The organism is Kocuria sp. HMSC066H03 (genome assembly GCF_001812045.1).
GTDB lineage: Bacteria > Actinomycetota > Actinomycetes > Actinomycetales > Micrococcaceae > Kocuria > Kocuria rhizophila.
Genome location: NZ_KV807504.1, coordinates 1 through 93,105 on the forward strand (window position 1 = coordinate 1; position 93,105 = coordinate 93,105).

A 93,105-nucleotide genomic window follows, 5' to 3' on the forward strand; every position below is an offset into this window, starting at 1 on the left:
GCAGGCCCCGAAGGCCGACACCAAGCAGGCGTCGCCGCAGTCTGGCGGGGACTCCTCGTCCGCTGGTTCCCCCTCCAAGGACGTCCCCGGCTACGTGACGCCGCTGGTGCGCAAGCTCGCCCGAGAGAAGAACGTGGATCTCGGCTCGCTGACCGGTACCGGTGTGGGCGGACGCATCCGCAAGCAGGACGTGCTCGCGGCGGCGGAGAAGGCCGAGAAGTCGTCGGCTCCCGCCGTCCAGGACACCGGCGCGGACCTGTCCCCCGCCGTGTCCCGCCAGAGCACCGAGTCCGCCGCCGCCCCGGCCGCGGACGCCAAGCGTGGAACCACGGAGAAGGCTCCCCGGATCCGCATGACCATCGCCAAGCGCATGCGCGAGTCCCTGGACGTCTCCGCCCAGCTCACGCAGGTGACCGAGGTGGACATGACCCGCGTGGCCAAGCTGCGTCAGCAGGCCAAGGACCAGTTCCAGAAGCGCGAGGGCGCCAAGCTCACGTTCATGCCCTTGTTCGCCAAGGCCGTGGCCGAGGCCCTGCAGGCTCACCCGGTGCTCAACGCCACGTTCAAAGAAGACTCCAAGGAGATCGTCTACAACGGCTCCGAGGACATCGCGATCGCGGTGGACACCCCCCGCGGGCTGCTGGTGCCGGTCGTGAAGAACGCCGGTGACCTCAACCTGGGAGGTCTGGCCAAGCAGATCGCCGAGCTGGGCGCCTCCGCCAAGGACGGCAGCATCTCCCCGGATGCGCTGACCGGCGGCACGTTCACCATCACGAACATCGGCTCGTTCGGTGCACTGTTCGACACCCCGATCATCAACCAGCCGCAGGTGGGCATCCTGGGGACCGGTTCGATCGTGAAGCGGCCCATGGTGGTCACGGACGCGGAGGGCAACGACACGATCGCCATCCGCCACATGTGCTACCTGTCGCTGACCTACGACCACCGTCTGGTGGACGGCGCGGACGCCGGTCGCTTCCTGAGCACCCTCAAGAAGCGCCTGGAGGCCGGGCAGTTCGAGTCGGAGGTCGGTCTCTGAGCAGCGATCCCCGGAGGGGATCCGCACGGATCCTGACGAGTGGACCAGCGGGGTGACCCGCCCCACGGGCCCGGGATGTGGAGTGCCTCATGCACGCCGCGTCCCGGGCCCGTGGTCGCTTCCGAGGGCCGCTGTCTCGGTTAGACTCGATCCATGACATTTCTGCTGAACCTCCTCCTCTTCCTCCACATCGTGGGCGTCGCTGTGATCGTTGGCACGTGGATCTACACCATGAAGCGCCCCACCGTGACCGCCGGCCAGTTCTGGGCCGCCGTGCTCATGCTCATCACCGGTCTGGGCCTGGTGGGCATCCACGAGATGGACGGGGGCTCGATCAACTACGCCAAGATCACCGTGAAGATCGTGATTCTGCTGGTGGTGCTCGTGGCCGCGTTCATCGGCATGCGCAAGACCCAGCGCAACGAGCCCGTGTCCACGGGCCTCGCGCACGCGGTGGGCGGCATGGCGCTCATCAACGCCGCCGTGGCCGTGTTCTGGTGATCTGAACCGCCTGGTTCGACCTCTGGAACCCCGGCGCCCGCAGTCCTCTGGACCGCGGGAGCCGGGGTTCCTCCATGTCGGGGTCACCGTGACGGCAGCGGGGCCACGTCCGCGAGACGCCATCCCTCCGGCGTCCACACCACGGTCACGCGCACTGCCTGCCGCGCCCGCGCCCCGTCACGTCGGACGTGGGCCTGCGTGGGCACCGCGCCGCCCCAGCCGCGGGTCACGATCTCGGCACGGTAGGTGCGCGTGCGCGCCTCCTCCGCCGGGGTGAGGCGCCCTCCCGGCACCCGCTCCTCCGCCTCCAGGGACTCCACCTCCATGCTGAGCCCGGAGAGGGCGGTCCTGCCGGTCCCCGGAGCAGGCTGCGCCGCGGCGCGACGGATCAGGTCACGGTCCTTGGCCGCGAGCGCCGAATCCGGGACGTACACCGCCGAGACCGCAGCTTCGTCACCGGCCGCCAGTGCCGCCGCCCGGGCGGAGACGAGCTGCGTGACGGCCTCCCGTGCTTCTCGCTCCTTGTCCTGGACCCTCGCACCGGGTGCCTCCGAGTGCGTCGGGCCGCCTTCCCGACCCGTGCGTTCCGCCGGGCCTCCATCGGCACCGTCTCCATCGGCACTCTCTCTCGCGGTTCGCCCGGTTCGTCCCTCCGCCGGCTCGGGCCCGGCTGACCCCGAGGACGTCGGTTGCGCGTCCGGGCCAGCTGACGTCCCCGGAACTGCCCCGGCCGCGCCGGCCGCCTTTCCCGGGTCCGCCGCAGTCACCGGGCCAGGAACCGCCGCAAACGACGCCGCGGCCTCCGGGTCCACACCCGCGCCGTCTGATCCGGTCCACGCGGCGTAACCGCAGGCCAGCAGGGTGGCGAGACTCGCGGCCGCCACCATGGCAAGCACTCTCGGGTGGTTTGCTGCTCGCCCCACCCACCCGGCGCGGGCATCCCCGTCCCCGAGGGCCGAGGCTGCCCCGCCCGCGGTGTCTGCACGACGTTCGAGGCCCCTCACCGAACGACCGGAGCGGATCGTGCCCGTGCGGGTGGTGCTCCTGCGGCGGTCACGTGCCGCACCCGATCCCCGTCTGCGGGGGACGTCCCCTCCCTCCGAGTCGGAGGCGCGGGCTGAGAAACTCCGGCGGGGCCGCACCACGGTGCCGTCCGCACGGATGACTTCCGGGGTCATACGCTCCTGCGGCCTCCGCGCGGGCGCGGACCTGGGCGCGGGAGCGGCGAACCCGGCCGCGAGCTCCCCGGCAGTGGGGCGGACGGACGGGTCGTCGGCGAGGGCGGCCTCCAGCATGAGCACGAGGTGCCGCGGTGCGGAGGGCACCATGAGGGTGAGCGGAACCCGGTGCGAATCCGGCCCCGGCATGCGCCCGGTGAGCGCCCGCCACCCCAGGACACCGAGCGCGTACACGTCATGGGCCCCGGATGCCGGGCCGGCCCCGGTCCCCCCGGTGCGGTCGGGGGCGCCCTCCGGGTCCCCGTCCACCAGCCCCGGCGCCGTCGAGCGGTCCCCGTGGCCCCACGCTGCAGGGAAGCCACGGCGCCCCGGGCGCACGCCGTAGCCGTCCAGCAGCACCTGCCCCTCCGCGGTGACGATCACGTGCTCCGCGCTGAGACCCCCGTGCACCCAGCCGTGCTCGTGGAGGTGGCCGAGCCCACGGGCCGCGGCCGCGAGCACGGGTGCGATCTCCTCCGGTGTGATCCGTCCCGCCTCGCGGGCGCGCTGCGCAAGAGTCGTGCCCCTGACGTGGTCCGTGACGAGCCCCGCGACCCGGCCGTCCTGCTCCAGGGTGGCCCGCACGGACACGAGGTGAGGGTGCGGGTTCTCGGACCACGCCGCCACGAGCTCCGCGAAGTGCGCCTCCAGATCGCGGCGCAGGACCGGGTCCTCCGCGACCGCGAAGGTCACCGTGAACTCCTCCCGGCTGGTGGACTCGTGCGCCCGCCACGTGCGGGTTCCCGCCCCCTCGCTCAGCACGCCCGCAAGTTCCAGTCCCCCGAGCAGGGCTGCTTCGGACACCTCGCCGTCGCCCGCACCAGAGCCCGGGCTGTGGTCGCCCGGCACGACGCCGCCGGACCCGGCTTCCTCGCGCCCGCCCGGGTCTCCCGCCGCGCGCCCACGCACCTGCCCGTACGGATCCCCGCCAGGACTCCCCACCGAGGGCATCTCCGGTGCTGCCCGAGCGGAGACACCGCGGCGCCCGGGTGCGGAAGCGGCGTCGGGGTCCCCGAGTGCCGGGGCGGCGTCGGGGGTGGCGGGTGCCGAAGCGGTGCTGGGCCCCCCGAGTGCCCGGGCGGCGTCGGGATCCTCCAGTGCCCGGGCAGCGTCCGGGGTCCCGGTCACCGGGGCGAAGTCGTTGGCCCCGGGCACCGAGGCAGCCTGGGGGGTCCCGAGTACCGGGGCGGAATCGAAGGTCCTGGGCCCCGGGATGGGGTCCGCGCCCTGTGATCGCCGGGTCACGGAGCGCGCCGCGCGGACCCGGTCCATGGCCGAGGGCCGGGACGCGGCAGGGCGGTCGGCGGCGGTCTGCGGGGACCGCGGCTCGGACGGCGGGAAACCGTGCTCGTGACGTGATCGGTGTGTGTGCATGCCACCACTGTGCCGCGCGGTCTGTGCGCCCGCTCACGTTATCCACAGGGTGGGGGAAGGGATAAGCTGGTCGAATGGCTCTGCACTTCGAACGCATCGGATTCGCCCCGGAGCTGGTGAACTACCGCGAGTGCCTGGACCTCCAGCGGCAGGTCCACCAGGAGGTCGTGGCGGGCACCCGCGGCAACACCGTGCTCATGGTCGAGCACGATCCCGTGTACACCGCCGGGCGCCGGACCGAGAAGCACGAGTACCCGTGGGACGGCACCGAGGTGGTGCCGATCGGCCGCGGCGGCAAGCTCACCTACCACGGCCCGGGCATGCTGGTGGGGTACCCCATCGTGCGTCTTCCCATCCCCCTGGACGTCGTGCGCTTCGTGCGCGTCCTGGAGGAGGTCATCATCGCCGTGGTGCGGGACTTCGGTGTTCCTGCCACCACCGTGGAGGGCCGCTCGGGTGCGTGGGTGCTCGCGGACGAGCGCGGACCGGACCGGAAGATCTCGGCCATCGGCGTGCAGGTGTCCAAGCGCGCCACGCTGCACGGCTTCGCCCTGAACTGCTCCAACGACCTGCGCCCGTTCGGCAAGATCATCCCGTGCGGCATCACTGATGCCGGCGTCACGTCCCTGAGCGAGGAGACCGGGAATCGCATCGACCCGGTGGACGTTGTGGCACGTATGGAGCAGGAGCTCATCGCACGGGAGTCCGATCTGTGCGTCCCGTTCGAACCCGAGTCCCCGGCCCCGCCGCTGCGGCTGGCACCCGCGCCCGGCGCGGCGTCGAGCACCGTGTCCTGAGGGGGCCGGCCCACACCTGTCGAAGCGCTCCCCCGCCGACATCGCGCGGTACGGAGCACCCATCGCCACCAGCGAGGAGTACGCATGACGATCGCACCCGAAGGCCGCAAGCTGCTGCGCGTCGAGGCACGCAACGCCGAGGTGCCCATCGAGAAGAAGCCGTCGTGGATGAAGAACACGGCCAAGATGGGCCCCCAGTTCACCGAGCTGAAGTCCATGGCCCGCGGCCGCGGCCTGCACACGGTGTGCGAGGAGGCCGGCTGCCCCAACATCTACGAGTGCTGGGAGGACCGCGAGGCCACCTTCCTCATCGGTGGTGACACGTGCACGCGCCGCTGCGACTTCTGCGACATCGCCACGGGCAAGCCCGGCATGGTGGACGTGGCCGAGCCCCGCAAGGTCGCGGAGTCCGTCCGGGACCTCGGGCTGCGGTACGCCACGGTGACCTCCGTGGCCCGCGACGACCTCGCGGACGGCGGCGCCTGGCTCAACGCGGAGACCATCCGCGCCATCCACACCATGAACCCCAGCACGGGCGTGGAGATCCTCATCCCGGACTTCAAGGGCCAGCCGGACGCCGTCCAGCAGGTCATCGACGCCCAGCCCGAGGTCTTCGCCCACAACCTGGAGACGGTGCCCCGGATCTTCAAGCAGATCCGCCCCGCCTTCGCGTACGAGCGCTCCCTGGACGTGCTCACGCAGGGCAAGGAGCACGGCATGATCGTGAAGTCCAACCTGATCCTGGGCATGGGCGAGACGGACGACGAGGCCTACGAGGCCCTGTGCGACCTCCACGACGCCGGCTGCGACATCATCACGCTCACGCAGTACCTGCGCCCGGGCCCCACGTTCCACCCCATCGACCGCTGGGTGAAGCCCGAGACATTCGTGGAGCTCTCCAAGGCCGCCGAGGAGATCGGTTTCCTGGGGGTCATGGCCGGGCCCATGGTCCGTTCCAGCTACCGCGCCGGCAAGCTGTGGGCACGGGCCATGAAGAAGATGGGGCGCGAGATCCCGGAGCACCTCTCGCACATCGACGACTCCGGTTCCGCCGCCCAGGAGGCCTCCTCCCTGCTGGCCCGCCTGAGCTGAGCCCGCGGGCAGACGGATCCCGCTCACGGGCCGAGGCCCCGCCCACCCACGGACCGACGACGACGCCGCCCCCGCCCGGGCGGCGTCGTCGTCTCCCGTGCGGCCGACCCCCGCGCCGTGCGACGGCCGCTGCGTCCCGAGCCGGACCCGCCCGGTCAGCGGATAGAATGGCCCCGATCCCCTACCACCAACTGCGAGGAAGCACCGTGTCACCAGCCACGTCCACCAAGGCCAAGGCCGCCGAGCGCGACCGCAAGCGCGAGGAGAAGCGGCAGCGCAAGGCCGCCAAGGGCCCCGGCGTCTTCGCGCAGATGAAGCAGGTCTTCCAGATGACCCGCGAGAACGAGCCGAACATCCTGTGGTGGATGATCCTGCTCGGTCTCGCTGTGCTCCTGGTGTTCCTGCTCATCGGTGTGGCCCTGGGCAACTGGATCACGTGGTTCCTGATCGGCATCCCCTTCGCCGTGCTCGCGGCCGTGATCCTGTTGTCCCGGCGCGCCGAACGCGCCGCGTTCACCCGGATCGAGGGTCAGCCCGGTGCCGCCGGTGCCGCCCTGTCCACGCTCAAGCGCGGCTGGATCGTGGAGGAGGAGCCCGCGGCCATGGACCCCAAGTCCAAGGACCTGCTGTTCCGCGCCGTGGGCCGCCCCGGCGTCGTCTTCATCACCGAGGGCCCCGTGAACCGCGTGGACAAGCTCGTCAAAAAGGAGCGCCGGCGCATCGGCCCGGTGATCACCAACGTCCCGATCCACGTGATCAAGTCCGGCAACGGTGAGGGCCAGGTGCCCCTGAACAAGCTCACCAAGCAGCTGCGCGGGCTGGACAACAAGCTCACCAAGCAGGAGGTCCAGGTGGTCTACCGCCGGATGAACACCCTGCAGAACAAGCTGCCCATCCCCAAGGGCGTGGACCCCACCCGCGCTCGCCCGGACCGGAAGTCCATGCGCGGCCGCTGAGTCAGCGCACTCGCACCAGCACGGTGCCCACGGCGCGGTCGTGCAGCCCGCGGTGGTCCTCGTCCACCACGAGCGGCGGGACCACCAGACAGATCAAGAGGGACCGAACGGCCGCTCTGCCGAAACCGGCGGGGCGGCCGTTCATCGTCTGCACCTGCAGACCCATGATCCAGTGGCCCGGGGAACGCCCGAAGAACCCGACCATCAGCGCGCTCAGCACGAAGAACACCAGCAGGTTCATGAGCCCGGCACCGTTCCACTGCGCGAGGAACAGACCCGCAATGGCCAGCGAGATGAGCCAGTCCAGCACGAGCGCCACCACCCGGGGCGCAAAGCGTGCGACCGAGGCCGGGCCCTCCGGGGGGCGACCGAGCCGACGGCCCGGATAGGGGCTGCCCGAGCCCGGGGCGCCGTCGAGCCACGAGCCCATTTCCTGGCGAGAAATCATGGTTCCAGCCTATCCGCCGCGCCCGGCGACCCCGTGCAGCCTCGCTAGACTGGGACCCGTACTGACCGGTCGGCCGCCCTCCCGGGGCTGTTACACGCGCGAAACACGCGCGTCACGGGTGGGCAACGCCAGGTTCCTACGCTGGACACCAGAACCGAACGGCCGCGGTCCCCGACAGGGTCCGCCGCGGCGTCGATCGGACGCCCACAGACAAGGAGAACAGGTCCATGTTCCAATCAGCCGAAGAAGTTCTGGCATTCCTCAAGGACGAGGAGGTCGTGTTCGTCGACCTCCGCTTCACGGACATGCCCGGGGTGCAGCAGCACTTCAACCTGCCGGCCAAGGCGGTGGACGAGGATTTCTTCACGGACGGCCAGCTCTTCGACGGGTCCTCGATCCGCGGCTTCCAGGGCATCGCCGAGTCCGACATGCAGCTGATCCCCGACCCCCAGTCGGCCTTCGTGGATCCCTTCCGCGTGGAGAAGACCCTGGTGGTCACGTGCTCGATCGTGAACCCCCGCACCGGTGAGCCCTACCACCGCGACCCCCGCGGTGTGGCCGAGCGCGCCGAGGCCTACCTGGCCTCCACGGGCATCGCGGACACCGCCAACTTCGCGTCCGAGGCCGAGTTCTTCGTGTTCGACGACGCCCGCTTCCAGGTCCGCCCGGAGTCCACCTTCTACAAGCTGGACTCCGAGGAGGCCCCGTGGAACAGCGGCCGCAAGGAGGAGGGTGGCAACCTGGCCAACAAGACCGCCCTCAAGGGCGGCTACTTCCCCGTGTCCCCCGTGGACAAGCAGGCGGACCTGCGTGACGCCATGTGCGTGGCCCTGGACGAGGTGGGTCTCGAGGTCGAGCGCTCCCACCACGAGGTGGGCGCCTCCGGCCAGGCGGAGATCAACTACAAATTCTCCACCCTGACCGCCGCGGCCGACGACCTGCTGAAGTTCAAGTACGTCATCAAGAACACCGCGGATGCCTACGGCAAGTCCGTCACCTTCATGCCCAAGCCCGTGTACGACGACAACGGCTCCGGCATGCACTGCCACCAGTCCCTGTGGAAGGGCGGCGAGCCGCTGTTCTACGACGAGAAGGGCTATGCCGGTCTCTCGGACGTGGCCCGCTGGTACATCGGCGGTCTGCTGGAGCACTCCTCCGCCGTGCTGGCGTTCACCAACCCCACGGTCAACTCCTACCGCCGCCTGGTCAAGGGCTACGAGGCCCCCGTGAACATGGTCTACTCGCAGGGCAACCGCTCCGCGGGCATCCGCATCCCCATCACGGGCACCAACCCCAAGGCCAAGCGCCTGGAGTTCCGCGCCCCGGACCCCTCCTGCAACCCGTACCTCGCGTTCGCCGCACAGCTGATGGCGGGCCTGGACGGCATCCGCAACCGGATCGAGCCCGCGGACCCGGTGGACAAGGACCTCTACGAGCTGCCCCCGGAGGAGGCCAAGGACATCAAGAAGGCCCCCACCTCGCTCGAGGAGGCCCTGAAGGCCCTGGAGGAGGACCACGAGTTCCTGCTCGCCGGTGACGTGTTCACCGAGGACCTGATCGAGTCCTGGATCGAGTACAAGCGCGAGTTCGAGCTCAAGCCGCTCTCGCTGGTCCCCCACCCCCTGGAGTTCCAGCTCTACTACGGCGTGTGAGCTGCAGCCACTGACAGACCGGCGGCCCCGTTCCCTGTGGAACGGGGCCGCTGGTCCGTGCACGGGTTCGCGGCACCGGGTCTGGAGCACCCGGGTCTAGAGCACCACGGGTCGCCGCCCCGGTGCCGGCCCGTGGCGGCGGATGCGGCGCGTGGCCGGGTCCAGGGCCCAGAGGTAGATCCCGTAGGTCAGCGCGAGCAGCGCGGCGATCACGCGGGCCGCGATGAGGCTGAGGTCCAGGTAGGGGAAGATGTCCAGCTGGTCCGCCACGGCGTAGACCGAGAAGAACCCCGTGACAAAGAACAGCACGTCCGTCTGCCAGTCGGGGCGGATCCCGGTGATGGCGAACAAGGGGATCAGCCACACCACGTACCAGGCCTGGATGATCGGGGCGAGCAGCACGAAGCCCGCCATGGACCACGCGAGCCGGCGCATGATGGTGGCATCGCGCCCCACGAACATCAGCGCGATCGCCACGCCCGCCGCGACCACCGTGCCCAGGGTGTGCACGGCCTCCATCCACGCGGAGCCGTCGAGGCCCCACGAGTCCCCCACGAGCTGCGCGAAGAGCCCCAGCAGCCCGAAGGGCGCGTACCAGATGTACACCGTGCCCGGGGTGGACACCGCGGAGACCCACCCGAAGCCGAAGCCGCTGACCAGTCCCATGACGGCGAGCAGCACCACGGAGTAGGCCAGCGTGAGGGCCCACACCACGAACTTGCGGGGCCAGCCGGCGTTCCTGCCCGCCCACAGCAGGCCCACGAAGGGCAGGAACACCAGGGTGATGGGTTTGATGGCCACCGAGAGGGTCACGAGGGTGGTGCCGATCAGCCCACCCTTCCAGTTGCGCTGCACGGCCGCCGCGTAGGTTCCCAGCAGGGCGAGCGCGAGCATGATGGCGTCGTTGTGCGCGGCGATCACGAAGTTGGTGAGGAACAGCGGATTGGCCACCGAGAGCCACAGCGCGCGGCGGGGGTTGACCCCGTGCAGCCGGGCCAGGCGCGGGATCACCCACATGCACGCGATCACGGAGACCACGCACAGGGCTCGGAACAGCAGCACCGCCACGTCGGGGTTGCCGCCCGACAGCGTGACCACCAGCTGCTCGATCCACAGGAAGACGGGCCCGTAGGGCGGCGGGGACTCGGCCCACAGCTGGTCCGCGCCGAGCTGAAAGAAGTTGTCGATGGACGAGACCCCGGACTCGTACGGGTTCAGTCCGTTGGCCATGACCCGCCCCTGCCCGATGTACGAGTAGACGTCCCGGCTGAACAGCGGGATGCTCACGAGCATGGGCCCCGCCCACGCGGCGATCGCGATCAACACCCACCGTGCACTCTGCGGGCCCCACGGGTGCAGCTTCTGCCCCAGCCGCAGCCACTGCCGCACCAGGAGCATGGCCCCCAGGGCCAGCAGCACCACGGACACGACGACACCCAGGGTCTCGAACCGCATCCACATGACCAGGAGATTGCGCCGGAGCCCGGACACACTGGCCAGCCACCCGACGCCCAGAGACCCGAGGAACAGCATCACCGAGCCCAGCGTGCCCATGAGCACCGTCCGGCGCAGGGAGGACGACGTCGCCGCGTCCCGTTCCGCTCGCGGCGCACCCGTTCCCGGGGGCCTCGTGGCGTGGCGGTCCGTCGTGGACGTGAGGCGCACGGCGCTCCTCCCGGTCGAGTGCGTGCCGGGCGTGGACGAATGCTCCGGCGGGTGTCTCCTGTGCGGGTGCCCGGCGGAGACGTCGGGGCCGATCCTACCGCGCGGCGTCGGTACCGGGCCCGGGCGGCGTCGTGCCCGACCGGTGGGCGCCGTCGTGGCGGAACCCCGGGGCGGCCTCGCGCCGGGACGCGGGGCGGCATCCGGCCGCGGGCGCGGGAGGGGGCGCGCGGCGCGATAGATTGGACGGCGTGACGACTGGAAACCGGAGAATCGTGTGGATCGACTGCGAGATGACGGGGTTGTCCCTGTCCGATGACGCGTTGATCGAAGTGGCAGCGCTCGTGACCGACGACGAGCTGAACGTGCTCGGCAGCGGCGTGGACGTGGTGATCAAGCCGCCGCAGCAGGCGCTGGAGCAGATGAACGACTTCGTGCGCACCATGCACGAGAAGTCCGGGCTGCTCCCCGAGCTGGAGAAGGGCACGGACATGGCACAGGCCCAGGCCATGGTGCTGGACTACATCCGCGAGTGGGTTCCCGAGGCGGGCAAGGCCCCCCTGGGCGGCAACTCCGTGGGCACCGACAAGACGTTCCTGAGCCGGGACATGCCCGAGCTCGTGGACCACCTGCACTACCGGATCATCGACGTCTCCACGATCAAGGAGCTTGCCCGCCGCTGGTACCCGCGGGCCTACTTCCAGGCACCGGAGAAGACCGGCAACCACCGCGCGCTGGGAGACATCGAGGACTCGATCGACGAGCTGCGCTACTACCGCCACATCCTGTTCCCCGGGGACCCGGGGCCCACGTCCGACGACGCCCGCAGGGTCGCCGCGCTGATCCAGGCCTCCCCCACCCGTTCGGGCCACTGACCCCGCCCGCGCGGCCGGCGGCCCGATGCGGGAATGCGGCCGAACGTGCGCTATAGTGGTCGTCGTTGCCCGGAGGGACGCAAAGCGTTCCGCAACGGGTTTCATGGTGGGCGTAGCTCAGTCGGCAGAGCGCCTGGTTGTGGTCCAGGAGGTCGCGGGTTCAACCCCCGTCGCTCACCCCATCACCCGAAGAACGCGGCATCCGGTGCGGATGCCGCGTTCTTCGTGTCCGGGTCGGTGCCCCTCGGGACCAGCCCTCCCCCGAGACCGGACTCGTGTGCCGCCACGGACCACCGGCCCGGTACGCGGGGCCCGGCTTTATGCACCCCGCTTCCCGGTGCAGTCCCGTGCGGATCCCCTCAGGACAGCACGACGGCGGCCGGCCGCCCCGCGGGGGAAGCGACCGGCCGCCGTTCGCACCAGGCCCTACGGCTTGAGAACCACCTTGAGGCAGCCGTCCTTCTTCTCCTGGAACATCTTGTACGCCTCAGGGGCGTCGTCCAGGGACACGTGGTGGGTCGCCAGGGACTCCAGCCCCAGGACGTCCTCCGGGCGGCTGGCGATCTCCAGCAGCTCGTCCGTCCAGTGACGGACGTGGCACTGGCCCATGCGCATGGTGATGCCCTTGTCGAACATCTCCATCATGGGCATGGGGTCGGCCATCCCGCCGTAGACACCGGAGAGGGACACCGTGCCCGCGCGGCGCACGCTGTGGATCGCGGTGTGCAGGGCGTCCAGGCGGTCGATCCCCACCGTCTCGATGGTCTTTCGACCCAGGGCCTTGGGCAACCGGGCCGCACCCGCGACGATCTTCTCCGCCACCGGGTTGCCGTGGGCCTCCATGCCCACCGCGTCCAGGACGCCGTCCGGACCGCGCCCGTCGGTCATCTCGCGCAGCGTCTCGGAGACGTCGTCCACCTCGCGCAGGTCCACCGTCTCCACCCCCCAGCTCTTGGCCGCGGCCAGGCGCTCGTCCACGAGGTCCACCGCGATGACGCGCTGCACGCCCTGCAGCTTGGCGGAGCGCACCGCCAGCTGGCCCACGGGGCCGAGTCCCAGCACCGCCAGGGTGTCCTGCTCCCCCACGTTCGCGTACTTCACGCCCTGCCACGCGGTGGGCAGGATGTCGCTGAGGTAGAGGAAGCGCTCGTCGTCGAAGTCCTGGGGGAGCTTCACCGGGCCGAAGTCCGCGTGGGGCACCCGGACCATCTCGGCCTGGCCACCGGGCACGGCGCCATAGAGCGAGGAGAACCCGAACAGGGCCGCCCCTGTGCCCATCTCACGCATCTGCGTGGTCTCGCACGCCGCGAAGAGCCCGCGGTCGCACATCCAGCAGTGCCCGCACGCGATCACGAAGGGGACGACCACCCGGTCTCCCGGTTTCAGGGAGGAGACCTCGGAGCCCACTTCCTCCACGACGCCCATGAACTCGTGGCCCAGCACGTCGTTCTTGTGCATGTACGGGCCCAGCACCCCGTAGAGGTGCAGGTCCGAGCCGCAGATGGCCGTGGAGGTCACCCGGACGATCGCGTCCGTGGGGTCCTGCAGCACGGGATCGGGAACGTTCTCAACCCGGACGTCGCCGAGTCCTTGCCATGTCAGTGCACGCATGCCCCCAGTCAATCACCGACGAGGCTCCCCGTCACCACCCCTGCGGGGGCCCGTTGACCGGGGAGCTGTGCGGTGCAGCCGCAGCACCCGCCACAGCACTCCCGCACACAGCACCAGCACGCCCGCGAGCGCGGAGGTCAACGGCAGGGTGGCCACCAGCAGGACGCACAGGGAAGCCCCCAGCACGGACACGGCCCGCGGATACCGGCGGTGCTCACCGGTCTGGGTGAACGCGCTGAGGTTCGCCACGAGGTAGTACAGCAGCACGCCGAAGGACGAGAAGCCGATGACGTCGCGGACGTCCCCCGTCACGACCAGCAGCACGACCACCGCGCCGAGGGCGATCTCCGCCCGGCGCGGCACCCCGTGGTGCGCGTCCAGCACGGCTAGGGGCCGGGGCAGGTCCCCCGTGCGCGCCATCGCCAGGGACGTGCGGGCAATGCCCGTGATCCCCGCCAGCAGGGCACCCAGGGTCGCGGCGGCTGCGCCCAGGCGCACCACCGGGGCCGTCCAGTCCCAGCCGCCGACCGCGGCGAGGTCCGCGAGCGGCGTCGTGGAGGCGGCGAGCGCGTCGGGTCCGAGGACCGCGAGCGACAGCATGGCGAGGACGCCGTAGACCACGAGAGCGCCGCTCAGGGCGATGACGATGGCGCGGGGGATCGTGCGGGCGGGATCGCGGACCTCCTCGCCCATGGTGGCGATCCGCGCGTACCCGGCGAACGCGAAGAAGAGCAGCCCCGCGGCCTGCAGCACCCCGTAGGCACCCGCGGGCGGGGCCGAGGAAAAGGGTGCGACTCCTGCGGAGACTCCGGACTGCACTCCGGCCAGCGCCACGAGCGCCAGGACGGCGAGAACCAGAGCCACCAGGATCTTGGTGGCGCGTGCGGTGCGGCTGACCCCCAGGCAGTTGACGGTCACGAGGGCGACCACGGCCGCCGCGGCGACGAGCCGCTCCCACGGACCGGGGACGGCGTAGGCCGCGAACGTCATGGCCATGGCCGCGCAGCTGGCGGTCTTGCCGGTGATGAAGCACCACCCCGCGAAGAATCCCGGCCAGGGCCCCAGGCGCTCCCGGCCGTAGACGTAGCTCCCGCCCGCCACGGGGTACTGCGCGGCCAGCTGGGCGGAGGACAGCGCGTTGCACAGCGCCACGAGCCCCGCGAGCAGCAGGGCGAGCGGCAACCAGGTGCCGGCCGTCCGGGCCGCGGGCGCGAACACGGCGAAGATGCCCGCGCCGATCATCGACCCGAGGCCGATGGCCACGGCGTCGCCGAGTCCCAGGCGGCGCTGCATGGTGGGCTGAGTGGTCACGGAGTCTCCCTGCGCATCGGGCTCTGTCTCTGGGTCAACGGGGTCCGGACACGGCAGCGGGTGCAGCGACCACGCCGCTGCACCCACTGCTCCACTGCCCTCCGCGGAGGATCAGAAGACCGGCTTGCCGCCGGTCACACCGATCACCGTGCCGGAGACGTAGGAGGCCTCGGCGGGGCTGGCCAGGAACACGAAGGCGCCCGCCATCTCCGACGGCTGGCCTGCCCGGCCCAGCGGGGTGTCGCCGCCGAAGGCCGGCATGGCCTCACCCGCCTTGGTGGCGGGTTGCAGCGGCGTCCAGATGGGCCCGGGGGCCACGGCGTTGACGCGGATGCCCTTCTCCCCCAGCTCACTGGCCAGGTTGACCGTGAAGTTGTTGATCGCGGCCTTGGTGGAGGCGTAGTCGATCAGGTTCTCGGAGGGGTCGTAGGCCTGGATGGAGCTCACGTTGATGATGGACGAGCCCTCCTTGAGGTACGACAGCGCCTGCTGGGACACCCAGAACAGGGCGTACAGGTTGGTCTTGAAGACCCGGTCCATCTCCTCGGTCTTCAGTCCCTGCAGGCCGCCGTCCCGGCGCGCCCACTGGAAGCCCGCGTTGTTGACCAGGATGTCCAGTCCGCCGAGCTGCTCGGCGGCCTGGTCCACGACGCCGCGCGCCTGGGGCTCCTCGCGCAGGTCCGCGGGGAGCAGGACCGCCTTGCGGCCGGCCTTCTCGATCCACTGCTGGGTGTCCTCGGCGTCGGACTGCTCCTCGGGCAGGTAGTTGATGGCCACGCCCGCACCCTCACGGGCGAAGGCGATGGCCACCGCACGGCCGATCCCGGAGTCGCCGCCCGTCACGAGGGCCTTGAGGCCCTCGAGCCGACCGCGGCCCACCCAGTTCTGCTCGCCGTGGTCCGGGAACGGCGTCATGTCCGTGGACAGCCCGGGAGGGGTCTGCTCCTGCTCGGGGAAGCCGCCGTCCTCGCCGGCGAGCTGCTGGGCTTTGTGGTCTGCTGCGAACTTGTCTTCGGTCATGCCCCCATTGTGCCCCGCAGGGCCCCGGGCCGTCACCCACCTGACGGGGTGGCCATCACCGGGACGGGAATGCTCACACGCCGGGAGTGCGCCCCGGCTGGTCGCGGGGGTCCATCCCGTGCTGCACACCCCAGAGCACGGCCTGGCTGCGGCGTTCCACGCCCATCTTGCGGTACGCGGAACGGATGTAGGACTTCACGGAGTTGATGCTCAGGAAGCAGTTGCGCGCAATCTGGTCGTTGGTGAACCCCTGGGTGATGAGCCCCACCACCTCCGCCTCCCGCGCGGAGAGACCCTCGGGGCGGCCCGGCCAGTCCGGCAGGGCGATGTCCTCCCGAACGGGTTCCGGGGACACCACGCGCTGACCCTCGTGCACCCGCACCAGGGCCTCGGCCAGGTCCGCGGCACTGAGCTCCTTGGAGAGGAATCCGTCGATCCCCATGCCCATGGCCTCGGACACCCGGTCCGCACTCACGTTCCACGTGTACATGACCACCTTGCGGAAGCGCGGTTCCGCGATCAGACGGGTCACCTCCGCGGTGCCGCGTTCCGTGGCGGCGAACGCGTCGTAGAGCACGAGGTCCGCACCGCCGTCGGGCAGTCCCTCCGAATTGCGTTCCACGACCCTCAGGCGGGGGTGGTCCTGCAGCATGCGCCCGAGTCCTTCGACGATCACGGGGTAGTCGTTGATGAGGGCGAGCGAGATCTCCGAGCGTGCGTCTGTCACCCGACGAGCATAATAGTAAGCTCACGCATCATTGGTCGAACATTGTTCGACCGCAGACCACTCATTCCCCTCGCGGCGCAGGTGCCCCAGCCGCTCCAGCTCGTGCAGCCACCCTTCCATGGGGTCGAAGCCCCACGTCCCGCGGAAGATGTTCGCGTTGCGCGCGATCGCCCTCGCGTGCTGCACCGGGGGTGACTGCGACGGGTGGTGCTGGTGGTAGGCCGCTGCGCCACCCAGCCACCACAGTCCCCCGCCGACTGCGGCGATCCGCTGGCCGAAGTCCGTGTCCTCGCCGCCGTAGCCCACGTAGCGCTCGTCGAATCCCCCGGCGGCGTCCCACGTGGCCACGGTGCAGGCCATGGACAGCGACCACAGCATACGGGGGTCGGCGGCCACGAGCTCCCCGGGCGGGGGCAGCACGCGTGCGGCGTGGTCGCGCCCGAGCCGAGCCGCGACCTCGGGCGTGTGGTCCGCGTCGGTCATCCCCTCCGGCAGGTACTGCACCCGCCCGCTCACCACCGCGTGCTTCCCGCCCAGCTCGCGCAGCGCGCGCGAGTAGTCGCGCACGAGGTCCCGGTGCGGCAGGCAGTCCACGTCCAGCAGCACCACGGAGTCCGCGCCGAGCTGCGCGGCCCGCTGCACACCGGCGTTGCGGGCCGCGGCCAGGGGCAGCTCGTCGCACGGCTCCAGCTCCACGACGTCGCTCGAAAGGTCCGCGCGCAGCCGCACCACCCCGCCGATCTGCGGGTCCCCCATGCTCACCACCACGTGCACCAGCGGGGCCTCGCTCTGCACCGCGAGCCACTCCCGCTGCCGCCGCAGGTGGGTGTGCCGCCCGCTGACGATCGTCACCACGGCCGTGCTCATGGCCTCTCCCCTCGCAGCAGGGCCTCCAGGGCCGCCGCGGCCCGGTGGGCACCGTCGCCGTGGCGCCACACGTCCCACCGCTGCCCACCCAGGGTGAGGGCGCGTTCCAGGAGCACGGGCCAGTCGGCGGGTGACGGCCAGTGCTCGAGGCCCACGCAGATCCCGGCGCGGTCCAGGGCCGCGGCCGTGGCCAGCTGCTCGTCGTGCGGTCTCGGCTGGGCCACCACCACGGCGGGGACACGCGCGGCGGAGAGCTCGGCCACGGCGTTGTTGCCACCGTGCGTCACCACCACGGTGGCCTCGTGGAGCTCACGCCACAGGTCAGGGGAGGGCGCGTCCGGGGTGCGGACGGTCCAGCGCCAGCCGGGCGTCGCGGCGCGGGCCGCGGCGATCTCCTCGTCCCCCACCACGGTCCCGCCACGGCCCCACACGACCAGCACGCTCCCTCGGTGCACGACGCCGCTCGGCGGCGCGGCGGCGTCGGTTCCGGTGGCGGTCGTGGCGGGTTGCAGCGGGTGCCTCCCCGCCCCGGCGGCATCCCGCACGGGAGCGTCGAAGCGGGAGATGGCTCCGGTGAACGTGGTCTTGCGGTTCCACTCCTCGGGCCAGTACGGCTCGGCAGTCTCGGCGGACCACGGCGCGACGAGGGCCGTGGCGGCGTCGTAGGCCGCGCGGTGCGTGCGGTCGGTGCGGTCGCCGCGCATGGCCATGACGACCGTGGGAACGCCCATGAGCCGGGCCAGCAGGGTGACCTCGGCGGAGGTGTCCGTGACCATGAGGTCCACGTCGGCGCGGAGACGGTCGGCCAGCAGCCCCATCCGCTCGCGGTGCCCGGGGTGGCCCAGGGGTGCCCAGTGCAGCACCCCGTTGGCCGTGGGGTCCTCCGGCTGGTCGGTGGTGTCCGGCGGCAGCTGGACCCACTCCCCCGGCCAGTCCTGCGGGCACTCGAGCGTGCTGAAGCCCAGCACGGGAACGCTCAGCTCACGAGCGATCTGGGTGGCCCGGTTGCGGTGCCCCAGGCCGTGGTGGTGCACGTAGTAGCCGATCACGCGCGCACCAGCTCCCGGTAGAGCTGCGCATAGGCGTCCACCGTGGCGTCCAGGGAACAGTTCTGGAGCGCGTAGCGCCGCACGCGCGCCCGGTCCATGCCCACCACGAGCGGCAGCATCGCGGCCGCTGCGGCCACCGTCTCCGCCTCGCTCGCACCGGGCTGGGACGTGAGACCGCCGGGAAAACGCACGATCTCGCTGAGACCACCGCGGGCCACGGCGAGGACGGGGGTGCCGCAGGCCATGGCCTCGGCGGCCACCAGCCCGTAGGGCTCCTCCCACGCCGGGGTCACGAGGCTCGCCGCACTGTGGCCCGCGAGCTCACGAAGCTGGTCCGTGTCCAGGTGCCCGACGTACGTCACGTTCTCGTCCAGCAGGGGCTTCAACCGCGTCTCGAAGTACTGCCGGTCCGCCACGGGACCCGCGATGCGCAGCCGCCACCCCGCCTTGATCGCGATCAGGGCGGCCACGTGGGGGGCCTTCTCGGGCACGATCCGCCCGGACCACACGAGCGCGTCCCCGCCGGGACCCGGGCGCCACTCGTGAGGGTCCACGCCGTTGCGGATCACCCGGGCGGGCGTGACCGTGCTCCACAGCTGCGCCACGGAGTCGCTCACGGCCACCGTGTGGGCGGCCGGCGTCAGGCGCAGCGCGGGTTCGAGCCACGGCGTTGCGGGGGTGTGGAGCGTGGTCAGCAAGGGCTGCGGGATGGCTGCGGACATCACGATGGGCAGGAAGTGCAGGGAGTTGTTGTGCACCACGTCGATGTCCGGCCGGGACGCGAACGCCCGCATGACCTGCAGGTACGAGAACGTCTCCCGCACCTGGGCCTCGGGGGGCATGGAGACGTCGTTGCGGGCCTCGTCACTGAGCACGAGCGGTTCCACGTCCAGCTCCTCGATGCCCAGCTGGGGGTCGGAACCGGGCGCGGCGAAGACCACCACGTCGATGCCCCTCGCGCGCAGCCCGCGGGCCAGGTGCCACGTGAAGGACTCCAGCCCGCCGGAGAACGGCGGGATGATGGGGAAGCGGTCGTGCGCCAGGAGGGCAACCTTCATGCGGGATCCCCTCCCGTCCGGCCGAGCGCGGCCGACGCGCGCCGGTAGACCTCCGTGTGGGAGGCGGCAATCCGGCGTCGTTGCTCCGCGCGCTCCTCGGCGGACGCCTGCCACGGCGGGCTGCCGGGAAGGGAGGCGAGGGCGGCGTCGATCTGACCCTCGTCCGGTCGACCGCTGTGGTCCCAGTCGAAGCCGAGCACCCCGGGATGCTGCTCGTGGTAGAAACCCGTGTGCGGCGCGAGCAACCTGGTGCCGAGGTCGTGGCACAGCTCCAGCCATCCGGAGTGGGAGCCGAAGCGGTAGGCGAGGACCGAGAGGTCCAGACCACGAAGGTGCTCCCACAGCTGCTCGTCCGTGTAGACCCCGTGGACATCCACCCGGGTGTGCGGGGTGGAGCGGGCCGTGTCCAGCAGCTGCGCCACCCGGGGGTCGTGGTGGCGCTCACCGGGTGTGACCACGTCCGTGTGCGCGTCGAGCACCAGCCGGATCCGACCCCGGGCCGCGCGCTCCAGCAGCAGCCGGGCCACAGGAAGAGGGTTCATGTTCGCGCGCATGCTCTTGAAGCTCAGCCCCACGGTGGGGACCGGTCCCACGGGCCCACGGGCCTGCCACCGGTCCAGCGGCAGGACGTGCGGGTGCGGGATGACCGTGGCCTCACGCCCCCAGCGCCGCTCGACGGTCCGTGCGGCGCCGGGAGTCAGCGTGATCAGACCGTCCGCGGCGGGGACCAGGACGTCCAGGGCGGCGTCCTGGGCGGCGGGATCCACCTGGTGCGGGTTGCGGAGGTCGTGGACCGTGTAGACGAACGGCTTGCCGAGCCCGTGGAGGGTGTCAACGATGCGCTGCAGAGTCCCGGGCGGGGTCTGGTCGAAGCCGAAGTGCAGGTGGTATAGGTCGAAGTCCTCGCAGTGGGCACGGATCCAGGACTCGTCGAGCATGACCAGCGGCCACCACGCGGCGCCCGGCACGGCTCGTGCGGGAGCGGGATCCGGCAGGCGGGTCACACCGTGGTCCCCGGCGGGATCGCTGAGGTGCTGCACGTACGCGTGGCCGTGGGGTAGTGACGCGACCCTCACTCGGTGGCACCTCCTGCGGTTCATGGGCCCGGGCCCACGGATGGGCACCGGCGGGACGCCGGGTCGGGAGCGGACGGGACCGGAACAGGCAGAACGCCCGGTGCAGGCTCCCGCGCTGCACTCCGGCGAGGATACACATCTTACTGACGGTTCCGACACGATATATTGTGCTCCGGCTGGGCGCCGCCGCACGCGGCTCCGCCGAGCACCGGGCCCCGGCCCGGGCGCCGCACCGTAGACCCGTGAATCCCGAGGTACCCCCGCATGAGCATCCGCCCGATTGTGATCTCCGGCAACCCCGTGCTGCACCGGCCCGCCGCCCGGGTCACGGAGTTCGACGACGCCCTGCGCACCCTGGTCGCGGACATGCACGAGACGATGGACGCGTCCCACGGCGTGGGTCTTGCCGCCCCGCAGATCGGGGTGGGGCTGCGGATCTTCACCTACCTCTTCGAGAACGAGGACGGGGTGGCCCCGCGCGGGACCCTGGTCAACCCGGTGCTCACCACGGGGAAGATCTCCGAGGTGGCGCCGGACCCGGACGAGGAGGCCGAGGGCTGCCTGTCGGTGCCCGGCCAGGCGTGGCCGCTCAAGCGCGCGGAGTGGGTGCGCATCGCGGGCCAGGACGAGAACGGGGATCCCGTGGCGTTCGAGGCCAACGGCTGGTTCGCCCGGGTGATGCAGCACGAGTACGACCACCTGGACGGCAAGCTCTACGTGGACCGGCTCAACCCCAAGTGGTCGCGCAGGGCCCGCAAGGCCGTGGCCCGCGAGAAGTGGGGCTCGGACTCCACGTGGCTGCCCGGCGTGGACGAGGATCCCTTCGGGCACTGACACCGCGCGCACAGCCGCCCCGCCGACCGTCCCGCACCGGCGCGGCACGGGGGGGTCAGGGTGCCAGCACCACCGTCAGCACCCCCGCCGAGCGGCTCGTCGGGTCCTTCAGCTCCACGTGCCAGCGCTCGGCCAGTGCGTCCCGGACCTGGTGCACCGTGTCCAGCGCACCCCCGGCGCTGCGGACCTCGCACAGGGCCCGCGCCACGAGCCCCCGCGTGTGCTTGGCGTGGTGCGAGACGACCGAGCGGGTGCCGTCCGCCTTCTCCTGCTCCACCCGCACCGTGACGGTGCGGGGGGCCGGGGGCTTCCACGCGGCTGCATAGGCGGCCGAGCGGCAGTCCACCACCACCTGGTCCGCGGCGAGCTCGTCCAGCACCGGTGCGAGGCGCGGCTTCCACCAGCTGCTCAGCTTCCCCGTGTCCGGCAGCGCGGTTCCCATGGACAGCCGGTAGGCCGGAATCCGGTCGGTGGGACGCACCGCACCCCACAGCGCAGAGACCACCAGCAGCGAGGAGTCCGCCACCTCGCGGGCCCCGGGCCAGAGGCTCGCGGCGTCCAGTGCGTCGTAGAGCACCCCGGTGTAGACCTCCAGGGCCGGCGCGGAGGGTTCGGTGCGCAGCTGCCGGTTGCGGGCGACGTCGGCGGCCAGCGACGGGCCGACGCCCAGCACCTGCAGCGCGTCCTCTCCCCCGCTGACCTCGGCGAGGCGCCGCACCAGCCACTCGCGGTGCGGTGTCAGCGCGGGCAGGTGGAGGGCGGCCAGGTCCAGGGGGGCGCCCTCGGCGGGCGCGGTCTTCGACTCGGAGGGCGGCAGCAGAATCAGCACCCCACGAGTGTAGGCAGCAAGTTCAGGCCGCTGGTGCCGCCGGAGACCGGGCAGGACGTCACGGCGACGCGACAACGACGGCGCGCGGCCCGGGCCCGTGACAGGTCACCCGCGCGCCCCGGGAGACGAGGGACGGGTGTCGCTGCAGCGGTCCGTGCGACCGCCTCAGGGCCTTTCAGAGCGGACGCACACTCACCGCGTAGAGGGCCTCGGTGACGATTGCGCCGACCTTCTTGAGAGTTCCCAGTTCGCCGCCCGTCGGGATCCGCAGTCCACCGCCGTAGGTAACGTCCGCCGAGCCACAGGGTCCGCCCCGCTTCCAGCTGGGAGGCCTGCAGATCCTGGGCTGCACGCTCCTGGTTGCGCACGATCTCCTCGACCTGCGGGGGATGCTCCCCGGAGGACGCGGCGCCCAGGGCGGCGGTGTACAGCGGCTTGCCACCGGCCGCGCACCTCGATGGAGGCCTTCAGGGTTTTGTACTTGGCATCGAGCTGATCTGCCGGGCCGTCGTACAAGATCTCGTTCTCCGCGGCGATCCGCACGTGACCCGGTGACATGGTGAGCACCACGGGGTCGGGCGTGCTGGTGTGCATCCAGATGTAGCAGTGCATGCCGCCGGTGATGGGGCTGACAATTACGGGGGTCCTCGGAGAACTGCGGGGATCCGATGACACCATCGTGACTCATGTCGCAGAAGATATCTCGGTGGCGCGCCAGCATGTCGGGCTCGAGACGGTCGCACGCCCCGCACCCTGGCCCCGCGCGGAGCATCCCTAATGATCAAGAACGTGGCTCGGGCGGAGAGTGCCCTACTGCTCCAAGTTTTCGGACTGGATCTCGCCGCTCGTCTTGCACCTGCCCAGGCCTGGGTCGAAGCACTCTGACCCCACCTGGTACTCGAACCCCGGCGCCACATATCCGTCGTAGTCGTAGTACTCGTCGGATGGTCCGACGTATCCGTTCGCATCCGCGTCCGGCTTCTCATACGTGGGGGCACTCGACTCCCCGTTGCCACCGCCGTAGTTCTTCGGGTCCATCGGATCCACTCCGTGGGCCCAGTCACCCAGCTGGTTGGCCGCGCAGTAGTCGATAACTTTCTGTTGCAGCGCATCCGTGTGCGGCATGGAGGAGCTCCACACGTCCGAGACGCACTGCCCGCCGGTCTGGAAGAACTGCTGCACCTCGCCGTCGCCCGCGGCAGCGTCGGCCTGGGCCGGCGCGGTGTCCTCGGTGACAGGTTCCTCTGTCTCCTCGGGCACCGCTGCCGCTGCGGCGGAGGGTGTCGCAGCGCGCGACGCGGAGGGGGTCGCCGTCGCACTGGTGCTGCTCGGGGACGGGCTGGTGACGTCGTTGGACGGCTTCTCGCTCCCACACCCGGCCAGGGCGATTGCGGAAAGCGCTACGGGCAGGACGAGCGTGGTCACGCGACGTGCCATCAAGGGTTCTCCTGGGGGTGCGTAAGGGGGGGTGAGAGTAGTGAGGCGGGCCGTTTACGAGTCCAGTTCAGGGGCAACGACCCTGGACGCGTTCAGGCGCAGAACATCATCACCCCTAGTCAGAGCGCTTTTTCGGGGTGTTGGTGGACAGGTGGGCCTGTGAGCCGGGTTCTGTGCCGCGGCCGGTTGCCCGCACCGCGGTGACGACCATCCATCTAGGCCGTGCGTTGCCGCACGGCTCGAGCAGCCTACCCGGACGCTCGGGCGAGCAGCCCTCGAACGCGCCCTGCATGGCCTTGCTCCGGACGGGGTTTACCGAGCCGCACCGGTCACCCGGCGCGCTGGTGGTCTCTTACACCACCTTTTCACCCTGACCCGCTCGTGGCGGGCGGTCTGTTTTCTGTGGCACTGTCCTGCGGGTTTCCCCGAGTGGGTGTTACCCACCGTCCTGCTCTGCGGAGCCCGGACTTTCCTCGAGACGCCGTCGCGAACGACGACGCCGCGCGGTCGCCCGGCCCACCTGTCCGCCCCGATCCTACCGCGCGTGAAGGCCGCCCCGCCGCTCCCCGACCGGCGGACGCGGCCGGAGCATGCGATCCGCTCACGCCGCCCCGGGGCCCGGGCGTGGGCCGGCCCACGCGTCAGAGCACGAGCATGGCCGAGCACTCGGGGCACTGCGGGATCACGGACTCCGGCGTGGCCTCCAGCGCGGCGGCATCCGCGGGGCTCAAGCGGGTGCCGCACGCACCGCACGTCCCGCGCTCCCAGCGGGCGACGGCGATCCGGCCGCCCCCGCGCGCGGTCCGCAGCGCGTCGTAACGGGCGAGCAGGCCCGCGTCCGTGGCCGCGGCCAGCCGGGAACGCTGCTCCCCCAGCGCGGCGTGCTGCTCCTTCAGGGCGGCGAGCTCCGCGTCCCGCTCCGCCACCGCCGCGCGGGCCTCGGAATCCGCCGCGCGCAGCAGGGGCAGCTTGCGCTCGCGGTCCGCCGCGACCTCTTCCGCGTGGTCCATGGCGGCGAGCTGCGCCTCCTCCGCGGCTGCGCGCTGGGCCGTGAGCGTGTCGATCTGGTGCTGGATGCCCATGAGGTCCTTGGAGGTGCCTCCCGCGCTGAGGCGCTGCGTGTCCCGGTCGATCTTGGCCTGGATCGCAGACACCGCGGCCTCGGCACTCTCCACGGCCTCCTGGGCCCGGCGCTGGGTGGCATCCAGCTCCTGGGCCGCCGCGATGGCCTGCGACCGGCGCCGCATGAGCCCGGCCACGGTCTCCGAGCTCTGCAGGGCCTTGGCCCGGTTCAGCGTGGTCAGGATCTGGGAGTCCAGCGACTGGAGGTCGAGCAGAGCGGGCAGTGCGGAGCGGGACGAGGTCATGGGCTTCTCCTGGGGTCCGGGTGCGGCGGCCGGGACGGTCGTGCCGCGGGGCGGGTGGTGGGCGGGGCGGGTGCTCCGGGCGGTGCCACCGCGCGGTTCACGGGTGGTTGGTGCGCGGCGGGAGCCCGGATGCCTCGGGTGGGCCACCCCGCCCGGGGCGCCTCACTGCGGCGGGGTGGCCACCGTGAGATCCCACGGGTCGGTGCGCAGCGTGCTCACGTGAATCTCCACCGCGAAGCCACGGGCGGTCAGCGCGCGCTGCAGGTCCTCGGCGGCCCATGGGAGCCACAGGGCCTCGCTCGCGGAGTGCGCGGCGTCCACCAGCGCGGGGGTCCCGTGCTCCCCCGGCCCGAGGGCGCGCTCCCTGGCCTCCGACGCCGGGTGGTGGCGCAGGTCCGCGGTCACGTAGACGTCCGCGCCGTGGCTGCGCACGACGTCGAAGAGGGAGTCCCCCGAGCCGCCGCACACCGCCACCGTGCTCACGCGCCGGTCCGGGTCACCCGCCACCCGGAGTCCCTGCACCGTGGGCGGGATGCGCCGCGCCAGCCGTTCGGCGAGCTCTCTCAGGGTCACCGGCACGTCCAGGGTTCCCACACGACCCAGCCCAGTGCGGGGGTCGGAGGAGTGCGGAACGAGCGGTGCGGCGTCGTCGGGCCCGACACCGCACGCCGCGATCAGCGCGTCCGAGACGCCGCGGCGGGCCGAGTCCGCGCTGGTGTGGCAGCACAGCAGGGCGCAGCGGTTCTCCACGAGGTCGTGGACCACGCGGCCCTTGAAACCGTCCGCGGCCACGGAGGTGACTCCGCGCAGCAGCAGGGGGTGGTGGGTGAGCAGCAGGTCAGCTCCCGCGTCCACGGCCTCCCGGACCACGGCGGCCACGGGATCGACGGCCAGGTGGATTCGCCGCACCGGGGCCTCGGGGCGCCCGAGCACCAGACCGGACGCGTCCCAGTCCTCCTGGAGCCGGAAGGGCCACAGTGCGTCCGCCGCGGCGACGACGTCCTGGACCGTGGGGTGCGGATCGGATGGCGGCTGATCGGTGCTCATGGCCCCATCCTAGGAGCGCGGCCTCCGCCACGGGCGGGGAATCTTCTGGCGCGCCACGCGTTGTACTGGGCATGACTTCATCGACGCCGCAGACGTTCGTGCTGGCCGGTGGCTGCTTCTGGTGCCTGGACGCCGTGTACCGCAGGGTGCGCGGAGTGCAGAGCGTGCGCAGCGTGTACACGGGTGGGCACACCCCGCGCCCGGACTACGAATCGGTGTGCTCCGGAACCACCGGCCACGCCGAGGCCGTGGAGGTCGTGTTCGACCCGGACGTGGTGCCCGCGGACGTGATCCTGGACCTGTTCTTCACGGGTCACGACCCCACCACCCTGAACCGCCAGGGCTACGACGTGGGCACGCAGTACCGCTCAGCCGTGTTCCCGGCGGACGAGGAGCAGCGCCGCCTCTTCGAGGCCGCCATCGTGCGCGCCCAGGAGCTGTTCGACGACCCCGTGGTCACCACGGTGGAGCCACTGGGCCCGCTGCACGAGGCCGAGGACTTCCACCAGGACTTCTACGGCAACCAGCCGTTCAACGGCTACTGCCAGGTGATCATCAACCCCAAGCTCGCGAAGGTCCGCCAACATTACGCCGCGTGGCTCACGGACTGAGGAACCGCCGGAAACCGGGGCTACGCTGACACGGAATCCGCGCCCTCACCCGGCACCGTCATGCCGCGCGTACGGCACCGCAGAACCGCGACACCACAGAACAAGGAGACAAGTGATGGGCAAGATCTACAACGACGTCACGGAGATCGTGGGGGGCACCCCCCTGGTGCGCCTCAACCAGCTGGACAAGGACCTCCCCGGCAACGTGGCGGTCAAGCTCGAGTTCTACAACCCCGCCAACTCCGTGAAGGACCGGATCGGCAAGGCCATCGTGGACGCCGCCGAGGCGTCCGGGCAGCTCAAGCCCGGCGGGACCATCGTGGAGGGCACCTCCGGCAACACGGGCATCGCCCTGGCCATGGTGGGTGCCGCCCGCGGCTACAAGGTCATCCTCACCATGCCCGAGACCATGTCCACCGAGCGTCGGGTCATGCTGCGCGCCTACGGCGCGGAGATCGTGCTCACCCCGGGCGCGGACGGCATGCGCGGCGCCGTGGACAAGGCCCAGGAGATCGTGGACACCACCGAGAACGCCGTCCTGGCCAGCCAGTTCGCGAATCCCGCCAACCCGAAGGTCCACTACGAGACCACAGGACCCGAGATCTGGAACGACACCGACGGCGCCGTGGACGTCTTCGTCGCCGGCATCGGCACGGGCGGCACCATCTCCGGTGCCGGCAAGTACCTCAAGGAGCAGAAGCCGGAGGTCCGGCTCGTCGCCGTGGAGCCCTCCGACTCCCCGCTGCTCACCGAGGGCAAGGCCGGCCCCCACAAGATCCAGGGGCTGGGCGCCAACTTCGTGCCGGACGTGCTGGACCGCGAGATCTACGACGACGTCTACGACGTCACCGTGGAGGACTCGGTCCAGTACGCCCGTGAGCTCGGCAGCAAGGAGGGCATCCTGGGCGGGATCTCCACCGGCGCGATCATCTGGGCCGCGCTGCAGGAGGCCGCCAAAGAAGAGAACCGGGACAAGCTGATCGTGGCCGTGGTGTGCGACTACGGCGAGCGCTACGTCTCCACCATCCTGTACGAGGACATCCGGGGCTGAGTCCCGGTCAGACCGCCCGGGGCGCGGGACACCCGTCCCGAGCATCCACTGCACATCGGCGGGCACCGGTTCACCGGTGCCCGCCCCGTTCCACACCAGGGGGTAGCACGCGTGGGTTTCTGGCGCAGACTGCACGAGGACCTCGAGACCGCCCGCACGCACGATCCGGCGGCCCGCTCCAGCGTGGAGATCGTCCTGAACTACTCGGGGCTCCACGCCATCTGGGCGCACCGGCTCTCCCACCGGCTGTGGCAGAACCCCGGCCGTCGGCTGCTGGCGCGCACCGTGTCCCAGCTGGCGCGCTTCGCCACGGGTGTGGAGATCCACCCCGGCGCCACGATCGGTCGGCGCTTCTTCATCGACCACGGCATGGGCGTGGTGATCGGCGAGACCGCTGAGATCGGTGACGACGTGATGCTCTACCACGGTGTGACCCTGGGCGGGCGGTCCATGGCGCCCGTGAAACGCCACCCCACGGTGGAGGACCGGGTCACCATCGGTGCGGGTGCCAAGGTGCTGGGGCCCATCACTGTGGGGCGCGACTCTGCCGTGGGCGCCAACGCCGTGGTGGTCAAGGACGTCCCCGCGGAATCGATCGTCACGGGCATCCCCGGCAAGGTCCGCCCCCGCACGCCCGAAAAGAAGGCCCCGCTCGTGGACCCCGCCGCGTACGTGGATCCCGCCATGTGGATCTGACGCGGCGCTACCGCACCTGGCTCCAGGAATGCGCAACGGGCCGGGTTCCCCTCGGGGAACCCGGCCCGTTGTCATGCGCTGCGTCCCACGACGACGCCGCGCGACCGCCTCAGGAGACGACCTCGGAGCGGTCCCCGCTCCACAGCACGTGGAAGCTGGAGTCCGGGTCGTCAACGCGCTTGTACGTGTGCGCCCCGAAGTAGTCGCGCAGCCCCTGGGTCAGTGCCGCGTTCAGGCGCGGGCGGCGCAGGGCGTCGTAGTACGCGAGCGCGGACGAGAACACCGGTGCGGGAATGCCGCGCTCGACGGCGCGTGCCACCACGCGGCGCCAGGCCGGCAGCGCGTCCTCGATGGACTTCACGAACTCCGGCGCGAACAGCAGGTTCAGCGGAGCCTTGTCCCCCTCGTAGGCGGCCATGATCACGTTCAGCAGCTCGGCGCGGATGATGCAGCCGTTGCGCCACAGGCTCGCGATCGAGGCGAGGTCCAGGTTCCACCCGTACTCGCGTCCGGCCATGGTGAGCATGTCCAGGCCCTGGGCGTAGGAGACCAGCTTGGACGCGTAGAGCGCCTTGCGGACGTCGTCCACGAACTCCGGGTCCTTCACCACGTCCTCGGTGGTGTCCCCGATGCCCGCGGGCAGCACCTCCTGGGCCTCCTTGCGCATGGCGGGTTCCGAGGAGGACAGCGCGCGGGCGAACACGGACTCGGCGATCGCGGTGACCGGGGAGCCGAGCTCCAGGGCCTCCTGCACGGTCCAGCGCCCGGTGCCCTTCTGGCCCGCGGCGTCCGCGACGATGTCGATGAACGGCTTGCCGGTCTTCGGGTCCACCTGGCGCAGCACCTGCGACGTGATCTCGATCAGGTAGGAGGACAGTTCGGTGGTGTTCCACTCGTCGAACACGTCCGCCTGCTCGGCGGGCTCGAGCCCGGCCACCGAGCGCAGCAGCTCGTGGGCCTCGCCGATCACCTGCATGTCCGCGTACTCGATGCCGTTGTGCACCATCTTGACGAAGTGCCCGGCGCCGTCCGTGCTGATCCACGCGCAGCAGGGAGCACCGTCGTCCGCCTTGGCGGAGATGTCCTCGAGCATGGGCCCCAGCGTGCTGTACGACTCCTCGGAGCCACCCGGCATGATGGAGGGGCCGTTGAGCGCGCCCTCCTCGCCACCGGAGACGCCGACGCCCACGAAGTGCAGCCCGTTCTGCGCGCACTCGCGCTCACGGCGGCGGGTGTCCTGGAAGTAGGAGTTGCCGCCGTCGATGATGATGTCGCCCTCGTCCAGCAGCGGGGTGAGCTGCTCGATCACGGAGTCCACGGGCGCACCCGCCTTGACCATGACCAGCACGCGGCGCGGGCGCTCGAGGGAGTCCACAAGCTCCCGCATGGTCTCCGTGCGGATGAAGTCACCCTCGGAGCCGTGCTCCTGGATCAGCGCATCCGTCTTGGCGGACGAGCGGTTGTGCAGCGCCACCGTGTATCCGTGGTGCGCGAAGTTGCGGGCAAGGTTGGCGCCCATCACGGCAAGGCCGGTGACACCGATATCAGCTTTCTTTTCTGCAGCCATGGCTCCTAGCCTACGCACCCGGACCGACAGCGCGCAGACCCGTGCGTGGCGCGGGTGGATGGGCAGACGATGCGAAAAACCCCGAAGCCGTGTGGCTCCGGGGTTTCCCTCGCAGTGGAGACCGACGGAATCGAACCGCCGTATCTGTCACGCCCGAAGGCGATCAAGCGCACCAGCGTCCCCTGGTGAACAGCTGCGGTTTCCCGCGAGCTGCCCCATCATCTTAACGCCAGGTGACGCGCTCGTGTCAAACCGGACAGCTCCGTATGAGCGGCACGTGTGCAAGCTCACCCCACCCGTCCTGGGCGGGAACCCGACCGAACGGTAGGCTGACTCCCAATCGGGTGCTGGCAGCTGCTCCAGTCGTGCCCACCCGATCCCGGGCCTTTAGCTCAGCTGGTAGAGCGCTACGTTTACACCGTAGATGTCGTCGGTTCGATCCCGGCAGGGCCCACCAGCGCACGCCCCGCCCGTCCTCGCACGGGCGGGGCGTCTGCATCTCCGGATCCCCGACCCGTGGTGGACGGGACTCCGCAGCCGTGGCTCTGTCCACAGACGGGCCCGTACCCCTTCCCGGTGGTTTCCCCCGTGTCTAGCGTGGGCGCGTGGACAATCTCACGGGGATCATGGACGGGCAGAGCGGCTCGGAACCGGCACGGTGCTGCCCGGGCATGGGCTGCGGGCCGGCGCGAGGACGCAGGGCCGCCGCGAGCACGCCACGGGTGACCGCGCCACAGGCCGGGTGCCCGTGCGGCGTCGCCTCTCGTCCCTGTGCGGGAGCGGTCTCGTGAGCGGCCCGTCGCGCGCCCGGGTGGCCCCCTACCGACCGGGGCGCCCCTCGAGGAGGCGCACCCGTCCGGCGTCCGTCCTGCAGCGGCTCGTGGCGTGGCTCGTGTGGCCCGTGGCCCTGGGGCTCCCACCACTGCTCTTCATCCTGCGGGTGGGCTTCGAGCTCGAGGGGCTCCACGCGGTCATCCACCTCTTCGTCGGCCTGCCCATCGCGTGGATCGCGGGCGCGGTGCTGGCCGTCCCCGTGACGGCGCGCGCCTGTTTGGTGAAGCCCTACGCCGCTGGGGCGTGGAGCACGGGCTTCCTGCTGTTCCACTGGCTGATGCAGATCCTCCTCGGACTGGCACTGGGGGATGTTGTAGACCCCCGCGGAACCACGGTTCCCGGTCCTCTGGAACGGTGGGGACTCACGCAGCGCACGGCGGACGAGGTCTCCATGGTCGCCTTCCACGGTGCCTGGATCGGGGCACTGACCGCGCTGATCGCGGCGATGGTCGAATTGGGCACGGTCCCCCGGCGGCGTCCGCAACATCCACCCGCCCCGCCTGCCGGCTGACGCCGCCCGTGCCGGCGCGCGCGACCGGTGCGGGGCCGCGGTCGATCCGGTGACGCCCCGGGTCAGTCGGCGGGTGGACGCCACATCCCGATGGCGGGCACCGTTCCGCGGCAGGCAATGGGACCGCGCGAGCGGAAGCCGAATCGTTCGTAGTACGGAACCAGGCCGGTGGTGGAAGCCTCCAGATAGGCTCCGACGTGCTGCCGGTCGATCTCCACCAGGCGGTCCTCGAGCAGGCAAGATCCCACCCCGGTGCCCTGGGCGGGTGGCACCGTGGCCAGCGCCTTGAGGTACCAGTGGGGGGACGTCGGCTGCGCGCGCTGCGTGAGGTACTCGGTCGCGAGTGCGTTCGGGAAACGGGTGCGGAAGATCCGGGCGTAGGTCGCCACACCGGGGAGCATCCGGGACAAGGAGACCCGAGTGCCCGGGGCGGCCCACAGCGCCGCACCCAGCGGCCGGTCCTCCCCCGGCGGCACCGCCAGGTAGACGTGACCGCCCGCCGCGAACGTCTCCCGCACGACGCGTCGCCACAGCAGGGTGAGGGCCTCGAGCACATCGCCGTGGGGCAGCAGACCGACCACGTGGGGATCGGTGGCGAACGCCTCGGCGAGCACCGCGGCGGCAGGCTCGGTGTCTGCGCGGGAGGCGGGGAAGATCTCGAGCTGCGGTGCGGGATGGACGGAGCGATGCTGGTTCTGCGTCACACGTTCAGGCTAACAGTTGATGCATCACGGACAGCACCCTCCGCGCCTCCGTCCCCGGTCTGACCTGCGGCGGAACCGGCGCGCGGCCACCATGGCCGGTGGCGTGCCTACAGCAGCCGCGGCTGGGTGACCGTGTCCGCGGACCTCTTCGCCCGACGACGCCGCGGGGCCGGCTTCTCCTCGTGGTCCTCGTCGGTGCTCCCCGGGCTCTGCGCGGGCTCCGGCTCGGTGCCCGGTGCGTCGCGGCGCGCGGCGCGACGTCGTGCGGCGGGTGCCGCGGCGGAGCGCGCTGCTGGCGGGACGAGCGTCTGCTGTCCCGCGAGCTCGGCCTGCTGGTCCCGCAGCACGTCGATCGCCCGCTCGAAGTCCTCCAGGTCTTCGAACGCCTGGTACACCGAGGCGAACCGGAGGTAGGCCACCACGTCCAGGCGTCGCAGCGGCGGAAGGATCGCCAGGCCCACGTCGTGCGCCTCGACCTCCGCGCTGCCGGACGCCCGGATGGACTCCTCGACCTCCTGCGCGAGCATCGCGAGGTCGTCCTCGCTCACAGGCCGCCCCTGGCACGCCTTGCGCACGCCGTTGACGATCTTCTGGCGGTCGAACGGCTCGGTGACCCCGGAACGCTTGATCACGGAGATCGACGTGGTCTCGAGCGTGGAGAAGCGACGGCCGCACTCGGTGCAGCGGCGGCGCCGTCGGATGGACGTGCCGTCGTCCGACGTGCGGGAGTCCACGACCTTGGAGTCGTTGTGGCGGCAGAACGGACAGTGCACGGCTCAGCCCTTCCCGTGGGTGTCGGGGGATCCGGTGCCGGGCGCGCCCGGGACGCGGGCGGCGTCGCCCGCACGGGACGCGGGGTCGTCCTCCGCCCCGGGGGTGGAGCGCGGAGTGGCGCTGGGGGCGGCCGCGGACTCGTCCGCCTCGTGGGCGCCCTCGGCGACGTGATCCTCCGAGCGGAGGGCCACGGCGCGGCCGTGCGCGGGCAGGTCCTCGCTGCCGGACAGGGCCACGATGTCCTCCTCCAGCTCCGCGAGCGCCTCGCGGGTGTACTCGACCACCTGCACTGCCTTCATGAAGGAGGCGGCCTGCAGCCCGGATGCGAACACGGCCGTGCCGCCCGTGGGCAGCACGTGGTTGGAGCCGGCGGCGTAGTCCCCCAGCGGCACGGGACTGTACTGGCCCACGAAGATCGCCCCGGCGTTGCGGACCCGCGCGGCAACCTCGCGGGCGTCCCGGGTGTGGATCTCCAGGTGCTCCGCGGCGTACGCGTCCGCCACCGCGATCGACTGGTCGAGCCCGTCCGTGAGCACCACCCCGGACTGCGGACCACCCAGTGCCGTGGTGATCCGCTCGCGGTGCCGTGCCTCCGGGACCTGCGCGGACAGTTCCCGCTCCACGGCCCGGGCCAGGTCCGGGGAGTCGGTGATGAGCACCGAGCCGGCCGCGGGATCGTGCTCCGCCTGGGAGATCAGGTCCGCGGCCACGAACCGGGGATCCGCGGAGTCGTCCGCGAGCACGGCGATCTCGGTGGTGCCGGCCTCAGCATCCACGCCCACCAGGGAGCGCAGCTGGCGCTTGGCCGTGGCCACGAAGATGTTGCCGGGGCCGGTGAGGGTGTTCACGGGTTCCAGGACATCCTGGCCGTCCGTGACGCCCAGCGCCATGGCCGCGAGGGACTGCGCGCCGCCCACGGCCCACACCTCGTCCACGCCGAGCAGCCCGGCCGCACCCAGGATCACGGGGTGCGGCAGCCCGCCGAACTCCTTCTGCGGTGGCGAGCACAGCACCACGGACTCCACGCCCGCGGCCTGAGCCGGCACCACGTTCATCACCACGGAAGAGGGGTACACGGCCAGTCCCCCGGGGATGTAGAGGCCCGCGCGGCGCACAGCGGTCCAGCGGTGGCGCAGCACTGCCCCGGGCGCCACCTCCACCTCCACGTCCCGTGGCCGCTGCGCCTCGGCGAACGCCCGGGTCCGCGCGATGGCGGTCTCCAGAGCGCGTTGCACAGCCGGGTCCAGCTCCGCCACGGCCCGCGCGATCTGCTCGGGGGCCACGCGAATGCGATCCTGCTCCACACCGTCGAACCGGTGGGCCAGCTCGCGCAGCGCGTTCGCCCCGCGCGTTCGGACGTCCTCGATGATCCCCCGGACGGCGTCCTCGGCCGCGGAGACGGACGACGCCGCCTGACGCGGCACCACACGGCGCAGCTCGTCCCAGCCCAGATGCCTTCCGCGCAGGTCGACGACCCTCAGGTGGGCGTCAGCGGGGCCGGAGGACGGGGTGGTGTGGGGTTGCGCGTTCACCGTGCCAGTCTACAATCGCGCGTCAAAGCCGCCCGGGACGCCCGCGCACGGTCTTCCGTGGACGTGACGCCGATGCGACGCCACCGCGAGCGCGGAGGACGCCGGGGCGCTCAGGCCTCCAGGCAGGCGGGGCCGAGCAGCACCTTGAGGTCCCCGAACAGGGCGGGTGACGGGTTCACCCGGTACTCCGGGCCCAGCCGCATCACCTGGATGCTGCGCCGGGTGTCCAGGTGGATCCGCACCTCGGAGTCCCCCTTGTGGTTGCGCAGCACCTCCCCGATCTGGCGGATCGTGGCCTCCGTGGCGCGGTGCTCGGGCAGGGCCACGCACACCGGTCCGGAGGAGCCGTCCACGCTCAGCTCGGGGACCGTGAGCTCCTGCGCGGAGATGGTGATCGAGCCGTCGTCGCGGCGCTGCATGCGTCCCTTGATCACGCAGATCAGGTCCTCCGCGAGCACGCCCGCGATCGGCGCGTACGCCTTGCCGAAGAACATGACCTCGATCGAGCCCGAGCGGTCCTCTAGCTCCACGCGGGCGTAGGCGTTTCCGGAGGACTTCGCGATCCTGCGGGACAGGGAGGTGATCATGCCGCCGATGGTGACCACGGCGCCGTCGGGCCGCGTGTTCTCCTCGGTGAGCAGCGGGGCGATCGCCGTGTCCGTGTACTGGCCCAGGGCGTCGTCGAGACCGCGCAGGGGGTGGTCCGAGACGTAGAGGCCCAGCATCTCGCGCTCGAAGGCGAGCAGGTCCTTGCGCTCCCACTCGGGGACGTCCGGGACCTCCACGGAGAACGTCTCCTGGTCCTCGTCCTCGGAGCCGCCCATCGAGAAGATGTCGAACGTGAACTCGCCGTTGTCCTCCTTCTTCTTCTGCGCCACCACGTCCTCGACGGCCTGCTCGTGGCACATCACCAGGCCGCGGCGCGTGTGCCCGAGCTGGTCGAACGCGCCGGCCTTGACCATGGACTCGATGGTGCGCTTGTTGCACACCACCGCCGGGACCTTGGCCAGGAAGTCGTTGAAGGACGTGAACTTCCCCTGCTCGTTGCGGGCGTCCACCATGGCCTGGACCACGTTGGCACCCACGTTGCGCACCGCCCCCATGCCGAAGCGGATGTCCGTGCCCACAGGGGTGAAGTTCAGCTCCGACTCGTTGACGTCCGGCGGCAGCACCGTGATCCCCATGTGGCGGCACTCGGTGAGGTACATGGCCAGCTTGTCCTTGTCGTCGCCCACCGAGGTGAGCAGGGCCGCCATGTACTCAGCCGGGTAGTGCGCCTTGAGGTACGCGGTCCAGTACGAGACCAGCCCGTAGGCCGCGGAGTGCGCCTTGTTGAACGCGTAGTCCGAGAACGGCAGCAGGATGTCCCACAGCGCCTTGATCGCGGCCTCGGAGTAGCCGCGGTCCACCATGCCCTGGTGGAAGCCCTGGTACTGCTTGTCCAGCTCCGCCTTCTTCTTCTTGCCCATGGCACGGCGCAGGATGTCCGCCTGGCCGAGCGAGTAGCCCGCGACCTTCTGGGCGATGGCCATCACCTGCTCCTGGTACACGATCAGGCCGTAGGTGGTGCCCAGGATCTCCTCGAGCGGCTCCGCGAGCTCGGGGTGGATGGGGGTGATCTCCTGCGCGCCGTTCTTGCGCAGCGCGTAGTTGGTGTGGGAGTTCGCCCCCATGGGACCCGGCCGGTAGAGGGCGATGGTCGCGGAGATGTCCTCGAAGTTGTCGGGGCGCATGAGCTTGAGCAGCTGGCGCATGGGCCCGCCGTCCAGCTGGAACACGCCCAGGGTGTCCCCGCGGGCCAGCAGCTCGTAGGAGCCGGGGTCGTCGATGGGCAGGTGCTCCAGGTCCAGCACGAAGCCGTCCCTGTTGAGGGTGATGTTCTCCAGGGCGTCGGAGATGATCGTGAGGTTGCGCAGCCCCAGGAAGTCCATCTTGATCAGCCCCAGGCCCTCGCACGTGGGGTAGTCGAACTGGGTGATCACCTGACCGTCCTGCTCGCGGCGCATGAGCGGGATGATGTCGATCAGCGGGTCAGAGGACATGATCACGCCCGCGGCGTGCACACCCCACTGGCGCTTGAGCCCCTCCAGGCCCTGCGCCGTCTCGAAGACCTTCATGGACTCGGGGTCGTCCTCGAGGACCTCGCGCAGCTCACCGGCCTCATCGTAGCGCTTGGCGTCCTTGTCGTAGACGTCCTGCAGGGAGATGCCCTTGCCCATGACGTCCGGCGGCATGGCCTTGGTGAGCCGCTCCCCCATGGAGAACGGGTAGCCGAGCACGCGCGAGGAGTCCTTGAGCGCCTGCTTGGCCTTGATGGTGCCGTACGTGACGATCATGGCCACGCGCTCGTCGCCGTACTTCTCCGTGACGTAGTGGATCACCTCGGAGCGGCGGCGGTCGTCGAAGTCCACGTCGAAGTCGGGCATGGACACGCGGTCCGGGTTGAGGAAGCGCTCGAAGATCAGCCCGTGCGCGAGCGGGTTCAGCTCGGTGATGCGCATGGCGTACGCCACCATGGAACCGGCACCGGAACCACGGCCGGGACCCACGCGGATGCCGTTGTCCTTGGACCAGTTGATGAAGTCCGCGACCACCAGGAAGTAGCCGGGGAAGCCCATCTGGATGATGATCTTCTTCTCGTACTCGGCCTGCTCACGGACGTCGTCCGGGATCCCGCCCGGGAAGCGGTAGTGCAGCCCCTTCTCCACCTCCTTGATGAACCACGAGGTCTCGTCCTCCCCCTCGGGCGTGGGGAAGCGCGGCATGTAGTTGGCGGAGGTGTCGAACTCCACCTCGCAGCGCTCGGCGATCTCCAGGGTGTTGTCGCACGCCTCCGGGAAGTCCCGGAACAGCTCGCGCATCTGCTCGGGGGACTTGAGGTAGAACTCGTCCGCGTCGAACTTGAAGCGTTTGGGGTCCTGCAGCGTGGAGCCGGACTGCACGCACAGCAGCGCCGCGTGGGACTTGGCGTCCTCGGCGTGGGTGTAGTGCAGGTCGTTGGTGGCCACCAGGGGCAGGTTGAGCTCCTTGGCCAGGCGCAGCAGGTCCTGGGTCACGCGCTTCTCGATGCCCAGCCCGTGGTCCATCAGTTCGCAGTAGAAGTTCTCCGCGCCGAAGATGTCGCGGAACTCCGCGGCGGCCTTCACGGCCTCGTCGTACTGGCCCAGCCGCAGCCTGGTCTGCACCTCGCCGGACGGGCAGCCCGTGGTGGCGATGAGCCCCTTGCCGTACTGGTTGAGCAGCTCCCGGTCCATGCGGGGCTTGTACAGCTGGCCCTCCAGGGACGCCTTGGTGGACGCGCGGAAGAGGTTCTGCATGCCCTCGCTGGACTGCGCCAGCAGGGTCATGTGGGTGTAGGCGCCGGCGCCCGAGACGTCGTCGCGCCCGCCGTCCGCGAACTTGACGCGGGTACGGTCCTGGCGGGCGGTGCCCGGCGTGAGGTAGGCCTCCACGCCGATGATCGGCTTGATGCCGGCCGCGCGCGCCTTGTTCCAGAAGTCGAACGCTCCGAACACGAACCCGTGGTCCGTGGTGGCCAGCGAGTCCATGCCCAGCCGGTGGCACTCCTCGAAGAGGTCGTTCAGGCGCGCGGCACCGTCCAGCATGGAGTACTCGGTGTGCACGTGGAGATGGGTGAAGCCTTTTTTGCCGGTCGCCGAAGTCACCCGACCATTCTAGGCCGCGGCCCGGACGTCCCCGCCCGCCCAGGAGCGGAGATCCGTCACAGCTGCGGACCACCCTCGCGCAGCGTCTCCACCGCGTAGGCGAGGTCCGTGGGGTAGGGGCTCTCGTACTCCACGTACTGACCCGTGGCGGGGCTGGTGAAGCCCAGGCGCTTGGCGTGCAGCCACTGCCGGGTCAGGCCCAGACCCGCGGAGAGCGCGGGGTCCGCGCCGTAGGTGAGGTCCCCGCAGCACGGGTGCTGCAGCGCACTGAAGTGCACGCGGATCTGGTGGGTGCGTCCGGTCTCCAGGTGCACCTCCACGAGGGACGCCCGCCCGAACGCCTCGAGCACCTCGTAGTGGGTCACCGAGTTCCGCCCGTCCTCCAGCACGGCGAAGCGCCACTCGTGGCTCGGGTGGCGTCCGATGGGCGCGTCGATGGTGCCCTTCAGCGGGTCCGGGATGCCCTGCACCACGGCGTGGTACACCTTGGTGACCGTGCGCTCCTTGAACGCCCGCTTGAGCTGGGAGTAGGCGCCCTCCTCACGGGCCACGACCATGAGGCCGGACGTCCCCACGTCCAGCCGGTGCACGATTCCCTGGCGCTCGGGAGCGCCGGAGGTGGCCACGGAGATCCCCGCCCCGGCCAGTGCGCCGACCACCGTGGGTCCCTTCCACCCGGGAGACGGGTGGGCCGCCACACCGGCGGGCTTGTCGATCACCACGTACGAGGCCTCCAAGTGCACCACGCGCAGGTCCGGGACGTGCTGCGGGGCGATCCGGTGGGGATCCTCGGGCACCGGAACCTGCACCGTGTACGTCTCGGACGAGGCCACGCGGTGCGACTTGCCCACCGGTCTGCCCCGGAACCCCACCCGGTCCTCGCCGCACAGCTGGGCCGCCGCAGAACGGGACAGACCCGTCCAGGCGGCCACGGCGGCGTCGAGCCGCAGGCCGTCCTGCTCCTGCGAGACCGTGAACCGGGCGTCGTCGAACTCGGGCTCCGAACCCGTGGGGCGCGTGCGCTCAGTCACCACGGGGCGCCGCCATGTCACGGTCCTTGAGGATCAGCACCATGATGATGCCGATCCCCACGGTTACGCCGCAGTCCGCGATGTTGAAGACCGCGAAGTGCGGCACGGCGATGAAGTCCACCACGTGGCCCACGCCGAAACCGGGCTCACGGAACAGCCGGTCCGTGAGGTTGCCCAGGGTGCCGCCGAGCACGAGGCCCAGACCCACGGCCCACCACGGGTCACGCACGCGGCGCAGGGCCCAGAGGATGCCCACGGACACCACGGCCATCACCACGGTGAAGACCCACGTGAACTCCGAGCCCAGGGAGAAGGCGCCTCCGCTGTTGCGGATGTGCTCCCACCACAGCAGCCCCGGGACCACGGGATACTCCACCCCGGGCACCAGGCTGCTGACCACCCACAGCTTCACCAGCTGGTCCACGGCCCAGACCGTGGCGGCCACGGCCAGCGCCACGACGACGCAGCGGCGGCCGGTCCGCTGGGGAACCTGGGCCGCCGCTGCACCGGGCATGTGATCCGTCACAGGCGCTTACTTGGCGGTGCGCTTGGTGCCGGACGCCTCCGAGGGCGCGAGCGAACCGGTGTTGTCGAGGTCCTTCAGCTGAGTGTTCAGGAAGCTCTTGAGGTTGCCGCGGTAGTCGGACTCGAAGGTGCGCAGCTCGGCCACGGCCGCCTCCAGGTCCACCTTCTCGGCCTCGAGGGCGGAGAGGGTCTCCTCCTTGGTGCGCTTGCCCTCGGCCACGAGGTGGTCCGCCTGGGTGCGGCCCTCGGTGATCAGGCGCTCACGCTCGGACTGGCCCTGGGAGACGTAGTCGTCGTGCAGCTTCTGCGCCATGGCGAGCACGGCGGCCGCGGACTGCGTGGAGTCGGTGGAGGCCGTCCCCCCGGCCACCGGGCGGGCCCCAGTGGCCGACGGCGCGGCGTTGGTGCCGCTCGTGACGGTTCCGGTGGTCTCCGGCTCGGCGGGAGTGGTGGTCTCGGCCGGAGCCGCTGCCACGGGCTCGGACACGGTCTCCTCGCGGGAGTCACGGCTCGTGGCCGCGGCGACCGTGGTGGCCTGGCCGGCGCCGGTCCCCTGCTCGGACACGGAGGTCTCGGCGGGCGCGTCCTCGGGGCGGCCGCCGAGGGTCTCCACCTGCTTGCGCAGGGTGTCGTTCTCCTGGTGCAGGCGGCGCAGCTCCACCACGACCTCGTCGAGGAAGTCGTCCACCTCGTCCTGGTCGTAGCCCTCACGGAACTTGGTGGGCTGGAACCGCTTGTTGATGACGTCTTCGGCTGTCAGAGCCATGGGTCTGTCTCCTCGTCTCGAACTGGAACCACCCGTGCCGGGGCGCTTCTCGGCGCCCCGGGGGTGGAGGGATTTCCGGCCCAGGATACAACTGCGCACCCGGGGCCGACGACTATCACGCGCGCAGCAGCAGTCCCGCCACGATCGACTGCAGGATGCTGAGCACGAAGACCAGGATCAGGAATCCGAGATCCAGGGCCACCCCGCCGAACCGCAGGGGCGGGACCAGCCTGCGCAGCGCGTTCATGGGCGGATCGGTGAGCGAGTAGATCGTGGATGCCGCCACCAGCGCCAGGCCCTTGGGCCGCCAGCCGCGCGCGAACATCTGGACCCAGTCCAGCACGAGACGCCCGAGCAGGGCGATGTACAGGACGTGGACCACCAGGTAGACGATCGACAGCGCGAGGTGCACGGATCAGCCCTCGACCCGTTCGAGGGACGCGGGCTCCTCGTCGATGTCGTCGCTGTGGCCCTGGTCCCGGACCTCCACGAAGGAGGGGGTCAGCAGGAACACCTTGGCGGTGACGCGCTCGATGGAGCCGTGCAGCGCGAAGACGAGCCCCGCGGCGAAGTCCACCAGGCGCTTGGCCTCGGCCTCGCCCATGTCGGAGACGTTCATGATCACGGGGGTGCCGTCCCGGAAGGCCTCCCCGATGGACTTGGCATCGTTGTAGGACCGGGGGTGCACGGTGGTGATGGTGCGCAATTCGTTCTCGTCCTCTCGGGAACTGGGTGCCCGCTTGATGGGGGTCACCGGGGCCCTGTACTCGGGGGAACGGCGTGCCACGGAGGTGCTGCCGTTCTCGCTCACGGCCAGGGTGGAGCCACCGGTGCTCTGGGGGGTGTCCCGGGGGCGGGGGGTGTCATCGGAGATGTACTCGTCGTCGGTCTCGGCCAGCCCGAGATACACCATGGTGCGACGCAGCGCTCCGGCCATATTGTCTCCTCGAATTCTTCGGCGGGGGGGCGACGTGCATCGGCCCGCAGGTCGTCCGTCACAACGCTACCGCACCGCGGGCCGGGGCCCGAGAACATCCGATCCGATGCGCACGTGCGTGGCCCCCGCGAGCACCGCGGCCTCGAGGTCCCCGCTCATGCCCGCGGAGACGGCCCGGGCCTGTGGGTGCTCGCGCTGCAGCAGCTGGGAGATCTCCCACAGTCTCCCGAAGGCCTCTGCGGGATCCCCGTCCCGGGGCGCCACGGCCATCACGCCGCCGAGCGCGAGCCCCTCGGTCCCCGCCACGGCGTCGGCCAGCGCGGGCAGGGCATCCGGATGGGCTCCCCCGCGGGCGCCGTCCCGAGAGGCCTCGGGATCGAGGTCCACCTGGAGCAGGCACGTGAGGTCGTGCTTTGCGCACGGCCCCGGGGTGACCTCCTCCGCGAGTACGGCCTCCCTGTGGTGGCGCACCGCCTTGCCCAGGGCCGTGACCAGCGACGGCCGGTCCACCGAGTGGACCCAGGACGCGTAGCGGACCACGCGCTTGGCCTTGTTCGACTGCAGCTGCCCCACGAAGTGCCACACCGGCGGCGTCACGGGCGGCTCGCGGTGGCCCAGCACCTCGGCCACCCTGGCGGCCTTCGGCCCGGCCTCCTGGTCCTTGTTCTCCCCCACCGCCCGAACTCCCAGCTCGCGCAGCCTCAGGACGTCCTCGGCGGGGAAGAACTTGGTGACCACCACGAGCGACGGCAGCTCGCCACCGTGGTCGTGCTGCTCGTCGCGATCCTGCGCGGCGGACAGGATCCGCTGGCGCACCGACGCCACACGCTGGGCGAGCTCCGCGGTGCGGTGCGCGTCACCGTCCTCGGTGACGCCGGGCGACGCAGTCGCCGCCTCTCCGGTCGTGGGTTCGTGGCTCATGCGGGCTCCTTCCTGGTGCGCGGCCACACGAGGCCGGCGAGGCGTCCGGGAGTCGCGTCCCGGCGGTACGAGTACAGCTGGTCGTGCTCGAGGGTGCACCATGCCCGCCGGTCCGCGCACGCGGGATCCACACGGACGCCGCGCGCCTCGAGCAGCGACCGGGCCGCCCCGGGCAGGTCGAGCCCGGGCGTGCCCCGCACGGTGGTCGTGGTGATGCCGGGCAGGATTCGTTCGGCCGAGCGCGCCATCTCCCCCGGCACCTCGTAGCAGCGGCCGCACACGGCCGGTCCGATCCACGCGGTGAGCTGCTCGGCACCGTGCGCCCGCGCGGCCTCGACCGTGGCCTGCAGGACACCGTCCAGCAGGCCCTTCCGCCCCGCGTGCGCCACCGCGAGCACGGGAACGTCGTCGGGCTCCCCACCGGACCGGGTGCCCACGAGGACCACCGGGAGGCAGTCTGCGGTGAGGATCCCCAGGGGGGTGCCGTCCGCACTCACGGACGCGTCCGCCTCGGGGGCGCGGACGGGGGCGGCAGTGCCCGTCACGTCCGCGACCACGGTGCCGTGCACCTGTCGCACGTAGCGCACTGGCTCGCACCCCAGCACGATTTCCAGGGCACGACGCCGTTGGGCCACCCGCGCGACGTCGTCACCCGTGTGGGCCGCGAGATTGCCCTCGACCACGTCGGTGAAGGCCACGCCCACCCCTTGCTGCTCTGACTGGTACCACACGGCGTCCTCCTCGGAATCGCTCTGGGATGGTGTGCGGGAACGTGAACGGGGTGACCACCCGTGGGTGGTCACCCCGTTTACCGGACCGGTCCGGCCCCGCCCGCCGCGGCACGAGCCGCCGGCTGCACGGACCGGCCCCAGGTCATCCGCGGGTGCCGGGCACCCGCGGCATCACTTCAGGAAGTCCGGGAAGTCCAGGGAGTCCTTGCGGCTCGTGGAGTTCGAGGACGAGGGGGCGTCGGACTCCGCCGGCAGGTCCACGTCGAACCCGGCGTCGTCCGGGATGTCGTCGTCCTGGCCCTGGCGCGAGCCCAGACCGACCGCCGGTGCCCCGTAGGACGAACCGCCGCGCTGGGGCGAACGGCCCAGGCCGGAGGGCCGGGAGGCGTCGCCGCCGAAGGTGGCCCGGGTGCTCTCCGCCTGGCGCTGGGCCGGCGAGGAGTTGTTGGCGTTGGTCTCCTGGGAGACGGAGTCGAAGCCGGCGGCGATCACGGTGACGCGCGCCTGGTCGCCCAGGGCGTCGTCGATCACGGCACCGAAGATGATGTTCGCCTCGGGGTGGGCGACCTCCTGGACCAGACGGGCAGCCTCGTTGATCTCGAACAGACCCAGGTCCGAACCACCCTGGATGGACAGCAGCACACCGTGCGCGCCGTCGATCGAGGCCTCCAGCAGCGGGGACGCGATCGCCAGCTCGGCGGCCTTCACGGCGCGGTCCTCGCCCTGGGCGGAGCCGATGCCCATGAGCGCGGAACCGGCGCCCTGCATCACGGACTTCACGTCCGCGAAGTCCAGGTTGATCAGGCCGGGGGTGGTGATCAGGTCGGTGATGCCCGAGACACCCGACAGCAGCACCTGGTCCGCGGACTTGAAGGCGTCCAGCATGGACACGTTGCGGTCCGAGATGGAGAGCAGACGGTCGTTGGGGATCACGATGAGCGTGTCCACCTCGTCCCGCAGGGTCTCGATGCCGTTCTCCGCCTGGTTGGAGCGGCGACGACCCTCGAAGGTGAACGGGCGGGTGACCACGCCGATGGTCAGGGCGCCCAGGGAGCGCGCGATGCGCGCCACGACTGGAGCTCCGCCGGTTCCGGTGCCGCCGCCCTCGCCCGCGGTCACGAAGACCATGTCGGCACCCTTGAGCACCTCCTGGATCTCCTCCTCGTGGTCCTCGGCGGCCTGGCGGCCCACGTCCGGGTTGGCGCCGGCGCCGAGGCCGCGGGTCAGTTCGCGGCCGACGTCGAGCTTGACGTCCGCGTCCGACATCAGCAGGGCCTGGGCGTCCGTGTTGATGGCAATGAACTCGACGCCGCGCAGACCTTCCTCGATCATGCGGTTGACGGCGTTCACGCCGCCGCCGCCGATGCCGACCACCTTGATGACAGCCAAGTAGTTCTGGGGGGTTGAGGAGTCCATGTGCACCTAACTCGCGTGGGCTTGCGGGGATGGGAGAGCTGACGGGAAAAGTCTCAAGACTTACGTGAAACTCTGGGGAAGTGACCGCTCCCGGGGGAACGCCATTCCATTGCAGACCAGGATAACAACCCGGAAGGCTCTGTCCCTATCATGTTCCCACGTGTCACGGGGATGCGCCACATTTGCCCTGGTCACCCCCAGGTTTAAAGTCTCACTGCCAACTCCAGAAACTGCAGGTGAAACTCACTTCACCACGGGGTGCAGCGGTGCGGAGACGTCCACCACGGCGGATGTCGAGGCCGCCTCGGAGTTCATGAGGGTGGCCACCACCTGGGCCTTCACATCGCTGTCGCGCGCATCCCCCCACACCACCGTGGGACCGTCCTTCATGCTCAGTTCCACTGTGGACCCGGACGGGGCCGATGCGCTCTCCAGACGGGCGAGGACGTCCGCGGGGAGCGTGGCCAGCACCTCCGAGATCGCCTGGAACTGCGGCGTGCTCAGCACCTTGGTGCCCCCGGCCACGAGGGGGACGTCGGGACGGCGCTCGGCCGGGACGGAGCTCAGCGGCTTGCCCTCGGAGTCCACGAGCACCACCGAGGAGCCGTCCTCGACCGCCGCAACCCCCACGCGCTCGTGCAGCTGCACGGAGATGGTGTGCGGGGGCTGGAACGCCACGTCCACGGACTTGACCTGGGGGACGTCGCCCACGGAGTCCTTGACGTCCTGCTTGGAGATCCGGGTCATGGGCACGCCCTGGAACCCGGACAGCGCCTCCTCGACCTTCTGCGGATCGGTGAGCGTCGCGCCCTGCACGTCGATCGTGCGGGTGGCGAAGAGGGGCGAGAAGAACACCACGAGGACCAGCGCGATCAGCGCCAGCAGGGAGACGAGCAGCGTGACCAGTCGTCGGCGCCGACGCCGCTGGTGCGCGCTGCGGGGCAGGCGGACCACCGTGGTGCCGTCCGGATCGTCCTCGCCTCCGGGGGCGTCCCCGATCTGACCGGCACCCTCCTCCCGGGCCGCCCGACGCCTGGCGCGCCACGAGGAGAAGCGGCCGCCGGCCTCGGGCACGGCCTCGAGCTGACCGGTGTCCACGCGGGTCACCTTGGACTCGTCGTTGACCCGGACGAGGGGGAGCTCGTCCTGCTCGTTCGCCCCGGTATCCGCGGACGTGCCGCGGGCGGCGTCGTGCCCGGCGGTCCCCGCAGCACCGGTGCCGTCCCCGGAGCGTCCCGCGGACGCGGGGCGCGGGTGGCTGCCGACCGCGGTCGAACCGGACCCCGGGGCGCGCACGGCGTCCCGCGGGGAAACCGGCGTGTCCCCGTCGTCGGATGCCCCGGCGCAGCCGTCGAAGGAGGGCTGGTGCGGCGGAACGGAGCGCGTCATCGGCGGTGTTCCAGGGCCTCGAGCACCCGCGGACCGAGAGCCGTGACGTCCCCGGCGCCGATCGTCATGACCACGTCACCGGGTTGCGCGCTCGCCACCACCGCGGCGATCGCCTCGTCGGCACCCGGGGTGGAGACCACCCGGTCGGTGCTCGTGTGCTCCACGATCGTGGCGCCCGTGATCCCGGGCTCCGGCTGCTCGCGGGCACCGAACACGTCGGTCACACACGCGAGGTCCGCCTGTTCCAGGGCACGGCAGAACGGCTCCGCGAACTCGCGGGTCCTCGAGTACAGGTGGGGCTGGAAGATCGCTAGCACGCGGTGGTCCTGGGCCACGTCCCGAGCCGCACCGAGGGCCGCGAGAACTTCCGTGGGGTGGTGGGCGTAGTCGTCGAACACGCGCACGGACCCCACCTCTCCCTTCAGGTCGAAGCGCCGGGCGGAGCCGTGGAAGTCCGCGAGCCCGGCGAGCAGCCGGTCCGCGTCCGCGCCCGCGGCGAGGCCCGCGGCGAAGGCTGCGGCGGCGTCGGCCACGTTGTGCGCGCCGGGCACGGCGAGCATTAGCTCCTCGCTGCGGCGCTCACCGGCCACGGTGAACGCGAGCCGGCACGTGGAGCCGGTGCCGCGCGGGACGGGCTCGGAGAACACGACGTCCGCCGTGGCCGCGGCGCCGTACGTCACCACAGTGTGTCCCGCCGCACGACGCCGCGCGGCGAGGTTCGCGGCCCCGGGGTCGTCCGCGCACGCCACCAGGACGCCGCCGTCGCGGATGGTCGCCGAGAACTCGTCGAACGCGCGGAAGAACTCCTCCTGGCTGCCGTAGTGGTCCAGGTGGTCCGCCTCCACGTTGGTCACCACAGCGATCCGCGGGTGGTAGGCCAGGAAGGAGCCGTCCGACTCGTCGGCCTCCGCGACGAACCACTCCCCCGCGCCGAATCCGGCGTTCGCCCCCAGATCGGCCACGTGGGCGCCGATGGCCCACGAGGGGTCGAGCCCCGCCGCGCGCAGGGCCACCGCCGTCATGGAGCTCGTGGTGGTCTTGCCGTGCGTGCCCGCCACGGCGATCACGTGGCGCCCGTGCATGGCGGCCGCGAGCGCCTGGGACCGGTGCAGCACCCGCAGGCCGGACTCGCGGGCGGCGGCCAGTTCGGGGTTCTCGTCCTTGATGGCGGTGGAGACCACCACCGTGTCCGCTGCCGCCACGTTCTGCGCGTCCTGGCCCACGAACACGTGCGCGCCGAGCGACTCGAGCTCCCGCAGCCCCGGGGAGTCCTTGGCGTCGGAGCCGCTCACGGCCACGTCCCGGGCCAGCAGCAGCCGTGCCACGGCGGACATTCCCGCGCCGCCCATGCCGATGAAGTGCACGCGGCCCAGGTCGCGGGGATCGAGCGGTTGCTGGCTGTTCACGGTGTTCTCCTGTGGGCGGTGGGAAGCGGGGGGATCAGCGCCGGGCGCTGTCGAGGGTCAGGCGGGCCATCACCTGGGCGGCGTCGCGCACGCCGTGGGCCGCGGAGGCGCGGGCCATGCGGTCCAGCCGAGCGGCGTCGGACACGAGCGGAGCCACGGTGTCGCGGTAGAACTGCGGCGTGAACTGGTCGTCGGCCACGATCTGCGCACCGCCGGCTGCCACGAGGGACCGGGCGTTGAGCTCCTGCTCGCCGTTGCCGATGGGCAGGGGGACGAACACGGCGGGCAGTCCCACGGCGGCGACCTCGCACACGGTGGCCGCGCCGGCGCGCGCCACGAGCAGGTCCGCGGCGGCATACACCGACTCCATGCCGTCCACGAACTCGGTCTGCACGTAGTTTCTGGCGCGCAGCAGCTCGCCGTCCGGGGTGCGGACCTCCTTGGTCCGCCCGGTCACGTGCAGCAGCTGGTAGCCGTGCTCGCCGACCTCGCGCGCCACGGCCGCCACGGTGCGGTTCATGGACTGGGCACCGGAGGAGCCGCCCGTGACCACCACGGTGGGCAGGTCCGGCTGCAGTCCGAGGGCCACGCGCGCCCGGGACTTCTGGGCGGCCCGGTCCAGGGTGGCGATCTCCTCGCGCATGGGCATGCCCACCACGCGCGCTCCGCGCAGGGGCGTGTCCGGGAAGGCCGTGGCCACCACGGAGGCGAACCGGGCTCCCACCCGGTTGGCGAGTCCGGGCTTGGCGTTGGCCTCGTGGATCACCACGGGGATCCTGCGGCGGGCGGCCGCCAGGTACACGGGCGTGCAGACGTAGCCGCCCACCCCCACGACCACGGTGGCCTGCTGCGCGTCGAGGATGCGACCGGCCTGCGCCACGGCGGTGGCCATGCGCCGGGGAAGGCGCACGAGATCCACGGAGGGCCTGCGGGGCAGGGGAACGCGTTCGATGAGCTCCAGCTGCACGCCCGCCTCCGGGACCAGGCGGGTCTCCATGCCCGCGGCCGTGCCCACGGCGCACACCGTGGCGTCCGCCCTGGCCTCCTGGATGGCCCGTGCGATGGCCAGCAGCGGGCTGATGTGGCCCGCGGTGCCCCCGCCCGCCAGCACCACGCGGGCCGAGCCCGCGCGCTGCTCCTCCGTGCCGGGTCCTGGTGTCGTGGTCATGCTCGGCCCCTTCCTGCTCGGCTGGTCAGTCGCTCGCGCCACGTGGGCCGCCCCTCGCGGACGTCCGGATCGAGCCCGCGCTCACGGGCCTCCTGCTCGTCCAGGATCTGCGCCTCGGCGGAGCCGCCCGTGGAACGCACCCGCACGGTGCGCGGCACCCGCGCGAAGGACATGACCACTCCCACGGCGGCCATGGTCATGAGGAGCGCGGATCCACCGTAGCTGATGAACGGCAGCGGGATCCCGATCACCGGCAGCAGCCCCGTGACCATGCCCATGTTCACGAACGCCTGCCCCACGATCCACGTGGTGATGCACGCGGTGGTGATGCGCACGAACGTGCTGCGGGTGCGGGTCAGGATCCGGGCCATGGCCACCACCATGATGACGAACAGCACCAGGATGATCATGGTGCCCACGAGCCCGAGCTCCTCGCCGATGATCGAGAAGATGTAGTCGTTGTGGGCCTCCGGCACGTAGTTGTACTTCAACCGGGACTGGCCCAGGCCCACTCCCCACCAGCCGCCGGTGGCCAGGGCGTTGAGCCCCTGCTCGGCCTGCCAGCACGCGTCCGTGGCCCCGCAGTCCCCGAAGAGCCACCCGGTGATGCGGTCCAGACGGTGCGGGGCGACGATCACCAGCAGCAGTCCGGCACCCGCCGCGAGAACACCGCCGGCGGCGAAGATCCTCAGCGGGGCCCCCGCGAACCACAGCGCGGCGGCGTAGATGAGGCAGAACACGATGGCGGTTCCGGCATCCCCGCCCAGCAGGACCATGGCCGTGGGGACGGCGAACGCCAGGAAGGACGGCCACATGGCCTTCCTCCAGTCCCCCTCGACCGCCCTGCCCTGGGCGGCGAGCACCGCCGCGAGCGCGAGACTCATGGCCAGCTTCGCGACCTCGGAGGGCTGGATCGACTGCCCGCCGAGAACCAGCCAGTTGCGGTTGCCGTTGACCTCACGCCCCAGGGGTGTGAAGACAAGAGCGGAGACCAGCACACTGAAGATCCATGCGGGCCATGCGGCCTTGCGGTACACGTGGGTGGGCACGAGAGACAGTCCGAACATGACGATCAGCCCCAGCACCCCGAACATCGCCTGCTTGGCGAAGAGGGAGTACGCGGAACGGGAGTCGGAGATGGACTCCACGGCGGACGCCGAGAGCACCATCATCACGCCGATGCCGGTCAGCAGGATCACGCAGCCGGCCAGCGCGTAGTAGGAGTGGTAGAGCGGGCCGTCCGTGAACTGGTGCCACAGCCGCCGCATCCTAGTGCTCAGGGCCGCGCCCTCGGCGGCGTCCGCGGGTGCCGGGCGTTCGGTGGTCGGTGCGCTCATCACAGCCCCAGTTCCTCGTGCACGCCGCGGATGAAAGCCTGGCCGCGCTGCGCGTAGTCCGCGAACTGGTCCATGGACGCCGCGGCGGGTGCCATCAGCACGGTGTCCCCGGGGGCGGCGATGCCGTGGGCCAGCCGAACGGCGTGGCGCATGACAGCAGGCCCGTCCGCGGGGTCGAGAGGTGCCTGGTCCGCGGCGGCGGGTGCGTCCGCGACGGCCGCACCGGGGCTGCCCGGGGTGGCGTGGTGCACGGGGACCTCCGGCGCGAGCCGTGCGAGCGAGTCCAGCAGCCCGGCGTGGTCGGTGCCGATGACCACCACGGCCTTGAGGCGGCCGGCGTTGCGCTCCACGAGGTCGTCGTAGCTCACGCCCTTGGAGAGTCCCCCGGCGATCCACACCACGGGGTCGAACGCGGAGAGGGAGGCCTGCGCGGCGTGCGGGTTGGTGGCCTTGGAGTCGTTGACCCAGCGCACGCCCTCGGACTCGAGCACCAGCTGGATGCGGTGCTCCCCGGGGTGGTGCGCCCGGAGACCGTCCCGCACCGCCTCCGGCTCCACCCCCGCGGCCCGGGCCAGTGCGGCCGCGGCCAGCGCGTTGGCCACGCCGTGGCGCGTGGGGAGGGGGCCGGTGTCGGAGACCGATCCCAGCTCGGCGGCGGTCTTCACACGGTCGGCCACGAACGCCCGGTCCACCAGGAGATCCTCCACGACCCCCACCATGGACAGCCCGGGGTGCTGCGTGGTGAAGCCCACCGCGCGGCAGCCCTCCACCACGTCCGCGGCCTCCACGAGTTCCTCGGCACCGGGCTGCTCGGCGTTGTACACGCAGGCCACCTGCGTGTTCTCGTACACGCGGGACTTGTCCGCGCGGTAGTTCTCGAAGCTGCCGTGCCAGTCCACGTGGTCCTCGGCCACGTTGAGCACGGCCGAGGCCAGCGGGGAGACCGAGTGCATCCAGTGCAGCTGGAAGCTCGAGAGCTCCACGGCCAGGACGTCGTACTCCACGGGATCGCGCAGCGCGTCCAGGATGGGCGTGCCCACGTTGCCCACGGCGATCGCCTTGAGCCCGGCGGCCTGCAGGATCGAGGCCGTCATCCCCACCGTGGTGGTCTTGCCGTTGGTCCCGGTGAGGCACAGCCACTGCGGGGTCTTGCGCCCCTGCCTGCGGTTCACGCGCCACGCGAGCTCCACGTCCCCCCAGATCTGGATGCCCTCCTCGCGCGCCGCCGTGAGCAGCGGGCTGGTGGGCCGGATCCCCGGGGACGTGACCACGAGGTCGGGGCGCTCCCCCGCCACGTCCGGCACGCGGGTCATGGCGTCCGGTCCCAGCACGACGTCGCTCGCCCCCACGATCTTCAGGGTGTCCGCGCTCTGCCGGTTGCGTTCGGTGTCCCCCGCGTCCACCACGGTGACCAGCGCGCCCAGCTCGATCAGGGTGTCCGCGGCGGCGAAGCCCGAGACGCCGATCCCGGCGACCGCCACGCGCAGCCCCGCCCACGGGGCGTCCCAGCTGGTCAGCCCGGCGAGTCGGGGGTTCTCCAGGATCGGGTTGTCGTTGCTCGCGTGCATCATGACCGTGTCTGCCTCATCCTCGTGCGGAACGTGTGTGGTGGCGGTGGATCGTGGGGCGCCCGGGTGCCGGGCGGCGTCGTCAGTGCAGGACCTCGGTGCCGGGGAACGCACCGCCGTTGAACAGCAGCCAGTCACCGTAGAACATGCCCAGGGCCGCCGCCACGAAGAGCCCGGCGATCACCCAGAACCGCACCACGATGGTGACCTCCTGCCAGCCCTTGAGCTCGAAGTGGTGCTGCAGCGGCGCCATCTTGAAGATCCGCTTGCCGTGGGAGAGCTTGAAGTAGCCCACCTGCAGGATCACGGACATCGTGATGACCACAAACAGACCCGCGATCAGCACGAGCAGCAGCTCGGTGCGGGAGAGCACCGCGAACGCGGCCAGCGCGCCGCCGAGGCCCAGGGAGCCGGTGTCCCCCATGAAGATCTTGGCGGGCGAGGTGTTCCACCACAGGAAGCCGATCAGCGACCCCACGAGCGCGGCCGCCACGAGGGAGAGGTCCATGGGGTCCCGCACCTCGTAGCACGCGGCCTGCGCCACGTTCTCGCACAGGTGGCCCGCCTGCCACAGCGTGATCAGCATGTAGCCGCTGAACACCAGGATGGACGCCCCCGTGGCGAGCCCGTCCAGACCGTCCGTGAGGTTGACCGCGTTGGTGGTGCCGGTGGCGATCAGGTTCACCCAGACCACGAACAGCAGCAGGCCGACGACCGGCCCCGCGAACGCGAGGTCGATCCCGGTGTCACGGGTCCAGGAGATCGCCGTGGAGGCCGGGGTGCTGCCCGCCTCGTCCGGGAAGAACAGCACGAGCACCGCGAACGCGCTGCCGATCGCGCCCTGCAGCACCATCTTCCCGGCAGGGGTCAGCCCCAGGTTCTGCTTCTGGGAGATCTTCTTGTAGTCGTCCAGGAACCCCACGAGCCCCATGCCGAGCATGAGGGCGAGCGCGAGGACGCCGGAGAGCGTGATGCCACCGTTGGCGGGCCAGAGGATGACGCTGATCAGGTGGGTCACCAGGTACGCGGCCACGACCGAGAGCAGGATGGCCACGCCGCCCATCGTGGGTGTGCCGCGCTTGGTCTGGTGCGAGGTGGGGCCGTCGTCACGGATGTACTGGCCGTAGCCGTGCCGTGCCAGGACCTTGATGAGCAGGGGCGTCCCGAAGATCGAGAAGGCGAGACCGAGTCCCGCGGCCATGAGCAGTTGAATCATCGGGCTCAGCCCTCCTGGTCGTTCAAGTCGGAGCCGCGCCGGGCGATGCGGTCGCCCAGGTGGTGGAGACCGGCGGCGTTGGAGGACTTCAGCAGCACGATGTCCCCGGGGCGCAGCACGGCCTCGAGGTGCTCCTGCGCGGCCTCGGCGTCGGGGACCCACGCCGCCTCCTCGCCCCAGGAACCCTCGAGCGTTGCCGCGGTGAACACGGGCCGGGCGAGGTCTCCCACGGCGACCACGTGCGAGATGTTGAGACGCACGAGCAGCTGCCCGAGGTCCGCGTGGGCGGCGATGGACTCGTCACCGAGCTCGTGCATCCCGCCGATGACCGCGATCGTGCGCCGCGGTGGGTGCTCGGCGTCGCCTCGGCCCAGCTGGGCGAGGGTCTGCAGCGCGGCCTTCATGGACTGCGGGTTGGCGTTGTAGGCGTCGTTGACCACGGTCACGCCGTCCGGCCGTTCGGTGCGCTCCATGCGCCACCGCGAACGGGGCCCGCGGCCCTCCAGCCCGGCGGCGATGCGCGCGGGCTCCACCCCGGCCGCGCAGGCCACCGAGGCGGCCGCGAGCAGGTTGCTCACGTGGTGCACCCCGATCAGCTGCGAGCGCACCGGGAAGGCCGAGCCGTCCGGGAAGTGCAGCGTGAAGGACGGGCAGCCGTCCGCGCCCGTGGTGACGTCCTCGGCCCACACGCGCGGCTCCGGGTGGGCGGGGTCGCGCGGCTCGGGTCCCTCTCCGAAGGACAGGACGCGCGCCGCGGTGCGCTCGCGCATGGCCCGCACGCGAGCGTCGTCGTCGTTGAGCACGGCCGTGCCCTCGGGCGTGAGGGCCTCGACCATCTCGCCCTTGGCGCGGGCGATGTTCTCGACGCCGCCGAACTCCCCCGCGTGCGCGGAGCCGACGCACAGCACCGCGCCCACGTCCGGGCGCACCATGTCGCACAGGTAGCGGATGTTGCCGATGTGGGTGGCGCCCATCTCGATCACGAGGTACTCGGTGTCCTCCGTGGCGGTGAACACCGTGAGGGGGACACCCACCTCGCCGTTGTAGGAGTTGCGCGGGGCCACGGTGGGGCCCTCCGCGCCGAAGATCCCGTGCAGCAGGTCCTTGGTGGTGGTCTTGCCCACCGACCCCGTGACGGCCACGACCGTGACCGGGTGCTCGGCCCGCAGCAGCTGCACCACGCGGCTCGCCAGCGCGCCCATGGCCAGGACCACGTCCTCGACCACCACGCACGGGTACGGGCTGCCGGACTCGTCCAGGACCTCACGCTCGGTGAGGTGCAGCACGGCTCCGGCGGCCGCGGCCTGCGGCACGAAGCGGTGACCGTCCGTGGTCTCCCCCGGCTTGGCGACGAACAGCGTGCCGGGTGTGACCTCGCGCGAGTCCGTGGTCACGGACGTGACGGTCACGGAGTCGGGGTCCGGGACACCGGCGAGCCGGCCGTTCACGGCCTCCGCGATCCGGGCGGCGGAGATGGCGATCATTTCTGCTCCTCTGAGTGCGTCTGCAGGGCGGCAAGCGCCTCCCGCAGCTCCACGCGGTCGTCCAGGGGGACGTCCACGCCGTCGACGTCCTGCACGGTCTCGTGGCCCCTGCCTGCCACGATGACCGAGTCCTCGGGCCGGGCCATGCGCACCGCGGTGCGGATGGCGGTGGCACGCGGTTCGATGACCAGCACCTCGGAGGCGCGGGCCCCCGCGGCCACGGCCTCGCGGGCACCCGCGGCCACCTGCTCGCGGATCGGGCCGGGATCCTCCCCGTGGGGGTCGTCGTCCGTGACGATCACCACGTCCGCCTCCTCGGCGGCCACGCGGCCCATGACGGGGCGCTTGGTGGTGTCGCGCTCCCCCGTGGCGCCGAACACGACGATCACGCGGCCGTCCTCGGGGTCCACCGAGCGCAGCGCACGCACCAGGGCGTCCGGGTTGTGGGCGAAGTCCACGAGCGAGGTGGGCCGGGTCCCCACGAGCTCCATGCGACCGGGCACGCTCGCGGTGAGCGGGTCGTGCTCGTCCAGGGCGCGCTGCAGGGTGTCGAGCGCCACGCCGGAGTCCAGCACCATGAGCACCGCGAGCGCCGCGTTGGCCACGTTGAAGTCACCCGGCAGGCCGGTGTGCACGCGCAGCTCACGGCCGTCCCGGTGCCGCAGCACGAACGACGTGCCGATGCCCCGGCTGGTCAGCGAGCTCAGGGTCCAGTCCGCCGCGTCCGCCTCCGGGCCCGCGTGGTCGCTGCCCCGCAGGGCAACGGTGCTCACGTTCTGCGCCCCGAGGTTCTCCCGCGCCCGCCGCGCCATGGCCGCGCCCCACGGGTCGTCCTCGGACAGCACGACGACGGCGCGCCGGGTCCGCTGCGCCGTGAACAGCTGGGCCTTGGCCTCGAAGTACTCCGCCATGGAGCCGTGCAGGTCCAGGTGGTCCTGGGTGAGGTTGGTGAACCCCGCGACGTCGTAGCGCACCCCGTCCACGCGGTGGAACTCGAGCGCGTGCGAGGAGACCTCCATGGCGGTGGCCGTGATACCCCGTTCCCGCATCAGCGCCAGCAGGCTGTGGACGTGGGGGGCCTCCGGGGTGGTGAGCTGCGACGGGATGGGGGTGTCCCCGGCGAGGATCTCGATGGTCCCGATCAGCCCCGTGGTGTGCCCCAGGGCGCGCAGGACGGAGGTGGTGAAGTAGGTGGTGGTCGTCTTGCCGTTGGTCCCGGTCACCGCGAACAGTTTCTGGGCCGCGCCGTCCTCCGGCTGGGAGCCGTACACGGCCGCGGCCACGGAGCCGACCCACTGACGGGGCTCGGGGCTCACGAGCACCGGCAGCTCCACGCCGGTCCGCGAGAGCTCCGCCGCTCCGTCCGGATCCGTGAGCACGGCCACCGCACCGGCCGCGGCGGCGTCGGACGCGAAGCGGGCACCGTGGACGCGGGCACCGGGCAGAGCCGCGTAGAGGTCACCGGGCTGCACCTCCCGGGAGTTCAGCACCACGCCCGTGACGGAGCCCGGACGGCCCGTGGCCACCGGCACCAGCCGGGCGCCCGTGAGCCGGGCGACGTCCTCGACCGTGTGCGGGACGGGATGGGACGGACGCACGCTCTGCGCATCCGATCCCTCGCGGGCAGAAGCCACCATGAATACCTCTTCGAACCTGTCTGCGGACGTGCCCCGTCCACCCGGGCCGGTGTCTCACCGGTGATTGCTCGTGCGTTGTCGCTCTGAGTCCGCAGTTTATCCCTGGGACTCGTCCCTGCCCGGCTGAGGCCAGGTCTGCTCGAGCGCGTTGGTGGGTGTCACGTCCTTCTTGATGTTCTCCGGCACCTGCATGTCCAGCTCCGGCGCCTTGGTGGTGGAGGGTGCCACGTTGTAGTGGTGCAGCACCTGGGACATGATCTGGGAGAACGTGGACGTCACGCCCACGGTGTGGACGTCGCCCTGCGGCCGCTGCATGGTCACGCCCACCAGGTACTGGGGGTCCTCCATGGGTGCCACTCCCACGAAGGACGTGGTGAAGCCGTCGTAGCCGCCCTTCTCGCTGGGGGCCTCCGCGGTGCCGGTCTTGCCGCCCACGCGGTAGCCCGCAACGGCGGCGTCCTTGGCGCCGCCCTGGGTGACCACGTTCTCCATCACGTCCAGGGTCTGCTGGGCCGCGGTCTCCGAGATCACCTGCTTCGGGGCGGGGCTCTCGGGCGTGGTGACCGTGCCGTCCGGGGACGTGGTGGACTCCACGATCCGCGGCTCGATCTGCTTCCCCCCGTTGGCCACCGCCTGGAAGATCGACGCCGTGCGCAGCGGTGTCTGGGACACCCCCTGTCCGAACAGCACCGTGTACTCCTGGCGGGCATCCCACTGTGCGGCCGGGGTCAGGATGCCCGTGGACTCGCCGGGCAGCTCGATGCCGGTGGCCGAGCCCACCCCGAATTCCTCGAGGTTGTCGTGGCGGGTCTCCTTGTCCATCTTGGAGCCCATGATCACGGTTCCCGTGTTCATGGAGTCCGCAATGATGCCCGCGGCGGTGCGGTTCTGCGTGCCGTGGTCGAACGCGTCCGTGATCTTCTCGAAGCCGATCTGCAGGTACGGCGGCACGGTGATCTCGGTCTCCGGCGCCACGATCCCCCGGTCCAGGGCGCCCGCGAGCGTGGCGATCTTCTCCGTGGACCCGGGCTCGACGGCCTGGGTCACAGCGCGCGCGGAGAGGTCCACCGCGTCCGCCTTGCCCGGCACGTTCGGGTCCACCGAGGACGAGTCCGCGAGCGCCAGCACCTTGCCGGTCTTCACATCCATGACCACGGCCGTGCCCCACTCGGCCTTGAGCTCCTTGGTGCGTTCGCGCACGGCCTGCTCCGCGAAGAACTGGACGTCGCTGTCCAGGGACAGCTGGACGTCCGAACCGTCCTGCGCGGCCTTCTGCTCCTGCGGCGCCACCGGGATGCGCACCCCGTCGCCGGAGATCTCGAACTGGCGTTCTCCGTCCGTGCCCCGCAGCAGCTCGTCCTGGGTCTGCTCGATGCCGCCGAGGGCCTGTCCCTCACTACCCAGGAAGCCCACCACGGACCCGCCCAGGGAACCGTTCGGGTAGCTGCGCTGGAAGGTGGGCTGGCCGTAGATGTAGGGCAGGTTCAGCTCGCGCAGGGCGTTGTACTGCTCGGGGGTGACCCCGCGCGCCACGTAGTTGAAGGTCTTGTCGCCGTCCAGGGCGTTCTTGACGTCCGAGTCCTTCATCCCCAGCGCGTCGGCGATCTTGTAGACCGCCTGGGTGGGCGTCACCGTCTCCACGGTGCCGTCCTTGTTCGGAACCGCCACCTCCGTGACCGCGGTCTGGTCCACCGTGATGTCGTAGCGCTGCAGCGTGCGGGCCAGCACGGTGCCGCTCGTGTCCGTGATCTCGCCCCGCACTGCGGGAACGGGCTCCACCATGGTGCGCTGCTGCGCGGCCGTCTCGGCACGGCCCGTGGGGTCCAGGCCCTGCACCCAGAAGAGCCGACCGGCCACGAGCAGCAGCAGCGCCAGCAGGAGGGCGATCCCCACCTGGGTGCGCGTGTAGGGCCTGAGCAGGCGGTTCCTGCGCGCGGGTGCTGGTGACACGGTCTTCCTCGATTCCTGGACGCCTGCGTGGTGCGGCTACCTCCGACGGGTGCTGGTTCCGGTCCGCCGGGCGGACCGACGGATCATTGACCGGGCGCGCGCTGCGACGGCGCGGGGATGGAACCGCCGTTGAGGTCCCGCGCCTCCTCGGCCTTGCGGTCGGCCTCACGCTGGGCGGTCTTCTTCTCCGCCTCCTCCTTGGCGCGCTTCTCCGCACGCTCCTCCGCGGCCGCGCGGTTCTTCTCGGCGGCGTCGGAGCCCTTCATCTCCGCGGGCGGGACGAGGATGTCCTGGGAGTCCTTCTTCTCCGCCGGTGCGGACGGCGGTGTGACGTCACCGGTGTCCACGTTGATGCTGCCCACGTCCTGGGCCGGCACCATGCCGAGGTCGTTCGCGCGGGCGGCGAGGTTCTGCGGCGCGGAGTTGGCCTCGATGTCCTGCGTGAGCGCCTCGTTCTCCTGCGACAGCGCCCGCTCCTGCCCGGTGAGCTCGGTCAGCTGGTACTGCCCCTGCGTGATCTGGACGTTCAGCAGCAGGATGCCCACGAGTGCCGCGGCCAGCGCGAGCGCGCACATCACCACCGTGGACACACGGCTGCGGCGGGGCACGCGCCGTGGCACCACCGACAGCGGCTGCCGCTGCGCGTCACCCGGGGACTCCGGGGCCGACGCCGCGCGGTCCGGTCCTCGGCTCATCGCGTCCCCCCTGGTGTCATGGTCTCCCGCAGGCGCTCCGCCGCCCGGAGCCGGGCGGACGCGGCGCGCGGGTTGCCCGCCGTCTCGTCCTCGTGGGCCCGCTCGGCCCCGCGTGTGACGACCTTCAGCACCGGCTGGTGCTCCGGCAGCTCCACGGGGAAGCCCCGGGGTGCCGTGGAACGCGCACCGCGAGCGAACTCCTGTTTGACGATTCTGTCCTCCAGGGAGTGGTAGCTCATGGCGACGACACGCCCTCCCACCCTGACAGTTTCCACGGCCGCGGGGATCGCCCGCTCCAGGACGTCCAGCTCCTCGTTGACCTCGATGCGCAGCGCCTGGAACGTCTGCTTGGCGGGGTGCCCCTTCTTGTGCTGCGCGGCGGCGGGAACGGCGGAGCGCACCACCTCCACGAGCTGGGCGGTGGTGTCCAGCGGTGCCTGCGTCCGGGCGGCCACGATCGCGCGCGCGATCCGCGGCGCGAAGCGGTCCTCACCCCACCGGTAGATGATGTCCCGCAGCTCATCCTCGGAGTACTCGTTGACCACCGTGCGGGCCGTGAGCTCGGCCCGGGAGTCCATGCGCATGTCGAGTGGCGCGTCGAAGGAGTAGGCGAAGCCGCGGTCGCGCTCGTCCAGCTGGAGGGAGGAGACTCCCAGGTCGAAGAGGATCCCGTCCACCCGCTCCACGCCCGCCAGCGCGGCGGCGTCGGCAATGTGGTCGTACGTGGTGTGGATGCTCGTGAAGCGGTCCCCGAACCGCTCGAGGCGCCGTCCGGCGAGCCGCAGCGCCTGCGGGTCCCGGTCGATGCCCACCACCCTGGCGCGCGGGAAACGGTCGAGGATCGCCTCGGTGTGCCCGCCCATCCCGAGGGTCGCGTCGACGACCACAGGGCTCGGGGACTCCAGTGCCGGGGCAAGAAGGTCGAGGCAGCGGTGCAGCATCACGGGAACGTGCCGATGCTCGGCGGGCGCCTCTTCCATGCCGGGCTCCTGGTCTGTTGCTGGTGGTGCTGGGGGGTGGGTCGAGGACCCTGTGCCATGGTACGGGCCGTGACCGCCCGCCGACGCGGCCGGGGAACCTGCCGGTGACGTCGCACCGCACACTGACGTCACAGCCCAGTGACATCGCACCGCCCAGTGACATCACCGCCCAGTGGCGGCTCGGATCGCGCGGCGGCCCCGCGGGCCGGCCACCCGGTCACCAGATCCCCATCCGCCGCTCGCCCCTCGAATCCGGCCTGGCTCGGGGGAAGTCGAGTCAGGACGGTGACGTGGGCGGCTGGAGATCTCATGACCGGGAACGCACCGGCGAGGCACCGGGCCGGGACCTCAGAAGAGTCCGGGGATGACCTCGTCCTCCGTCTCGGAGAATGCCGCTTCCTTCTCCGAGAGGTACTGCTGCCAGGCGGCCGCATCCCAGATCTCGGCGCGGCTGCCCGCCCCGATCACCGCCAGTTCCCGGTCCAGGCCCGCGTAGGAGCGCAGGGACGCGGGAATGGTGATGCGACCTTGCTTGTCCGGAACCTCGTCCGAAGCTCCGGAGAGAAAAACGCGGATGTAGTCCCTGGCCTGCTTCGACGACAGCGGCGCCGCCCGCATCTGTTCGTGGACCCTGGCGAACTCCTCCGCGCTGAACACGTACAGGCATCGCTCCTGTCCGCGCGTCAGCACGAGTCCGTCCGCCAGTTCAGCCCTGAACTTGGCCGGGAGGATGAGCCGTGCCTTGTCGTCGAGACGCGGTTCGTATGTTCCGAGAAACATCGCCACCGCCTCCGCCTCAGGGCCAGCCCGACCCCCGCTTCCCTACCGCCCTCCACTTTACTCCACTCCACTCCCCGGTCAATGCAGAACCCTCCACAATGCCTCTCCGGGCAGCCGGATCCAGGGTCTGCGGGCCCCTCGAGAGGAGGCGCAACCGGGCCCTGTCCTGGGGCGGGGGCGGTGGTGCCGCGGGAGCGGAGACAGAAGAACTCCCCGGCGACACGCCGGGGAGTTCGAGGAAGATCGGAGCCGCGAGGGCCTCTGGCGGGCCGGTCAGAGCCCGCCCTGGTTGCGCCTGTCCCACTTCTCCTCAAGACCCTGGAGGAAAGTGGAGGACTTCTTCGGGGCGGGTCCGGAGCCCCCCGGGGTGGTGCCCGTGGACGACGCCGCGCCCGCGGGAGCCTTGCTGCGGAGGGTGGCCACGTACGTGCCGCCGGCCATGACCACGAAGCCGAGCACTCCCACCACGATCAGCTGCGTGGACACCCCGGCGAGGAGGACGCCGAGTCCCACCACCGCGAGCACGACCCCCAGCACGACGTTGCGCATGGAGCCCCGCCCCCGCACCGTCTCGGTGTGCATGCTGGATGCGAAGCGGGGGTCGTCTTCGTGCAGCTGCTTCTCGAGCTGGGCGAGAAGCTGCTGTTCGTGCTCGGAGAGAGGCACGATTCCTCCTGTGGGGTTGAGAGAGTGAGGCGGTGGCCGTGGGACCGTCCCTCACGTACCGTCCAGAATATCCCGTGGCGGGGCGTTTGGCACCGTGGGATCCATCAGTTTCGCTGGACGCACGACCCCCGGCCCGAACCTGTGGTGCACCCGGTCCATGGCCTCCTCTGCCGCTCCCCACTCCCCCTCGCGGCCGTCCAGGCTGAGCTGGAGGGCGTGGCCGGATCCCACGAGCTTCTCGGACCTGACACCTATCAGCCGCACCGCCTGCGGGCGCGGCCCCAGTGCGTCGAGCAGACCGGCGGCCTCCGTGTAGAGGTCGTGGGCGGAGGCCACCGGGTGGCCCAGGGTGCGCGAGCGGGTGATCGTGGTGAAGTCCGCGTACCGCAGCTTGAGCCCCACCCGTCCCGTGAGCAGCCCGTGGCGTCTCAGCCGGGCCGCCGTGTCGTGGCTCAGCCCGAGCAGGACGCGCTTGAGCTGGGCGGTGTCCGCCACGTCCGTCTGGAACGTGCGTTCGGCACCCAGGCTCTTCTCCTCCCGCGCGGGTGTCACGGGGCGCGGGTCGTGGCCGAGGGCGAGCTGCTGCAGGTGTGAGCCCGCGGCCACCCCCACGAGGGCGTGCAGCCGCGGCAGCGGGGTGTCCGCGATGTCCCCCACCGTGGCGAGTCCCGCCGCGTGAAGGGTCTCGGACGTGCGCCTGCCCACGCCCCACAGCCGCTCCACCGGCAGGTGGGCGAGGAACGCCCGGGTGTGCTCCGGGGCCACCACGAGCAGCCCGTCCGGCTTGCAGTGGGCCGAGGCGATCTTGGCCACCGTCTTGTTCTCGCCGATCCCCACGGACGCGGTGAGCCCGGTCCGCTCGTGGATGGTGCGCCGCAGCCGCCGGGCGATCTCCACGGGTGGCCCGCAGCGGCGGATGGCGCCCGAGACGTCCACGAACGCCTCGTCCACGCTCAGCTGCTCCACCCGGTCCGTCACGGAGCGGAAGATGTCCATCACGATCGCCGAGTAGTGGGCGTAGGCCTCCCGGTGGGGTTCCAGCAGCACTGCCGAGGGGCACCTGGCCCGCGCCTGGGAGACCGGCATGGCGGAGTGCACCCCGTACTCGCGGGCCTCGTAGGAGGCCGAGAGCACCACGGAGCGCGGCCCGGAACCCGCGACGATCACTGGGCGGCCGCGGTGCTGCGGTGCGCTGAGCAGCTCGACCCCCACGTAGAACATGTCCATGTCCACGTGGAGGATCGCGCAGCGCCGGTACTCCTCCAGCCGCTGCGGGCTCGGACCGCCCATCGCGTGCGCCTCCCGTCTCCGCTCCTCCGGGACGGACCCGGAGATCCCCGCCGAGTCGGGGCCGGGACGGAGCCCAGCCTAGGGTTCGGCTCCGACACGCTGAACGGAGCCCGTGACGTGCGGCTAGGCTGGGCGGGCCGGTCCGCGGACCCCGCGGGCGAGCCCGGCCCGCGTGGCCCGGCACACGCCACCCCTCCCAGCAAAGGTGCCCCGGAATGACCTCCACGGACGATCCCGCCGCCACTGCCGCCGCGCAGGACGCCCAGTTCTCCGCCCGGCTCGACACCGCCATCCGCGAGTTCTTCGCCGCCGAGCGGGAACGGGTCACCGCCATCTCTCCCGACGCCACGCGCCTGGTGGCGGCCATCGCCGACCTCACGGACGGCGGCAAGCGGCTGCGCGCGCGACTGTGCCACTGGGGCTGGTGCGCCGCGGGCGGGGAGGCGGGCAGCGACGTCGTGGTGGCCGCGGCGGCATCCCTCGAACTGTTCCAGACGGCGGCGCTGATCCACGACGACGTCCTGGACCGCTCGGACACCCGCCGGGGCAGGCCGAGCGTCCACAGGGTCTTCGAGGCCGTCCACCGCGAGGCCGGCTGGGCCGCGGATCCCGAGCACTTCGGCGTCGGTGCCGCCGTGCTCACCGGGGACATGAGTCTGTCCTTCGCGGAGCAGCTCTTCGCCGAGGCCGCCGCAGGTGTGGCCCCTGCAGCGGGTGCCGCGGCGCGGCACATCTTCTCGAGCATGCGCACCGAAGTGATGGCCGGGCAGTACCTCGACATCCACGCGGAGGTCGCCCCGCCGTCGCACGACGCCGCGGTGCAGCTCGAGCGCGCCATGACGGTGCTGCGCTACAAGTCCGCCAAGTACTCGGTGGAGCACCCCGTGGCCATCGGCGCCGCCCTGGCCGGTGCGGACCAGCAGTTCCTGGCCGCGTGCGCGACGTTCACCCTTCCCCTGGGAGAGGCGTTCCAGCTGCGCGACGACGTCCTGGGTGTGTTCGGCGACCCGGAGACCACGGGCAAACCCGCGGGGGACGACATCAGGGAGGGCAAGCGCACCGCCCTGATCGCGCTCTGCTCCACCGGGTGCTCCCCCGCGCAGCGGCAGTGGCTCGAATCGGTGCTGGGCTGCGAACGGCTCACCGAGGAGGACGTGGCGCGGGTGCGTGACCTCATGCGCTCCAGCGGCGCCCACGAACGCTCCGAGCAGCTCATCGCAGACCTCGTGGCGTCCTCGGACGAGGCGTTGGCGGTGCTGCCCACCGGCGAGGTGCCCCGCGCGGGACTGCGGGCGCTGGCGGACGCGGCGGTGCGCCGCACACGCTGAGTCACCCCGGAGGAGGGGCCGAGAGCCCCGCGCCGCGGGCGGGGTCCGGGCACGCTGCGGGCCGGCGCCCTCCGCTGTTCTCAGTCGGCCCGGTTCACCAGCCGAGCGCCTGCGCCCGGCGCCGCACCTCGGTCTTCTGACCGCGGCGCAGCGCGTCGATCGGGCGACCGGGGAGGGACTCGTCCTCGGTGAACAGCCAGCGGATGGCCTGCGCATCCGTGTAGGCCGCGTCACGCAGCACCGCCACCGTGCCCTTGAGGGAGTCCACGGGGTGCGAGCCGTCCATGAACGCCGCGGGCACCACGCGCACGCGGTCCTCGGGGCGGCGCACCTCCAGCAGGGAGCCGTCGTCCATGAGACGGTGCACCCGGGTGATCTGGATGTCCATGGCCTCGGCGATGTCGGGCAGGTGCGTCCACTCGCCCACGAGGGCGTCGAGTTCGGCGAATTCCTGGGGCGTGAGATCGGTTGCGTAGTTCACGCGCACTACTCTGCCACGCCGCCGCAGGCTCGCAGAACCCGGGTGGGCGGCGCGGGGTCGGGTAATCTGGCAGCACAGCGTGCGGCGCCCCCGGTGCCCCCGATCGTCCCCTTTCCCCCATGCCGAGGCAGGTATCGCGAACATGCCGGTTGAGCCGCCCCACGACCGCCACGCCCCCCGCGCCCAGTGGTCCCGCCGCGCCGCTCACGGGTCCGTGGCCGCCCTGACGGCACTCACCGCGCTGGGAACCATGGGGGCGGCCCAGGCCACGCCCGCCACCCCGCAGACCGTGCAGGTGGCCCAGCAGCACGCGGGACAGGTGACCGTCGCCCCCGGGGACTCCGTGTGGTCCCTGGCCACCCGGCACGGCGTGAGCGTCTCGGAGCTCATGGCCGCCAACGACATCCCGGCGCACGGCATGATCCGCCCCGGCCAGCGGCTGCGCATCCCCGAGACCTCGAACCCCGCGGACGGGGAGGCGGCCCCCGCCCGGGGGAAGAACGCCCCGAAGCCGTCCCCCGCGGGCGGCAGCTCCACGCCCGCACCCGCCCGAACGCACCACAGCGTGGCCGCCGGGGACACCCTGTGGGACCTCGCCCTGCGCTACGAGGTGAGCGTGGGCGACCTCCTGCGGGCCAACTCGCTCTCCCCGAACGACGTGCTGCGCCCCGGACGCACCCTCGTGGTCCCCGGGGCCGCCCCCGGTGCGGCGCCCGAGCACAGGGCGGACGCGGCGGCGTCGTCCCCCGCGCCCGAGCGCTCCGGGACCGCGGCACCGGACGAGGAACCCGCCGTGGGAGACTCCTTCGCGGGCCGCCAGTACCCCCGGGAGGTGGTGGACTCGGCCAACGCGCACCACGAGCAGCTGCGCTCGCGCGCCGTGCCGCCGCCGGCGCAGATCCGGCAGATGGTGGAGGCCACCGCCCGCGACATGGGCGTGGACCCGGCCCTCGCGCTGGCCCACGCGTCCCAGGAGTCGGGGTTCCGCCACGACGTCGTGTCCCCGGCGGACGCCGTGGGCACCATGCAGGTGGTGCCCGCCGCGGGCGACTGGGCCTCCGCCATGGTGGGCCGCGACCTGGACCTGCTGGACCCGCAGGACAACATCACCGCGGGCGTGGCCATCATCCGGGAGCTGCAGGACAGGGCCCCGGACAAGGCCACCGGGATCGGCGCCTACTACCAGGGACTGCACGGCGTGACCACGTACGGTATGTGTTCCGACACCAAGGCATACGTCAAGGCCGTGAGCGCACAGGAACGGAAATTTGCCCAGTAGCAGCATGAACGACCACCGTGTGGGGGCCCTGCTCGAGAACCGCTACCGCGTTCTCCGGCGGATCGCCCGCGGGGGAACGGCGGCCGTCTACGAGGGCCTGGACGAGCGCCTCGACCGCCCCGTGGCCCTGAAGATCATGCACCCGCACTTCGCGGACGACCCCCGCTTCGTCACCCGGGCCGAACGCGAGGCGAAGGCCGCCGCCCGGCTCCACGACCCCCACGTGGTGGCCGTGCTGGACCAGGGGCGCACCGACGACGGCGTGCTGTACCTGGTGCTCGAGTTCGTGGACGGACCCACCCTGCGCGAGGTCGTCGCACGCGAGGCGCCGATGGACCCGCACCGCGCCCTCGAGCTGCTCGTGCCGGTGCTCCGGGGCCTCGCCAGGGCGCACCGCACCGGCCTGGTGCACCGCGACGTCAAGCCCGAGAACGTCCTGCTCACCGCGGACGGGCAGGTGAAGGTCGCGGACTTCGGCCTCACGCGCGCCGTGGACGACCACACGGCCAGCACCAGCGTGCTGGGCACCGTGGGCTACGCCGCGCCCGAGCTGGTGGGCGACGGCCCCGTGGACCAGCGCAGCGACGTGTACGCCGTGGGCATCATGGCCTACGAGATGCTCACGGGCTCCCGCCCGTACACGGGCACGGCCCTGCAGGTCGCCACCGCGCACGTGAGCCGGGACGTGCCCGCCCCGAGCGGGATCGCCGCGGGAGTGTCCCCCGCCCTGGACGAGTTCGTGCTGCGGGCCACCTCCCGCGACGCGTCCCGGCGCCCCGCGGACGCCGCCGAGCTGCTGGACCTCGCCCTCGCCGTCCGACGCTCCCTGCCCGCTCCCGCGGATCCGCTGCTCCTGGGGGAGGCGGCCACCGAGGTCTTCGCTCGAGGCTCCCACTCTCCCACCGGCCATCCGGAGGAGGCACCCACCGAGGCCGTTGGCGCCGGCACCGCGGACGGCTCAGGGGAGGAGGCCACCGAGGCCATCGGCCCCGGGGTGCAGGACCTGCCCACCGAGGCCATCGGCACCCCCACGCGGGAGGCTCTCACGGAGGCCCTGGGGACGCCGTGGCACGAGGCCCCCACCGAGGTCGTGGGCGCGAACGCCGGGGTGCCCCCCGGAGGTCACGGCACCCCGATCCTGCCCGCCTACGAGGAGGACGCCACGGGCACGGTGGCGCTCACCCAGGTGGGGTCCACGGCGCACCGCTCGCCGCACGAGCCGCGTGTGCGCCTGAACCCCCCGGCCCAGCCGCTGCACGTGGCCCTCGTGCTCGTGGTGTTCGCGCTGCTGCTCACGGTGGCGGCGTTCCTGGGCTGGTGGCTGGGCTCCGCGCCCGGGACGGCCACCGCCATGGTCCCCCCGGTGGCGGGGCAGGACACCGCGGCGGCCGAGCGCACGCTGAACGCCGCGGGGATCTCCAACGTGGGCGTGAGCACCACCCCGAGCCGCGAGGCGCCCGAGGGCACGGTGATCTCCACCGATCCCGCCGCGCCCGCCACCGTCCGGGGGATCGAGCAGGTCAATCTCCTGGTCTCCTCCGGTCCCGCCCAGGTGGACGTTCCGGCCCTGACCGGGATGTCGGCCGACGACGCCGGGGCGGCCGTGAGCGCCGCGGGTCTCGGTCTCGGCGGGGTCACCCGGGAGTACTCGACGCGGCCGACGGGCACCGTGCTGTCCCAGTCCCCCGAGGCGGGCAGCCGCGTGGACGAGGGAACGCAGATGTCCCTCACCGTGGCCACGGACTCACCGCAGGGACCGGTCCCGAACGTGGTGGGCAAGGACGCCGAGACGGCGCGGACCACCCTGGAGGAGCAGGGCTACACCGTGCAGATCGACTCCCCCGTGGGCTCGCACCTGAACCGCGTGGTGCGCCAACGCGAGGACGGCGACACCGTGGTGCTCACCGTCCTCTGAGCCCCCGCGCGGCTCCCGACCGGCCGTCGGCACAGGACGCCCAGGTGCCCGCGCCGGCCGGCCGGGGCCCGGCGCGGGGACACGACCGTCAGTGCTGCGCGGAGAGGTACTCCGCCACCAGGAACGCGATCTCGAGCGACTGCTTGTGGTTGAGCCGCGGATCGCAGAGCGTCTCATAGCGCTCGGCGAAGGAGGACTCGGCCACGGGGTCCGAGCCACCGAGGCACTCGGCAACGTCGTCACCGGTCATCTCCACGTGGATGCCGCCGGGGAACGTGCCGAGCTCTCGGTGCACCTCGAAGAAGCCGCGCACCTCGTCCACCACGTCCTCGAAGTTGCGGGTCTTGTACCCCGACGCCAGGGACACGGTGTTGCCGTGCATGGGATCGGTGACCCAGACGGGCTTCGCACCGGAGTCCTCGACCGCCTTGATGACCGGGGGCAGCTTCTCCCGGATGTTCTTCGCGCCCATGCGGGTGATGAACGTGAGACGTCCGGGCTCGCGGTCGGGATCGAGAGCGTCGATCAGGCGCAGTGCGTCGTCGCCGGAGGTGCCGGGGCCGAGCTTGACGCCGATCGGGTTGCGCAGCCTCGAGAGCAGGTCCACGTGGGCGCCGTCGAGGTCGCGCGTGCGCTCGCCGATCCACAGGAAGTGGCCCGACGTACCGTACGGCAGGTGCGTGCGGGAGTCGATGCGCGTGAGCGCCCGCTCGTAGTCCAGCAACAGGGCCTCGTGGCCCGCGAAGAACTCGGTGGTCTTGAGGGCGTCGAAGTCGGAGCCGCACGCGGCCATGAACTTGACGGCGTGGTCGATCTCGCGCGCCATCGACTCGTACCGGGCGTAGGCGGGGTTCGCCGCGAAACCCATGTTCCACGCGTGCACGCGCCGCAGGTCCGCGAAACCACCCTGGGTGAAGGCGCGGATCAGGTTCAGGGTGGAGGCCGAGGTGTGGTAGCCGCGCAGCATCCGGCGGGGATCGTGGACGCGGGACTCCTCGGTGAAGTCGAAGCCGTTGACCATCTCACCGCGGAACGAGGGCAGGGTGACGCCGTCGCGGGTTTCCTCGTTGGAGGAGCGCGGCTTGGAGAACTGCCCCGCCATCCGCCCCATCTTCACCACGGGCATGGACGCGCCGTAGGTGAGCACCACCGCCATCTGCAGTAGTGTGCGGACGCGGCCGGAGATCTTGTCCGCGGTCGCTCCCGCGAACGTCTCCGCGCAGTCGCCGCCCTGGAGGAAGAAGGCCTCCCCGTTGGCCACCTGGGCGAGACGTTCCCGGAGGGTGTCCACCTCCCCGGCGAAGACCAGGGGCGGGACCGCGCCCAGCTCCTGGATGGTGGCCGCGAAGTCCGGGTGCTCCGCCCACTGGGGATGCTGCCCGATGCTCCTTCCCCGCCACTCGTCGAGTCCGGGGTAGTCCGCCGCGCTCGGCGAGGGGGTCATCACGGATCGGAGCTGTTCAGGCAGGGTCTCGGAACTCATTCCCCCAGTCTAGGCCGTGGGGCCAGGGGTCCCGTCATCCGCCCCGGAGTCCGTCCCGCCATGCGGACGGCGGTGCAGGGTGTCATTGAGGTGACCGGCCTGCTGGGACACCGCGTCCGTGACGGAACGGCCCTTGTCCCTGGTGGCCTGGGCCACCTCCTTGGCCTGCGCCAGCAGTGCGGAGGTCTTCCCTTCCGCCATCCGGCGCTTGTGCTCGGTGGCGTAGACGTCCGCGACCTCCTGGCCGGACAACCGCTGGATGGCGGCCATGATCTCGTCCGTCACTCGCCGCAGCGTGGCGTGGTCCCCCTGCTGTCCCCTCAGGTGGGAGAAGTCCATGGGCTCACCGAAGATCGTGGTGATCCGGGCACGGCGGGGGTCCGGAAAACGGGAGCCCAGCGGCTGCATCTTGTCCGTGCCGATCATGGCCACGGGAATCACGGGGGCTCCGGACTCCAGGGCGAGGCGGGCCACTCCCACCTTGCCGCGGTAGAGCCGCCCGTCCGGGGAGCGGGTGCCCTCGGGGTAGATGCCCAGCAGCTTGCCCTCGGCCAGGGCCTGGCCCCCCGCGCTCAGGGACTTGGCGCTGGCCTGACCGCCGCGGCGGTCCATGGGGATCTGGTTGATCGCCTTGAAGAACGCCGCCGTGAGGCGGCCCTTGAGGCCGGGGGTGTTGAAGTACTCGGACTTGGCCAGGAAGAAGACCTGCCGGGGAACGGCCACCGGCATGAAGATGGTGTCCGGCACCGACAGGTGGTTGCTCGCCAGGATCGCGGGGCCGTGGGACGGGACGTGCTCCAGACCGATCACGGTGGGTCGGCAGACCCTGTTGACCACGGGTGCCACCACGTAGTTCCTGAGGAACATATACACCATGAGCGTGTGCCCTTTCGTCGGCGCGGGTCGCGGGCCCGTTCGGCCCGTTCGGCGGGACGCCCGGTCCAGTGGCCCCGGTCGGTCCCGGGCGATTCTCTCATGCGGGTGGCGGCGGCTGGCACAATGGCGCCATGTCATCGGATCTGCAACGACACGACTCCCTGCACCTGCCCGGCACCTCCTCCGTGGGGGTCCTGGTGCTCCACGGCTTCAGCTCCACGACCGCTTCCGTGGCGGACTGGGCCCGGGCGATCCACACGGCCACCGACGCCGCCGGCGCGGCTCCCGGGGTGAGTGTGCCGCTGCTGCCGGGCCACGGAACCCACTGGCAGGACCTCGCGGCGCAGCCGTGGCAGGCGTGGCGCGACGCCGTGGACGAGCACTACTGGCAGCTGCGGCAGCGGCACGAGCACGTGGTCGTGTGCGGGCTGTCCATGGGCGGGGCCCTCGCCCTGCACACCGCGGCCCGCCGCGAGGTCGCCGGCGTGCTGCTCGTGAACCCCGCGCTGTCCCTGGTGAACAGGGCGGCGCGGTTCAGCCGGGTGCTCGCCACCGCGGTGCCGTCCTACGCGGGGATCGGCAGCGACATCCGCAAGGAGTCCGTCCTGGAGGCGGCGTACGACCGCACGCCGCTGGCCGCGGTGGCGCAGCTCAACGTGCTCATGCACCGCACGGTGCAGATGCTGCCGGCGGTCACCGCCCCGGCGATCGTGTTCCGCTCCGAGGTGGACCACGTGGTCTCGGGTGCCTCCGCGGACCTCGTGGCGCAGCGCACGCGCGGTCCGGTGCGGGTGGTTCCCCTGCCGGACAGCTACCACGTGGCCACCCTGGACCACGACGCGCCGCTGGTCGAGCAGACCTCGCGGGACGCCGTGCAGCGGGTGTGCCGCGGTCTGCCGCTTCTGCCGGAGACGGCGTGAGCTCCCGGGACGCGTCGGAGGATCCCTTCGAGAGCATCATCCGGTCCAACACGTGGGACGACGTCCCCGGGGACGACGAGGACATGGAGCCCTGGGCCGAGGACCTCGAGTGGGTTCCCCGGGAGCAGCCCCCGGAGGACATCCCGGAGGAGCTGGACGAGGTCGATGCGGACGCCGTCTACGATCCCGATCCCGGCCCGGTGACGGGCGGGGTGTCCCCCGCCATGCTGCGCGCGCTGAGCGTGCTGCTCGCGGTGCTCGTGATCATGCTGGGGCTCACCGTGCTGCCCGGTCCGCTGCCCGGCGTGGTCTGGGGCGCGGGTCTCGGCGGAACCGTGGCCGGGCTGTTCCTCGTGTTCCGTGCCCTGCCGGAGGACTCCCCCGAGGACGACGACGGTGCGGTCCTGTGACGCCCGTGTCCCACCGCGGGCAGGGCGACACAGTTCGACCCCGCTTGTGTGGACACGTCCACCAACGCCGCGGTGTGAAGGTGAACACACCGTAAACTGAGACTCAATCTCGCCAGGAAGGTACCCCCATGAGACGCGTCAGTGCCCCGGCCATCGTCAATCCCCTGCCCTACCCCGGCATCGCCCACATCCTCGAGGAGCGTGCCCGCACGCAGCCGGATCTGGTGCTCTACACGATCCTCGCCCCGGGGCGGGAGCGGGACGTCACCGCTCGTGAGTTCCGCGCCGAGGTGGTGGTCCTCGCCCGCGGAATGGCCGCCCAGGGCATCCGCCCCGGGGACCGTGTGGGTCTGCTGAGCCGCACCCGCTACGAGTGGACGCTCGTGGACTTCGCCCTGTGGTGGCTCGGTGCCGTCCCCGTGCCGGTCTACGACACCTCCTCCCCGGACCAGATCGCGTGGATCCTCTCGGACTCGCGCGCCACGGCCGTGTTCGTCGAGACGGACGAGCTCGCCGGGCGCGTGCGCGAGGCCCACGGCATCACCCCCTTCCCGGCCGAGCAGCGCATCCGGGTGTTCGACACGGACGACGCGCAGATCTCCCTGGACGCGGTGGTGCGGGCGGGCGCCGGGCGCGAGGACCTGCAGACCCCGTACGACGGCGTGAGCCTGGACGACGCCGCCACGCTCATCTACACGTCCGGGACCACCGGACCGCCCAAGGGCTGCGAGCTGACCCACCGAAACTTCGTGGCGTGCTCCCAGAACACGATCCCCGTGGCCGGGGAGCTCATGCACGAGGGAGCGCGCACCCTGTTGTTCCTGCCGCTGGCCCACGTGTTCGCCCGGTTCGTGGAGGTCACCTCCCTGGACGCCGGCATCGCTCTGGCACACACCCCGGACGTCTCCCAGCTCATGGACGACCTCGCCCGGTTCAAGCCCACCTTCATCCTGGCGGTGCCGCGGGTCTTCGAGAAGATCCTGGTGGGGGCCCGCTTCAAGGCCCAGGCGGGCTCACCCGTGAAGAAGCTGATCTTCGAGCGCGCGGTGGCCACGGCCGCCGCGTGGTCCAAGGCCTCCCAGCAGGGGCACGTCTCCCCGTGGCTCGCGGCGCGCCACCGCCTCTACGACAAGCTGGTCTACTCCACCCTGCGCCAGGCCATGGGCGGGGAGGTCCGCTACGCGGTCTCGGGCGGGGCGGCGCTGGGCGAGCACCTCGCGCACTTCTTCAACGGCATCGGCGTGTACGTGGTGGAGGGCTACGGGCTCACCGAGACCACGGCGCCCATCTCCGCGAACGTGCCGAGCATCAACCGGCTGGGCACCGTGGGCCACCCCATGCCCGGCAACGAGGTGGCGATCGCGGAGGACGGCGAGATCCTGGTGCGCGGCGTGAACGTCTTCGAACGCTACAACGGGTTGCCCGAGAAGACCGCCGAGGCCTTCCACGACGGCTGGTTCGCCACCGGAGACCTGGGGCACCTGGATGACGAGGGCCTGCTGACCGTCACCGGCCGCAAGAAGGAGATCATCGTCACGGCGAGCGGCAAGAACGTGATTCCCACGATGCTGGAGGATCCCATCCGCGCGACCGCCACGGTGGGGCAGATCATGGTGGTGGGTGAGAACCGCCCGTTCGTGGCCGCCCTGATCACGCTCGACCCCGAGACCCTGGCCAACGTCCTGCCCACCCTCGGGCTGGACCCGGGCCTGAGCATCGCGGAGGCGTCCCGGGAGAAGGCCGTGATCGAGCACGTGCAGCGGATCGTGGACCACGCGAACACCAAGGTCTCGCGCGCTGAGGGCATCAAGGCCTTCCGGATCCTGGACCGCGACCTCACCGTGGAGGACGGCTACCTCACGCCGTCCCTCAAGCTCAAGCGGGCCGTGGTCGCCGAGGACTTCGCGGACGTCATCGACGGCATCTACGCCAGGTAGCCCCCGCGACCACGACGCCGCCCGCACCCTCGAGCCCCGGGGTGCGGGCGGCGTCGTCGTTCAGTCCGCGCGCTGGCCCGGGACGTCCAGCCCGAGCAGCGCGTTCTCCACGACCTCGGCGAGGGCGGGGTGGATCCAGTACTGTCCGCGCGCCATCTCGTGGACGCGCAGCCCGAAGGCCATGCCCTGCACGAGCGGCTGGATCAGGTTGGACGCCTCCCGGCCGATCAGGTGCGCCCCGAGCAGCTCCCCGGTGCCGGAGTCCGCGATGAGCTTGCAGAGACCCACGTGGTCCTCCATGGCCCACCCGTACGCCACGTCGCCGAAGTCCTGCACCTTGACGGTGATCTCGTGGCCCGTGCGCTCCGCCCAGGCCCGCGCGGCACGCTCGGTCATGCCCACGGACGCGATCTGCGGCTCCGTGAAGACCGCGGCGGGCACGAAGCGGTGGTCGGTGCTGCGCTGGTCGTCCGGGTGGACCACGTTGTGGGAGACCACCCTGGCCTCGGCATTCGCCACGTGCTTGAGCTGGTGCGGGGAAGACACGTCGCCGAGTGCCCAGAGGCCTTCGACCGGCTGTCCGCCCGAGAGCACCCGCTGCTGCTCGTCCACGGCGAGCAGCCCGCGCTCGGTGACGTCAAGGTGGGCCGCTCCGGGGTTCAGGGTGTCCGCGTTGGGGATGCGCCCGGTGGCGAGCAGCACCACGTCCGCGGTGCGCTCCCACTGCTTCCCGGAGCCGTCGCTCGCGTCCGCCGAGACCGTGAGCCGGCCGTCCTCGGAGGTCCGGATGCCCGTGAGGCTCCACCCCAGCTGAAGGTCCCAGTGCGCGGCGGCCTCACGGGTGAAGCGCTCGGCGATCGTGTCGTCGTGGGCGCGCAGCAGGCGCTGCGAGCGGTTGAGCTGCGTGACCGACGCGCCGAGACCCTGGAACACGTGGCAGAACTCGGCGGCGATGTAGCCGCCGCCCACCACCACCACGTCCCGCGGCAGCTCCGGTATGCGCATCACCGTGTCCGACGTGTGCACCCCCGGCAGATCCGTGCCGGGCACGTCCGGGACGTGCACGCGGGAGCCGTTGGCCAGCACGATCCGGGGTGCGGTGATCCGCTCCCCCGAGTCCGTCTCCAGCACGCGGGGCTCCACGAAGTGCACGTACTCCTGGATGACCGTGACGTTCTCCAGCGAGCGCCGGTAGTCGAGCCCGCCCTCGGAGATCGCGTCGATCCGACCGAAGATCCGGTCCCGCATCCCCGGCCAGTCCACGCCGTCGACCGTGGCGTCCAGCCCGAGCCGCCCGGCGTCCCGTGCCTGGTCCGCCACGGTGGCGGGATACACGTACATCTTGGTGGGGATGCAGCCCACGTTGAGACACGTGCCCCCGAAGCGGCCGGGTTCCACGATGGCCACGTCCAGGTCCCGGTACTCGTCCGTGAGCAGCGAGTTGCCCGAGCCGGAGCCGACGATGATCAGGTCGAAAGATCGCATGGGCCCCATGCTAGGACGCCACCCCGCACACGGGGTGCGGGGTGGCGTCCGTTCAGCCCACGGCGTGGCCGCGGTGGGAATCCCTGCGGATCACTGGGGGTCGATCACCAGGACCAGGTCCCCGCCGCTCACGTGCGCGGTGTCGGCGAGCGCCACGCGGGAGACCGTTCCGCCCACGGGAGCCGTGATGGAGGCCTCCATCTTCATGGCCTCGATCGTGGCCACCGAGTCCCCGGCGGAGACGGTGTCGCCCTCCGAGACGGTGACCGTGACCGCGCCGGCGAACGGCGCCGCCACGTGGCCCGGCTGGGACGTGTCCGCCTTCTCGGTTTCCACGGCCTGCGACTTCACGGACTCGTCGCGGATCTCCAGCAGGCGCAGCTGGCCGTTGAGGGTCACCATGACGGTGCGCATGCCCTTCTCGTCCGGCTCGGAGATGGCCTGCAGGGTCACCAGCAGGCGCACACCCTTGCCCAGCGAGATCACGTGCTCGTGGTCCTGGTCCAGGCCGTAGAGGAAGTCGCGCGTGTGCAGCACGGAGACGTCACCGTACTTGGTGCGGGAGGACTCGAAGTCCTTCGTGGGCCCCGGGAACAGCAGGCGGTTGAGCGTGGCACGGCGCACCGCACCGGGCTGCTCGAGCGCCTCGCGGTCCTCCGCCGAGAGCTCCTCGTCCGCGAGGTTCACGGTGCGTCCCTCGAGGGCCTTGGTGCGGAACGGCTCGGGCCAGCCCGCGGGCGGGGTCCCCAGCTCCCCGGCCAGGAAGTTGATCACCGAGGCCGGGATGTCGAACTTGCGGGGGTCCGCCTCGAACTCCGCGGGGTCCACGTCCATGCCCACGAGCTGCAGGGCGAGGTCCCCCACCACCTTGGAGGACGGCGTGACCTTGACCAGGTGCCCGAGCATCTTGTCCGCGGCGTAGTACATGTCCTCGATGGCCTCGAACTTCTCACCCAGGCCCAGTGCGATCGCCTGCTGCCGCAGGTTGGACAGCTGTCCGCCCGGGATCTCGTGGCGGTACACGCGGCCCGTGGGGCTCGTGAGCCCGGACTCGAAGGGCTTGTAGATCGAGCGCACGACTTCCCAGTAGGGCTCCATGTCGCTCACGATGTCCAGGCCCAGGTTGGTGTCGCGCTCGGTGTTCTCCAGCGCCGCCACGAGCGCGGAGCCAGAGACCTGGGACGTGGTCCCCGCCATCGACGCCGCCGCGGCGTCGACCGCGTCCACGCCCGCCTCGGACGCGGCGAGCAGGGTGGCCAGCTGACCGCCCGCGGTGTCGTGGGTGTGCAGGTGCAGCGGGAGGTCGAAGCGCTCGCGCAGCGCCGTGACGAGCCGGCGTGCCGCCTCGGGGCGCAGCAGACCCGCCATGTCCTTGATCGCGAGCACGTGGGCCCCGGCGTCCACGCACTGCTGCGCGAGATCCAGGTAGTAGTCCAGCGTGTAGACGGTCTCGTCCGGGTCCAGCATGTTGCCCGTGTAGCACAGGGCCACCTCGGCCACCGCGGTCCCGGTGGCGCGCACGGCCTCGATGGCCGGGCGCATCTGCTCCACGTCGTTCAGCGCGTCGAAGATGCGGAAGATGTCCACACCAGTCTCCGCGGCCTCCGCGACGAACGCGTTGGTCACCTCCACGGGGTACGGCGTATAGCCCACGGTGTTCCGCCCGCGCAGCAGCATCTGGATGGGGATGTTGGGCATGGCCTCGCGCAGGAGCCGCAGCCGCTCCCAGGGGTCCTCCCCCAGGAAGCGCAGCGCGACGTCGTACGTGGCGCCGCCCCAGGCCTCGACCGACAGCAGACCCGGCAGCAGGTGGGCGTAGGCCGGGGCCGCCGCGAGCAGGTCGCGGGTGCGCACCCGCGTGGCCAGCAGCGACTGGTGGGCGTCGCGGAAGGTCGTGGAGGTCACCGCGAGCGGCTCGTACTCACGCAGGGCGCGGGCGAAACCCTCGGGGCCCTTCTCCTGCAGCACCTGGCGCCAGCCCGAGGGCACCTCGTGCTGGGAGGGCCCGTCGAAGGGGCTGCGGTAGGGCTCGTCCCTCTTGTCACCCGGGTAGTGCGGAAGCTTGTCACGCGGGTCGATGCCGTCCACGCGCTCACCGTTGGGCTTGTTCACCGTGATCTCGGCCAGGTAGTTCAGGGCGCGAGTACCACGGTCCGCCGAGCCCTTGCCCTTGAGCAGGTCCGGGTGGTTCTCGATGAAGTCCGTGGCCACGTCGCCGGCCAGGAAGTCCGGGTTGTGCAGCACCGACTGCAGGAACTGGATGTTCGTGGCGATCCCGCGGATGCGGAACTCCGCCAGCGCTCGCCGGGCGCGCAGCACGGCGGTCTCGTAGTCGCGGCCACGGCACGTGAGCTTCACCAGCATCGAGTCGAAGTGCGGAGAGATCTCGGCACCCGCGTACAGCGTGCCGCCGTCCAGGCGCACGCCGGCGCCGCCCGCGGAGCGGTAGGCGGAGACCTTGCCCACGTCCGGGCGGAAGTCGTTCGCGGGGTCCTCGGTGGTGATGCGGCACTGCAGCGCCGCGCCGCGCACCCGCAGGCCGTCCTGGCTGATGCCCAGGTCCTCGAGAGTCTCCCCCGCGGCGATCCGCAGCTGGGACTGCACGAGGTCCACGTCCGTGATCTCCTCGGTCACGGTGTGCTCCACCTGGATGCGCGGGTTCATCTCGATGAACACGTGCTGGCCCGCGCGCTCACCGGCGGTGTCCACGAGGAACTCGACGGTCCCGGCGTTCACGTAGCCCAGCTCCTTGGCGAACTTCACGGCGTCGCGGTGCAGGGCGTCCCGGATCTCGGGGTCCAGCTGCGGGGCCGGGGCGATCTCGATGACCTTCTGGTGGCGCCGCTGCAGGGAGCAGTCGCGCTCGAACAGGTGCACGATGTTGCCCTCGTTGTCCGCGAGGATCTGCACCTCGATGTGCCGGGGGCGCAGCACGGCCTGCTCGATGAACACCGTGGGATCACCGAAGGCGGTGTCCGCCTCGCGCATCGCCGCGTCCAGGGCGCCGGGCAGCTGCTCGGGGCTCTCCACACGGCGCATGCCGCGCCCACCGCCGCCGGCCACGGCCTTGACGAACACGGGGTAGCCGATCTTCTCGGCGGCCGCGATCAGCGCGTCCTTGTCCGATGAGGGCTCCGAGGAGTCCAGGGTGGGGATCCCGGCACGCCGAGCGGCACGCAGCGCCTCCACCTTGTTCCCGGCGAGCTCCAGGATCTCGGCGCGCGGACCCACGAACGTGATGCCCTCCGCCGCCGCGGCCCGGGCCAGCTCGGGGTTCTCGGACAGGAACCCGTAGCCCGGGTAGATGGCATCCGCCCCGGACTCCTTGGCCACGCGCACGATCTCCGCCACGTCCAGGTACGCCCGGACCGGGTGGCCCTCCTCACCGATGTTGTAGGCCTCGTCGGCCTTCTGCCGGTGGATGGAGTTGCGGTCCTCGTGGGGGAACACCGCCACGGTCCCTGCGCCGAGCTCGTACGCCGCGCGGAAGGCGCGGATGGCGATCTCGCCACGGTTGGCCACCAAGATCTTGGAAAACATGACGTCCGTTTCCGTGCACGGCCGCACGGGCGCGCGCACTGGGTGAGGAGTTGATACCGGCTCTCAGCTTACGTGAGCCAGACCTCACGGGAGCGTGATCCGGTGATCGTGTCACGGCACGTCTGCCCTGTCCCCCGAAGGGCACCCATTAGCATGTAACGGGGCGGCGGACAGCCCCCCTTTGGGTTACAGAAGGGTCATCCGTGCAGATCGTCAGCATCAGCAGCCTCAAGGGCGGCGTGGGCAAGTCCTCCGTGGTCCTGGGGCTGGCATCCGCCGCGTTGGACGCCAGGATCCCCACGCTGGTCGTGGACCTCGACCCCCACGGGGACGCCTCCACGGCACTGGGTGTGCACGCGCGCGCGGGCCACGAGGTGGGCACCGTGCTCCGCCGGCCCCGCAGGGGCGCTCTCGCCTCGGTGGCCGAGGCCTCGCCCTGGACCGCGCACCCCATCACCCCGGACACCTCCACGGCCGGCCCCCGCGCCTGGGCGCCGGATGCCGCCCGCACCACGCGCGTTCCCGTGCTCGACGTCGCCCCGGGGTCCGCGGCGTCGTCGCACCTGGACCACGCGGCGTACCGGCCGAAGGACCTGAAACGGCTGGAGACCGCTCTGCGTGGGCTGGACCGCTACGAACTCGTGCTCGTCGACTGCCCGCCCACCCTCAGCGCGCTCACCCGCATGGCGTGGGCGGCTTCCCACAAGGTCCTCTCGGTGGCCGAGCCGTCGCTGTTCTCCGTGGCCGGGACGAAACGCACCATGAGCGCCCTGGCGCAGTTCGAGTCCTCCCGCATCTGGGCCGTGCCCGAGGCAGGGGTCGTGATCAACAGGGTGCGCGGCGCGTCCCAGGAGCAGCAGCACCGGCTGCGGGAACTCCGGGACCTGTTCGGGCCGCTCGTGGTGGACCCCGTGCTGCCGGACCTCCCCGTGGTGCAGCAGGCACAGGGGGCGGCGTGGCCCGTGCACCGCTGGCCGGGTGCGGAAGCGGCCGAGATCGCCGGACGCTTCACCGCCGTGCTGGAGGGGCTCACGCGCTGAGGCGATGCCCTCCCGGTCAGCCGGCGTTCTTCGTGCGACGCCGTGCGCGACGCGCGGAGAGCTCGTCCTCGGGGAACGGCCCCGCGGCCTCCGCGGCACCCTCCAGGGAGGCATGCTCTGCGGGCATGGAGGCCAGGGTGGCCTCCACCTCGCGCCACACGCGGCCCACGGCGATGCCGAACACACCCTGCCCGCCCTGGACGAGGTCGATGACCTCGTGGGGGGAGGTGCACTCGTAGACACTCGCGCCGTCGGACATCAGGGTCAGCCGGGTGAGGTCCTCGATGCCCCTGAGACGCAGGGCGCCCACGGCGGAGCGGATCTGCTGCAGGGAGACGCCGGTGTCGAGCAGCCGCTTGACCACCTTGAGGACGAGGATGTCCCGGAAGCTGTAGAGACGCTGCGAGCCGGATCCCTTGGCGCCGCGCACTGTGGGCTCCACGAGGCTGGTGCGCGCCCAGTAGTCGAGCTGCCGGTAGCTGATGCCGGCGGCCTTGCACGCGGTGGGTCCGCGGAAGCCCACGGTCTCGTCGAGCGCGGTGAGGTCGTCCGAGAACAGCATCTCCTGCGTTCCCCCGGCCAGGGAGGATGCGCGCAGCTGCGCCGCGTCCAGCGGCAACTCAGGATTGCTCAAGCGTCCTCCTCGTGCGTGGGGCGGGCAGGAGACGGCCCACCATGCTCCCCCGACGGTAAACCCCCGGCTGGAACGGGTCAAAGACATCCGGTGCGGTTCAGGTCGTGTCGGCGTGGGAGGCGCACCCCGTGTGCACCGGGGCGGTCAGGACTGGAAGTCGTCCGGGTCCACATGGTCCAGGAAGTCGCGGAACTCCCTCACCTGGGCCTCCGCTCCCCCTGGCGACTCCGCCGCCTGCTCCCGCAGCTCGCCGTCCGGGCTGAGCACCAGCCCCGCCTCGTCCAGCACGGCCGAGGAGCACAGGATGGGGCACCCGGTGCGCGCCGCGAGGGCGAGCGCGTCCGAGGCCCTGGCATCCACCACGGTGGCGTCGTCGAAGGAGATGGCCGCGTAAAACACCGTGTCCTCCACGGTGTGCACCACCACTCGGGTGATGCTGCGGCCCAGCTCCCCCACCACCGCCAGCAGCAGGTCGTGGGTCAGCGGGCGAGGGGGCTCGATCCCCTGCAGGGCGAACACGATCGACGTGGCCTCGTTGGTGCCCAGCCAGATGGGCAGACGACGGGGCCCGTCCAGTTCACGCAGCACCACCACGGGCTGGCCCGCGGGGACGTCCATGCGCACCCCCGCGATCTCCATGTGGACGTCCGCGCTCACGTGTCGCTCCCGGAGGAGTCCGGGGTGTGGAAGGAACGCACCGTGTCGTCCACCTGGGTGGTGACCACCGCGGACATCACGGAGAGGCACAACGCCGCGATCTCACGGGCGCGCAGCACGGCCCTGCGTCGGGTCTCCGGATCGCGTCGCGTGCGCAGCGGCGCCACGCTGCCGTCCACCAGTGCCACGACGCGCTCGGAGGCACCCCGCAGCACGCGCAGGTGCCGGGGCTCGATGCCGTAGCCGCGGAGCTTCCCGGCGGCCACCGCCACGGCCAGGGCGTGCTCGTCGTAGGCGCCGGAGCGCTCCACGATCAGCCCGTGGGTCAGCAGCTCGCGCAGCAGCGGGACCTCCGTTCCGGATCTCGCGGCGAGCTCGCGCAACGAGTACCGGGCCGAGCTCGGGCGAGGCGGGTCTCCGGCGTCGGCGGCCCCTGGCTCCGCGGCGTCCACCGGCACCCGAGGACGCTGCCGTTCGGCGCCGGCGGCGGGGTCCTCCCCGCGGTCCAGGCGTTCCCTGATGACCCGCAGCGGAAGATACCTCTCCTGCTGCAGACTGAGCACCGTGGTGAGACGCTCCACATCCTGCTCCGAGTACTTGCGGTATCCGGACGCGGTGCGGTGCGGGTGCACAAGACCCTGGTCCTCCAGGAAACGCACCTTCGACGCGGTCAGATCCGGGAAGCGCGGCTGCAGCTGACGCAGCAGTGCGCCGATGCCGACACGGGCGGTCTGCGGGAGTCCGGTCTCAGGCATAGAGGGTGTCAGGACCCGTTCTGCACGGAGTGGTAGAACGTGAAGCGGAACTTGCCGATCTGCACCTCGTCACCGTTCTCGAGCACCTTGGTGTTCACGCGGTCGCTGTTGACGTACGTGCCGTTGAGCGAGGCCTGGTCCACGATCTCGAAGGTGTTGTTGCGGCGGATGAACTCCGCGTGCCGCCGGGAGACGGTGACGTCGTCCAGGAACACGGAGCACGCGGGGTGGCGTCCGGCCACGACCTCGTCCCGGTCCAGCAGGAAGCGCGCACCCGTCAGCCCACCGTTGGTCTCGAGCAGCAGAGCAGACCCCGGGGGAAGCGAGGCCACGGCGTTCTGCTCACCCTCGGTGAGTTTGTGGTGCGCGGCGGTGGAGAGCACGTCCGCGACGATCTGGATGGACGTGGTCTCCGGGCCCGACTGCGCGCCCGAGTTCTCTTGATTAGGCATGGGTTCCCCTCAGCTCACGTGGAAGTTCGAGTCTAGTCCAGCAGCTGCTGGTAGGCCTGCGCGTCCAGCAGGTCGGCCGTGGCGTCCTGGGACTCCACCCGCACCGTGAAGAGCCAGCCGGCCTCGTAGGGTGCGTCGTTGAGCAGCCCCGGGGTGTCCGAGAGCTCGTCGTTGACGGAGACGATCTCACCGCTGACGGGAGCGAAGAGGTCGCTCACGGACTTGGTGGACTCGATCTCCCCCACCACGTCCCCCGCCGTGACGGAGTCCCCGACCTCCGGCAGCTGGACGAAGACGACCTCACCCAGCTCACTCTGGGCGTGGTCGGTGATGCCCACCTTGAAGGTGCTGTCGTCGTTGAGGTCCTGGACCCACTCGTGCTCTGCCGTGTACGCGAGTTCCGCGGGAATGTTGGTCATGCCGGTCAGTTTAGGGCACATACGCGGCAGTAGCGCACATCACACGCGTGCGTGTGCAGTGCAACCGTGTCGCCCTCGCCCAACACGCTCCGTGCGCAGCGCCACGAATGGGTGTCCGGGGGCCGCCACCGGGGTATTTTGGCCCGGTGCCCATCACCGAGGCTTTTCGCCAGGCGGCGATCCGCGTCCACACCCACGGCTCCCGGATCCGCCGGACCGTCCCCACGATGAGGTCCCGCCGGGACCCCCTGCACGTCCACGAGCTGACCCCGGGGCGTTCCGCGCGTCTGATTCTCTCCGCGTTCCTGCTGGCGCTGCTCACGGGAACGGGTCTGCTCATGCTGCCGCTGGCCACGGTGGCCCCGGGCAGCACGGACGTGATCACGGCGGCCTTCACCGCCACCTCGGCGCTGTGCGTCACGGGGCTGATCACCGTGGACACCGCCACGTACTGGACCCCGTTCGGCCAGGTGGTGATCATTTGTCTCATCCAGGTGGGCGGTCTCGGCGTCATGACGTTCACCACCATGCTGGGAATCCTGCTGTCCCGTCGGCTCGGTCTCTCCGCCCGGCTGCTGACCAGCGCGGAGACCAAGTCCGGTGGCGGAGCGCGCCTCGTGGTCGCACGCATCGTGGGGACCACCCTGGTCATCGAGGGCACCGCGGCCACCATCCTGTTCCTGCGGTTCCTGCTGCACTACGACTACTCCGTGGGCACCGCACTGTGGCACGGGGTCTTCCACGCGGTGTCAGCGTTCAACAACGCCGGTTTCGCGCTCTACACGCTCAACGTGATGGACTTCTCGGGCGACGCCGTGGTGCTGCTCACCCTGTCCTCGTGCGTGATCCTGGGCGGCCTGGGTTTCCCGGTCCTCGCCGAGCTGCGGCGGCACATCAGGATTCCGCACCGGTGGAGCATGAACACCCGCCTGGTGCTGTTCGCCACCCCGCTGCTGCTCCTCAGCGGCACCGTGTTCATCCTGGTGCTCGAGTGGAGCAACCCGGCCACCCTCGGGTCGCAGTCCCCCGCCGTCAAGGTGCTCAACGCGTTCTTCCAGTCCACGATCTGCCGCACGGCGGGGTTCAACAGCATCGACATCTCCCAGATGCACCCCGTGTCGTGGCTCGGCATGGACATCCTCATGTTCATCGGCGGTGGCCCTGCGGGCACCGCCGGCGGGCTCAAGGTCACCACGTTCGGCGTGCTGTTCTTCATCGCGCTCACGGAGATCCGGGGCGGTGCCGCCGTGCCGGTGCTCGGCAAGCAGCTCTCCCGCTCCGTGCAGCGCGAGGCGATCACGGTGGTGGTGCTGGCCGCCGGAGCCGTCATCGGAGGGTCCATGCTGCTCATGCTCACGGACCAGTCCCTGGGACTGGACCGGGTGCTGTTCGAGGTGGTCTCCGCGTTCTCCACGGTGGGTCTGAGCACCGGGATCACGCCCGCACTGGAGCCCTTTGCCCAGTGCGTGCTGATCGCCCTGATGGTCATGGGCCGGCTGGGTCCGGTCACCGTGGCCGCCGCGATCGCCTACGGTCGACGTCCGCCCTCGTTCGGCCTGCCCAAGGAACGGCCGCTCATCGGCTGATCCACACGCTCCCGCGCTGATCCGGCACGACGCCGCGCAGCGCTTTCCCGGCATCCCGCCGCCGCAGGACGCCCCACCCCGGAAGGAAGTCCCATGTTCGGTTCCCAACTCTCCGACATCTCCCGTCGAGGCATGTCCGACGCCGTGGCCGTGATCGGGCTGGGTCGGTTCGGGGGTGCCCTCGCCCTGGAGCTCATGCGCAACGAGACCGACGTGCTGGGCATCGACCACGACCAGGCCACCGTGCAGCGCTTCAACGGCAAGCTGACCTCGGTGGTGCGCGCGGACGCCACGGACGAGGACGTGCTGCGCGAGCTGTCCGTGGACGAGTTCGAGCGCGTGGTGGTGGGCATCGGCTCCAACATCGAGGCGAGCATCCTCACCGCGTCCCGGCTCGTGAAGTTCGGGTGCCCCGGCATCTGGGCCAAGGCCCTCACCGAGCCGCACGCCGAGATCCTCACGCAGCTGGGCGTGCAGAACGTGGTCAACCCCGAGAGCGACATGGGCACCCGGGCAGCGCACCTGGTGCAGCACCGGATCCTGGACTTCGTGCCGATCGACGACGGCCACGCGCTGGTCCGCTGCACCCCGCCGGAACCCATCCAGCAGCGCCCCATGGACCTGCTGAACGTGAGGCAGCGGCTGGGGGTCTCGGTCGTGGCCGTGTGCCGCCCGGGCGGGCAGTGGGAGCCCATCGAGGCCGGGACCATGCTCTACGACGACGACCAGATCCTGGTGACGGGGCCCACCCGGAAGGTGGAGCACTTCTCCAACCTCACCTGACCGGCCACTCCCCCGACGTTCGGATCCGTCCGCCCCTGAGGCGGCGATGAACCTGCCGCACCGGGCCCGGGCATCGCCGCAGGTCTCCCAGGACCGTGCGCGGCAGGACTGCGGGTCTCACAGGAACCGGGTGAGGCGGAGCAGCTCGCGTGCGGCGGCCGGAGCTGGGGACCGGTTGACGATACCCGTGAGATCCACGGGCACGGCGGCATCGTTCTCCGGGCCGATGGCCACGACCACCGAGTGTGGCGCCGCGCCCGCCGGCCGCGGTGCCCGCTCGACCGTGACGAACCCTGCCACGGAGTGCGCCACGTAGCGGCGGGCTCCGCGGACCGTGGCCACGTCCACCACGGCCTTGACGCGGTAGACCTCGTCCGGGGGATCCTCCAGCAGGTCCGCGAGCGCCGCCGGGTCCACCGTGGCGGGCACGTCCAGGCTCGCGGCGCGGTGGTGGACGTGGTGCGCGTGCCCGCCGGCGGTGCCGAGCTCCCACAGCGGGAGCTGGCCGCCCTCGGGCACGGCACGCTCCGCGGCGTCGAAGAACAGTCGGGGGTCCACGGCTCCCCACGGTGCGTCGAGCACCATGGCGTGGGGATTGGCCTGCGCGATCCGCTCGCGCACGCGCGCGGACTCGTGGGGCTCCGCCACGTCGGTCTTGGTGAGCAGCACGAGCGCGGCGGCCTTGACGTGCTGCGCGAGGTCCCAGCCGCGCTGCTCGGCGTGGGGCACGTGGGCGGCGTCGACGACCTCCACGAGACCGCCGAAGCGGACGGAGTCCACGGTGCTGCCCAGCACGAGCTGGAGCAGCGCGGGCGGTTCCGCGATCCCCGAGCCCTCGATGACGATGGCGTCGAGGTCCAGTGCCGGGCGGGACAGGGTGCGCAGTGCGTCGTCCAGCTGCGCGGGGTCCTGCAGGCAGCACAGGCAGCCGCCCGCGATCGACAGGGGTTCCGCCACGTGGCCCGCCACGAGACCGGCGTCCACGTTCACGTCCCCGAAGTCGTTGATCACCACTCCCACACGGCCCCCGCCCGTGGCCAGGACGTGGTTGAGCACGGTGGTCTTGCCGGCGCCCAGGTAGCCGGTGAGGATCAGCACGGGGACGGTACGGGTCACGGGGCTCCTTCCACGCGGTGCGATGACGTGGGGGCGTTGCGCCGCGGGCACCGCAGGCCACCGCCACCACGGACCGACGGTGTTCTGTTCACGGGGCCAGCAGTGTGCCCCGGCCGAGCCGCAGTACGCAAGACGTCATCCGCGCGCGGCCGAGCTGAGCCGGTCCACCGCCTCCACGATCGTGTCCGGGGAGCACGCCAGGTTCATGCGCGCGAAACCCGCTCCCCCGGCACCGAACGTGGGGCCTGATGACAGCGCCACCTTGGCGTGCTCCGCCGCGTGCTCGGCAGGGTCGTCCCCCCAGCCCAGGTCCCGCATGTCGAGCCAGGCCAGGTACGTGGCGCTGCCCCGGCGGAACCGGACCTGCGGCAGCTTGTCCGCGAGCTGGCGCTCGAGCAGCGCGATGTTGCTCTCGATCACCTCGATGGTCGCGTCCAACCAGTCCGTGGCGTGCCGGAAGCCCTCCTGCGTGGCCAGCAGGCCCATGATCCCCGTCCGGTAGGACACGGCGTCGGGCACCGTGGCCAGCCACTGGGCCATGGGCTCGGAGTCCACCACGAACATGGCGGCCTTGAGCCCCGCGAGGTTGAAGGCCTTGCTCCCGGAGGCCGCCGCGACACCGTGCCGACGGGCGGCGTCGGACACGGACAGGTACGGGGTGAAGGTGGCGCCGCGGTGCGTGAGCGGTGCGTGGATCTCGTCGCTCACCACGTGGGCGCCGTGCCGCTCCACGATCTCGGCGAGCTCCGCCAGCTCCTCGCGGGCGTGGACCAGGCCCAGCGGGTTGTGGGGGTTGCACAGCAGCACCGCGCGGGCGCCCGCGGCCAGCGCGGCGTCGATGCCGGGCAGGTCCAGACGGTACGCGGCGCCGTCGTCCCGCAACGGGACCTCCACCGGGCGGCCCCCCGCCTCCGCGACCAGGTGGTAGAACGGGGCGTACACCGGCGGGGTGAGGACCACGCCCTCGCCGGGACGGATGAGCCGGCGCAGCGCCTCCACGATCACCACGGTGACGTCCGTGGTGTACATGATGCGCTCGGGATCCGGCCGCCAGCCCCAGCGTGCGGCCGCGAAGTCCGCGTACGCCTGCGCCGCACCGCGGTCCGCCGTGGCCGCGTATCCCGTGTCGTTGTTCTCGATCGCTGCCTCCAGCGCGGCCTTGACCGGGGGCGGCGTGGGAAAGTCCATCTCCGCGATGAACATGGGCAGGACGTCCTCGGGGTAGCTGCGCCACTTGGTGCTCGTGCGTCGGCGCAGGGAGGGCATCTGGTCGGCGGTGGTCATGGGGTCCCTTCGAACGGTGCGCGGCGGGGACGTCACGAGCTGGTGAGCTTGTGGGCCTGCCCCAGCCGCAACAGGTCCAGCGTCTTCTCCTGCTCCTCGGCGCGCTCGCACAGCCGCCGCAGCAGATCACGGTCCAGCCTGTTGTCCGGAGCCTCCAGGAGCATTCGCCACCCTAGCCGCTTCGCGTGGACGGCGGCCACGAGAGCCTCCAGCTCCTCGATGTCGGACAGCGGCGAGCGCCTGCTGATCCGTTCGTTCGGCTTGAGCCGCGCGAGCCTCTCGGCCGCGCGCGCGGGAAGGTCCTTGAGCGCCGCCGGCTGGACCCCCACCGAGGCCATGACCTGTTCCAGGGCGACCTGGTCCTGCGCGATCTCCTCGGCCATGCGACCCACCGCCTCCCGCACCTCGGCGTCCCCGTGGAACTCGGCCACGCGGCGGAACGCGTCCACTCCTGCGGCCGATCCCGCGTGGTGGTCCTGCAGGTAGGTGGTGATGACGCTGCTCATGGTGCTTCCCTTCCTCGGTGTGCTTCCAGCCAAGCACGGGGCACCGCGGCCGGACCACCCCCGGGCGGGTGCGGGTCCCGCGCACGACGCCGCTGCGGCCCCCGGGAGGGCGGCCCCTCGGCGTCGTGCGCCGACGCTACTCGCACCGCTGTCCAGGGCGCTGCGTCATACTGGGGGCGACGCCGCGCGGGGGACGTGGCCGCGGCACCGAGGCTTCACGATCTGGGGGGATCATGACACCGGAGACATTCATCGACTTCACCGCGCCCAACGGCATGCGGTCCTGGTACCACGTGTGGCGCACGGGCACGGCGGGGTTCCTGTACTACTTCGACGGCGACTACTGGGACCTGGAGGACACCTCCATCAACTGGCCGGAGGAAGGGGACCTCGCCCGGCTCGCCGTGGCGGCGCAGGCCCGGAACCTGATGCTCGTGGCCATGAACACCCCGGACACGGACGGCCGCGGGGACGGGTACACGTGGTGGGAGGACTGCAAGGGCAACGGCAAGTTCTTCCGCGCGCTGCACAAACACCTCGTGGCGCGGCACCCGGACGTGGACTCCTCGACCCTCTGGCTGATCGGCTACAGCGGCGGCGCGGAGTTCATCACCTACGAGCTGCTCGACCGCGGCATCGAGGGCATGGCCCGCGGCGGGGCCGTCATCATCGGGGGCGGCGGGGCCGACGCGCCGGTGGCCCGCAAGAAGAAGGCCCGCCCCTGCATCGGCTCCACCGCCATGCACTGGTGGGTGGGTGAGCTGGACGTGGACGGCGCCACCAATCCGCCCGAGTGGAGCGCACTGGGAGCTGCGGAGGAAGGCGTGGCGGCGTACCGCGCGGCGGGTTTCGACACCCACCTCCACGTGCTGCCGGGCGTGGACCACGAGGGGTACGACGCCGTAGCGTGCCTGTCCCATGCGCTGGCGCCGGTGTCGCGCACGGCGGGACTGCGCGCTGCACTGTCCGACGGGTGGGTGCGGCTCACGAAGGACACGTGAGGGGCCGGCAGGCACGAAAAACCCCGGTAGGACGACCGTCCTACCGGGGTGATTGGTCGGGATGACAGGATTTGAACCTGCGACCCCTTGACCCCCAGGCGTCCAGAGGACTTCGGCCGGACCGAATTCCGCGTGATTCCGGGCGTCAGATCATGCAGAGCACTTCACGAGATGCATGGTTTGCATGATTCTGGTCCCCTTCTGGTCCCCCTCATCAATCACGAAGATCCTGGACGAGGTTGCTCCGCGGTGCGAACCGCAGACCGAGCGCCGGGATCGCCGGTGCTGCCTGAGAGCACTTGCCACAGGTCCCTCAGGTCAGAACCGGCGAGGTCTGACCCGCGCGGAACGTGCCGACCCCAATCAGCGTCAGACAGTTGCGATAGGAAATCACGCGCCTCTGACGGACGAAGGGAGCCTGGTTCGTGACCCTGTGCGAACTCCGCCCCGAGCGAGTTAGCTGCCGTTCTCGGACCTGAACTCATCCGCATCACCACGCCTGCCTCGGTGTTGACCCCGTGATAGAGCATCGCACCGAGCAAGTTGATGCTTCGCAGGTCGCTCTCGCTGACGTTCTCAAAATCGATACCGCTTGTGGAGGCGTCGGTGTTCGGAGCCCGGTGACCGAACTGTCGAGCGAAGGCGGTACTGAGGACGAACGCGTTGGAGGAGTCGACTTGATCGGCGACCGTCGCGCCGGTGTCGCGGAGGAGGTCGGCAGCGAGGCAGAGTCGCCAGCCGGCGGTGTCATGCGGTAGAATCGAGTCCATGCATTTGTACTTCCTGTGACGGTTGAGCAGGCCTACCGCGCTCGTTGAGAAATCCGAGACTGCGGCGGCCGCTCGTTCTGACCCTTCTGGGTCGCCGTCATTTGCGTACCTATCTGCCTGTCCGTGGCTGGTGGTGCGTCGTCTCGAAGGACTTCAATGCTTACCCCGACGAACCGTCATCCGGCGCGCCATCGCGCGCAACTCATCACTTCCGACGTGTCTTTGATGCGCGGAGCCACACCCGTCCTCCATCATGTCGACCTCACCCTCACTTCCTCATCGCGTGTCGCGATCGTGGGAGAGAACGGGCGAGGGAAATCGACCCTCCTGCAGGTACTCGCTGGCGTCCTGGTCCCGGACAGCGGAACAGTCCAGCGCATTGGCACGATCGCTGTGGCCGAGCAAGAGATGACCGCCGCTGACAGTCGAACTGTTGGGCAAGCGGTCGCAGAGGCGATCGCCGAACCACTGGCCGCGTTGGCGGCGCTCGACGCGGCCGCTCTCGCTCTCGCGGACAACACGGACCGGGCGGAGGAGCAGTACACGGCCGCGTTGGAACATGCCGAAGCGCTCGATGCGTGGGATGCCGAACGGCGCGTGCAGATCGCGCTCGAAGCACTCGACGCGGAGACGGACTCGACCAGGCTTCTCGCAGACCTCTCGGTGGGACAGCGTTATCGGGTACGGCTGGCGTGCCTCCTGGGCGCCGATCACGACTTCCTCCTGCTTGATGAGCCCACCAACCACCTCGACCGAAGCGGGCTCGAGTTCCTGACCGCGCAGCTCCGAGCGCGGAGCGGGGGTGTTGTCGTCGTCAGCCACGATCGCGCGCTGCTGTCCGACATCGCGGAGACCATCGTCGACCTGGACCCGACGCCGGACGATCGGCCGCGCGTGTACGGGAACGGCTATGCCGGCTACCGGGAGGGACGTCTGGCCGAGCGGGAACGCTGGGAACAGGACTATGACCGCCAGCAGGCCGAGCATGCTCGGCTACAGGACAGTCTCAGCGCCGCGCAGAACCGACTCGTCTCGGGGTGGAGACCAGAGAAGGGCACCAACAAGCATGGGCGCGCCACCCGGGCCGGCGGGCTTGTGCAGAACGTGCACCGACGCCAGGAAGCACTCGAAGCCCACGCCGTCACCGTGCCGGAACCGCCTCAGCTCTTCCGGTTCCCCGAACTCCCCACAAGAACCGGCGCGGTTCTCCTCAGCGTCGATCACGTCAGCGTCGCCGGGCGGCTGAGCCAGCCAGTGTCGTTCTCACTCTCCCACCGCGGCCGTCTCGTTGTGACCGGCCCGAACGGTGCTGGGAAGTCCACACTGCTGAGCGTGGTCGGTGGTGAGCTATCGCCGGACACCGGAGCGGTTCGGATGCCTCGGAGCACGCGCCTCGGCTTTCTCCATCAGGAGACGACCCTGCCGCCCGATCGGAGAGCGAGCGAGGTGTACGCCACGCACGTCGGCGCGCTCGTGTCCGAAGGCACCTTGCAGGAATCGGATGCGATCGGCCTCTCCCAGCTTGGTCTCCTGCGCCCGCGCGAGGCGGGCAAACGAGTGGGCGAGCTCTCGATGGGGCAACAGCGCCGGCTCGATCTGGCACTCGTGCTCGCGATGCGCCCGCATGTGCTGCTCCTGGACGAACCCACCAACCACCTTTCAATCGCGCTCGTTGACGAACTCACCGACGCGCTCGGAGCGACCGCAGCGGCGGTCGTCCTGTCAACGCACGACCGGCAGCTGCTCCGTGACGTTGACGAATGGCCGAGCCTCGAACTGACTTCGATGGTCGAAGGCGAGGCGCTGGTATGAGCGAGAAGAACCTCAACCGGATACGTGCCCTGCGGCCACTGGCTTCGCGGGATTATCGGCTCCTGTTCGCCGCAGTCGGCATCGAGGTCTTCGGCACCGGGATGTGGACCATCGTGATGGTCTTCCAAGTCCTCGCGCTCGATGACAGCCCGCTCGCGCTCTCAGCGGTCGCAACAGGGATGAGCTTGGGCCTGTTCGCCTTCTCGATCCTGGGTGGCGTTGTCGCCGATCGGTTCTCCAAACGACGCATCATCATCACCGTGCAGGGATGCACCGCGGCTGTGATGACCGTGGTGGCAGTCCTGTCCCTCACCGAGACGATCGAACTGTGGCACGTCGGCGCCGCCTCCTTCGCGATGGGCGCAGGAAGCGCGTTCTTCTACCCCGCCTACAGCGCGTATCTGCCCCAGGTGCTTCCGTCTGAGCAGCTCCTCGCCGCGAACGGGCTCGAAGGCGCTCTCCGACCCTCGATGGGGCAAGGCCTCGGGCCCGCCCTCGGCGGAATCGTCGTCGGCACGTTCTTTCCCGCCATCGGGGCCATGATCGTCGCAGCGTCGTACGCGATCGCGTTCATCCTCACTCTGTTCCTCAGTCGGCGCGACGAACTGACCACGGTCACTTCTCCGGAGCAGCGCACGAGTGTGTGGGGCGACCTTCGAGCAGGCGTCAACTATGTGGCTCGCACTCGCTGGTTGCTCTGGACTCTGATCTTCGGCTCCTCTCTCGCCCTCATCATCCAGGGACCGATCGAAGTGCTGCTGCCGTTCATCACCCGCGACAGGTTCGAGGACGCCGAATCGACGTTCGGTTTCCTCCTTGCCGCATTCGGCATCGGCGGGGCGATCGGCTCACTCGTTGTGTCATCGCTGAAACTCCCGCGCCGCTACCTCACATTCATGATCGCTTGCTGGGGCGGCGGAACCCTCCCCCTTGCGGTCATCGGCGTCGCCGACAACCTGATTCTGATGCTCTCAGCACTGTTCATCGTCGGCGCGGCGACCGGAGCCGGTGTCGTCATCTGGGGAACCCTGCTGCAACGTCTGGTGCCGCTCGACATGATCGGCCGAGTCGCGAGCCTCGACTTCTTCGTCTCGATCGCCTTCATGCCGGTCTCGATCGCCATCGCAGGCCCGCTCTCACTGCTCGTGCCCATCCCCGTGATCTTCGTCATTGCCGGCATCGCGCCACCCGCCCTTGCGCTGATCGCTCTGCTGGCGGGGCGGATGCGCGAAAGCGAGATGAAACGCTCACTGGACGAACGCTGAGACGCGACTGTCCGGGTCAAGAACATGTTGGGATTCGAGGCAGACGAACAAGGCCTGCGCTCATCCATCACGGCCTTGACCCGGACCGAGCATCGTCCGATCGGTCCGGTGGCGTATGACTGCATCAAGGTTGTCATCGTCCGCTCTGGGTCCGCGGCTCCTCGACCAAGGGCATGGACGTGTCCATGACGCTGCTGGAGTTCGTCACCTCCACCGGCGAGACCTACGGCTACGGGCTGAAGCTGCGGGTGCTGCCCGCGCTCGGGCATCTGCCGGTCACCAGATCACCGCCGGCATCATCGAGCGCACCATCGATGAGTGGGAACAGCGCCACGGTGCCTCGACCATCAAGAACACTATCGCCCCGCTCGTCCGGGTGCTCGATGAAGCCGTGCGGGACGGGCTGATCCAGATCAACCCTGCGAAGAACCGCGCCAAGCGGAGCCTGAACCGCAACGCCTTCCGCGGCCAGTCCGCCGAACACGCCTCCCCGCGGGCGCACGCGATCCCCGACATGAAGACCCTCAACCGCCTCGCGCGCGCATGCGGGAAGGTGCATCAGTCCTACAGCGACTTCGTGATGCTCGCCGCGCTGCTCGCGGCCCGGTCCTCAGAGGTGTCTGGGTTGCAGGTCGGGGATGTCGACTTCGACAAGAACCTCGTGATGATCCGCCGACAGGTGTTCCCCGGCAAGGGCGGCCTGGTCACGAAGCCGACCAAGAGCCGCAAAGAGCGACGCGTGCCGATCCTCGAACCGCTCCGGCCCGTGCTCGAACGCCTCACCGACGGCAAGGAGCCCGCGGACTCGTTGCTGGTCGGTCCGAAGGGCGGCTACCTCACCACTGCGACCGTCCGCAACGCCACGAACTGGGACGGCGTCGTGGCGAAGCTCGGGCTGCCTGACCTCACCCGGCACGGCCTGCGCCACACCGGGGCGACCTGGATGGCCGACGCAGGCATCCCGTTGCACGTCCTCCAAGACATCCTCGGGCACGCCTCGATGGAGACCACCCGCGGCTACCTGCACCCCGACGACCGCCACCTCGCCTCCGCCGCTGAGCAGGCCAACGCCTTCCTCTCCGCCGCCGGACAACGCAAGCACACCCGGCGCAGCAGCCCCGCGACCAGGGGCGTGTGATGCGCTCCCACCCCCGCGGGAGTGCTCCCGGAAGCGTTCTGGTCCCCTTTTGGTCCCCTTATCCACAGGAAGCAGGTGCAGGGCGGTCCGTTCGTCCACAGTCGACCACCAGCGAGAGCGCCGGGGGGGGACCAGAGGGGGAACACGGAAAACGACCCCCGGACATGAAGAAGCCCAGGCGAGAAACCTACTCTCACCTGGGCTTTTACGTCGGGCTGACAGGATTTGAACCTGCGACCCCCTGACCCCCAGGTATCCCGTTCGACCCGATTCGTTGATTTTCCGGGCATCTCTGCCCGTCAAACCGCGTCATTTCATGTCATGGGTTGCATGGATTTCATGGCTCTGGTCCCGGTTTGGTCCCGGTTCTTTGTGGACGGTCGCACCTTCAGTAATGGCATATGTGGGGTTTATGGAAGTGTCCCAAGCGAACTCCGGTCTCCATAAGGTGCGCGCCGCAGGCGCAACCATATTTCGATGGCGTCGCCCGAGAGGTGTTGCGGGTCGAACACCGGGTACTGCTAGTTGCCCCCCCCCCCCCCCCCCCCC

81 protein-coding genes, 2 tRNA genes and 1 other RNA gene are annotated in these 93,105 nt (G+C 71.0%); 28 read left to right on the forward strand and 56 right to left on the reverse strand.

The genetic code is table 11. From position 1 onward, the window contains the following. A partial coding sequence (sucB, locus tag HMPREF2833_RS01610) for a 2-oxoglutarate dehydrogenase, E2 component, dihydrolipoamide succinyltransferase (RefSeq protein ID WP_070636453.1) occupies positions 1-1,039 on the forward strand: 1,039 nt, incomplete at its 5' end. A gap of 153 nt (positions 1,040-1,192) precedes the next feature. Next, complete coding sequence (locus HMPREF2833_RS01615; RefSeq protein WP_070636455.1) at positions 1,193-1,540, forward strand: hypothetical protein; 348 nt, start codon at positions 1,193-1,195, stop codon at positions 1,538-1,540. An 83-nt stretch (positions 1,541-1,623) separates the two neighbouring features. Here HMPREF2833_RS01615 and HMPREF2833_RS01620 read toward each other — a convergent pair whose 3' ends face one another. Further along, a complete protein-coding gene (locus HMPREF2833_RS01620; RefSeq protein WP_141756151.1) occupies positions 1,624-4,131 on the reverse strand; it encodes a serine/threonine protein kinase in 2,508 nt (835 codons plus the stop codon). Positions 4,132-4,205: 74 nt separating this feature from the next. Here HMPREF2833_RS01620 and lipB point away from each other — a divergent pair, with 74 nt between their 5' ends. From lipB to HMPREF2833_RS01635, 3 genes are all read left to right on the forward strand, one after another. Beyond that, positions 4,206-4,928 (forward strand): lipoyl(octanoyl) transferase LipB, encoded by a 723-nt coding sequence (gene lipB / locus HMPREF2833_RS01625; protein ID WP_019310700.1) that lies wholly within the window; start codon positions 4,206-4,208, stop codon positions 4,926-4,928. Between the two features lie 84 nt (positions 4,929-5,012). Further along, positions 5,013-6,020 (forward strand): lipoyl synthase, encoded by a 1,008-nt coding sequence (gene lipA, locus HMPREF2833_RS01630; RefSeq protein WP_019310701.1) that lies wholly within the window; start codon positions 5,013-5,015, stop codon positions 6,018-6,020. A gap of 206 nt (positions 6,021-6,226) precedes the next feature. After that, positions 6,227-6,976, forward strand: coding sequence for a DUF4191 domain-containing protein (locus HMPREF2833_RS01635; protein WP_039100836.1), 750 nt, complete (start codon positions 6,227-6,229; stop codon positions 6,974-6,976). 1 nt (position 6,977) lies between these two features. Here the strand turns inward: HMPREF2833_RS01635 and HMPREF2833_RS01640 are convergent, their stop codons facing one another. Beyond that, the gene (locus HMPREF2833_RS01640; protein WP_029603444.1) at positions 6,978-7,424 is read right to left on the reverse strand and encodes an RDD family protein; all 447 of its coding nucleotides are present in this window, start codon (positions 7,422-7,424) and stop codon (positions 6,978-6,980) included. Positions 7,425-7,651: 227 nt separating this feature from the next. Here HMPREF2833_RS01640 and glnA point away from each other — a divergent pair, with 227 nt between their 5' ends. After that, positions 7,652-9,076, forward strand: coding sequence for a type I glutamate--ammonia ligase (gene glnA / locus HMPREF2833_RS01645; RefSeq protein WP_070636459.1), 1,425 nt, complete (start codon positions 7,652-7,654; stop codon positions 9,074-9,076). Between the two features lie 96 nt (positions 9,077-9,172). On the opposite strand, the gene mptB is transcribed toward glnA, so the two are convergent. Next, complete coding sequence (gene mptB / locus HMPREF2833_RS01650) at positions 9,173-10,741, reverse strand: polyprenol phosphomannose-dependent alpha 1,6 mannosyltransferase MptB (RefSeq protein ID WP_083310892.1); 1,569 nt, start codon at positions 10,739-10,741, stop codon at positions 9,173-9,175. 248 nt (positions 10,742-10,989) lie between these two features. On the opposite strand from mptB, the gene orn reads away from it, so the two are divergent. Continuing rightward, positions 10,990-11,613, forward strand: coding sequence for an oligoribonuclease (gene orn / locus HMPREF2833_RS01655; protein ID WP_223246194.1), 624 nt, complete (start codon positions 10,990-10,992; stop codon positions 11,611-11,613). A 106-nt stretch (positions 11,614-11,719) separates the two neighbouring features. After that, positions 11,720-11,795 (forward strand) — tRNA-His (locus HMPREF2833_RS01660). Between the two features lie 244 nt (positions 11,796-12,039). Here HMPREF2833_RS01660 and HMPREF2833_RS01665 read toward each other — a convergent pair. The 8 genes from HMPREF2833_RS01665 to HMPREF2833_RS01700 form a co-directional block, all read right to left on the reverse strand. Then, positions 12,040-13,224: a zinc-dependent alcohol dehydrogenase gene (locus HMPREF2833_RS01665; RefSeq protein ID WP_070636461.1), complete on the reverse strand. Its 1,185-nt coding sequence runs from the start codon at positions 13,222-13,224 to the stop codon at positions 12,040-12,042. A 12-nt stretch (positions 13,225-13,236) separates the two neighbouring features. Beyond that, positions 13,237-14,535 carry an APC family permease gene (locus HMPREF2833_RS01670; RefSeq protein WP_180956160.1) on the reverse strand — a complete coding sequence of 433 codons (1,299 nt, stop codon included), beginning with the start codon at positions 14,533-14,535 and terminating at the stop codon, positions 13,237-13,239. Positions 14,536-14,646: 111 nt separating this feature from the next. Next, positions 14,647-15,555 carry an SDR family oxidoreductase gene (locus HMPREF2833_RS01675; RefSeq protein WP_070636463.1) on the reverse strand — a complete coding sequence of 303 codons (909 nt, stop codon included), beginning with the start codon at positions 15,553-15,555 and terminating at the stop codon, positions 14,647-14,649. Positions 15,556-15,628: 73 nt separating this feature from the next. Further along, entirely contained in the window at positions 15,629-16,282 is a 654-nt protein-coding gene (locus tag HMPREF2833_RS01680) for a response regulator transcription factor (RefSeq protein ID WP_070636467.1), read from the reverse strand. A gap of 21 nt (positions 16,283-16,303) precedes the next feature. Beyond that, complete coding sequence (locus HMPREF2833_RS01685; RefSeq protein ID WP_070636470.1) at positions 16,304-17,149, reverse strand: glycosyltransferase family 2 protein; 846 nt, start codon at positions 17,147-17,149, stop codon at positions 16,304-16,306. Further along, on the reverse strand, positions 17,146-18,198 hold the full coding sequence (locus HMPREF2833_RS01690) for a glycosyltransferase (protein ID WP_070636472.1): 1,053 nt from the start codon (positions 18,196-18,198) through the stop codon (positions 17,146-17,148). Before HMPREF2833_RS01690 ends, HMPREF2833_RS01685 begins: the two co-directional genes overlap by 4 nt. Then, positions 18,195-19,256 carry a glycosyltransferase gene (locus HMPREF2833_RS01695; protein WP_070636474.1) on the reverse strand — a complete coding sequence of 354 codons (1,062 nt, stop codon included), beginning with the start codon at positions 19,254-19,256 and terminating at the stop codon, positions 18,195-18,197. The genes HMPREF2833_RS01690 and HMPREF2833_RS01695 overlap by 4 nt, the downstream gene beginning before the upstream one ends. After that, complete coding sequence (locus HMPREF2833_RS01700; RefSeq protein ID WP_083310893.1) at positions 19,253-20,332, reverse strand: glycosyltransferase; 1,080 nt, start codon at positions 20,330-20,332, stop codon at positions 19,253-19,255. The genes HMPREF2833_RS01695 and HMPREF2833_RS01700 overlap by 4 nt, the downstream gene beginning before the upstream one ends. Positions 20,333-20,596: 264 nt before the next feature. Here HMPREF2833_RS01700 and def point away from each other — a divergent pair, with 264 nt between their 5' ends. Continuing rightward, positions 20,597-21,166 carry a peptide deformylase gene (gene def / locus HMPREF2833_RS01705; RefSeq protein WP_019310715.1) on the forward strand — a complete coding sequence of 190 codons (570 nt, stop codon included), beginning with the start codon at positions 20,597-20,599 and terminating at the stop codon, positions 21,164-21,166. A 55-nt stretch (positions 21,167-21,221) separates the two neighbouring features. Here the strand turns inward: def and HMPREF2833_RS01710 are convergent, their stop codons facing one another. The 5 genes from HMPREF2833_RS01710 to HMPREF2833_RS01730 form a co-directional block, all read right to left on the reverse strand. Further along, the gene (locus tag HMPREF2833_RS01710; protein ID WP_070636478.1) at positions 21,222-21,995 is read right to left on the reverse strand and encodes a YaaA family protein; all 774 of its coding nucleotides are present in this window, start codon (positions 21,993-21,995) and stop codon (positions 21,222-21,224) included. An 810-nt stretch (positions 21,996-22,805) separates the two neighbouring features. Beyond that, positions 22,806-23,432, reverse strand: coding sequence for a hypothetical protein (locus HMPREF2833_RS01715; RefSeq protein ID WP_070636480.1), 627 nt, complete (start codon positions 23,430-23,432; stop codon positions 22,806-22,808). Between the two features lie 144 nt (positions 23,433-23,576). Next, positions 23,577-23,955: RNase P RNA component class A (rnpB, locus tag HMPREF2833_RS01720), an RNA gene on the reverse strand. Positions 23,956-24,073: 118 nt separating this feature from the next. Next, positions 24,074-24,799, reverse strand: a complete 726-nt coding sequence (locus HMPREF2833_RS01725; protein WP_070636482.1) for a zinc ribbon domain-containing protein — start codon at positions 24,797-24,799, stop codon at positions 24,074-24,076. 162 nt (positions 24,800-24,961) lie between these two features. After that, a complete protein-coding gene (locus HMPREF2833_RS01730; RefSeq protein ID WP_070636484.1) occupies positions 24,962-25,846 on the reverse strand; it encodes a Nif3-like dinuclear metal center hexameric protein in 885 nt (294 codons plus the stop codon). A gap of 71 nt (positions 25,847-25,917) precedes the next feature. Between HMPREF2833_RS01730 and msrA the strand changes: the two genes are divergently transcribed. From msrA to epsC, 3 genes are all read left to right on the forward strand, one after another. Then, positions 25,918-26,457 (forward strand): peptide-methionine (S)-S-oxide reductase MsrA, encoded by a 540-nt coding sequence (gene msrA / locus HMPREF2833_RS01735; RefSeq protein ID WP_070636486.1) that lies wholly within the window; start codon positions 25,918-25,920, stop codon positions 26,455-26,457. Positions 26,458-26,572: 115 nt separating this feature from the next. After that, complete coding sequence (gene cysK / locus HMPREF2833_RS01740; protein WP_039100823.1) at positions 26,573-27,508, forward strand: cysteine synthase A; 936 nt, start codon at positions 26,573-26,575, stop codon at positions 27,506-27,508. Positions 27,509-27,619: 111 nt separating this feature from the next. Then, on the forward strand, positions 27,620-28,204 hold the full coding sequence (epsC, locus tag HMPREF2833_RS01745) for a serine O-acetyltransferase EpsC (protein ID WP_070636488.1): 585 nt from the start codon (positions 27,620-27,622) through the stop codon (positions 28,202-28,204). 109 nt (positions 28,205-28,313) lie between these two features. Here epsC and gndA read toward each other — a convergent pair whose 3' ends face one another. Then, complete coding sequence (gene gndA, locus HMPREF2833_RS01750) at positions 28,314-29,771, reverse strand: NADP-dependent phosphogluconate dehydrogenase (protein ID WP_070636490.1); 1,458 nt, start codon at positions 29,769-29,771, stop codon at positions 28,314-28,316. 381 nt (positions 29,772-30,152) lie between these two features. Here gndA and HMPREF2833_RS01755 point away from each other — a divergent pair. Together HMPREF2833_RS01755 and HMPREF2833_RS01760 are read left to right on the forward strand one after the other, a co-directional pair. Continuing rightward, positions 30,153-30,228, forward strand: a tRNA-Val gene (locus HMPREF2833_RS01755). A gap of 330 nt (positions 30,229-30,558) precedes the next feature. Beyond that, complete coding sequence (locus tag HMPREF2833_RS01760) at positions 30,559-31,116, forward strand: hypothetical protein (RefSeq protein WP_223246189.1); 558 nt, start codon at positions 30,559-30,561, stop codon at positions 31,114-31,116. Between the two features lie 62 nt (positions 31,117-31,178). Here the strand turns inward: HMPREF2833_RS01760 and HMPREF2833_RS01765 are convergent, their stop codons facing one another. The 26 genes from HMPREF2833_RS01765 to dinB all read right to left on the reverse strand — a co-directional run bounded on the left by HMPREF2833_RS01765 (position 31,179) and on the right by dinB (position 61,684). Then, entirely contained in the window at positions 31,179-31,820 is a 642-nt protein-coding gene (locus tag HMPREF2833_RS01765; RefSeq protein ID WP_070636494.1) for a GNAT family N-acetyltransferase, read from the reverse strand. 107 nt (positions 31,821-31,927) lie between these two features. After that, positions 31,928-32,593, reverse strand: a complete 666-nt coding sequence (gene nrdR / locus HMPREF2833_RS01770) for a transcriptional regulator NrdR (RefSeq protein WP_070636496.1) — start codon at positions 32,591-32,593, stop codon at positions 31,928-31,930. A gap of 3 nt (positions 32,594-32,596) precedes the next feature. Further along, positions 32,597-34,126 (reverse strand): histidinol dehydrogenase, encoded by a 1,530-nt coding sequence (gene hisD, locus HMPREF2833_RS01775; RefSeq protein WP_070636498.1) that lies wholly within the window; start codon positions 34,124-34,126, stop codon positions 32,597-32,599. A gap of 110 nt (positions 34,127-34,236) precedes the next feature. Next, complete coding sequence (gene dnaE, locus HMPREF2833_RS01780) at positions 34,237-37,731, reverse strand: DNA polymerase III subunit alpha (RefSeq protein ID WP_070636576.1); 3,495 nt, start codon at positions 37,729-37,731, stop codon at positions 34,237-34,239. 116 nt (positions 37,732-37,847) lie between these two features. After that, positions 37,848-38,825: an RluA family pseudouridine synthase gene (locus HMPREF2833_RS01785; RefSeq protein WP_070636500.1), complete on the reverse strand. Its 978-nt coding sequence runs from the start codon at positions 38,823-38,825 to the stop codon at positions 37,848-37,850. After that, positions 38,815-39,348, reverse strand: a complete 534-nt coding sequence (gene lspA / locus HMPREF2833_RS01790) for a signal peptidase II (protein ID WP_070636502.1) — start codon at positions 39,346-39,348, stop codon at positions 38,815-38,817. The genes HMPREF2833_RS01785 and lspA overlap by 11 nt, the downstream gene beginning before the upstream one ends. Positions 39,349-39,354: 6 nt before the next feature. After that, positions 39,355-40,113, reverse strand: coding sequence for a DivIVA domain-containing protein (locus HMPREF2833_RS01795; protein ID WP_070636504.1), 759 nt, complete (start codon positions 40,111-40,113; stop codon positions 39,355-39,357). Positions 40,114-40,228: 115 nt separating this feature from the next. After that, positions 40,229-40,525 carry a YggT family protein gene (locus tag HMPREF2833_RS01800; RefSeq protein WP_070636507.1) on the reverse strand — a complete coding sequence of 99 codons (297 nt, stop codon included), beginning with the start codon at positions 40,523-40,525 and terminating at the stop codon, positions 40,229-40,231. Between the two features lie 3 nt (positions 40,526-40,528). Next, complete coding sequence (locus tag HMPREF2833_RS01805; protein ID WP_070636508.1) at positions 40,529-41,050, reverse strand: cell division protein SepF; 522 nt, start codon at positions 41,048-41,050, stop codon at positions 40,529-40,531. A gap of 66 nt (positions 41,051-41,116) precedes the next feature. Further along, positions 41,117-41,971 carry a YggS family pyridoxal phosphate enzyme gene (locus HMPREF2833_RS01810; RefSeq protein ID WP_070636510.1) on the reverse strand — a complete coding sequence of 285 codons (855 nt, stop codon included), beginning with the start codon at positions 41,969-41,971 and terminating at the stop codon, positions 41,117-41,119. Beyond that, positions 41,968-42,702: a purine nucleoside phosphorylase YfiH/LACC1 family protein gene (locus HMPREF2833_RS01815; RefSeq protein ID WP_070636512.1), complete on the reverse strand. Its 735-nt coding sequence runs from the start codon at positions 42,700-42,702 to the stop codon at positions 41,968-41,970. Before HMPREF2833_RS01815 ends, HMPREF2833_RS01810 begins: the two co-directional genes overlap by 4 nt. Before the next feature lie 171 nt (positions 42,703-42,873). Continuing rightward, on the reverse strand, positions 42,874-44,118 hold the full coding sequence (ftsZ, locus tag HMPREF2833_RS01820; protein ID WP_039100811.1) for a cell division protein FtsZ: 1,245 nt from the start codon (positions 44,116-44,118) through the stop codon (positions 42,874-42,876). A gap of 243 nt (positions 44,119-44,361) precedes the next feature. Next, positions 44,362-45,507, reverse strand: a complete 1,146-nt coding sequence (locus HMPREF2833_RS01825; protein WP_070636514.1) for a cell division protein FtsQ/DivIB — start codon at positions 45,505-45,507, stop codon at positions 44,362-44,364. Beyond that, complete coding sequence (gene murC / locus HMPREF2833_RS01830; RefSeq protein ID WP_083310895.1) at positions 45,504-46,913, reverse strand: UDP-N-acetylmuramate--L-alanine ligase; 1,410 nt, start codon at positions 46,911-46,913, stop codon at positions 45,504-45,506. Before murC ends, HMPREF2833_RS01825 begins: the two co-directional genes overlap by 4 nt. Positions 46,914-46,947: 34 nt before the next feature. Beyond that, positions 46,948-48,081, reverse strand: a complete 1,134-nt coding sequence (gene murG, locus HMPREF2833_RS01835) for an undecaprenyldiphospho-muramoylpentapeptide beta-N-acetylglucosaminyltransferase (RefSeq protein WP_047978323.1) — start codon at positions 48,079-48,081, stop codon at positions 46,948-46,950. Further along, positions 48,078-49,418: a putative lipid II flippase FtsW gene (ftsW, locus tag HMPREF2833_RS01840; protein WP_070636515.1), complete on the reverse strand. Its 1,341-nt coding sequence runs from the start codon at positions 49,416-49,418 to the stop codon at positions 48,078-48,080. The genes murG and ftsW overlap by 4 nt, the downstream gene beginning before the upstream one ends. Then, a complete protein-coding gene (murD, locus tag HMPREF2833_RS01845; protein ID WP_070636518.1) occupies positions 49,418-50,989 on the reverse strand; it encodes a UDP-N-acetylmuramoyl-L-alanine--D-glutamate ligase in 1,572 nt (523 codons plus the stop codon). Before murD ends, ftsW begins: the two co-directional genes overlap by 1 nt. A gap of 79 nt (positions 50,990-51,068) precedes the next feature. Continuing rightward, positions 51,069-52,202, reverse strand: a complete 1,134-nt coding sequence (gene mraY / locus HMPREF2833_RS01850) for a phospho-N-acetylmuramoyl-pentapeptide-transferase (protein WP_070636520.1) — start codon at positions 52,200-52,202, stop codon at positions 51,069-51,071. Positions 52,203-52,207: 5 nt separating this feature from the next. Further along, entirely contained in the window at positions 52,208-53,686 is a 1,479-nt protein-coding gene (murF, locus tag HMPREF2833_RS01855; RefSeq protein WP_070636522.1) for a UDP-N-acetylmuramoyl-tripeptide--D-alanyl-D-alanine ligase, read from the reverse strand. Continuing rightward, positions 53,683-55,323 (reverse strand): UDP-N-acetylmuramoyl-L-alanyl-D-glutamate--2,6-diaminopimelate ligase, encoded by a 1,641-nt coding sequence (locus tag HMPREF2833_RS01860; protein WP_070636524.1) that lies wholly within the window; start codon positions 55,321-55,323, stop codon positions 53,683-53,685. Before HMPREF2833_RS01860 ends, murF begins: the two co-directional genes overlap by 4 nt. A 96-nt stretch (positions 55,324-55,419) precedes the next feature. Beyond that, positions 55,420-57,273, reverse strand: coding sequence for a peptidoglycan D,D-transpeptidase FtsI family protein (locus HMPREF2833_RS01865; protein WP_168165706.1), 1,854 nt, complete (start codon positions 57,271-57,273; stop codon positions 55,420-55,422). An 83-nt stretch (positions 57,274-57,356) separates the two neighbouring features. After that, positions 57,357-57,968 (reverse strand): cell division protein FtsL, encoded by a 612-nt coding sequence (locus HMPREF2833_RS01870; RefSeq protein WP_070636528.1) that lies wholly within the window; start codon positions 57,966-57,968, stop codon positions 57,357-57,359. Beyond that, positions 57,965-58,948, reverse strand: coding sequence for a 16S rRNA (cytosine(1402)-N(4))-methyltransferase RsmH (rsmH, locus tag HMPREF2833_RS01875; RefSeq protein ID WP_070636530.1), 984 nt, complete (start codon positions 58,946-58,948; stop codon positions 57,965-57,967). The genes HMPREF2833_RS01870 and rsmH overlap by 4 nt, the downstream gene beginning before the upstream one ends. 348 nt (positions 58,949-59,296) lie before the next feature. Next, entirely contained in the window at positions 59,297-59,728 is a 432-nt protein-coding gene (gene mraZ, locus HMPREF2833_RS01880) for a division/cell wall cluster transcriptional repressor MraZ (RefSeq protein WP_019310746.1), read from the reverse strand. Between the two features lie 273 nt (positions 59,729-60,001). Further along, a complete protein-coding gene (locus HMPREF2833_RS01885) occupies positions 60,002-60,394 on the reverse strand; it encodes a DUF3040 domain-containing protein (RefSeq protein ID WP_019310747.1) in 393 nt (130 codons plus the stop codon). Positions 60,395-60,445: 51 nt separating this feature from the next. Beyond that, on the reverse strand, positions 60,446-61,684 hold the full coding sequence (gene dinB / locus HMPREF2833_RS01890) for a DNA polymerase IV (protein ID WP_070636531.1): 1,239 nt from the start codon (positions 61,682-61,684) through the stop codon (positions 60,446-60,448). Between the two features lie 215 nt (positions 61,685-61,899). Here dinB and HMPREF2833_RS01895 point away from each other — a divergent pair, with 215 nt between their 5' ends. After that, positions 61,900-63,012 carry a polyprenyl synthetase family protein gene (locus HMPREF2833_RS01895; protein WP_070636532.1) on the forward strand — a complete coding sequence of 371 codons (1,113 nt, stop codon included), beginning with the start codon at positions 61,900-61,902 and terminating at the stop codon, positions 63,010-63,012. Between the two features lie 94 nt (positions 63,013-63,106). Here HMPREF2833_RS01895 and HMPREF2833_RS01900 read toward each other — a convergent pair whose 3' ends face one another. Then, positions 63,107-63,499, reverse strand: coding sequence for an Rv2175c family DNA-binding protein (locus tag HMPREF2833_RS01900; protein WP_019310750.1), 393 nt, complete (start codon positions 63,497-63,499; stop codon positions 63,107-63,109). A gap of 136 nt (positions 63,500-63,635) precedes the next feature. Here HMPREF2833_RS01900 and HMPREF2833_RS01905 point away from each other — a divergent pair, with 136 nt between their 5' ends. Both HMPREF2833_RS01905 and HMPREF2833_RS01910 read left to right on the forward strand, forming a co-directional pair. After that, positions 63,636-64,772 carry a LysM peptidoglycan-binding domain-containing protein gene (locus tag HMPREF2833_RS01905; RefSeq protein ID WP_070636533.1) on the forward strand — a complete coding sequence of 379 codons (1,137 nt, stop codon included), beginning with the start codon at positions 63,636-63,638 and terminating at the stop codon, positions 64,770-64,772. Positions 64,773-64,776: 4 nt separating this feature from the next. Continuing rightward, complete coding sequence (locus HMPREF2833_RS01910; protein ID WP_070636534.1) at positions 64,777-66,687, forward strand: protein kinase domain-containing protein; 1,911 nt, start codon at positions 64,777-64,779, stop codon at positions 66,685-66,687. Between the two features lie 88 nt (positions 66,688-66,775). Here the strand turns inward: HMPREF2833_RS01910 and HMPREF2833_RS01915 are convergent, their stop codons facing one another. Further along, on the reverse strand, positions 66,776-68,170 hold the full coding sequence (locus HMPREF2833_RS01915; RefSeq protein ID WP_039100798.1) for a class II 3-deoxy-7-phosphoheptulonate synthase: 1,395 nt from the start codon (positions 68,168-68,170) through the stop codon (positions 66,776-66,778). Positions 68,171-68,179: 9 nt separating this feature from the next. Next, the gene (locus HMPREF2833_RS01920) at positions 68,180-69,046 is read right to left on the reverse strand and encodes a lysophospholipid acyltransferase family protein (RefSeq protein WP_070636535.1); all 867 of its coding nucleotides are present in this window, start codon (positions 69,044-69,046) and stop codon (positions 68,180-68,182) included. A 131-nt stretch (positions 69,047-69,177) separates the two neighbouring features. Between HMPREF2833_RS01920 and HMPREF2833_RS01925 the strand changes: the two genes are divergently transcribed. From HMPREF2833_RS01925 to HMPREF2833_RS01935, 3 genes are all read left to right on the forward strand, one after another. Continuing rightward, positions 69,178-69,966, forward strand: a complete 789-nt coding sequence (locus tag HMPREF2833_RS01925) for an alpha/beta hydrolase (RefSeq protein WP_070636536.1) — start codon at positions 69,178-69,180, stop codon at positions 69,964-69,966. Continuing rightward, entirely contained in the window at positions 69,963-70,376 is a 414-nt protein-coding gene (locus HMPREF2833_RS01930) for a hypothetical protein (protein WP_070636537.1), read from the forward strand. The genes HMPREF2833_RS01925 and HMPREF2833_RS01930 overlap by 4 nt, the downstream gene beginning before the upstream one ends. Before the next feature lie 128 nt (positions 70,377-70,504). Next, positions 70,505-72,313: an AMP-dependent synthetase/ligase gene (locus HMPREF2833_RS01935; protein WP_070636538.1), complete on the forward strand. Its 1,809-nt coding sequence runs from the start codon at positions 70,505-70,507 to the stop codon at positions 72,311-72,313. Between the two features lie 60 nt (positions 72,314-72,373). Here the strand turns inward: HMPREF2833_RS01935 and HMPREF2833_RS01940 are convergent, their stop codons facing one another. Then, complete coding sequence (locus HMPREF2833_RS01940) at positions 72,374-73,798, reverse strand: mycothione reductase (protein ID WP_070636578.1); 1,425 nt, start codon at positions 73,796-73,798, stop codon at positions 72,374-72,376. A gap of 90 nt (positions 73,799-73,888) precedes the next feature. Next, entirely contained in the window at positions 73,889-77,338 is a 3,450-nt protein-coding gene (locus tag HMPREF2833_RS01945) for a pyruvate carboxylase (protein ID WP_070636539.1), read from the reverse strand. A 203-nt stretch (positions 77,339-77,541) separates the two neighbouring features. Here HMPREF2833_RS01945 and HMPREF2833_RS01950 point away from each other — a divergent pair, with 203 nt between their 5' ends. Next, positions 77,542-78,378, forward strand: coding sequence for a ParA family protein (locus HMPREF2833_RS01950; RefSeq protein WP_070636540.1), 837 nt, complete (start codon positions 77,542-77,544; stop codon positions 78,376-78,378). Between the two features lie 16 nt (positions 78,379-78,394). On the opposite strand, the gene HMPREF2833_RS01955 is transcribed toward HMPREF2833_RS01950, so the two are convergent. The 5 genes from HMPREF2833_RS01955 to gcvH all read right to left on the reverse strand — a co-directional run bounded on the left by HMPREF2833_RS01955 (position 78,395) and on the right by gcvH (position 81,295). Beyond that, positions 78,395-78,940, reverse strand: coding sequence for a MerR family transcriptional regulator (locus HMPREF2833_RS01955; RefSeq protein ID WP_223110124.1), 546 nt, complete (start codon positions 78,938-78,940; stop codon positions 78,395-78,397). A 216-nt stretch (positions 78,941-79,156) separates the two neighbouring features. Continuing rightward, positions 79,157-79,669 carry a bifunctional nuclease family protein gene (locus HMPREF2833_RS01960; RefSeq protein WP_083310897.1) on the reverse strand — a complete coding sequence of 171 codons (513 nt, stop codon included), beginning with the start codon at positions 79,667-79,669 and terminating at the stop codon, positions 79,157-79,159. Next, positions 79,666-80,424: a transcriptional regulator FtsR gene (locus HMPREF2833_RS01965; protein ID WP_070636541.1), complete on the reverse strand. Its 759-nt coding sequence runs from the start codon at positions 80,422-80,424 to the stop codon at positions 79,666-79,668. The genes HMPREF2833_RS01960 and HMPREF2833_RS01965 overlap by 4 nt, the downstream gene beginning before the upstream one ends. Positions 80,425-80,432: 8 nt before the next feature. Next, the gene (locus tag HMPREF2833_RS01970) at positions 80,433-80,876 is read right to left on the reverse strand and encodes an FHA domain-containing protein (RefSeq protein WP_019311010.1); all 444 of its coding nucleotides are present in this window, start codon (positions 80,874-80,876) and stop codon (positions 80,433-80,435) included. A gap of 32 nt (positions 80,877-80,908) precedes the next feature. Next, positions 80,909-81,295, reverse strand: a complete 387-nt coding sequence (gene gcvH / locus HMPREF2833_RS01975; protein WP_019311009.1) for a glycine cleavage system protein GcvH — start codon at positions 81,293-81,295, stop codon at positions 80,909-80,911. Between the two features lie 227 nt (positions 81,296-81,522). Here gcvH and HMPREF2833_RS01980 point away from each other — a divergent pair, with 227 nt between their 5' ends. Further along, on the forward strand, positions 81,523-82,881 hold the full coding sequence (locus HMPREF2833_RS01980; RefSeq protein WP_070636580.1) for a TrkH family potassium uptake protein: 1,359 nt from the start codon (positions 81,523-81,525) through the stop codon (positions 82,879-82,881). A gap of 93 nt (positions 82,882-82,974) precedes the next feature. Then, positions 82,975-83,664, forward strand: coding sequence for a potassium channel family protein (locus HMPREF2833_RS01985; protein ID WP_019311007.1), 690 nt, complete (start codon positions 82,975-82,977; stop codon positions 83,662-83,664). A 117-nt stretch (positions 83,665-83,781) separates the two neighbouring features. Here HMPREF2833_RS01985 and HMPREF2833_RS01990 read toward each other — a convergent pair whose 3' ends face one another. From HMPREF2833_RS01990 to HMPREF2833_RS02000, 3 genes are all read right to left on the reverse strand, one after another. Then, entirely contained in the window at positions 83,782-84,780 is a 999-nt protein-coding gene (locus tag HMPREF2833_RS01990; protein WP_070636542.1) for a CobW family GTP-binding protein, read from the reverse strand. 135 nt (positions 84,781-84,915) lie between these two features. Then, positions 84,916-86,064 carry a MalY/PatB family protein gene (locus HMPREF2833_RS01995; protein ID WP_070636543.1) on the reverse strand — a complete coding sequence of 383 codons (1,149 nt, stop codon included), beginning with the start codon at positions 86,062-86,064 and terminating at the stop codon, positions 84,916-84,918. A 32-nt stretch (positions 86,065-86,096) separates the two neighbouring features. Beyond that, positions 86,097-86,570, reverse strand: coding sequence for a hypothetical protein (locus tag HMPREF2833_RS02000; protein ID WP_070636544.1), 474 nt, complete (start codon positions 86,568-86,570; stop codon positions 86,097-86,099). 233 nt (positions 86,571-86,803) lie between these two features. On the opposite strand from HMPREF2833_RS02000, the gene HMPREF2833_RS02005 reads away from it, so the two are divergent. The 5 genes from HMPREF2833_RS02005 (at position 86,804) to HMPREF2833_RS02020 (ending at position 92,556) form a co-directional block, all read left to right on the forward strand. Beyond that, the gene (locus HMPREF2833_RS02005; RefSeq protein WP_070636545.1) at positions 86,804-87,571 is read left to right on the forward strand and encodes a hypothetical protein; all 768 of its coding nucleotides are present in this window, start codon (positions 86,804-86,806) and stop codon (positions 87,569-87,571) included. 926 nt (positions 87,572-88,497) lie between these two features. Continuing rightward, positions 88,498-90,153, forward strand: a complete 1,656-nt coding sequence (locus tag HMPREF2833_RS02010) for an ABC-F family ATP-binding cassette domain-containing protein (RefSeq protein WP_070636546.1) — start codon at positions 88,498-88,500, stop codon at positions 90,151-90,153. Next, positions 90,150-91,418 carry an MFS transporter gene (locus HMPREF2833_RS02015; protein WP_070636547.1) on the forward strand — a complete coding sequence of 423 codons (1,269 nt, stop codon included), beginning with the start codon at positions 90,150-90,152 and terminating at the stop codon, positions 91,416-91,418. The genes HMPREF2833_RS02010 and HMPREF2833_RS02015 overlap by 4 nt, the downstream gene beginning before the upstream one ends. Before the next feature lie 185 nt (positions 91,419-91,603). After that, a complete protein-coding gene (locus tag HMPREF2833_RS12630) occupies positions 91,604-91,825 on the forward strand; it encodes a hypothetical protein (RefSeq protein WP_246829060.1) in 222 nt (73 codons plus the stop codon). Continuing rightward, a complete protein-coding gene (locus tag HMPREF2833_RS02020; protein WP_246829061.1) occupies positions 91,795-92,556 on the forward strand; it encodes a tyrosine-type recombinase/integrase in 762 nt (253 codons plus the stop codon). Before HMPREF2833_RS12630 ends, HMPREF2833_RS02020 begins: the two co-directional genes overlap by 31 nt. Positions 92,557-93,105 lie beyond the last annotated feature (549 nt).

Excerpts from the sequence above, each read along its gene's own strand:
- HMPREF2833_RS01615 (WP_070636455.1), top strand. The coding sequence starts at position 1,193 with ATGACATTTCTGCTGAACCTCCTCCTCTTCCTCCACATCGTGGGCGTC.
- HMPREF2833_RS01620 (WP_141756151.1), bottom strand. The coding sequence starts at position 4,131 with ATGCACACACACCGATCACGTCACGAGCACGGTTTCCCGCCGTCCGAG.
- lipB (WP_019310700.1), top strand. The coding sequence starts at position 4,206 with ATGGCTCTGCACTTCGAACGCATCGGATTCGCCCCGGAGCTGGTGAAC.
- lipA (WP_019310701.1), top strand. The coding sequence starts at position 5,013 with ATGACGATCGCACCCGAAGGCCGCAAGCTGCTGCGCGTCGAGGCACGC.
- HMPREF2833_RS01640 (WP_029603444.1), bottom strand. The coding sequence starts at position 7,424 with ATGATTTCTCGCCAGGAAATGGGCTCGTGGCTCGACGGCGCCCCGGGC.
- glnA (WP_070636459.1), top strand. The coding sequence starts at position 7,652 with ATGTTCCAATCAGCCGAAGAAGTTCTGGCATTCCTCAAGGACGAGGAG.
- HMPREF2833_RS01665 (WP_070636461.1), bottom strand. The coding sequence starts at position 13,224 with ATGCGTGCACTGACATGGCAAGGACTCGGCGACGTCCGGGTTGAGAAC.
- HMPREF2833_RS01675 (WP_070636463.1), bottom strand. The coding sequence starts at position 15,555 with ATGACCGAAGACAAGTTCGCAGCAGACCACAAAGCCCAGCAGCTCGCC.
- HMPREF2833_RS01685 (WP_070636470.1), bottom strand. The coding sequence starts at position 17,149 with ATGAGCACGGCCGTGGTGACGATCGTCAGCGGGCGGCACACCCACCTG.
- HMPREF2833_RS01695 (WP_070636474.1), bottom strand. The coding sequence starts at position 19,256 with ATGAAGGTTGCCCTCCTGGCGCACGACCGCTTCCCCATCATCCCGCCG.
- def (WP_019310715.1), top strand. The coding sequence starts at position 20,597 with ATGAGCATCCGCCCGATTGTGATCTCCGGCAACCCCGTGCTGCACCGG.
- HMPREF2833_RS01715 (WP_070636480.1), bottom strand. The coding sequence starts at position 23,432 with ATGGCACGTCGCGTGACCACGCTCGTCCTGCCCGTAGCGCTTTCCGCA.
- HMPREF2833_RS01725 (WP_070636482.1), bottom strand. The coding sequence starts at position 24,799 with ATGACCTCGTCCCGCTCCGCACTGCCCGCTCTGCTCGACCTCCAGTCG.
- HMPREF2833_RS01730 (WP_070636484.1), bottom strand. The coding sequence starts at position 25,846 with ATGAGCACCGATCAGCCGCCATCCGATCCGCACCCCACGGTCCAGGAC.
- msrA (WP_070636486.1), top strand. The coding sequence starts at position 25,918 with ATGACTTCATCGACGCCGCAGACGTTCGTGCTGGCCGGTGGCTGCTTC.
- cysK (WP_039100823.1), top strand. The coding sequence starts at position 26,573 with ATGGGCAAGATCTACAACGACGTCACGGAGATCGTGGGGGGCACCCCC.
- gndA (WP_070636490.1), bottom strand. The coding sequence starts at position 29,771 with ATGGCTGCAGAAAAGAAAGCTGATATCGGTGTCACCGGCCTTGCCGTG.
- dnaE (WP_070636576.1), bottom strand. The coding sequence starts at position 37,731 with ATGCTGGACGGTGCCGCGCGCCTGAACGACCTCTTCGAGGAGTGCCAC.
- HMPREF2833_RS01795 (WP_070636504.1), bottom strand. The coding sequence starts at position 40,113 with ATGGCTCTGACAGCCGAAGACGTCATCAACAAGCGGTTCCAGCCCACC.
- HMPREF2833_RS01805 (WP_070636508.1), bottom strand. The coding sequence starts at position 41,050 with ATGGCCGGAGCGCTGCGTCGCACCATGGTGTATCTCGGGCTGGCCGAG.
- HMPREF2833_RS01810 (WP_070636510.1), bottom strand. The coding sequence starts at position 41,971 with ATGAGCCACGAACCCACGACCGGAGAGGCGGCGACTGCGTCGCCCGGC.
- ftsZ (WP_039100811.1), bottom strand. The coding sequence starts at position 44,118 with ATGGACTCCTCAACCCCCCAGAACTACTTGGCTGTCATCAAGGTGGTC.
- HMPREF2833_RS01825 (WP_070636514.1), bottom strand. The coding sequence starts at position 45,507 with ATGACGCGCTCCGTTCCGCCGCACCAGCCCTCCTTCGACGGCTGCGCC.
- murG (WP_047978323.1), bottom strand. The coding sequence starts at position 48,081 with ATGACCACGACACCAGGACCCGGCACGGAGGAGCAGCGCGCGGGCTCG.
- ftsW (WP_070636515.1), bottom strand. The coding sequence starts at position 49,418 with ATGAGCGCACCGACCACCGAACGCCCGGCACCCGCGGACGCCGCCGAG.
- murD (WP_070636518.1), bottom strand. The coding sequence starts at position 50,989 with ATGATGCACGCGAGCAACGACAACCCGATCCTGGAGAACCCCCGACTC.
- mraY (WP_070636520.1), bottom strand. The coding sequence starts at position 52,202 with ATGATTCAACTGCTCATGGCCGCGGGACTCGGTCTCGCCTTCTCGATC.
- murF (WP_070636522.1), bottom strand. The coding sequence starts at position 53,686 with ATGATCGCCATCTCCGCCGCCCGGATCGCGGAGGCCGTGAACGGCCGG.
- HMPREF2833_RS01860 (WP_070636524.1), bottom strand. The coding sequence starts at position 55,323 with ATGGTGGCTTCTGCCCGCGAGGGATCGGATGCGCAGAGCGTGCGTCCG.
- HMPREF2833_RS01870 (WP_070636528.1), bottom strand. The coding sequence starts at position 57,968 with ATGAGCCGAGGACCGGACCGCGCGGCGTCGGCCCCGGAGTCCCCGGGT.
- rsmH (WP_070636530.1), bottom strand. The coding sequence starts at position 58,948 with ATGGAAGAGGCGCCCGCCGAGCATCGGCACGTTCCCGTGATGCTGCAC.
- mraZ (WP_019310746.1), bottom strand. The coding sequence starts at position 59,728 with ATGTTTCTCGGAACATACGAACCGCGTCTCGACGACAAGGCACGGCTC.
- dinB (WP_070636531.1), bottom strand. The coding sequence starts at position 61,684 with ATGGGCGGTCCGAGCCCGCAGCGGCTGGAGGAGTACCGGCGCTGCGCG.
- HMPREF2833_RS01895 (WP_070636532.1), top strand. The coding sequence starts at position 61,900 with ATGACCTCCACGGACGATCCCGCCGCCACTGCCGCCGCGCAGGACGCC.
- HMPREF2833_RS01905 (WP_070636533.1), top strand. The coding sequence starts at position 63,636 with ATGCCGGTTGAGCCGCCCCACGACCGCCACGCCCCCCGCGCCCAGTGG.
- HMPREF2833_RS01910 (WP_070636534.1), top strand. The coding sequence starts at position 64,777 with ATGAACGACCACCGTGTGGGGGCCCTGCTCGAGAACCGCTACCGCGTT.
- HMPREF2833_RS01915 (WP_039100798.1), bottom strand. The coding sequence starts at position 68,170 with ATGAGTTCCGAGACCCTGCCTGAACAGCTCCGATCCGTGATGACCCCC.
- HMPREF2833_RS01920 (WP_070636535.1), bottom strand. The coding sequence starts at position 69,046 with ATGGTGTATATGTTCCTCAGGAACTACGTGGTGGCACCCGTGGTCAAC.
- HMPREF2833_RS01925 (WP_070636536.1), top strand. The coding sequence starts at position 69,178 with ATGTCATCGGATCTGCAACGACACGACTCCCTGCACCTGCCCGGCACC.
- HMPREF2833_RS01935 (WP_070636538.1), top strand. The coding sequence starts at position 70,505 with ATGAGACGCGTCAGTGCCCCGGCCATCGTCAATCCCCTGCCCTACCCC.
- HMPREF2833_RS01940 (WP_070636578.1), bottom strand. The coding sequence starts at position 73,798 with ATGCGATCTTTCGACCTGATCATCGTCGGCTCCGGCTCGGGCAACTCG.
- HMPREF2833_RS01945 (WP_070636539.1), bottom strand. The coding sequence starts at position 77,338 with ATGTTTTCCAAGATCTTGGTGGCCAACCGTGGCGAGATCGCCATCCGC.
- HMPREF2833_RS01955 (WP_223110124.1), bottom strand. The coding sequence starts at position 78,940 with ATGCTGTTCTCGGACGACCTCACCGCGCTCGACGAGACCGTGGGCTTC.
- HMPREF2833_RS01965 (WP_070636541.1), bottom strand. The coding sequence starts at position 80,424 with ATGCCTGAGACCGGACTCCCGCAGACCGCCCGTGTCGGCATCGGCGCA.
- HMPREF2833_RS01970 (WP_019311010.1), bottom strand. The coding sequence starts at position 80,876 with ATGCCTAATCAAGAGAACTCGGGCGCGCAGTCGGGCCCGGAGACCACG.
- gcvH (WP_019311009.1), bottom strand. The coding sequence starts at position 81,295 with ATGACCAACATTCCCGCGGAACTCGCGTACACGGCAGAGCACGAGTGG.
- HMPREF2833_RS01980 (WP_070636580.1), top strand. The coding sequence starts at position 81,523 with ATGAGGTCCCGCCGGGACCCCCTGCACGTCCACGAGCTGACCCCGGGG.
- HMPREF2833_RS01985 (WP_019311007.1), top strand. The coding sequence starts at position 82,975 with ATGTTCGGTTCCCAACTCTCCGACATCTCCCGTCGAGGCATGTCCGAC.
- HMPREF2833_RS01995 (WP_070636543.1), bottom strand. The coding sequence starts at position 86,064 with ATGACCACCGCCGACCAGATGCCCTCCCTGCGCCGACGCACGAGCACC.
- HMPREF2833_RS02000 (WP_070636544.1), bottom strand. The coding sequence starts at position 86,570 with ATGAGCAGCGTCATCACCACCTACCTGCAGGACCACCACGCGGGATCG.
- HMPREF2833_RS02005 (WP_070636545.1), top strand. The coding sequence starts at position 86,804 with ATGACACCGGAGACATTCATCGACTTCACCGCGCCCAACGGCATGCGG.
- HMPREF2833_RS02010 (WP_070636546.1), top strand. The coding sequence starts at position 88,498 with ATGCTTACCCCGACGAACCGTCATCCGGCGCGCCATCGCGCGCAACTC.
- HMPREF2833_RS02015 (WP_070636547.1), top strand. The coding sequence starts at position 90,150 with ATGAGCGAGAAGAACCTCAACCGGATACGTGCCCTGCGGCCACTGGCT.
- HMPREF2833_RS12630 (WP_246829060.1), top strand. The coding sequence starts at position 91,604 with ATGACGCTGCTGGAGTTCGTCACCTCCACCGGCGAGACCTACGGCTAC.